Source organism: Spirosoma luteum DSM 19990, from assembly GCF_000374065.1.
Classification (GTDB): domain Bacteria; phylum Bacteroidota; class Bacteroidia; order Cytophagales; family Spirosomataceae; genus Spirosoma; species Spirosoma luteum.
In genome coordinates, this window is sequence record NZ_KB893312.1 from 1 (window position 1) to 115,343 (window position 115,343).

Here is a 115,343-nt window from a genome sequence, read left to right on the forward strand (position 1 = left end):
ATTACTTTTCCATTGGTCAAAGTAATAATAAACGGCCTGCCAGTGGGGCCATGTAGCGGGCAGGTTACGCCACTGTGTGCCCGTACGCAGCAACCATAAGATGACGTCCACAACCTCTCNAAGGTCAACTTTTCGTTTGCGTTTGAGATTAAAAAAAGGCGAAATTGCGGCCCATTGAGGGTCGGTCAGTGGCTCCCACTGTTTGGTCATTACTTTGCATTTTGGTCGATACAAAGTTGACACGATTCTCAATCCTCTTCAATTCCCAAACACGTTCTAAAGGGTGAAATGAGTTGTATGGTGCTGTTATCAAGTTTCAGTACCATCTTCATTCAGTAATTGTTTTACTCTATCCAGCATAGTTTGAAGCCTTTCTGCTTTCTCTGGCTGACCACGTTTACAGCAGGTAGTGACAAACTCCCTCAGCCATTTTACCAGCCGTGCAATTTCCTCCCGCTCCTCTGGATGTTTTTCAGCCAGACGATCCAATAACTTTTCTAGTTGCTTCTGCACCTGACGGGCATGACGACAGTCGGGGTCCTTATCTCCTCCCCCATTGTTGTCATCCTTTTTGCCGGGATGGTAGATGAGGCCAGTGAAAAAGCGATACCGTGTTACCATCGCTCCAGCAGGTGTTGTTGCCATCACGACCGCCGAAGCCGGGTAAACGCCTAATTGGTAGGTATCCTCAAATACTCCCTGATATTGCCCGTAAACGGTTTCGGTCAGCGAAATAATTCGGGTTGTGCCGTCGGGCCGGGTAACGCGAGCCTCAATTGGAGCATCAAGCTTCACCGGTTGTCCATACAGTGTTGGTTCTAGCGTTACTACCATAGGTGAGCCGGGCGTATATGAACTTTGAGCCAGAAAACCACCGAGCCGAAGGTCGCTACGCGCTTTGGCCATCACGGAGTAGTAAAAATTCACACTCGTTTCGGCTGTAGTGCCATGGGTGAGAACCGATCTGCCTTTGCGGCTCGCCAACCAAACCCGCCACCGGCCAATGTGCGCTTTGGGACGGCCGGGGAACGCTGGAAACTGGCATCGGAAGTACGCATGTCCATTTCCCGAAACGAAAAGAATATTCGGGAACGTGCTTCCGGCATCTCCAGGCCGGATTATAGTGCCATCAGGTGATTCCAGCCATACCTCTATGCCAGGATAGGAGGAAGCCCGGCGATACACGAGTATAAAGTCAGCGGCCACGTCCACTTCGCCAATGTACACGTCTGTTGCCTGTTCCGAGCCGGGCGTCAATACATTGGTTGGGTCCTGAACAAACGCTTCATCGGCAACATCACTCAGGATTTGCACGTAGAGTTTTTGCAGCAGGAATTCCCGGTCGCCAGCCAGTTCACCCGTAATTTGGGCAACGCCATTGGTTACCGATGCCAGTTGGATCAGTTTGTCTTCAAGTTGGTTTAATCCCAGGCCCACGGCAAAGACGCGCTGTCGGGGCATTTTGGCGGCAACAGCCGTACTGGCGGCAGGAATATCCGGGCTGGTGTTCTGTATGCCGTCTGTTAGTACCACAATGGCTCTCGCCGTGGCAGAGGCTGAGTCCAGCACATTGCTACCCAAAATAGTCCCTCCACCAATAGACGTATTACCCGATGGCGTTAGATTGGCCAGGGATAGTACCCCGCGAGCGGATGCTCTGCCAGCACCTGTTGCCGGATCGCCAGCAAGGACCAGTGGCTGGAGAATATCCCCCGGATTATTGGCAACCTGGTTGAACCGGACTACGCCGATTCGGTCATTATCTTTTAGCAGAGCTATGTACAGGTTTGCCGCCTGAATCGCCAAATCCATTTTTGACGCTCCTGGCACCCCCGTCGGTTCGCTCATACTTCCCGACCGGTCAATGACTAAGACTGAGTCCACAGCGGGCGGATCAATGGCTCTGGTACTCAGCGACAGGCTGGCGGAGGTAGTAATTGGGTCATCGGGTGTCGTAACCGTTAGCATTCCATTAAAGTCGGGTCCACCGATGGCGGGAGAGCTGAAAGCCACGTATACCCGCCGACTGGTAAAAGGCTGTGTGGCCGTAGGGGCTGGTAAAGTAAAGGTTAGATTGGTTCCCGGTGCATAGTCAAATCCAGGTGGCGGACTCGAGAGGGTTACTCTAAGTTGAGACGAGCAGGTTGTTCGGAGGTTGTTTACTTCAAACCAACGGTACATGGTGAGCCGTCGGCCAACGTCGCCAAAGTTCAGTGTTAGTGGTCCATCGGCCGTTTGAATCTGCATACGGGCCGCAGGTGTGCAACCAACAGCCAATAGATCTATGCTCAGAGTAGGCGCGTTACTGGTTAGTAAAATTGTACCACTTCGCACTCCATTGGTGAAAACCGGACCGAATAATACCGTTATCGTCTGACTGACTCCTGGAGCCAGATTGGCTATGGTGGCCGGGGAGACCGAAAAATTAGGGCTACTGCTGGCCAGCGTAATTCCCGTAACCGCCACACTCCCGACATTGCTTATCTCGAAAGGTAGACTAAGCGTTGAGCCAGTACCCACATTGCCAAAATCAAGTGCCGATACTGATGCTGCCAAGGCCGGTGCGGTGCTGAAAAAAGGACGTAACCGATTAATTACAGCTTCAGCGCACACGCGGCAATACGGTTTGCCGGAGTCGCGCATGCGGCAGGTATAGGCAGGCCGGTAGTACCCGCAATGGTAATAGCCAGCCCCCTCAAACAGTCCGATTTCCAACTCGTCGGCTCTGACGTTGGGTCGTAAATCGCACGTGGTACAGTCGGGGTTCTGCATCGTAGGAACAGGGGTAAGGGGGCCTATTAAATGGCCCCACTTCAGTCCTGCCAGATTGCCGTTAGCCGTAATGTTTGGCTCCATGGGTTCTCCCGCCGGGGCGTTATTCCGGTCTGTCTCACTACTGCCGCACCCTTGATAGGTACTGTATTCATCGGCCAGCCCGAACGCTGCGTGACCAAGCTCATGCATGACCACATCCAGCCAGTCAGTACTCAAGGCAGTGGCGAAAACGTTTCCCGAGGCACAGCCGCCCCGCTGGGTACTGTTGACCAGTACAGCGGCTGCGTGCCACTGGGGTAGTTGTGCGTTTAACGTGCTGCGCACCAGCCCCCAGTCGAGACCCAGGCAGCGACGCGCACCAGACGTGCAGTAGGAAGCATCGAAAAAGGTAGCGGCCGTAAAGGCTGTGGCTGTTGACATATCTGGGCAGGTGGCCGGATTATCTGCCCCCGTATCAGTAGACCTGACATTCAGCCGGTGGATATTGATTGACGCCAGCAACCCTTCACTGAACCACGGTTCGGCTTGAAACTGGTTCACGATAAGCTGACACCGATTGTTGAAGTCCGTCTGGGCTGCGGCCGTGGCCCCTTGGAAACCTTCAGCTACGATGACAATATTAAACCGTTGGTTGTCCGGACCATTGTCCATAATCTTGGTCAGTCCCAACACCTGTCCATCAGAAGCAGCCATACCGTTTTGTGGTTTAGGATTAGTTGAACTTGGAGGAAATTACCCGTTTACCAGGCGATATTATAACGTCTCATTTAATGAGCAGATAAATGGATGTGCAAGGGAAAAGACCCTTCATTTTGGTGAGTCAGGCATCTTCAGCACTGTAGGATTCAGACGCTTCCGTTTGTCAGCTTTTTTTGTTTCTCCTGCCGGGTTTGAGAATAGGCGTAGTTCCGTAATGTCCGGCATGTCGGGCATGAGTATTTCAAGTTCAATAATGTGCGGTGCGGGAGCAAGTCGGTTGATGGCTCCACCTTCCTCAAATTGCTCCATGCCTGCTAATGGATCGGGCATAATCTCACGCTGATAAACCTTGCCTTTGCTGCTACATGCTTCGATCCAGAAACCCAGGCTATTTTCGCCGTCAGGTAAAACCTGAGGTGCGGGCAGCGTCATGCTTTCCACCCGAACCTGATTGACAATTTTCCATTCGTTTTTATCCCAGCGGAGGGTGACCCGATTAACGGCACAAGGGTAGTTTACGGCAACCAGCCTGGAATCAGAAGCGTCTGTAATAGGCATAGCTTTGTCGGAGAGAAATGATTGTGTAATACGCCTTACTTAGAAATTAACGAATTGAAGTTCCTTTTTTACAGGGCCATTACCCTACCTCTTTTCGCTTATTCCGTTTCTTAAGATAAATGTATCGGAAGCGATTATGTGTACTACGAATCTTTGAGTAACCGGCTGATAAACTTTTTACAGGACTTCGCCTTGGGGGTAAGTATGGTTAGGAGTGGGGAATAGATAGGCCAAAGCGGTGAAGGTACTTGAAGAGAAGCCTATCGGGATGCAGGAGGAGTTCATGGTCAGCCTGATAAATAGGCTTAATCATCGTTTATTGTAGTCAATACATAAATGCAATGACGCAGGGACGTTCTTCAGGGCTAAGCGGTCTGGCTGACATGCAGCAAACACTGGCCATTACCGGCTCCGACAAAGTAATCCCTGTGAGCTATCGGCAAGTAGCTGCGCACTAACCCCCATTGGGCCAGAATAACCAATACCGTCATCAATCAAAAATTAATCTGCCCCTTCGTCTTTTGCACCACTAACTCAACCGATTTCCCGATGGGCAGTGCCAGATTGTGCGCGACGTGACCCGCCGGAAAATCGAACAGGATGGGATACGAATAGTCGGCCACCGCATCGGCAATAATCTCAGCCGAATCTTTATTGAATGGCAGCGAACTGTTGGTACGCATGTCGGTAAATTGCCCGACAACCAAACCCGCCAGATCACGCAGATGTCCGGCACGCCGGAGTTGGGTCATCATCCGGTCGAGGGAAAAAAGTGTTTCGTCGATGTCTTCAATGAACAGAATTTTACCGCCAAAATCCAGGTCGGTTGGGGTTCCGACGGAGTTGACCAGCAGGGTTAGGTTGCCGCCCACTAATTGCCCTTCGGCCCGGCCTAGTCGGTTGAAGGGGTGAACAGCCACCCCATAATGGGTGGGTGCTTCGCCAAACAACCATTGCCGGACAGACTCCTGGGATGCGAACCGGTCGGGGTCGCCAAATTGCCGGGGCATCAGGCCGTGCAGACTAACGATGTCGTTTTTTTGCAGCAAGCTTAATAGCACCGTTACATCGCTGAAGCCCACCAGCCACTTCGGGCTGGCTCGAATGCCGGTTAAATCGAGTCCGTCAACGAGTCGGTAACAGCCATAACCGCCCCGTGCAGCCAGTACTGCCCGCACGTCGGGATTGTCGAAAAGCCGCTGGAGATCGGCCCGGCGCAGGTCATCGGAACCGGCAAAAGGACCGTCGATAGCGTGCAGGCTATCGCCTTCAATAACGTTCAGGTGCCAGTCGTCGCGCAGGATTCGTAGTCCTTCGGTAAGTTCTTCGTAGGGAAACCAACTGGCGGGGGCTACTACGCCAACGGTATCGCCGGGGCGCAGAAAAGGAGGCATAATCACGGGGCTATTTTTAGCGTAAAATTTATGTGCGTGAATATAGCTGTTGGTTAGGTGCGCCTTATTTGGCCTGTTTCTCAATTCAACTCAACCTCTTCGGTTTCGTCGAGTTTATCCAGGTCGAGTTCGGTTTGATGTTCACGGTCAAACATGGGTCTGAACTTATGGCCCCAGCGTATTTCGCTGTAACGGTAGGAAAAACGCGTGTGTACTGTTTGTACAAACGTGTCGTCCAGTGCCTGTAGGGAAATCAAAATCTCCGCATCGGACTGCTCTAGTTCCTCGGGGGTGCAGCCATACAGCGGGCTTTTGTCCGTGATAGGATGGACCAGCGTCCAGTTGGCAGGAAAGAAAGCAACTTTGTTTCGTTCCAGATTCAGGGGGTAGTATTTTCGGGTAAGTATGCCATCTGGCTTGGGTTCCAACCGGGAGAGGGTTGTGGTTACCTCAATGTTTATCAGTTGATTGGCGCGGGTGTTGATAATGCGAAACATCCAGGCATTAACGTCCAGATAGGGGGCGAAGACCGCATTCTTTGAGAAACGGATATGGGCTACCGGCCGGGAAAAGCGGCCATATAACAGTCCGGTGGCCAGTGCAAAACTCAATAGGCCAATCATGGATTCAAAAGCGGCAATGCAACTGGTCAGAAAGCTACTGGGCGAAATATGCCCGTAGCCAACCGTAGTAAGTGTTTGGGCACTGAAAAAAAAGCATTTCCAGAAGGGTCCGTTCAGCAGTTTATCGTCAATACCCGTCAGTGAACGGGCATCAGCCAGCATATAAGCACCCGCAAATAAGGTGTTGGTAACGATATATGCACTCAGGAGCCAGGCAAAAAACTGGCTCCAGCGCATCGTAATCAGTCGATTATAGATATTCAGCCGGTCCCAAAGCGAGCCGTTGACCCGTACCAGATTGAAACTGCCATCCTGATTAACCAGCCGCGACTGAGCGTTGGTCAGCGTGGTGCCGAAACCGAGGTCGTTGCGCTGTTTTTCCTGCTCAACCAACTGACTATTTTGGGGAGCATGATTGAACAGACGAGGCTTTTTTACATTCATACGCGGTGAGGCCGTCAATTAATTAGGTGTTAATGATAGGTCAGCTTACAAAGTTATATCAAATTTGCCGGGCTATTGGGTAGGTAACCCGATTCGCCCTCCATTCCGTTTCCTGATGAATCCCACCGAACTTGTAACAGGCTTACTGGGCATAACGACATTATTGGCGGCTGTGGCCCGGCAAACGCGAATATCGTATCCCATCCTGTTGGTCATTGTTGGACTGCTTATCGGTTGGATACCTGGCCTTCCTCCCGTTGTGCTTGCTCCGGATACTGTTTTTCTGATTTTTTTACCGCCTTTGCTGTACGCTGCGGCCTGGCAAATCGATAACAGGGAACTGAAATTGTACAGTCGACCGGTTTCATTGCTGGCGGTTGGGCTGGTTTTATTTACGGCTACGGTAGTGGCCCTGGTTGCGCATGCCATCATTCCCGGATTTTCGCTGGCTCAGGGTTACTTGCTGGGGGCTATTGTGGCACCACCCGACGCGGTGGCGGCTTCGTCGGTAACGCGGGGACTCAACGTGCCTAAGCGGATTATGACGGTTCTGGAAGGCGAAAGCCTGATCAATGATGCCAGTAGCCTGATCATTTACCGCTATGGGCTGGCGGCCATACTGACCAGTCAGTTTGTTTTGTGGGAAGCGGGCCTGCAGTTTATCGGGATTGCGCTGGTGAGCGTAAGTATCGGACTGGCCATTGGCTGGCTCATGCTTTGGGTACACCGGGCCATCGGTAAAGATACCGTTACCAGTACCGCCGTTACCCTGCTTACACCTTACGGCTCTTATTTGATAGCCGAAAATTTTCATCTATCGGGTGTGCTGGCCGTGGTTACCACCGGCCTTTTTCTGTCGGTTCGTATTTCAGAACTGTTCACAGACCAAATTCGGCTGCAAACAAATGCCGTTTGGGAGGTGGTTATTTTTCTGTTCAATGGGTTGGTTTTCATCCTGATTGGCCTGCAACTGCCCATGATTGTTGCTAATCTGAATGGCTATACCCTGCCCCAGGCAGTTGGATATGCGTTGATGGTTAGTGCAGTGGCCATCATTTGTCGACTGGTTTGGGTATTTCCGGGGGCTTATTTGCCCCGTTGGTTTAGTGCAGATATTCGAAAAAAGGAACCTAAACCGAGTTGGCAACAGGTAACCGTACTGGGATGGGCGGGTATGCGGGGCATTGTATCGCTGGCTGGAGCGCTGGCCCTACCCAATACCCTGCTTAATAGTCAGCCGTTTCCGGCTCGTGATCTGATCCTGTTTATCACGTTCATCGTTATTCTGGTTACCCTGGTTTTGCAGGGGCTAACACTACCCGTACTCATTGATGTACTCCGGGTGCGGGAGCAAATAGATGAAAAAAAGGAAGAGCGGATGTTGCGCCGAAAGATGGCTCAACAGGTTATTACACACCTGGAAGCCAATCATTCGGCGGGGTCGGTACACGACGATGTACTGAGTTACGTAAAAAACACGTACGAATTACGCATTAATGAACTGAACGGGATGCTTCGGGCATCAACCCGCTGAGCTGTATAAACAGGCGATTCAACTGCAGCTGGAATTGATTAGTGTGGAGCGAACCGTGCTGAATGAGGAACGCATGAGTAGCCTGCTGGATAGTGAAAGACTCCGAAAAATGGAACAGGAGCTAGACCTCGAATCGGCCCGGCTTTCGCTCGTCCGACCCGAATGATAGACTAAGGTGACTCTCGTGCATGACAACGCATTCTGTTCCAGAGGGTATAGGGCCAGAAAATACTTTCGTATACTGGTATATAGGATAATTTTTAGACAAAAGATAAGTAAATATACTTATCTTTATCCCCAATTTAAGGATTATTCACGTATTAGTAGTTGAATCGGTTTGCCGTATATGAGCGTTCATTCGGGTATGATTAGTCTGGTAATACCAGCGTTTAACGAAGAGGAAAACTTACCCACCCTTGTTCACCGGCTCATGGCCGTAATGGATCAATATGATTCGTACGAAATACTGCTTGTCGACGATGGTAGTTCCGATCAGACCCGCTACGTTCTTCGGCAGTTGAGCCAGCAATATCCCGTTATCCGTTATTTGTCGTTTTCCCGCAACTTTGGTCATCAGATGGCTTTGCGGGCGGGGTATGACAATGCCCTTGGGGAAGCGGTTATCTGTTTGGATGCCGATTTGCAGCACCCTCCCGAACTGATTCCTGCTTTGGTGGACAAATGGCGGCAAGGGTACGAGGTCGTTTATACCGTTCGTCGACCCGACCCTACGTTATCCCTCTATAAACGAACCACGTCCAAATACTTCTACAAGCTACTTCGCACCGTATCAAATCTCGATATTGAAGATGGTGCGGCTGATTTCAGACTGCTGGATCGTAAAGTGGTAAACACCCTGAAGGAATTCAAAGAAAACGACTTATTCCTGCGGGGGGCCATCTCCTGGGTTGGTTTTCGGCAGTGCCGGATACTGTACGAACCAGCCGCCCGATACGCAGGGCGGTCCAAATACTCGTTCCGGAAAATGCTCAAACTGGCCGCTATGGGTATTACCTCTTTTTCTACCCGGCCCCTTTATCTGTCGGTATTACTCGGTTTCGGGATGTCTTTGTTTGCCCTTCTCTTCGGTGCGGAAGCCATGTATGAGTATTTTTTTACCAACGCTACCGTATCGGGCTGGACAACACTGGTTGTGCTCACTGTGCTGATTGGCGGTGTTCAGTTTATTATGATTGGTATCATTGGTGTTTATTTGGGGAAAACATTTGTTGAGGTAAAAGGCCGACCGGCCTACATCATCAGCGATACCAGCGAAATTGAAGAAACTGTTACGATATGGTAAGTACCGGCAAAAGAGCAAGGAGTATTTTATTCACCGTTGATGTAGAGGAGTTCGATACGGCCCTTGAATTTGGGCATGACATTTCGCTAGACGAACAAGTGGCAGTTTCAACGAAGGGATTGTCCTTACTGGCCGAACGCTTCGATGCCCTTGATACCCCGGTTACGCTGTTTACAACGGCCAATTACGCGCTTCACGAACCCAAACTGATACGGACGCTGGCGCAGAAGCATGAAATTGCGTCGCATGGCTACTTTCATACCACGTTCGAGCCCGCCGATCTGCTCAAATCCCGGCTGGCACTGGAAGCCCTGCTAAACCAACCGGTAACGGGATTCCGTCGGGCACGAATGGGTTATGTCGATCCAACTGATGTACAGCAGGCAGGCTACGCCTACAATTCGTCCCTTCACCCCACCTGGCTTCCGGGGCGTTATAACCATTGGGGCGAATCCCGGCACCCGTTTCGCGAACGGGATGTCTGGCAAATTCCGGCTTCGGTAACGCCTACCCTGCGGCTGCCCCTGTTCTGGCTGAGTCTGAAAAACTTTCCGTTTGCCTATTACAAATTACTCTGCCGCCAAACACTGGAAGCCGACGGGTTTCTGAATCTTTACGTCCATCCCTGGGAGTTTACGGATTTATCGGCCTATGAGAAAATTCCTGCCTACGTGCGTCGGCATTCCCGGAATGTACTACTCGACCGGGTTGAGCATCTGTTGCGCTACCTGAAGCCAATGGGGGAGTTTAATACAATGGGTACTTTTGTACAGCAGCTCAAAACAAACACGCCTTAATCGTCATTTGCGTTACTTTGCCCAATGGTATCTTTCTTTGAAAAGCCACTCTTCAGCGACTTTCGATTCATACTTGTTGCCTGCTTACACTGGTTGGCAGTGACTAAATTTCCTTCGCGGAAGGTTCCGGTAAGAACCAGATTTCCTGTTGTTGACCCGGATATTTTATTCGGCACAAAGGGGTTATATGCGCTTTACCCGGCTCAACATTCCCTCCATTTCCACCACGCACCAACGTTTGCGGCTCTTACTTCCTGTGCAAATCCTACTTCCACGCAGGAGCCTTCTCAACGGATGTTGGCAGTAGGGAAGTCAGTTTTCCCTTGACAATACACAAATCAAAAAACCAACTATAAGTATGGCAAAACAAACCTGGCTGGATTTCTGGCAGAAAGAAAATGAGTTCGATGACTCCATGTCAATGAACTACGCTTATTTTCTGGCAAGGGTCGAAAAATACATCCCGTTATCGAGGACACAGCGGGTACTGGACATTGGATCAGGCCCGGGTAACCTGGAGGATGCGTGGTTCAGCCGGGTTGCCGAAATGCACGGACTGGATATTTCAACGCGCTATAATGAAATAGCCCGTAGTAAACACGCTGCGCATCCGGGCATCTATTTCCATGATTTACCCGCCGATGATTACCTGAATTTTGGCGTAGTTGCCAACCAACAGTTCGACGTGATAATCGTGATGAGCGTGGTGCAGTACTATAAGAGTGCGGCCGACGTAGAAACGCTGATCAGGAACATTAAGCAGATAGCGGCTCCCGGCGCCAAGGCCCTCATTTGCGATTTGATGGTGGGCGGTAGTGTGTTCAGCGATATTCTGAGCATCATGGGACGTTCGCTCAGGCAGGGGCAATTACTGTCGATGCTACGGTTGCTGGTTCGGTTGCGTTTTTCTGCTTACTATACCGTTCGTAAAGAAAATGGCTTTCTTGTGCTGTCCCGGCAGGAGTGGCTGGATATTACCCGACGGGTGGGCGTGGCAGCTCATTTTGTTGATGAACCACTCACCCTGCAGCAGGAACGAATGAACTTACTAATTCAATTCTGATCGCACTGGCAGGATAATTCAAATAAATATAACATCGTCGATTACCTCCGTGCCCATGTCCTTGTTGACCAACTGAACAAGCTTCTGTTTAGCGTTGACGAGCTCATTGCGGAGCGGAGCCGAGGCAATATCAATGTACAACTTACGGTCGCGAACGTAAAGCCGGTTGGTACGGGAGGCAATGGCTGGGCCCATCATACGCCCCCAAAACGCTTCGAGATAGGTTTCGTTGAAGCGGGTCTGGAGTTGGTAGGTTTTTAATAATTGCCCAATAGCATCCTTCAGGGTTGTGGTTCCGGCAACACGGGTAGCGTTGTCGCGGTTATATCGGTAGGGCTGGTTCATGGGGGTGGCGGTTAGTCACTGCGCAAAAGTAAACAATGATTGAATTCAATGAATGAGCACTGGCCGGGGAATGTCGAAAAAATGTGCTAACGGGTGTAAAAAGCAGGCAACGTCTCAGGTAAACGCCTGACTTTTAGAGAAAGATTGCTTTGTCTGAGAAATTAATTTACCCAGTCTGTGCATTTGTCCTGATTTTGTAAAACCGCAACTTGGTAAACTGGTATCATTCGCCTATCTTTGCGGACTCATTTGGAAAAATACAGGTTTTAGGCAATATAGATCATGAAAAGAACGTACCAACCATCGAATCGGAAGCGGAAAAACAAGCACGGTTTCCGCGAGCGGATGGCTACTGCCAACGGCCGTCAGGTGTTGGCACGCCGTCGTGCCAAAGGGCGCCACAAATTAACCGTCTCGGACGAGAAGAAAGGCGAACGCTTTAAAGTTTAATCAGGAAGTCAGTTAGCCAGTCGGTTAGTCATCCTGTATCAGTTACTGAATGACTTATCGACTAACCAGCTGAACCGTTATGCCGCAAACCTTCACCAAATCGGAACGGCTTTGCAGCAAAAAAATTCTTGGTGAATTATTTAAGAAGGGTAGTGCGTCTGTCGGGACGTTCTACCTTTTTCCGTTTCGGGTCCTCTATCTACCCCAACCCGAAAGCAACGATTCCTTACCTTCCATTGTCATTACGGTACCAAAACGACTCTTCAAACGGGCTGTCGACCGGAATCTCATCCGTCGGCGGGTGCGGGAAGCGTACCGGCTACATAAAAGCCCGTTTGACTTAAATTCATCCGGTCCTTCGTCTATTGCTTTTCTTTATACGGCCAAGCAGATAATTTCGTTTGAAGAGATAGAAAAAGGTATGAAATTAGCAATAGCAAAATGTGCAGCGAAGACCAGGCCATGAAGCATGCCTATTTCCAGTGCCTCCTTCTTCCATGTACATGCCTCACTCTTCATTTTGAATCCGCCTATGCGCTTCTCTAAACGCTTTACCCTTCTGGCCTCATCAGCGCTCATAGCGGGCGGTATTGGCTTCTTTTCGTTTAAGAACGACGACCGTTTTTTTGAAATCGCGCGTAACCTCGATATCTACGCAACGCTGTTCAAGGAGTTGAACCTGTATTACGTTGACGAAGTGAATCCAAACCGGATGGTTAAAACCAGCATCGATGCTATGCTGAAGGCCCTTGATCCGTACACGAATTTTTTTGCGGAAGACGAGATTGAGGACTACATGACCATGACTACCGGCCGCTACAACGGTATAGGAGCACTCATCGGCCACCGGCAGGATAAAAATATCGTGTTGATGGTGTATGAAGGAACACCCGCCGAAAAATCAGGACTGCGCATTGGTGATGAGGTGGTTAAGATTGATGGGGTTGACATAACCCGCAAAGATCGTGACGGTGGGCCGATGGACCCCGGTAAGCTGCTGAAAGGACAGAATAACACCGCCGTAAAGATAACGGTGATGCGGTATGGACAGAAAGCACCAGTCGAACTCAGCGTTGTCCGCGATGTGGTGAAGATGACAAACGTTCCCTACTACGGGATGATTTCGGAGGATGTCGGCTACATTGACCTCAAAGACTTCACGGCAACGGCTTCCCGGGAGGTCCGTTCGGCTTTCCAGGAGTTGAAGACGAAGGGAATGAAAAAACTTATTCTCGACGTTCGGGAGAATCCAGGTGGACTGCTGAACATGGCCATCGACATTTCCAATATTTTTATCCCGAAAGATTCTGAAGTTGTTACCACAAAGGGAAAAGTAACCGAGTGGAATAAGACATATACGGCCATCAATCCGCCCATGGACCTGGAAATGCCCATGATTGTGCTGGCTAATAGTCATAGCGCATCAGCCGCCGAGATCGTGTCGGGTGTTATTCAGGACTACGACCGGGGGGTGCTGGTTGGGCAGCGTACATACGGCAAAGGGCTGGTGCAAACCACCCGTGAACTGTCGTTCAACACCAAGCTGAAAATAACCACCGCTAAATACTACATTCCCAGCGGACGCTGCATTCAGGCTATTGATTATAGCCACCGCAACCCCGACGGCAGCGTGGGGAAAATTCCGGATTCGCTCAAAACGGCTTTCAAAACAAAAGCGGGCCGGACCGTGTACGACGGTGGCGGTGTATTGCCCGACGTACTGGTAGAAGCACTGCCTCCCGTACCGGTAGCCCTCAGCTTGACCAACAAGGGGTTGATTTTCGATTACGCCGTAAAATACCACTACGATCACCCCACCATCAAGCCCGCCCGCGAGTTTCGCCTGACCGATGCCGAGTACGCAGAGTTTACCAAGTGGCTGAGCGATAAAGAATACGACTATACAACACAGGTAGAAAAAGACCTGGGTACACTCGAAGCGTCGGCCAAGAAAGAGAAATACTTCGATCAGATTCAGGACCAGCTAAAGTCGCTCAAGACCAAAATGTCGCATAGCAAAGATGCTGATCTGAATACGTTTAAAACGGAATTGAAAACCCTGCTGGAACAGGAAATTGCCGGACACTATTACCTGCAGCGCGGCATCAAGGAAGCCTCCTTCGCCACCGACCCTGAAATGAAAGCCGCCCTCAATCTGTTCAAGGATATGGGCCGGTATAGTACCATCCTGAAAGGGACAAAATAATTATGAATGATAAATTATAGATGATCAATGATTGCTTTCGAGCCGTCATTCATCATCTATAATTTATCATTCATCATTTACAATGCTTATTCTCTCCATAGACACCTCTACTGCCTGTTGTTCCGTTGCGCTGCATCAGGATGGCCTTCTGCTGGGCTGTTACGAACTCTTTACGGAGCGCACCTCTGCGGCTATGCTCACAACACTCATTCGGGATGTTGTTAGTCATGCGGGTTACGAACTTGCCCAGCTTAATGCCATAGCGGTTGCCAAAGGGCCGGGTTCGTACACGGGGCTGCGTATTGCGGTTTCGACCGCAAAAGGGTTGTGCTTTGCGCTGGATAAGCCACTGCTGGGTATTAACACACTACAGGCAATGGCCGCCCAGGTCCAGCCTTACTTTTCGGCTGAACATCTCCTTTGTCCCATGATCGACGCCCGGCGCATGGAAGTGTACTGTGCCTTTTATCAGCCCAGTGGCCAGGAAACCCAGCCCACATCGGCCCAGATTATCGACGAAACCTCATTCGGGAACTGGCTGGAACAGGGGCCAGTGGCTTTCTTTGGCGATGGGGCTGCAAAGTGCCAGAGTATCCTGGAGAAGCATCCAAACGCGTTGTTTTTCGATAAGAACGTAGTCCCTTCGGCCCGTACGGTCGGGCAGTTGGCAACAGTGGCTTTTGACGGAGGACAGTTTGATGATCTGGCTACGTTTGAACCATTCTACCTGAAAGACTTTATGACTACACAGCCCAGAAAGTTAGTTTGAGCGTGCTGTGTAAATGACCGCCCTGGGTGTGCTATCGGGCAAAAGTCGGGATGAGTAAGCATAATTATACGGGAATCTGCGGTTTTTCTCCTTACTTCGCCCCTACAACCGTCTATTCTGGCTACTGTGCAGATAATCGTTGATATTGGTAATACTGACGCCGTTTTTGGGCTTTATAACCAGAACGCCTGGCAACACATCTGGCGCACTCCCGCCCGGAAAGATGAACATGCCGGGTCCTACGAAGGAAAACTGAGACTCTGGCTACTGGAAGCCAATATAGCACTGAGCGATGTGCAGACAACGGTTCTTAGCAGTGTTGTTCCTGATCTTACGCCCACCATGCGGGCGATGCTAAACGAATTGTTCGGCTTCGAATCCATTGTTGTTGGTCCGGGTGTTTACCCATTGCTACCCATTGAGGTGCTGCGTCCGCATGAGATTGGGGCCGATCTGGTTGCTAATGCCCTGGCTGCTCACACGCGTTACAAACGGACTTGCGTAGTCGTGGATTTTGGTACGGCCCTCACGTTTACAACCGTTTCTGCCGAGGGTAAAATTCTGGGTATTGCCATTGCACCGGGCCTTAAAACGGCAATCCGTTCCCTGTTTGCCAATACGGCCCAGCTGCCCGAAGTGCCCATTGAAATTCCCGCGTCGGCCCTTGGCACGAGTACAACGCATGCCATTCAGGCGGGGGTAATGCTGGGTTATGAAGGGCTGGTTCGCTCCCTGGTGAGCCGGATACAGGCTGAATTGGGTGGTGACTGCATTGCTGTAGCTACCGGTGGTTTATCGGGTCGAATTCCGTCTCTACGGGATGTATTTGTCGATATTGTTCCATCGCTGACGCTGGAGGGCGTTCGTCTTATTGGGGAACTCGTTACAACCCAGTTAAATGCCCCATAAATAGGTCACGCCGTATTTTATATCGGTAAATGCCGGATAGCCAGTCGACTATACCCTAAGGCTTATTCTCGTTATACCATATCTGGGCTTTCAGGAGACTCATTGTTAGAATTTTGTCCGCGTTTTTTCCGCTTTCGAAGAGCATCATTGAGCAAAAATTCAATTTGCCCATTCACACTTCGAAATTCTTCCTGTGCCCAGCGTTCCAGTTCTTTCAGTGTTTCGGGTTGAATCCGCAGAACAAATGCTTTCTTTTCAACAGCCATATTTTGTAAGAGGAGGTTAGCAGTGAGGAGCTATCCGGTGTAATACCATACCATTAGATAGCTCCTCACGCCCAATACTAATTGTACAAGGTGCCTGCGTTGACGACGGGACTAACGGATTTCTCTCCGCACAATACAACCAGCAGATTGCTGACCATGGCCGCTTTTCGTTCCTCATCCAGTTGCACCACGTCCTTCTCGGCCAGTCGGGCCAGGGCCATCTCTACCATGCCAACAGCCCCCTCTACAATCTGCTTTCGGGCCGAAACAACCGCCGTTGCCTGCTGACGTTGTAGCATGGCCCCCGCAATTTCGGGCGCATACGCCAGGTGGCTGATGCGGGCTTCCATGACCTGAACCCCCGCCTGCCCAAGCCGTTCGTCCAGTTCCTGTTCCAGAAATTTATTGATCTGACCCGTATTATCCCGTAGCGTTACGGCTTCGTGTTCGTCTTCCATGTTGTCGTAGGAATGGGAACTGGTCAAAAAACGCACGGCTGCCTCGGACTGGATCTGCACAAAATTCACGTAGTTATCCACGTCGAATAACGCCTTGGCCGTATCCGTCACCTGCCAAACGACCACGGCTGCAATTTCGATGGGGTTACCCATTTTGTCGTTCACTTTAATGGTTTGCCCGTTCAGGTTACGGGCACGCAAACTAATTCTGGTTTTGCTATAAAGCGGATTTACCCAGCGCAGGCCACCCTGCCTCATGGTGCCAGCGTACTCCCCAAAAAGGGTACACACCATGGCTTCGTTTGGATTGATGACGGTTATGCCGATAAACAGCACAATCGATACAAATAGAAACAGAACGGCCAATATGATGCTAAATTGGATAGCTACTGCCCCACCGGCCAGCAGCAGGCACACAACAGCCATGAATAACACTCCATAGCCAGAGATTGAAGTAAGTGGTTTTTCTTTCATGTTCGTAGACGTTTATTATCAATAATTCGGTATCATTTTGATATCACAATGATAGTAACTAGCCGAATCGGTTGTTCGCAAAGTAGAGGAACGGTCCGCAAAATCCATGAGTGGTTCCCGTTGGTCATCAACCCTGTTCCAGCCAGCTGAGGATTAAAAAATGAGTGGCTGAGTTTACCCTTGCCGGGTAAATAAGGGCGATAGTTTACTTCTTAACCACAGTTGCACCAACTGGCAAACTATCTCCCTAAACTGTACTGATTTACGTGTCTAAACCAACTACCCGATACGCTGTTATTTTAATCACGGTACTATTTTTTCTTTGGGGATTTGCGCTGAACCTGAACCCTATCCTGATTCCCCACCTGAAAAAAGCCTGCCAACTGAGTGATGTACAATCGGCCCTTATTGATTCGGCCTCGTATATCGCTTATTTCCTGATGGCCCTTCCGGCGGGACTATTTATGAAGCGGTACGGCTACAAAGCCGGTATTACGCTGGGGCTGCTGTTGTTTGCGGGCGGTACATTTCTATTTTATCCGGCCGCCGAAACCCGGCAATTCAACTTTTTTCTATTATCCCTGTTCATTATTGCCACGGGTTTAACCTTACTCGAAACGGCCGCGAATCCGTACATCACGGTTCTGGGCGATGAGGAATCCGCTACGCAGCGGCTCAACTTTGCCCAGTCGTTCAATGGGCTGGCCGCCTTTCTGGCCCCCCTGGCTGGTGGCGCGTTCATACTTTCGGGTCGGAACGTGTCTGTTACGGAGCAACAGGCCATGTCGATCGGGCAATTCCAGGCTTATCTACAGGAAGAAGCCTCCTCGGTACAGGTTCCCTTTCTGATTATCGGGGGCATTGTGCTGCTGGTAGCCCTGCTTATCAGCCGCACGGCCCTGCCCGTTATCGACGAGGAAGACCCGCTTGTTTCGCCAAAAGTGAAGGGTTCGATTCTGGGCCAAACGAACCTGGTTGTGGGGGTAGTAGCGCAGTTTTTCTACGTAGGTGCCCAAGTGTGTGTGAGTAGCTTTTTCATTCGATTTGTGGGTCAGGTGGCTGACATCGGGGAAAAAACAGCGGCTTATATGTTATCCGGTGCGTTACTGGGTTTCATGGTTGGTCGTTTCTTCGGTACGTTTCTGATGAAATACGTGTCTCCACCCCGACTGCTGGCACTGTATAGCCTGCTGAATATCGGCCTGTTGGCCATAGCCGTATTTGGCAGTGGAATGGTACCGGTCTACGCGCTGATTGGGGTCGAGTTTTTCATGTCCATCATGTTTCCCACTATCTTCGCTTTGAGTATTCGGGGGTTAGGGTCCCAAACCAAACTGGGTTCTTCGCTGGTTATCATGGCCATTGCCGGGGGAGCAGTGTTCCCGGTTATTATGGGGCAGGTGTCTGACCTGAGCAGCATGCAAACGGCCTATCTGGTACCCGCCATTTGTTTTTTACCGATTCTGTACTTTGCCGTTAAGAACTTCGCCGTTAAAAACGTACAGCTAACGGCCGCTCATTAATAGTTTCTCTGTTTAACACAGATAATGATTTTTATCATAGGTTAGTAGTTAGGAAAGCCCCCGCCGGCTTGAGCGGGGGCTTTTTATTCGTTGTCAGGAACTAATTTGTTATGAACAGATATGGATTTACACTTGCAGAATAAAGTCATTATTGTCACTGGCGGGGCCAAAGGCATTGGCGAAGGTATCGTGAACGTACTGGCCGCCGAAGGAGCCATACCCGTCATTGTTGGGCGAAACGAAGCCGATAACCAGAAAGTTGTCGACGAAATTGAAGCGGCTGGACAACAGGCGTTTCAGGTCGTTGCCGAATTGACTAAACCGGAAGAATCGGAAAAAGCAGTTAGTGCTGTACTGAAGCGGTATGGCCGGATAGATGGGGTTGTGAACAATGCGGGAGTGAACGACGGAGTAGGGCTTGAAACCGGCAATTACGATGCGTTTATCTCGTCTCTGCACAAAAACCTGGTTCACTATTACCTGATGGTGCATCACGCACTACCCGCGTTGAAAGAATCAAAAGGGGCCATTGTCAATATAACCTCAAAGACGGCCGACACCGGGCAGGGTGGAACCTCTGCCTACGCAGCCGCCAACGGGGGGCGCAACGCCCTGACCCGTGAGTGGGCCGTTGAGCTGTTGAAATACGGCATTCGGGTCAATGCCATTGTGGTGGCCGAATGCTGGACCCCTCTCTACGAGCGCTGGATTAAAACATTACCCAACCCAGATGAAAAACTGGCGTCTATCGTGGCGCACATCCCGCTGGAAAACCGGATGACAACCGCCGAAGAAATTGCCAATACCACCGCTTTTCTCCTGTCGGATTGCTCCAGCCATACCACCGGGCAACTTCTGTATGTAGATGGCGGCTACGTACACCTCGACCGCGCTTTAGCCAATGCTTCCTGACCATTTCCCGCATAAATTTATGAAAACGTTAGTCTGCACAACGCCGGGTCAGTTCGAGTATCAGCCTGGTGTAAAACCGGAGTTGACACCGGACCATGCCATCCTGCGCATTCGTCGAATTGGTATTTGTGGCACGGACCTCCACGCATTCGAAGGAACGCAACCCTTCTTCACGTACCCCCGCATCCTGGGGCACGAACTGGCGGGCGAACTTGTAGCGGCTGATAATGCACCCGGTTTTAAACCCGGCGAAACAGTAACGTTTATCCCGTATTTCAACTGTGGTCACTGCGTTGCCTGCCGGGCTGGCAAAACAAATTGCTGTGTCAGCCTGCAGGTGTCCGGCATTCATATGGACGGGGGGATGGTGGAGTACTTGTCGGTGCCCACTTACTCGCTGGTACACGGCGATGGCCTAAGCGTTGATGAACTAGCCCTGGTGGAGCCATTGTCCATTGGTGCCCACGGCATTCGTCGGGCCGATGTGCAACCCGGCGAATGGGTACTTGTGGTTGGAGCGGGGCCAATCGGCTTGGGCGTAATGGAGTTTGCCCGCATTGCGGGAGGGAACGTTATTGCCCTGGATATTAATGAATCACGTTTAGCTTTTTGCCGAAATAAGCTACACGTTAATCATACGGTTTTAGCTACGGATGCGAATGTAGTTGAGCAACTGGCTATGATTACCAGTGGCGATATGCCAACCGTTGTTATTGATGCAACGGGTAGTCTGCGGGCCATCAACAATGCATTTCAGTACATGGCCCACGGCGCACGGTATGTGCTGGTAGGGTTACAAAAAGGCGATGTCTCGTTCAGTCATCCCGATTTTCATAAGCGGGAAGGGACATTGATGAGTAGCCGAAACGCTATGCGGGCTGATTTTGAACACGTTATTGCTTCTATAAAAGACGGGCAAATAGACCCAACTACCTACATTACCCACCGGGTACCATTCGGGCAGGTACGTGACGATTTTGCGGGCTGGCTCGACCCCGCCAATGGTGTTATCAAAGCCATGGTAGAACTGTAACGCCTTACCGTTCTACCAGTAATACGCTACTCCTTCTCTGCTTTTTCAATGTGGCTTGCCTGCTGTAGAAATCCAGCAGGCAAGCCACATTTGCTTGCTGGTCGCGCCAGTCCCATCGAATTTACCCGTTACGCTTTGACGCAGGGAGCAATGGTACAGAAACTCGTTCCTTAAATACTTAACAGCTTCTACGCCCGATTTTGCTGATTGCAAGACCCCGCTTGTTTAGAAAAAGTTAGGATTTATCAGGTTCTGGCTGCTGGTTCTCTGGAGTTGATTGGCCCAGACGAAGAGCCCGTAATTGTTCCTGTTTTAATCGTACCTTTCGCCGTTGAAAAAGTTGATTGTATCTGGTTTTCACAAAATTTTATTCCCTATGTCAACTAAATACCTACTCATTATTCGGAGCATGTACCTTTTTTGGTTAGTCTGTATAGGGGCTACCAATGGACTGGCACAAAGCACCCAATACGTCGCTAAAGGGCAAGTAACAGACCCGGAAAAACAATCTCTTCCAGGCACTACGGTTGTGGTTGTTGGCACCACAATTGGCACTACCACCGATGCTGATGGTAACTACACACTACCTTTCTCGGTTAAACCCGGCCCGGTCACCCTGGTCTTTACGGCTATTGGGTATGAAACGCTGCGAAAGGTGATTACCGTTGGCACCGTTGAGCAACTGGTGGTCAATGCTGAACTGGTAGCTGCGACCACGAACCTGGATGAGGTGGTCATAACCGGCTCTACCTTATCCGCTCCGAAACGGGAGCTGGGCAATGCCATCAGCACCATTAAGGCGGACGCTCTGAAACAGACCGGCTCTGGTAACCTGATCAACTCACTACAGGGGAAAGTGCCGGGTGCCCAAATCACCCAAAACTCCGGCGACCCGGCGGGTGGAATCAGCATCCGGTTACGGGGTATCAAATCGCTGGTTGGTTCGTCGGACCCGTTGTACGTAGTGGATGGGGTGATCGTGAGTAATGCCAGCACCAACGTATCACAGATTGCCCTGTCCAGTGATGTAGGCAATGCCAATGTGGGGCAGAACCGGTTGTCGGACATCAACCCGGACGATATCGCTACCATAAACGTCGTGAATGGGGCGGCTGCCGCTGCTCAATACGGGTCGCGGGCGGCTAACGGGGTCGTTATCATCACAACCAAGCGGGGGCAAACCGGCAAGCCACAGGTCACTTTCACTACCTCATTCAACATCAATGAGTTGCGCAAAGGCGTGCCGGTCAATACGTATGGCAAACAGTTTGGCTTTGCGGCCCTTCGGTTATATCCTATTGGCGGCATATCGGCCGCGCAAATTGCGGCCAATCCCGGCGTAACGACAACGGGTATCTATCGGGATGGAGCCACTACCCCGTTAGCCACAAACCTGGTGGATGTGCAGCGGTATAATTACTTCGATCAGATTTTCAGAACGGGCTACGGGACGGACAATAACCTGTCCGTTTCGGGCGGACGCGACAACACGCAGTACTACGTATCACTCGGCTATCTCAAAAATCAGGGTATTATCAAGGACACCGATTTTACCCGGTACAACATCCGCGCCCGCGTCGACCAGCGGTTGACGAACTGGGCCAAGCTTTCGGTCGGGTTGAGTTATGCCAATAGTTTCTCTAACGAGAAAGCAAACGGCAATGTGTTCTACAGCCCAATTAACTCGGTTAATATCACCAATAATATTTATGATATTACCCAGCGCGATGCGGCTGGCAACCTGCAGGCGGTGGAGCCAACGCGGGTAAACCCGCTATCGGCCATCGAAGACATGAAGTTTTCGCAGTCGGTGAGCCGCACCATTAATAGCTTTCAACTGAATCTGACACCCATCAGTGGGCTGACGGTTGACTACATCGTAGGTGTGGATGCGTACTCGCAGTTTGGTAAAAACTACATTCGGCCTTATCCCTACCAGGCGGTTGCCGGTTTGCCCGCAGCCCGTTATCCGTTTGGTTTTGCGGCTACGGCCACCAATCAGGTATTGCAATTCAACAACGATCTGAATGCCCAGTATGAGCGCCAGTTCAACGAGAAATTCAAACTAAACGCGGCCATCGGCTACAGCTATCAGTACTACCAATCCGATTACTCGATAAATAGCGGGCAGAACCTATCACCGTTTATCGAAACGGTTAGCGGAGCCAGCAACACCACGTATCAGGTACGCTACGACCTGGACCGCTTTGGCCTGAGCGGGGTATTTGCGCAGGCAACCCTCGGTTACCGGAATCTGGCCTTCATCACGGGGGCCGTTCGGCGTGACCAGTCGTCTAAATTCTCGCCCACGCAAACCAATCAGTACTACCCCAAAGTGAGCGGGTCGTTCATCGTGTCGGACCTGGATTTCTGGAAGAACCTCTCGTTCAGCAACGCTTTCAACAGCATCAAAGTACGGGCCAGTTATGGTGAAGCGGGTAACCTGTCAGGAATTGGTTCCTACGCCCGTTTCTATCAGTTCAGCCCGGTGGGTTTCCTAGGCAGAAACACGGTAGTGCCGGGCACGCAGCTGGCCAATCCCAACGTACAGCCCGAGCGGATGCGGGAACTGGAAGGTGGTGTCGATCTGGCCTTTTTGAACGGTCGGATAAGTTTGGGCGCAACCGTATACAATCAGCAGATCAGCAACCTGGTTGTAAACCGGACGGTGGCACCCACTACGGGTGGAACCAGTATCGTCAACAATGTGGGATCGATGGAAAATAAAGGGCTTGAGATTGTGCTTGACGCGACTCCCATCAAAACCAATGATCTCATTTGGGATGTCACTTTTATTTACAATCAGAATCGCAACAAGGTACTCGACCTGGGGGGCCAGCCAATTATCAGCCCCGATGCTTCTTCGGCTTCGGGAACGCCGGTTAACCTGATTGTGGGTCAGCCGGTGGGCGTATTCTACGGTACGGCGTACGCCCGTAATCCAGACGGATCATTGATTTTGACTTCTTCCGGTTTTCCACAGTCTGAACGCGCATCGTCGCAGGCCAACGGGGCTATCGACTACATACCCGCGCGTAGTGGCGATGGTACCGTAGATGTGTCCAAACCAACAGCCAACGTCATTATCGGTAATCCAAACCCCAAATGGACCGGGTCGTTCAGTACGAATTTGACGTACAAAAAACTGGCCTTTCATCTGTTGCTGGACATGGTTCAGGGCTCGGATGTGTTCAACGCTGATAAGCGTACCCGGCAGGGAGTTGGCCTGGGTGACTTCGCCGAACAGGAACTGCGGGGCGAACTAAAACGCGGGTATATCTTCGGTATCTACAACACGCAGGAGTTTCGGGTCGATCCGGGTTCGTACACCAAACTGCGCGAAGTATCATTGAACTATACACTGCCCACATTAATCAAAGCCATTAGCCGCCTGACGGTAGGCGTGGTAGGGCGCAACCTGTATTCGTGGGACAAATACACCGGCTTCGACCCGGAAACCAACGCGGGGGGTAATAACGACCTGCTGCGCGGTATCGACTTCGGTAATGTTCCCATTCCCCGCACCTACCAGTTCAAACTGTCGGCCACTTTCTAAAACTGAACGTATGAAACCACTACCTATAGCCATAGTAACTGGCCTGCTTTTGTCGCAGTTTGCCTGTAGCAACAAGGAATACCTGAACCCCAGTACCATCAGTCAGTCGCAGGCGGTTAGCTCACCCGATGGATTGATGACGCTTTCCAACGGGCTGCAATACCGATACACAACCGGGGGAGCGCTGAGTGTGCTCTACGCCCGAACGGCAGGAGCAGGATTGACCACCCGCGAACAATTCGTGCTCAACGTAGGTAACCTCGACGAAGCCAACCTGGCCCTCGGGGCCGCTAATGTCAGCAATATTAACAGCGTAGTGCGCAATCTGTGGACGCAGAGCCACCTGGTCCGGTCAAATGCCGAATTGATTCTGGCTAATACGGGCGTCGTGGCCGAAGCCGGTACCAAAAGTGGAATTGTTGGCTACGCATCCATTTTTCGGGGATTGTCACTTGGTACGTTGGGGTTGTTTTTTGAGCAGTCGCCCATTACAACCGGCGATAATGTTCCGTTTGTTCCTAGGGCGCAGGTGTTTATAGAAGCGATCAGTACGCTCGAATCGGCCGCCACGCAGGTAGCAGCCGCACCCGTGACGGCTAACTTCACGGGTAAAATTGTGCCGGGTATCGATATTCCCAATACCATTCAGGCTTTGATTGCGCGCTACGCCCTGTTTTCGGGGGATTATGACAAGGCGCTGGCGGCTGCTGCTAAGGTTGACCTGACAAAAAAATCGGTCTTTAACTTCGACGACAATACCCGAAATCCATTGTTTGAAGTTACGTTCGGCAACCTCAACGTATTCCAGCCGACCAACGCCAGTCTCGGCCTGTCGGGCGCCCTGGCACCCGATGCGGCTGATAAACGAATCGCCTTTCTAACCAGACCCAGCACTAATGTAGCCGTAGCTCCCGTCATTGCCACGGCTTTCTATACGGCAAACAATGCGGCTGTTCCGGTCTATCTGCCGGGCGAAATGCTGTTGATTCAGGCGGAAGCCTACGCCCGAAAAGGAGATCTGGTCAACGCGGTAGCTGCGCTGAATAAAGTGCTGACTAAAACAGCCGCTCAGGATGCGTTTGGTATTGGTGCTGGTTTGTCCACCTATGCCGGTGCCCAGACGGCTGATGCGATTCTGACAGAAATTTACCGAAACCGCCAGATCGAACTGGCTTATCAGGGTTTTCGGCTGGAAGACAGTCGCCGGTTCAATCGGCCGGGGCCGGGTGCTGCCAATGCGGAGCGTAACCGTAATTTCTTCCCTTATCCGCTGACGGAACGGAACAACAACACGAGTACGCCCGCCGATCCGGCTAACTAAAAAGATATAGGAATAAAAGATGAAAACGTGACGATAGCGTCAAGGAAATTTCTTTAACGCTATCGTCACGTTTTATATTACAGCTTCACCGGTAACCCCGTCCTGGTCGATTCGTAGATAGCCTGAAACAGCGCGACAACCTTACGGCCATCCTCTCCCGTTACCATGGGGGGGCGTTTCTGCCGGATGGCATCCCGGAATTCGGCGATTTGCAGGCCAAAGTAATACACCGTGGCGTCGATGGTGTTGAAGAAGGCCGTGTCTTCTTCGATGAATTTAGCCAGATGCGTTTCTTCACCGGGAACAGTCCATAAATCATTGACGGGAGGATCGGTGATGCTCGACCGTCCGGCAATGAACAGGGCACCGCCATCCGTCTGCACCCCGACCGAGGCACCGTTCTGCCCATGCACGTGGACTTTGCCGAAAATGCCGGGCTTCTGCGAGTTGCTGACGATGATGTTTCCCAACCCGCCGTTTTTGAATTTGACAATGGCCAGCGCCGTATCGTCCACCTCGATATACGGGTGGTTCAGGTTACTCCAGACGCCGTACACTTCGTCGATATCACCCATGTACCAGCAAAGCAAATCCAGTTGGTGGGGCGACTGGTTGACCAGCACGCCACCGCCCTCGTCGGCCCAGGTGCCGCGCCAGGCATCGCTTTTGTAGTATTCTTCATCGCGCCAGCCGAGCATTTGAATGGTGCCGAGTACCGGCTTACCGATTTTTCCGGCATCAATGGCTTCCCGAATCCGCATGGAGGGTGCGTAGAATCGGCGTTGGCTAATTACGCCCAGGTACCGGTTACTGCGCCGGGCCGCGTCAATCATGGCGTCACAATCCTCCAGCGTAGAGGCTAAAGGCTTCTCGACTAGCACGTGCGAACCAGCCTCCAGCGCAGCAATGGTTGGTTCGCGGTGGGCGGGGTGCGTAGTGCAGACAAGGCAAAGGTCTATCTTTTCCCGCTCCACCATTTCGCGCACATCGGTATAGGCTTTGATGCCGTACTGCCGGGCGAAATCATCGGCTTTATGGAAGGTGCGCCCATACACAGCTACTAACTGGGTATTGGGCGTTTGCAATGCGGCTTTGGCGTGCAAATGAGCCACTTTGCCGGGGCCGATAACGGCAATTCGGAGGAGAGCAGGCATAATTGTTCTAATCGTATTCCAACCAAACACGCTGGAATGGGGTCATCTACTTGAAAAATGGCTTATCAATGAAACAAATTTTGCTCTTTTTGCTGATAACTGCACTGGTGGGCTGTCAAAAAAAGGACGTTGACCCTACGTTGCCAACGAATGATGCGCTGTATAAAACGTGGCTATTGACGCAGATTCTGCGTGATAATCAGTTTATGGACTACACGCAGAACAAATTCGTGGTCACGTTCCCGCGTGACGGTAATCTTCTTGGGAGCCAGCCCCCAACCAGTGTGGCCTCGTGCTGCTCACCCATTGCTTTTGAAGGAACCAATACGACAATCCGGTTTATCTGGGCGTCCCGGTCGGCTCCCGTATGTGCTCTGGTGCTTTGTGCGCTGTCACCACTGGCTGGGGATGTGACATGGCGAATTGCCACCCTGACCAATTCATCGCTGGTGCTTACGGCTGGGAAGACGATGTTAGTATTTGAGGCTAAACCTTGACGAACGGGCCATGAAAAACGGATTGATTATAGTTGTTCTGCTAACCACCCTTTTCGGAGGTTGTCAGAAGAATACCGACATCGGCCCGGCTGATTTGCTATACCAGCGATGGCATCTTGACCGGGTAAAACGCTTTGGCGATAATTCGTGGATATCGTACGATACGGACGGTTACTATGACACTGAATATCGCCAGGATGGTACACTGATACACAGGAAAAATGGGGTCGTCCAGTCAGCATCCTGCTGTGTGGCCAAGCGTTATGAGCGGAGTGGTACCATCATCCACTATAGCGATTTTATAACCTGCCCCACTGTTTTTTGTGCCCCTGCCCAAAAGGCTACCATTACCCTGTTAGGTGATAACCTGCTCGAATTAAATGATGGGCAGCGAATTGCTCAGTATACCTCCGTAAAGTGATTACGGTTTCAGTACCACCTTTATCAATCCCTTTTCTTTGGCGTAGAGCCGTTTAAACCAGTCGGCCCCTTCGGACAGCGGTACCTCGGCACTCAGGATGGCTTCGACGTTTATCCGGCCCGACGAAATCAGGCTTAGGGAGGCTTCGTACTCGCCATTGATGGCGCAGGAACCCTGCAACCGCAATTGACGGGTAACGATGGCCTGCAACGGTACCTCGACTGTTGGTGCCAGATTTCCGACCAGCGTGATAGTGGCACCCTTCCGAACGCAGTCGATGGCGGTTTTTACGGTTGGTCCGGCACCTACCACTTCAAACGCAATGTCGGCTCCACGCCCGTGTGTGAGGGCTTGCACCTGGTCGGCCATGTTGCCGTTCTTAGCGTTGAGCGTATGGGTAGCCCCGAGAGTTTTTGCCAGGGCTAGTCGGTCATCGTCCAGATCGATAGCGATGATAGTACCGCAACCCGTCAGTTTCAGGGCCTGAATCACGAATAACCCAATCATACCCGCCCCCACCACAACGGCCGAATCATTGACCTGAATAGGAGTCAGGCTAACGGCGTGCAGGGCTACCGCCACCGGCTCCACCAAAGCGGCCTGGGTAAAACTGACATTCTCCGGAATGGCGTACAGGATGTGGTGCGGTACGGTGACAAACTCAGCAAAAGCACCATTTCGCTTGAACCCATCTTTACCCGTCCCGGTCGAAACGCCCACTACTTCCCGGCCATCGCTCAGGTTGTACTGGCCCCGGCGGCTGTACCAGTCATCCAGTTTATACACGGTGGAGTCGAAGGTGACCCGGTCGCCGGTTGCCCAGTGCTGAACATTGCTGCCTACTTCGGCAATGATGCCGCTGGCTTCGTGGCCCATGACGATGGGCGGCACCCGTCGGCCACTGCTGCCATCCATTCCATGCACGTCGGAACCGCAAATGCCGACGGCCTGGACCCGAACCAGCACGTCATCAGGACCGATAGTTGGCTTAGGTAAATCCTGTATTTCCAGGTGATTGTATTCTGTGAGAACGAGGGCTTTCATTGATTTTCGGTTTTCAGTTAATAGTTTTCAGTTTATAGTAGCGCGGTGCAGTCTTATAGCTGGCGTATGATTGGATCAGGAACGCATCGCGCTACCGTAACAACGGGCCACCGTAATCATAAACTGAAAATCGTAAACTATTTACTATAAATCCTGACAAACGCTTCTGTCGGTATCTGGTTGTACTCACTCCGCTGTAGGTATGGGTTCACTTCGTACGTTATCAACTCATCCAGCAGATCGGGTAACTCACCAAATAGTTTGCCGGCGGCATTGGCCGTATACTTCTTTTTTACCCAGACAAGGCGTTGCTCCGGCTCTTTCCCCCAGGCCGGATTATCGCCGAGAACGAGCTGGATTTTGGCCCAGTCGTTAAAGAAATACTCTTGCAACAGCGGAATAATCCGATCCCGAAACGCTTCGCAAAGGTCAGCATGCGTCTGTACGTTTGTCAGGTAAGCATGGCCAATCTGATGGTCGCGGTCGAGAAGGCACTCGATTCGGTCGTTGATGATTCGCAGGAGTTGGGCCAAATCAATGCCATCGACCTCACCCAATACGGATAGGTCGGGTGGCATTTCCCGGAAGGAAAACCGTCGGCGCAGGGCTACGTCCAGCAAAGCGATGGACCGATCAGTCGTATTCATGGTCCCGATAACGAACAGGTTAACCGGCACGCCAAATCGTTCCTGCGAGTAGGGGAGAGTTATCCAGAGTTCCTGTTCGGCTCCCAGTCGTTTGTCCGATTCGAGCAGGGTAATCAGGTCGCCAAATACGCTGGCGACGTTGGCCCGGTTCACCTCGTCGATGAGCAGGTAATGAGTGGGCGCGCGTCGTAGTTTCTGACTGCGATTCTCCGGAGAGTCATTCAGGCAGTCGGCCAGGGTGCCGTATCCCGCCTGCTGAATGGCCGTCAGGCAGGCCCGGTAGAAAATGCCTTTACGGATTCGATACGTAATTTGCCCACTAACTACTTCGGGCCGGATACCCTCGATAAATTCCTCGTAACTGTACGACGGATGGAACGTAATGAGCGTGGAATTTTCGTTGCGCAGGTACGGCTGCAACGCGAAGGTTTTCCCCGTTCCGGGCGGGCCAAACAAAATCAGATTGTGGGGCTGATTGGGTAATTCAGGCACTAAATCGTATTCCCCTTCCGGCTCCCTAACCTGGTTGTCGTTCACGAGCCGTTCGCCCAATGAGGGGTCGTCGGCCAGGCGGATGAGGTCGCTTAGAAACGCTTCATCTTCGGCCGCCTGATACACCTCCCCATTGTGCCGGGCGGAGTGAGGCCCCCGTTTGGCCGTTTCGACCAGTTCGGCCAAGCAGTCCTGCCAGCATTTCTGCACCGCGGGCTGATACAATAAATGAGCGTTCGACTGGCCAATAACGACGGCGACGTAGTTCGACTTTTCGCTGATCCGGCCAAAGTCAATTTCGTCGAAATGTTCCAGTTGTTCCTGACAGGATTTTTTGATGGTGAGCCAGAATTCCGGTTCACCCCGGTGCGGTTTTACCAGACGCAGCGCCCAGAAAAAGTTGATGTTGGCTGTAATCGCTTTCTGGTCTTTCCGGACGGTAAACGCCAGCCGTGCATCGCCATTGGGCAGGTTGACGATGTCGATCAACTCCTTTAATAACCCAAAGAATCGCCGGATAGCTTCGGGGTGGTCAATATCGCGAATGCGGTCAATAAGGGGTTGTTGCTGGGTATCGGTAAGCACAGAGAATACGTCAGGTCGTTTGCGAAATTACGGTTTTTTTTCGGTTCCCGTTCAACAGTATAATCACCCGGTGCTCAACCTGACTATGGCTCGTTTAAACCTTTTGCGGTTACTAAAATCCAAGTCCCGCCAACTACCTTTTTATACGTATGAGTTACAAATGGTTACTTTTTATCTGGGTTTTTGCACTGACTGCCTGTAAAAAAGACAGTAGCAATGGGTCGACTCTGATTAACCCGAATCTGTATTTTCCACCGTCCAACTCAGCCACCTGGGAAACCGTAACACCGGAGTCGATGGGCTGGAATGTGGCGAATATCCCGGCTTTGTACGATTATCTGCGCTCCACCCAAACCCGAGCGTTTCTCGTTACCCAAAACGGGCGCATTGTGCTGGAAGCTTACTTTGGCAATAACCTGACCAATACCGCCCCCTTCGACCAGAACAGCCAGTGGTATTGGGCTTCGGCGGGTAAAACGCTGACCGGATTTATGGTGGGCAAAGCGCAGGAAGAAAAACTTCTGTCCATCGATCAGAAAACGGCCACCTATCTGGGCGAAGGCTGGACATCATTGCCGAGAGCCAAAGAGAATCTGATTACGATAAGGAATCAACTCACTATGACTACCGGGCTGGATGATGGCATACCCAACAACGACAACACCAGCCCGGCAAGCCTACTGTATAAAGCGGATGCCGGTACCCGCTGGGCGTACCACAACGCTCCTTACACGCTACTCCAAAATGTAGTTGGCAAGGCGGTAAACCAACCGTTTGAGCGGTACTTTGCGGATAAACTGGCCAGTAGAATCGGTATGGATGGGCAATGGCGGCAGATTGATGCTAACAACGTATTTTTTTCGACGGCCCGGAGCATGGCCCGTTTTGGGTTGCTGATGGCGAATGGAGCCAACTGGGCGGGTCAGCCCATTCTGGCCGATACGGCCTATTACACTTCTGGTATCAACACCTCGCAAAATCTGAATAGCAGTTATGGCTATCTGTGGTGGCTGAACGGTAAATCGTCATACAGGCTTCCCACTACGCAGACCATTTTCCCCGGTCCGCTCACGTCTAATGCTCCTGCCGACATGATAGCGGCAATGGGTAAAAACGGGCAGTTGCTGAACATTGTCCGTTCCCAAAATATCGTCATGGTCCGTATGGGCGACTCGCCCGATAATTCGGAAATAGCCCCCGTCTACCAGAACGAAATCTGGAAATGGCTGAATACTGTGATAAAATGACGTTGATTTACGGCAGCAGGGTTTTCTACTAGTGTGACGTGGCGTCGGCTTCTAGTCTGTTGACTCCTGTCATTGCATTTGAGTAGCAATGAATGCCAACTATTTCAGTTCACCTACTACTAAGATACAGATTACGTTAAATAGCGGCTAATACGTACTACGTCGGCAAACACACCTGGTAGCGTTACCTACCCATCAGTGCCGCGATGCTCATTCGCCCGGATGCACTACATTCGTAAATGTCAGAGTGAAGGTATCAGGTTGACTACACATCATGACGCAAAGGTATGGGTGGCGCAAATAATGCGGCAACGGTGTTTTGATCAGACAACTTCAACGAATAATCCCTAACGGCAGGTGTGTATATGTTCGACAACCGAAACGTCGGCCCGGCGAAGCGTCGGACTGGATGTCCTGCGTCCATAGCCATGACACCAAACCCGAACGTATCGTCCGCAAATTCCTCCACGCGCACAGTCCGGAACGCCGGTTCGATCCGGTAATAAATTCGTAATCTTACTGAAAACCAATTTGTATGCTGACCACTATTGAAGGAACCTACGAAGATGGCCAGATTATACACTGGCACGAAACACCACCGGCCAAAAAAAAAGTGAAAGTGCTGGTTACCTTTCTGGAAGAGGAAACGGAGAAAAAACAGCCCCGTCGGGGTGGAAGTATGGCGGGAGAGGTCTGGATGGACGATGATTTTAACGCTCCTTTAAACGACCTTAGTGACTATATGTGATGCGCTTATTAATTGACACACAGATTCTAATCTGGTTTCTTGAGGGAAACAGGTAACTTCCGGAAAAACTACATAATCTTATCCGTGACGCGAGCAACGAAGTGATTGTTAGCAGAGCCAGTTTATTTGAGATAGCTATCAAATTGAAGATTGGTCGCCTGACGCTCAAACGGGGCCTTGAGGGGTTGATTCAGGACTGCCAGACTGAGCATATTAAGCATATCAGTGTGTTGTCAATTAATGACCAACATGTACTGACCTATAATAAGATTCCTTTCTACGCTGACCACCGCGACCCCTTCGACCGGCTGTTGCTGGCTACGGCATTGGCTGAGAAAATACCCATACTTTCAGCAGACGGGGAATTCAGCCGATACCGCGATCTTGTCGAAGTCATCGGGTAGTGGAATAGCCATAATCCTGATTGACAGTGCCTGAAGAATACCCATCCCGCTACTCCTCAACCAGTACCCAGCGTTTTTCCTTCTTAGCGGTCTCCCGACGGTAGAATATGCGGTAGATAATCGGAAAAATGAGCAGGGTCAACACCGTAGCCGTAATCAGTCCGCCAATGACGACGATGGCCAGGGGCTTTTGGGTTTCGGAGCCGATGCCGGTAGATACGGCGGCTGGCAATAGCCCAATGGCCGCCATTAGGGCCGTCATCACCACCGGCCGGATGCGGGAGAGAACACCTTCCCGAATGGCTTCATCGAGGGGCATTTTGGCCTGCCGGTTCTTGTTGAAAACGGTAATCAGAATAACGCCGTTCTGCACACAGATGCCGAATAGGGCAATGAACCCCACCCCCGCCGAAATACCGAAGTTCATGCCCGTTATGTGCAGGGCCAGGATACCGCCAATGAGCGCAAAGGGAACGTTGATGAGCACCAGTCCGGCGTCTTTCACATTCCCAAACAGAATAAACAGAATCACGAAAATAGCCGCCAGACTCATCGGTACCACCTGCCCCAGCCGCTTGGTAGCCCGGACCTGATTCTCAAATTCACCCGTCCAGTTTACGGAATAGCCTTTGGGGAGATTTTTCAGGGTTGCATTGACCCGCTGCTGGGCATCGGCAATGGTGCTGCCCAGGTCACGTTCCCGTACGGAGAACTTGACCCCAATAAAGCGTTTGTTGTTATCGCGGTACACGAAAGCGGGGCCCGTTACTTCGCGGATGGAGGCTATCTCCCGCAGCGGGATTTTGCTGCCCCGCAGGGTGGGTACCATCAATCGCATGATGTCTTCTTCCGTGCGTCGGTAGCTTTCGCCGTAGCGAACCCGGATGTCGAATTTACGTTCGCCTTCGTACAGAATCGAAGCTGTTTTACCACCAATGGCCATCTCGATAACGGCCTGCACATCGGCGGTGGAAACACCGTAGAGAGCCATTTTACGGTCGTCGAACAGAACACTGATTTCGGGCTGACCGATGTTTCGCAGAATACCCACGTCTTTTACGCCCGGCACATCGCGGATAGAGGCCAGCACGGTGTTTGCCAGCTTGTTGAGTGTGTTGAGGTCATCCCCATATATTTTTACGGCGTTACTGGCATTCATCCCCGCCACGGCTTCGGCTACGTTGTCGATAATGGGCTGAGAATAGTTGTAGTTGATACCCTGAAACTGCTTCAATCGCCCGTCCATTTCCTCAATGAGCTGATCGGTGGTTATGTTCCGTTTCCAGTCGTCTTTCGGCTTCAGGTTCACCTGCATCTGAACGTAGTAGAATCCCGATGGGTCGGTGCCATCGTTGGAGCGACCCGTTTGCGATAGTACGCCGTTCACTTCGGGGAAGTCCATCAGCTTTTGCCGGAGCACCCGCACCATACTCACCGTCTGGTTCAGGGATGAACTCATGGGCAGTTTGGCCTCCACCCACAACGCTCCTTCGTTGAGTGTCGGCAGAAACTCCGTACCCAGCAGGGAAGCCGACAGGAAGGTAATGGCCATGAACGCGACCGAAGCCAGCAGGCTGAGCCGCCGGTTGTTGAAGCAGGCGGTGAAACCCGCCATCACAATCCGGTTGAAGAAATTGACCAGTGGGTTATTCCGTTCCCGCACATTCTTGCGGAGCAGAATAGAACACAACAGCGGGACCAGCGTCAGGGTAAAGAGCAAGGCTCCCAGCAGGGCAAAACCCAGCGTCCAGGCCAGGGGGGAGAACATTTTTCCTTCCACTTTTTGAAAGGAAAAAATAGGCAGCAAGGCCGTAATGATGATAAGTTTGGAAAAGAAAACGGCCTTTCCCAGTTCACCACCGGTCTTTTTTATCAGTCCCAGCTTCGACATTTTATTGAAGCGGGGCATTCCCACCTTATGGGAAAGGTGGTCGAGCGACACGAAAATGCCCTCGACCATGACGACGGCCCCGTCGATGATGATACCAAAATCAACCGCTCCCATCGATAGTAAATTGGCCGACATGCCACGAAGCCGCAGACACATAAAGGCAAACAGCAGGGCCAGCGGAATGATAATGGACACGATAACCGTTGTTCGCCAGTCGGCCATGAACAGGAATACGATAACGGTAACCAGGATAATGCCCTCGGTGAGGTTGTGCAGGACCGTTTTGGTGCAGAAGCTAATCAGGTTATCCCGGTCGTAGAAGGTTACCATCTTCACATCGGAGGGGAGAATACGGGTGTTTAGCTCGTCAATCTTGTCTTTCACCCGTTTCAGCACTTCGCTCGGATTTTCGTTCTTCCGCATTACCACAATGCCTTCCACTACGTCGTCGTCGTCGTTAAGACCCACCTGCCCCACGCGTGGCAGGTTCGATTCCGCTACGTCGGCCACGTTTTTTACCAGCACCGGATTACCATCCAGATCCTCCACAATCAAGTTTTCAATATCCTGTATGGAGGTGAGCAAACCAATGCCCCGCACCACATACGCCTGACCATTGCGCTCGATCACATCGCCCCCCACGTTGATATTGCTACGCGTAACGGCCTGATAAACTTCCAGCGGGGTAATGTCGTACTTGGCTAACTGTGTGGGATTAACACGGATTTCGTAACTCTTCTCCCGACCACCAAAGGCCACCACATCGGCTACCCCCGATACGGAACGAAGCTGCCGGTCGATAACCCAGTTGTGGAGGGTAAGCAATTCGCGGCTGTCGCGGGAGGGGGACTTTAGGGTAAACCGGAAAATTTCGCCCGTGGGGCCGTAGGGCGGCTGCACATCGGGGTCAACACCATCGGGCAGGGATACCGTCCGGAGCTGGTTATTTACCTGCTGCCGGGCAAAAAAGTCATCGACATCGTCCTCAAAAATGATTTTGATGATGCTCAACCCGAACATCGTGATGGAGCGGACGTTGGTTTTTCGCTGTACCGAACTCATTGAGATTTCAATGGGCACGGTCACGAAGCGCTCAATTTCCTCTGCCGAACGGCCATTCCACTCAGTTACCACAATGATTTGGGTATTAGTAACGTCGGGAAAAGCTTCGAGGGGTGTGTTGAGGTAACTCACGATACCGGCTATGATGAGCCCGAGCGTCATGAAAACAATGAAGAAGCGGTTCTTTAGTGAAAAACCGACGATATCACGGATGAATTTGTTCATGGTTAGTCGTTGATAGCGTCGTAGACCAGTAGTTGATTTTTGGAAATAACGCGTTCGCCGGGTTTCAGACCTGATTTGACGTAAGCCACATCACCTATGGTTTTGAGGACGTTCACTTCGCGGGTTTCGATGTCGGATCGGCCCCGGAATATCATAACGTAGTACTTCGACTGGTCGAAAATGATAGCCCCGCCCGGTATAGTGGTCATGGTGCCACCGTCTTCGTAACGAAGCGTAACGGTCGCGTGCATTTCGGGCCGGAGTTTCATGGCCTTGTTATTAAGCCGGATGCGGACCGTCATGGCCTTCGTGCCGGGGTCTAATACCGAATATATTTTGTCAACTTTCCCTTTAAAAATATCGTCCTGATAACTCAGCGTCTGAATGCTGGCATCCATACCCAGGCGCACCCGGCTAATGTCGCTTTCATTGACGTTGGCCAGCACCCATACTTCGCTGATCTGCCCAATGGTGAACAGATTACCCGCATTGTCGGAACGGAGCTGCATGCCCCGGTTCACATTTTTCTCGATTACGTATCCGTCAATGGGGGCTTTAACGGTGTACATGGACGCTTTGCCAATGCCGTAAATCTTGGACACCTCCTGCACCCTGTTGGCTTCGGCCTGCGCTTTTTCTACTTCTTTCTGAGCGGCCACCACTTCGCGCTGCGAGGTGAGTTTGGTTTCGAACATATCCTGAGCAACGCGCAGATTTTTCTCGGCCAGCAGCAGGTCCGAGCGTGCCTGGATAGCCTGTCGCTCGATGTCTGCTACTTCTCCTGAGCGGATAGACGCCAGCATCTGTCCTTTGTGGACGTAATCGCCCAGTTCCACTTTTACCTCTTCTACGCTGCCGCCAACCAGCGGAAATACCTTGATGACCCGGTTCTCGTCGGCCATTACTTTACCCACCAGGGTAAGCTCGCTACGAACGGGCTGCATCACCACACTGTCGAGTTGAATCCGGTGCATCATCGTATCCGACAGCATAAATGCTTTTTCCTCTTCGGGCGCTGGTTTGGGGCCGCAGGCAAAAAAAAGAGTTAAACTGCTGATTACTAAAAATATGTATTTCATGTACTGTGGTGCCGGTTGGACCACCGGCTGGATAAAAATCTGATTTTGTACGGGTATTTGCTTTGTGCCGGAAACGAAAAGCTATCTAAACAATTCGGTACCAACGAGGTAATTGAGTTCTTCATAAGCCCCAATCCGGTCGGCTTTCAGGCGATTTAGCTGGCGAATACTGTCGTTATAGGCTTCAATCAAATCGACAAATTCGATGAGGGTGATGTTACCTTTCTGAAAACTAGCGATAACGCCCTGGTTCAATTCATCGAACTGAGTTGTAAAAGAGCGTTCGACAGCTTGTACCTGCCGTTCCACCTCCCGTACCTTTTGCAGGGACGTGGCTACGTCATTACTAATCTGAATGGCTTTCTGACGCTGCAAGTGACTCTGATAATTAATTTGACCTCGGGCCGCCCGAATGGCACCCTGATTCCGGTTGAAAAACGGGATGTCACTCGAAACAGACAGGCCAACATAATTTTGAATGTAACTCCCTGCCTGGTCATAGGTACCTCCCACGCGCAAATCCGGTGTGGCCAGTGCCCGCTGTAGGGTATAGTTCAATTCGGCCTGCCGGGTTAGTGATTCTGATGCCCGTAGGTCAGGCCGGTTGCGGAGGGCCATCTGCCGAAGGGTATCGTCGGGTTGCGTAGGCAGGCGATACCGGGGCAGGGTTTCGTCGGCAACGCGCGGGCGAATGGGCTGGTCGACAGATAGCAGGGTTCGTAAGGCCCGCTGGTCGTCGGCCAATTGGAAAATAATTTCGGTACGGTCGTTATTGACCTGAAACAGTAACGCTTTAAGCCGGAGTAATTCCCTAAGCGAGACGTTATTCTTTTCGTACTGTTTTTCATAGGCTGCCACGGTCGTCAGGAGGGTGGCAATCTGCTGATTGAACCGGGCCAGGGTTTGCTGCTGGAAAAAGATAGAGTAAAACCGGCTGCGTAAGTCGAAGCGTAAACCGCGTAGTAAATCCAGTAACTCGAGTTCTGTCAAACGGGCGGCTTCAGACGCGAGAGCGATGCGTTTATTTCGTTTGCCGGCGGTGTACAGGAGTTGCTGTACCGAGATGATTTTTTCGCCCTGTCGCCCAACATCCAGTACCCGTCTGGTTTCATTATTATAGGCACTCAGTTCCAGCGATACCGTTGGATTCTCGTACAAACCGGCTTGTAGAATCTGCGCCTGACTGGCATCAATCCGAAAGCGCTCGGCCAGCAGAAACAGGTTGTTTTTTAAAAACAGGCTATCGGCCTGCCGAAGCGTAAGTTGAAGCGAATCCTGCGCCTGGGAACTACGAGTGAACAGAAAAAAGAAAAAGATAGTGATTAACAGCCGCATGAGTAGGAAAACAATGGGCTACAAAGGTCACTGATCTACGCCTGATAGTAGATTATAGGAGGTTTAAAAAAAGATTAGAAAAAGATTAGAATGAGTTACACATGGGGCAGCGAAACGGTAAATGTACTACCCATACCCGGTGTACTATCAACGGTCAGGGTACCCTGATGCAGGTCAATTAGTTTGGCTGAGATGGATAAACCAATACCAAAACCCTCGTAGCCCAGTGCATTCTGCGCGCGGTAAAAGGGTTCAAAGATACGCTGACGATCTGCGTCGGTCATGCCGATTCCCTGGTCACTAATGATAATCTGGCATTGTGTGGCATCGGTACTGATTTTCACTTGGGCCGTATGATCGTCCGAATATTTGCAGGCATTGTCGAAGAGGTTCAACAGCACCTGTTTTAACAGTTCTTCGTTACCTTTCACAATAGTTTCCGTTTCGGAATCGGGAATGTTTTTGTAATCTATCTCAATTCGGTAAGTCGGTTTGGCATCCATCAATTCATCTTTTGCCGTGAAAACGATATCGTCGATACGCACGGGTAAAAAGGGCATCTGATTGCTCGTTTCCAGGGTGCGGGCCAAAAAAAGCAGGCTATTGGTCAGGTCAATAAGCCGGTCCGTGTCCGACATCAGGTTTTGGAGAACGGCTTCGTGCTCGGCAACTGTCAACGGTCGGCGCAGACCCAGTTGAATTTCCGATTTCAGTGCGGCCAGGGGCGTTCGAAGTTCGTGCGAGGCATGCGACACGAAACTTCGCTGCTGTTCAAAAGCCTGATACAGTCGTTCCAGCACATCGTTAAAATTCATGGCCAGCCGGGCAATCTCATCCTGCCGATTGCCCTCATCCAGCCGTTGCTGGAGGTTGCGGGCCGTGATGGTTGACACCTGCTGATTAATCTGACTGATTGGCTGCAATGACTGCCCGGCAAAGAAAATGCCCAGACATATTGTAATGCCAATTCCCGCTACTAACCCCCAGCCCAGCGTTAGCTGAAGGTTAGCCAGTTTACTTCGGCCAAACTGGTCATAAGCGGAGGCAAGCACCACAAAGTCACGGTCATTCTGTCGGTACAGTAAGCCTATGAGTTCATTTTGACCACTGTAGATTTCTACATCTTTCTGATTCCGAACTTCGTTGAGCAAAGCAGTCTGGTAGTGAATGACCTGGTCATCGACGCTCGCATAAATGAGTCGGTTTTGGGCGTCAAAAACCAGTACCTTCTCCTCGAACAGGGATGTTAACGTGTTATGGTCAATGATTTTGAGCAGCTCTCTATCCACTTCTTTTACCTCGGTCAGAAAGCGAACGGTGGTGCGGGCTTTGTTTTTCAACCGATCATAAAACTCTTCCCGCCGGTAGGTAGCTGATACAATGTAGACCAGAACCGAAAAAATGATTAGGATAGAGGCCACAATCAGCGAGAACTGAAGCGCAATTCGGTTACGAATAGTCATTCTTTCACGGGTTGGAAGCGAGGAATTTCGAAAGTCGGCGGAGCAGGCGTTCGCTACTTTTGATGGGCTAATATACTAAAAACGCCCCCTTCCATCTGAGCGGTCTTTGGGGGTGTCATTCCTGCTACCCGTTGGGCCATGCCCGAAACTCAACCCGCTCAATCAAAAATCCCCGCTTACAAGCCTGTAAGCGGGGATTTTTGATTGAGCAAATGTACGCCTAAGCGTGCTGGCGTTCGTGTTTGCCTTCCCGAATTTCTTCGATCATTTTCCTGTTGAAGGCCGGAATGTCGTCGGGTTTACGACTGGTTACCAGTCCCTGATCAGTTACTACTTCTTCATCAACCCAATTGGCACCGGCGTTTTTCAAATCCGTCTGAATGGATGGATAGGAGGTCAGTTTACGGCCTTTTACTACGTCCGCTTCAATAAGCATGATGGGAGCGTGGCATATGGCCGCTACCGGCTTTTTCGCTTCGAAGAAATGGCGGACAAATTGCACCGCTTTTGATTCGGTTCTGAGTTTGTCGGGGTTCATCACCCCTCCCGGCAATAGTAATGCGTCATATTGAGCAGGATCCGCACCGGACAGCGGAAGGTCGACCGGGAAACTGTCGCCCCATTCCGTTTCGTCCCATCCCTTCACATCGCCCCCTTTTGGAGCAATCAGGTGCGTAATAGCACCGGCGTCCTGCAAGGCTTTGCGTGGCTCGGTCATTTCGACCTGCTCAAAGCCATCCGTTAGTAGAATAGCGACTTTTTTACCCTGCAATTGTTTGTCCGTGTTCATGTTTCGTTGAGTTTTGTTTTACGTTACTTACTCTATTACAACAGTCGGGAATTGGAGATTGTTATCAATTTAGGGCATGCGCTGCGTATTTATCTCCCGATTTGGTTTTGATTTTTCCCCCTTGGAAAGTAGTCCCGATTCGGTTTTCGGCATTAATAAAAGTGAGTGGGGAGTGGTAGCTTCGGTTGCCGTCGACATTGTATTCGGCCCAATTGGTATCGGGTACAACTGGTGGACACATGAAGCGGGTGGCGATACCGACTATCGTTGCCAGACTGATCAGCTATTTCGTGGCTCAGGGCTAGCTGATACCAAACTAATTGTGGTGGCAGATTCAGTAATCTGCCACCACAAAAGAGAAACGGGATGGGCCTTTCTATTGCTTCAGGCTTTTGATATAGGCAATGCTTTTCGGCATTTGCTCGTATTCTTTGTTGCTTTCATCCTCAATGTAATAATGCTTGACACCAACTTTCTTCCCCAGGCGTATAATCTCCGGAATGTTGACTTGACCATCACCCAGGGTTACGTCGTTCTCAGCGGGTGTTCCGCCGGTCAAATCACCTTTTATACCTTTTTTGAGGTCTTTCAGGTGCATCAGTTTAAAGCGGCTGCCGTATTTATTCAGTAGCGCAACCGGGTCGGCTCCCCCGTGTTGTGTCCACAGAATATCCATCTCGAAGGAAACATACTTCGGATCGGTGTTTTTAACGATGTAATCGAAGAGCGTACCGTCTTCGTGCGGCTGGAATTCGTAGCCGTGGTCGTGGTAACAGAAGGTCAGGCCGTTTTCCTTCAGCACTTTGCCCACCCGGTTGAAATCGGCGACGGCTTTTTTGGCATTTTCGAGGTTAAAATTACCTTTCTGATGCGGAATCCAGGCGACCATCACGAAGGAAGCACCCAGTGCTTTCGCTTTGTTAACAGTCTCCATCGGGTCTTTAACAATCTGCTCGTAACCGGAACCGGTCGACGAAATGGTGATGCCCCGCTCATCGCACAATTTTTTGAATTCGGTTTCCGTCATTCCCTTGGGCGCACCCGCTTCCATATCGGTGATGCCTAGTGCCTTGATCGTGTCCAGTGTCGCAACAACATCTTTAGGGAAACTGGCCCGGTACGTGTAGGCCTGGACCCCGATGGGGAAAGTGTACAGGGATTTGCCTTTCTGAGCCACGCTATCGGTCAGGCTAAAAGCAACCGCGATGGCTAAACAGAACGGGAAAAGGATTTTATTCATGGCTATCGGTTTGTGTTTCGTTGGGGCTATAAGGCTATTTCGGGGCGTTTTTTACTTATAGGTCCTTAACTCGTTTTGAGTAGATTGGCCGCTGCGAAAACTCTATCTGTCATGCAACGAAGGACGTTTATTCAGAACACGGGTCTGGTTACGGCTGCGCTGGGTGCAGCCGGGCCAGCGCTTTTAGCGGCTGCGGAACCGGCCGTATTGGCTAAAAATAAACTGCCGAAATGGAAGGGATTCAACATGCTGGATTTCTTCTCGCCCGACCCGGCCAATAGCCGCCCGGCTACGCAGGAAGAGTACTTCAAGTGGATGCAGGACTGGGGTTTCGATTTTGTCCGGCTCCCGATGGCCTACCCGGCTTACCTGAAGTTTGACCGTAGCCATAACATCACCCCCGAAGAAGTGTACCAGATTGACCCGCAGGCCGTTGACCGAATCGACGCACTGGTGGCGATGGCGCATAAGCATAACCTGCACGTTAGCCTTAACCTGCACCGGGCACCGGGGTACTGTATCAACGCTGGTTTTCATGAGCCATACAACCTCTGGACCGACCAGGCCGCGCTGGACGCCTTCTGTTTTCACTGGGCTATGTGGGCAAAACGCTACAAGAACGTATCACCCCAAAAAATCAGTTTCGACTTACTGAACGAGCCCAGCATGCGGGCCGACATGAACGACCAGCATTCGGCCCGGAGTACCGTGCCGGGAGAGGTGTACCGAAAAGTAGCGAAAGCGGCTTTCGAGGTAATTCGTAAGGAAAACCCAAACCACCTGGTTATAGCTGATGGTAACAATACCGGCAGCTCGGTCATTCCCGAAATAACCGACCTCGACATTGGGCAGAGTTGCCGGGGCTACACGCCGGGTATTATATCTCATTACAAGGCACCCTGGGCTAACAAAGACCCCGACCACCTGCCCGAACCCAAATGGCCGGGGCAGGTAGGGGATAAATACCTGAGCCGCGCCATGCTCGACGCCTTTTATCAACCCTGGATTGATCTGGTCAATAAAGGTGTTGGGGTGCATTGTGGCGAATGTGGTTGCTGGAACAAAACACCCCATCCGGTATTTCTGGCCTGGTTTGGTGATGTTCTCGATATTCTGTCGACCAATGGCATTGGCTTCGCCCTTTGGGAGTTTGTCGGCTCGTTTGGCATCCTGGATTCCGGCCGTACCGATGTAGCGTACGAAGACTGGTATGGCCATAAACTGGACCGTAAACTGCTGGATTTAATCCGAAAAGTATGAGGTTAAGCCAGTTCAGCTACGGGCTGGTCGGCATGATTGGTGTGGCGGTTTGTACGGCGGGCATACAAATCGCTATCCACAAGTCCTGCGGTATCGAGTTCAAGTGCCATTGCCCAATCGCCCAGCGTTGACGCCTGTATTTCAAAAGCCATCTCCTGACGGAGGTAGTCGGTAGATTGTTTATACCGGGCCGTTTCTTCCACTAATTCAATGGTAAGTTGCCGGGCGTAGGCTTCATCACCCGAAGCCTCCAGCAACCGGGCAAACTGAGTAGAAAATTCACTATAAGGATAAAGCTGCGTGCCTTTTTCAACGGAAAGCTGAACCTGCCGGTACGACTGCGACACGAAATAAAGGAGTTGATTGATATTATTCATAACTATAAATGTATTTGGCTTTTCTTAACGCAATTTATACTCAAATGTTACGAAAATTAACTGATTATAGTTTTAACTAATTATATAGTAGTAGATATGCAGCGCTGCATTGAATAAAACGAAAAAAATGATGTTTGGCTTTTCTATTATTCTGGAAGCAAAAATTGGCAATATCCTTTTGGTTTCTCCGTATTCACAACCTCAAAAGGCCAACTACATGTGAATCTGAATCGTCGACACAAAGGTGAAAAATCGATAAAAAATAATGTAGTCTTAACCGCCCCTCCAGCTAGTACTCTACCCCTAAACCAGTAATAATTTGATAGATTGCTTCTTATTCTTTATCAAATTCAAACTGACGACCACGATGCGTTATTCTTTCCTCTTTCTCCTGTTGGTTACAGCGATGAGTTCTCCTGGGCAAACAAAGCCAGGGTTCAACAGGATGCTGGATTCATACTACGAGAAGTTTTTGGCACTGAACCCCACCGTTGCCTCCAGTAAGGGTGATTATCGGTACAACGACCAACTCGAAAATCCGATCAGTCAGCCGTATCGGGATGCGATGAAACAATTGTACACCCAGTACCTGGATTCCCTGAAACGGTACCCGGAAAACCAGCTTTCAGCACGGGATAAACTCAGCTATCAAATAATGCAGTACGATCTGCAAAAGAATCTGGAAGGGTTCAAATTCCCGACCTACCTGACGCCCGTTAGCCAGATGAGCGACTTCCGGATTCAGTTTTCGCAGATGGGGGCTGGCAGCAGCGTACATCCGTTCAAAACGGTGAAGGATTACGACGATTTTCTGAAGCGTATGGATGGCTTCGTGGCCTGGACCGATACGGCCATTACCAATATGCAGAAGGGTATATCCCTCAATTACGTACAACCAGTAGTGGTTATGGAAAAGGTATTGCCCCAGATTAAAGTGATGCTGGTAGACGATGTGACGAAAAGTCTGTTTTATAACCCTGTTAAAAATTTGCCCGCCAGTTTTTCACCGGAGGAAAAACAACGCCTGACCACGGCCTATACGGCGGCTATTCAGCAAAAAATCATTCCGGCCTATACCAGGCTGTATGCCTTTATCCAGAACGATTACCTGCCTAACAGTCGCAAAACGGTGGCTATTTCAGCCGTACCCAATGGGAAAGAACAATACGCGTATCTGGTTAAAACCTGGACCACTACTAACCTCACTCCCGACGGGATACATGCCCTGGGATTGAGCGAAGTGAAGCGCATCCGGCAGGAGATGGAAACAATCAAACAAACGGTGGGTTTCACCGGCGACCTGAACGCGTTTTTCAAGTACGTCGCCACCGACCCTAAGTTTTTGCCTTTCCAGACCGAAGAGGAGGTAGTAGCCCGCTATCAGAAAATTTACGCTACTATGAAGCCTAATCTGCCGAAGCTATTTAACCGCGTACCGAAAACGGCCTTCGAGATTCGGCCGATTGAAAAATACCGGGCCGCTACATCAGCCGCGCACTACATGGGTGGTACGCCCGATGGCTCGCGACCCGGCGTTTTTTACTTCCCCGTGCTTGACGCGACTAAATACAGTTACTGGCGGATGGAAGACCTCTTTCTGCACGAAGCTATTCCCGGTCACCATTACCAGATTTCGCTGCAAACCGAAAATGAATCTGTCCCCGGCCTTCAGAAAATTGGCCGCTACGGTGCCTATGTAGAAGGATGGGGTTTGTACGCTGAGCGATTGGGGAAGGAGCTTGGTCTTTACAACGACCCGTTTGAGATGCTGGGCTTTTATCAGGGTGAAATGCACCGGGCCATCCGGCTGGTGGTCGATACGGGCATGCACCACAAAGGCTGGACCCGTGAGCAGGCCATTGCCTACAGCCTGGATAATGAACCAACAACCGAAGCAGCCGCCATTCAGGAAATAGAACGGTACATTGCCATGCCCGGTCAGGCGGTTTCCTATAAAATTGGCCAGTTGAAAATCTCGGAAATCCGTCAGAAAGCGGAAATGAAACTGGGTAAGCAATTCGATGTTCGGGCTTTTCATGATGAAGTGCTGAAAGATGGTGCCATGCCGTTACAAATCTTCGAAGCCAAACTGGATGCCTGGATAAACAGCCAGTTGGCAACCGGCAAGAAAAGCTAATCCGCTGCTGACTTTATAAACAGGCTCCCTGCCTCATGCCTTTAACCAGTACACTTCTCGGAATTCTGGCCCTGATTCTGTTGATTTCGGTGGTGCGCCTGCATGCGTTCCTGGCGTTTATGGCCGTTTCGCTTGGTGTTGGTCTGGCCCTGGGATTGCAGCCATTGGTTATTGTCGATGCTATTCAGAAAGGCATTGGCAGTACGCTGGGATCCATAACGGCCATTATCGCTTTGGGGGCTATGCTGGGGAAACTGGTTGCCCAGAGTGGAGCCGCCCAGCGGATTGCTGTCAACATGATGGAAATGGTGGGTACCCCCCGCGCCCGCTGGGCATTCATGATAACGGGGTTCATTGTGGGGCTGCCGCTGTTCTACTCGGTCGGGTTTATGCTGCTGTCTCCACTGGTTATCACGGTGGCGCACCGGTACAAATTACCCGCGTTATATATCGCGTTGCCTATGCTGGCCTCGCTATCGGTTACGCAGGGGTATCTGCCCCCGCACCCCGCACCGCTGGCTATTTTGAAACAGTTCAATGCCGACATGGGACTGACGCTTTTTTACGGCATCATCGTGTCTGTACCGGCAATTCTGGTTTCGGGAGCTTTGTTCGGGTCTACGCTGAAACGCTATACCACCCTGCCCAACCCGGCGTTTATCTCCCCCGATTTGAAAGCCGATGAAATGCCTTCCACCAGTGTCAGTTTCCTGACGGTTTTATTGCCCATTCTGCTCATTGGACTCAGCACGCTAATTAGCCTCTTTTTGCCTACTGGCTCCGCTGGCCAGCAGGTGGTCCTGTTCCTGGGTGAACCCATCGTCAGTATGTTCATTGCGGTGCTGGTGGCTATTTACACCCTGGGCCTGCGTCAGCGGAAAACAATGCCCGAGGTTACGACCCTCCTGGCCGATTCCGTTAAAGATGTAGCGATGCTATTCCTGATTTTTGGTGGGGCCGGAGCCTTAAAACAGGTGCTGACCGATGGGGGCGTTAACCAGTCCATTGCCGATATGATGCAGGACTCGACAGTACACCCGTATATACTGGCCTGGGGCATGGCCGCACTCATCCGCGTTTGTGTGGGGTCATCGACGGTATCGGGCATTACCACCGCCGGGTTCGTGGCACCTCTGCTGGCTTCGTCTGGGGTGGAGCCAAACCTGATGGTGTTGAGTATCGGGGCCGGGAGCATGATGTTTTCCCATGTCAATGATACAGGTTTCTGGCTGTTTCGCGAGTATTTTCAACTCTCGATGGTTGACACCCTGAAGACCTGGTCCATCATGGAAACGCTGGTATCGGTGTCGGGGCTGTTGGGCGTGATGGCGGTAAACTGGGTAATTACATAAGGAAAAGCAACTGAATACAGTATGAGTTATCGTCACATTCGCTATTATTTTGGTCTGCTTTGGCTGGTCGCTTCCCATCTGTATGGTCAGTCGACAGGTAAAGGTGACCGGCTTACGGGCCCTAATTTCGCCACGCGCAGCCCGGTACTGGGGCTACACGGCATGGTGGCAACCAGTCATCCGCTGGCTACGCAAATTGGGCTTGACATACTCAAACAGGGTGGTACGGCGGTGGACGCAGCTATTGCGGCCAATGCCGCCCTTGGCGTTGTAGAACCGAATAACGGCGGCATTGGCGGTGACCTGTTTGCCCTTGTCTGGTCAGCGAAAGACAGGAAACTATACGGCCTGAACGCTAGTGGCCGCTCGCCCAAGGGGCTGACCTACGAACGTTTAAAAAAACCGTTGGGGGGGCAAGCGTTACTTCCGCTTTACGGTCCATTGTCAGTTTCGGTACCCGGTGCGGTGGATGGCTGGTTTCAGTTGCACCGGCGTTTTGGTAAACTACCGATGCGTAGCTTGCTGGATCCCAGCATCCGCTACGCCCGCGAGGGCGTTCCGGTTCCGCAGGTGATCGCCTATTCCTGGCAGGTAGCCGCGAGCAGGCTGGCGGCAAGCGAAAGCATCGTGGAGGAGTTCGATAACTTCCGGAAAACGTTTCTGATTAACGGCAAAGCCCCCGTTGAAGGACAGGTTTTCCGTAATCCCGATCTGGCCAAGACCTACTCGGTCATAGCCAATGGCGGACGGGATACGTTTTACAAAGGTGTACTAGCCGGTGCCCTTGACCAGTACGCCCGACGGGCCGGTTTGTATCTTCGAAAGGCGGATCTGGCAGCGCACACGAGTACATGGGTCGAGCCCGTTTCGGTCAACTACCGGGGTTACGACGTGTTCGAATTACCGCCCAATGGACAGGGCCTGGCCGTTTTGCAAATGCTGAATATTGTAGAAGGATTCGACCTGAAAAGTTTGGGTCATAATAGTGCCGATTATCTGCATCTGTTGGTCGAAGCTAAAAAGCTGGCGTTCGAAGACCGCGCCCGCTATTATGCCGATCCTGCTTTTACTAAAATTCCGCTGGCCGAACTGTTATCGAAAGAATACGCAGCCAAACGCCGGAAATTAATCGATCCCAAAAAAGCGCAGGAGCGTATCGATGCCAGTGAGCCAGCCCTCCGTACCGGCGATACTGTTTATTTGACCGTTGCTGATGACCAGGGAAATATTGTTTCGCTTATTCAGAGCAATATGCTGGAGTTTGGCAGCGGTATGGTACCTGACGGACTGGGGTTTGTGCTGCACAACCGGGGGACCAGTTTTAGTATGCAGCCCGATCATGCCAACGTATATGCCCCCGGTAAGCGCCCGTTTACAACCATCATCCCCGGTTTTGTGACGAAGGATGGGGTTCCTTTCCTGAGTTTCGGTGTTATGGGTGGTGCCATGCAGCCGCAAGGACATTTGCAGGTACTCTGCAACATGATCGACTTCGGAATGAACGTGCAGGAGGCCGGTGATGCCGCCCGATTTAGTCATTCGGGTAGTAGCGAACCGACAGGGACAGTGATGACTGACGGGGGGAAAGTAGCATTGGAGAGTGGAATTGGGAACGAGGTACGAACGGAGCTGGAAAAGCGGGGGCACCACCTGTCTCTAACTGACTTCTTTGGTGGTTATCAGGCCATTCAATGGGATCCCATAAATCGGGTGTACCGGGGGGCTTCTGAGATGCGTAAAGATGGGCAAGCGGCTGGTTATTAGGCGAAAAAGATAGATTGTAAATTACTTCGCCAGGCAAAGGAGATTAGTGCAGGAAATTAAAATCTTACCTACTGACCACAGCAGTAGTTTTCATAGCGATAATACTCCACAGAACTTGTGGAGAAATATAAACATATTACTCTGTCAAAATACCTAAGTAATTAACAGTCAGTAGTTGGCATAGATTTAGCAGGTATGACTATAAATAAATCGTTTATAGTAGATCATTCAACGTTATGGCAACCTTACTAGAGCAAATAGAAAACTTCTTCGGGGGTAATGATACAAACACAGATGAGGGATTGCGCGATTTGTTTATTAGTGAACTGAAAAGCGTTTATTATACTGAAAAGCAGATTACAAAGGCGTTAGGCGAACAGGCAGAAGCCAGCACGACCGACGAAGTAAGGCAGGCGTTCCTGCAACATCAGGAAGAAAGCCGGTTGCAACAGGAACGGATCGACGCTATTTTTAAAATCATTGGTATAAAAGCGGAAGAACGTACGGCCGATGCTATTGATGGACTCATTGAGGATGCCAAACGGATGATTGCGGATACTGAAACGGGATCACTGACGCGGGATGCGGGGCTGATTATCTCGGCTCAGAAGGTTGAGCATTACGAAATTGCTATTTATGGATCGCTGCTGACGCTGGCTCATGTACTGGATTTCACACAGTCGGCAGAGTTGCTGGCACTGTCGCTGGAAGAAGAAAAACAAACTGACCGAAAATTGACCGTGCTGGCCGAATCGTTCATCAACAATCGCTCGAAGGCAGAAGAAGAGGCACACCCGGGTAGCCATCATGAGGGCCGGCATTCCACTCACACCCCCGACGCTACGGTTGGTGGTCCACTGGGTGTGTAGGGCATCTGGGTTGAGAAGAACAGGACTGAACGAAGAAAGATCTGTTTGCTCCTGACGAAGAGACAAACAAAAAACCTCCATATCATCATGATATGGAGGTTTTTTGTGGGCCAGGCAGGGCTCGAACCTGCGACTTACTGATTATGAGTCAGGCACTCTAACCAACTGAGTTACAAGCCCATTGCTGACTGATTGCTCAGATTCAGCGATGCAAATTTACGTATTTTTTTGACAGAAGCGCGAAATTCACAGAATTCCGTACGGAAAAAACCGCTGTTACCACCAATAGGTCGCAACCACGACCCGCCTGTAGGTTATCTTTGCCTGATGGCAACGCCGAACAAGAAAAAAATTCTGAACGACCCCGTCTACGGATTTATCACGATCCCTACGGAACTGCTTTACGATCTGGTCGAGCATCCGTATTTTCAGCGGCTCCGGCGGATTAAACAACTAGGGCTCTCAGAGTACGTGTATCCGGGGGCGTTACATACCCGCTTTCACCACGCACTGGGGGCCATGCACCTGATGGGGCAGGCCATGAATACCCTACAAAGTAAGGGTCATCACATCAGCGATGCTGAATGTGAAGCTGCCCAAATCGCTATTTTGTTGCATGACATTGGCCATGGTCCATTCTCCCACGTGCTGGAATACAGTTTGATGGATAATGTGCCACACGAACAGGTTTCGCTCCTGCTCATGCGCGACCTCAACCAGCAGTTTGATGGGGCATTGGCACTGGCTATCCGAATGTTTGAAGGAACCTACGAACGGCCTTTTTTTCATCAGCTCATTTCGAGTCAATTGGATATGGACCGGATGGATTACCTCAACCGCGACGGGTACTATACGGGGGTGGCGGAGGGAGCAATCGGGGCTGAACGTATCATTAAAATGCTGGACCTGGCCGATGACCATCTGGTAGTGGAAGAAAAAGGGGTACTGAGTGTAGAAAATTTCCTGAATGCCCGTCGGCTCATGTACTGGCAGGTGTATCTGCATAAAACATCGCTGTGCTGCGAATCAATGCTGGTGCAGATTCTGCGTCGGGCGCGCTTTCTGATTCGGCAGTCGGGAGGGCCCCCCATTATCGTTTCGGATGTATTTGGGTTGTTTCTGCGTGAGAGTATAACGCTGGCCGATTTTCAGACGAATCCCATGTACCTGGCGGCTTTCATTAAATTGGACGACTTCGATGTCTGGACGTGTATCAAGCAGGGGGCAACCCATTCCGACCCGGTTCTGTCCATGCTTTGTCAGATGCTGCTCGACCGTAACTTATTTAAAATTATGCTCTCGACGGAGCCGTTTGCGGGCGATTTGCTAACCCAAATTGAAGGGCAGCTCCGGCAAAATGGCCTGCCCGACGACTGGCTCACTTATTTTCTGGTAGAGGGACAGGCAACCAATGCCGCCTATCTCCCTTCTGGCGACCGGATTGCCATCAAGCTAAAAACGGGCAAAGTAATTGACATAGCCGATGCTTCCGACTTATCGAACATTCAGGTACTAACCAATATTGTTCGCCGATATTACGTTTGCTGGGCAAGAAATCTGGCTATCGACAGGAGGTATAACTAAGTATACTCCTCATGGCACTTCCCTTGCCAATTGTAGAAAAGTGCAATTTGTTAGTTACCTTAGCAGCCATATTCCCTGCTGATAACAGGTATTTTGTGACGGCAATTATACGCATATGAAGTTTACAGTCAAGCAGATTGCCACACTGCTAGGGGGCGAAATTGCCGGAAATGAGATGCTGGCAATCACTGGATTAGCTAAAATCGAAGAAGGGAAATCAGGCGATATTTCGTTTCTGTCGAACCTCAAGTATGAACCACACCTATATACTACACAGGTGTCGGCTGTAATTGTTGACCGCTCCTTCGAGCCTAAAAAGCCGGTGTCGCCCACACTGATTTTTGTAGAAAACTCCTACTCCGCTTTTACCCAATTGCTGGAAGAGTACCACAAGCAACTGATTTTTTCCAGAGTTGGCGTAGAGCAGCCGTGTTACATGGGCGATGGCTGCCAGACGGGCGACCAGATTTACCGGGGTGCCTTCTCTTATGTCGGCCGCAACTGCCAGATTGGGGAAAACGTAAAAATATTTCCTCACGCTTACATCGGAAATAACGTTCGCATTGGCGATAATACCATTATTCATCCGGGAGCGCGGGTACTGGATAATTGTATAATTGGCCGGTACTGCGTCATTCATCCCAACGCCGTTATTGGTAGTGAAGGGTTTGGCTTTGCTCCCCAACCCGATGGAACCTACAAAACCATTCCTCAGCTAGGCAACGTTATTCTGGAAGACAACGTAAATGTTGGTTCTGGTACTACCATTGACTGTGCTACCCTAGGCTCGACTGTTATTCGGAAGGGTGCAAAACTGGATAACCTGATTCAGATTGGACACAACGTCGAAATTGGCCAAAATACGGTTATTGCTGCGCAGACGGGTATATCGGGGTCAACGAAACTTGGTGATAACTGCGTTATTGCCGGTCAGGTTGGCTTTGCCGGTCATCTCTCGATTGCCAACGGCACCAAAGTAGGTGCCCAGTCGGGCGTAGGAAAGAATATTTACGAAGAAGGTACCGCTATTAACAGTTCGCCCGCTTTCGGTTTAAAAGAAAGTATGCGCTCACTGGCCGTTTTTCGTCGGCTTCCCGAACTGGATCAGCGATTGACAAAACTGGAAAAGAAAAATGAAAAATAGGGTGCGGTTTACGGTTCACGGTTTATGAGTTACGGTTGGCTGACGCGTCCTGAATGTGGGCGTTAACCAACCGTAACTCATAAACCGTGAACCGTAAACTTTGTGCTGTAAACCATGAATACTAAACAACAGACGATTCTAAAATCCGTATCGGTATCGGGAGTGGGACTACACACGGGTGTTCAGGCTACAATGACGTTCCTGCCTGCTCCTACGAACCACGGCTATAAGTTTCAGCGTATCGACCTGCCGGGCCAGCCCATTGTGGATGCCGATGTGGACAACGTAGTGGATTTATCGCGCGGTACAACCATTGAGCAAAGTGGTGCCCGGATTCATACGGTTGAGCATACACTGGCTGCCCTGGTAGGACTGCAACTCGATAATGTATTGATTCAGTTGGATGGGCCGGAACCACCCATCATGGATGGCTCTTCAATCCAGTTCATCGACGCGCTGCGTGCTGCTGGCATCGAAGAACAGAATGCAACCCGCAACTACTTTGAGGTGAGCGAATACGTTCACTATAAAAATGCGGAAAAGGACATCGAACTGGCTGCGCTGCCCCTGAATGACTACCGCTTGACGGTGATGGTTGATTACAACTCACGGGTTATCAGCAGTCAGCACGCGTACCTGAATGATATTAGTCAGTTTCCGGAGCAGATTGCCAACTGCCGGACCTTCGTTTTTCTGCACGAACTGGAGATGCTGTACAAGCAGGACCTCATAAAAGGGGGGGACCTGACGAACGCCATCGTTATTGTAGACCGGGATGTAAAAGAGGGCGAACTGGATTACCTGGCCGACCTGCTCAAAAAACCCAAGGTCAGCGTAAACGAGCAGGATGGAATATTAAACAACATTAAACTACACTACCCGAATGAAATGGCCCGCCATAAGCTGCTCGACGTGGTGGGAGATTTGGCCCTGATTGGCCGACCCATCAAGGCGCAGATTCTGGCGGCCCGGCCCGGCCACGCGGCTAACGTAGCCTTTGCCAAGAAAATAAAAAAGCTCATTCAGAAAAACGCGGCTAATCAGGTGCCGCAGTATGACCCGACCCAGCCGCCTGTACTGGATATCAATCGTATTTCGCAGTTGTTGCCCCACCGCTACCCGTTCCAGATGATTGACAAAATCATTGCGCTGGACGAGAACAGCGTTGTGGGTATCAAAAATGTGACAATGAATGAGCCTTTCTTTTCGGGCCATTTTCCGGGTAATCCAGTGATGCCGGGCGTAATGCAATTGGAATCCATGGCGCAAACGGGCGGTATTCTGGTACTCAGTACCGTGCCGGACCCGGAAAATTACTGGCCATTTCTGGTGGGAATCGAAAACTGTCGCTTCAGACGCAACGTTTTACCAGGGGACATAATCATTTTTAGGTGTGAATTTACATCGCCCATGAAACGCGGTATCGTGAAAATGCAGGGTCGTGGCTATGTGGCCAACCAGTTAGTATGCGAAGCCGATATGATTGCCAGCCTTGTCAAGAAAAAATAGTTTACGGTTTACGGGGAACCGCATCTGAAAACGGTAACCCGTAAACTGAAAACCGAAAAAAATAATGATTCAACCATTAGCCTACATTTCACCCGAAGCAAAAATTGCACAAAACGTGGTGATTGAGCCGTTCGCCATTATTCATAAAGACGTTGAAATTGCCGAAGGGACCTGGATTGGTTCGCACGCGGTTATCAACGAAGGCGCACGCATTGGCCGAAACTGCAAGATTTATCCGGGTGCCGTTATTTCATCGACTCCCCAGGATTTGAAATTTAACAATGAATATACCCGGACCTATATTGGTGATAATACAACCATTCGTGAGTACGCAACCATCAGCCGGGGTACGGAAGAGCACTGGAAAACCGAAATTGGGGCCGACTGTCTGGTTATGGCCTACGCGCACGTAGCGCACGATTGCCGCATCGGGAATCATTGCATTATCATCAATAATGTGCAGATGGCGGGCCACGTTCATATGGGCGACTGGTCCATCATCGGTGGCTCAAGTTCAGTGCATCAGTGGGTGAAAATAGGTGCCCATGCCATGATTTCGGGCGGTTCGCTGGTGCGTAAGGATGTTCCCCCGTTCACTAAAGCAGCCCGCGAACCATTGGCGTACACGGGTATCAACTCCATCGGCCTGCGTCGGCGGGGGTTTGAGAATGACAAAATCAACCAGATTCAGGAAATCTACCGCTACATATACATGCGGGGTCTGAACAATGCCGATGCGCTGACGAACATCGAACTGGAATTGCCGCCCTCCGATGAACGCGACGAAATTGTGAATTTTATCCGCAGTTCTGAACGGGGTATCATGCGGGGGCCATCATCTAACGGGGACAGAGAATAGGCACCGCCACGTCTCCCCTTCGTACGTTACTCACGCTGTAATACCGTTTCTGGTATTACCACAGCCTACAGGGATAACTCGTCATGATAACCATTGAAGCCGGACAGGTAGGGAAAAAGTATCGGAAAGAATGGATTTTTCGGCGGGTAAACCTAACCCTATCCAGTGGAAATAGCTACACCTTCGTTGGTCCCAATGGGAGCGGAAAATCAACATTACTGCAACTGCTTGCCGGGAGTTTACCAAGTACCGAAGGGGAGTTGACCTATAGGCTCAACAATACTGTACTGGAACCTGACGACTGGTTCCGGCAAGTTAGTATAGCTGCCCCTTACCTGGAGTTGGTAGAGGAGTTGACCCTAAAGGAATTACTGACATTTCACCAGACATTTAAGCCATACAAGCCGGGCCTGACCCCCGACGTTATTGCCGAACGCCTGCTGTTGACCCATGCCCGCCATAAAGAAATCAAGTATTTCTCATCCGGCATGAAGCAGCGGGTGAAGCTTGGGCTGGCCTTCTTTTCCCGTTCGCCCATCGTTATTCTGGACGAGCCTACCGCTAACCTCGACCGACAGGGAACAGTCTGGTATCAGGAACAGGTGCGGGAGTTGCTTAACCCGGCGAACCAGGAAGTCCCTCTTTTATTAATTGGCTCCAACCAGCCCGATGAGTACGACTTCTGCCCGAATGTGCTGGATGTTATGCAGTGGAAATGAGGTGATTATTGGTAAGTTTACAGCCCTATCAGCAGTTTTACCTATATAAACACCATGAACCAACAGTACCTCCTTGTCCTGCTTCTGTGGACTTTTTCTTGGGGAGCGCCCACCGTAACTACGGCCCAACGGCCGCCATCCGGTTCTGGTTCACTCCCAGATAAACACGTTAGTGCCAATAAGTCCACCGTTCTTTTCGAAGGTGATGCTGTCGTGGCGTTTACGCTGACGGCTAATTTGCGGGCACTCGCCAGAGACAGAGGAGACCAGCCGGTTGAGCATGCGGCTGTCCTGCTATATAATGATGCCAAAGGTATAGACACGCTTCCGCTGACGCTGAAAGTGAGGGGTAATTTCCGGCGTAGTAAAGACAATTGTTCGTTTCCACCCCTGCTGATAGACTTCCCCAAAAAGAAGACCCGAAACACCTTGTTTGCCCATCAGAACAAATTGAAATTGGTCACACATTGCCAGGTTGACGAATGGGTAGTGCGCGAATACCTGGTGTATAAACTGTATAATTTGCTGACCGAACTGAGTTTTCGTGCCCAGCTGGCTCGCGTCACCTACGCCGACTCGCTGGGGAAACGTACACCCGAAACGCACTGGGGCTTTTTGCTGGAAGACGACAGTGACGTAGCCAAACGGAACGGTGTAAAAGTCAGCAATGTGAAACAAACGACCATGGGTTATGCCGATTCACTCAGTATGGCCACGGTTGCGGTATTCGAGTTCATGATTGGCAATACCGATTGGTCGGTGCCTTATCTGCACAACATCCGCCTGTTCGATAATGGGCAGACCGGTTCGCTACCCGTGCCTTACGATTTTGATTATTCGGGTATTATCGAGTCCACTTATGCCATTCCACCGGAGCAGTTGGGTATTCGGTCGGTGAGGGAACGGGTGTATCGGGGCCCAGTTTATCCTGTTTCCCTGTTTCAGCAGGTGTTTGATAAATTCAATGACCTGAAACCGCAGTTTTATGCCCTCTACCAGAACGACAGTCGCCTGGATAAGGGCTATGTGAAACGTACCCTAAAGTACCTCGATGAGTTTTACACCCTTATCAATAAGCCGGCAGCAGCACGGCTTGTATTCGGTCAGGGTGCCAAAAATGGTGTGGTTATTAAAGGCTTAAAATGAGTTAGTGTGTTACTAGCAGGATTGCTGCTGCCATAACGACAACTACTGAAAAGCCAATCATAAAGAAGTGATAGGCGAATTTCAGTAACCGATATTTCCGGGCTAACACTTGTCCCTGCGCGTATATATTGTCAATCAGACTGGTGTAGATGTCCTCCTCGTTACTAAGCAGTTGGCGGAGGTGCTGGCGGTACTCATCGGCAGTAAGCTGGCTGTAATAACCAAAAAACAGTAAATCGACGGGCGGTGCGCCAGGCTTACTGAATCGTTTTTTTCGGGGCGCAATCATTGGATTTGTAGCAATCAATGAAACGACGATAGTGGTCAGGCATACCACCAATAGTATGACGCTGGGAATAATCAGATGAGCGGGCGTGTCGATTTTACGGACGTAGGCAGAAAGGATGACCGAGATAACAATGGTGTTGACGGAAATCATCAGGTTTGCCTTACGGTCGGCCATCTCGCTGAGTTTTATGTGATTCGACATCGTAGTCCGAAACAATGTTTCGACACCCCTACTGGCTTTCTTTTTCTTCTCTTTTTTTTCCTTTTTGGGTCGGGGGGCTTCTGGTTCAGGCCTACTCGTAGGAATGCCCTTCTCTAAGTCAATTGGGTTTTCTGGTTGTATTGGAGCCATTGATAGCGACTGATTTACCAGTAAGTTTACGAATCTATTCAGACATTTTCTATCACACTGAGCAGAAAGGTGGAGGTGGCATAACAGTCTCTAACTAATGCATCGCTTTCCGTTGTCAACAGAAATAAAAACCGCCTGTATGCAGCGAGAGATTACCTTAGTGCGTTAATGCCTAAGGCAAATTTTCTATCTTTGATTTATGGCCTTCCCTTCCTATGAAGAAAATATTAGTCGTCGATGATGAAGTAGACGTAAAAGACTTGTTTCTCCAGCGGTTTCGTCGCGAAATACGGAATGCAGAATTTCAGTTACATTTCGCTAATTCCGGCGAGGAGGCTCTCACTTATCTTGCTGACCACACATCGGAGGTTGTGCTGATTCTATCCGATATAAATATGCCGGGTATGAGCGGTTTTGAATTACTGCGCCATATCCGCGAGGATTTTCAGATACCTCCGCCACCCGTAGTGATGATGATAACGGCCTATGGTGACCCCGAATCACAGCAACAGGCCGTTCAACTGGGAGCCAACGATTTTCTGACCAAGCCACTCGACTTTGCGGCTTTAAAACAAAAACTTCACGATTTACCATGAATGCCAAAATACTGGTGGTTGATGACGAAACGGACCTTGAGTTACTGATTAAACAAAAGTTCCGACGGCAGATTCGGGAGAAAAAATATGAATTTTCCTTCGCCCACGATGGTGCCGAAGCATTGGAAGTACTATCCCGGCAACCCGATACGGATATGGTGCTGACCGATATTAATATGCCCGGCATGGATGGCCTTACCCTGTTAATCAAGTTACACGAAAGTAATCCTATGCTCAAAGCCGTAATCGTGTCGGCTTATGGCGACATGGATAATATTCGTACGGCCATGAACCGGGGAGCATTCGATTTCGTGACCAAGCCCGTCAATTTTGAGGACCTGGAATTAACGATGCAAAAAACGATGGAGTACGTCATGCAACTCCGTCAGACCCTGCAAGCCATCAAAGAGAACGACATTCTGCGGATGTACGTGGACGAATCGGTGCTGACGTTCATGAATAAGCCTGAATTTGAGAAGTCTCTTTCGGCCAGTGAAACCGTAGTAGCTACCGTTCTATTTATTGATATCTGCGGGTTTACAGCTATTTCTGAGCGCGAATCGCCCGACACGGTCGTTCGGCTGGTGAATCGTTATTTTGATGTGATGGTCAAGGAAATCATTGGGCAGGGGGGCTACGTCGATAAATTTATGGGTGATGCCGTGATGGCCGTTTTCCGGGGCGACTATCATTTTGACCGGGCCGTTGAGGCCGCCCTGGCGGTGCGGACGCAGATTGCCACGTTGGAAGATAACCTGCAAAATAACCTGAATTACCATCCTCAAGTATCCATTGGTATCAACACCGGCGAAATGGTATCAGGAAACATCGGCTCCGCCACGCTTCGGAGGTTAGACTATACCGTAATCGGTGATGCGGTCAATACCGCTCAGCGGTTACAGTCGGTCGCGCAACCCGGCCAAATTATTATTCTTGAGTCGGCTCAGCAGAAAATCGCCGAATCCTTCACCTGCGAACGCATCGGGGAGGTAACCCTGAAGAACAAAGCCGAGCCGGCGGTTGTCTACAATGTTATAAAATGAGAAGACGGCGCTTAGTAACCTAACTTCTCAGGCTGGCTTAGTAACAGGTGTATGGTGAAAACAAGGCCGACAACCAGTGTAATAGCCGTAAAAAGATAGCCCAATACCAGAAATGCCGATGCTCCCGTAACGCATCCTGGCCCATTGGCTGTTTGTCCTATGCCCATGGATGCGGCACAAACCCAGAAGGCAAGGGCAGGGGTAACCAGGCCAGTAAGAATTGAGAAAACAGCCGACAACCCAATGAGACCAGCCGATTGCTTCATTGACTTGCGCTGGCTCAGATAGAAGAACAGGGCCAGTGGAACAATGGCAATCAAAAGGGGAATGACCAATAGCAGTACAAATTTTCCCGCCAGCAACAGGGTGTTCATGTTGTAAATGAATGTCCGACATCCTTTATTCGGAAACCACCTGAACGTAACCCACTTTTCGAGAAAACTTGTTTCGGGAAAGGTATTAGTCTTCCGCCAGGGTCTGGGAAATGTTCATTCGATAAACGCCCAGCGCGGGTAGGGCAGCGGCCAGCAGGCCAATCAGCAGGGCGACACCCAGTAAGGCCCATTCTTCGGGCAATAGGCCAAATGCCGCCAGATTGTAATGATAATCATCCGAAACACTACTGGAGAACAACCAGAGGCCAACGCGGCTGAACAGAATACCCAGGGCAAAACCAATCAATGCCAGCACCAATCCCTCGAGCAGCAGCATACCAAACAGCTGCGCCCGCGTAGCCCCCATCGAAAGCATCAGAGCCATCTCGTACCGCCGTTCCTTCAGGGAATTGTAGAGCGAAACGAATACACTGATGCCCGAAATGAGCATAATCGCGATGGCCAGTCCGCGCAGGGTTTCTACCCCAACGCCCAGCAGGGAGAACAGCCGGTTGATTTCTATGTTGGGCAAAGCTGCCTGTAGCTTGGAATTGCTGTTGATACCCCGCGCCAGCATCATCCCCATCGGGTTCCGAAACTTAACGAGCATACTGGTGATTTCACGAGGGCCTTTTTCATGACCCTCTTCTGTATGCTCATCTACGGTTGCCGGTGTTGCTTCGTGCTCTTGTTCATGGATGGCCCATATGCTTGAGATGGGCGTAAGAATGAGCTGATCGGCAACGGTGTTGGTGGCATTCAAAATCCCTACCACTTTGTAAAGCGAGCCAGCGTGGGCCTCTCCGTCTTTATCCAGCCCGTGCGACCCGGCAAAGGTATCGCCGATTTTCAGGCCCGTTACGGCGGCTACGCGGGGGCCAATAACGGTCTCCAGATTCTGCTGAAACAATTTCCCCTGCGTGATGGTAGCCCCAAAATGATCGAGGTATTTTTTGTTCGTTCCCACAATCCGAAATGAGCGGTAATTGTCACCAATGGCCAGTGGAATGGCCGTTTTGATCATGGGATTACGCGTAAGTCGCTCGGCTTCATCGAGGGAAATGTTCCCCGTTGGGGAATCGATCTGGTAAATGCTGGACAATATCAGTTGTAATGGGCTGCCTTTGGCACCCAGCACCATATCGATACCTTTGATGTTTTTGCGAAACTGATTGTCTAACTGCTTGTTGAGCAGCAACAGCAGGGAAATAATGGTGATGCCAAAGGTCATGAGCAACCCACTCAGAAAACTGGTCAGGGGCTTATCCCGCAGGTTACTCCAACTAATTTGAAACAGATTCATTCCGGGGGTAATTATTGGCTGACGAAAAGCGATGAATTGGGGAAAGGGAAAGCGGTATAAAATTAGTAAGAATGACCCGTTTTGATACCCAGGCCGCGTATTGTTGGTTGGTAATCAGTCAATCCTGCCAAAAGGAATCTCTTTTTTTGATGGAACATCCGTTATAACTTGCCAGAATCGTTTAATATAGCAGAGGACTTAATCTGGATGTCCTCGTTAACTCGTCATGATTTGTATGAAAAAAATTAGTTTACTGCTTGCCTTCTTTTGTTTCGCGATTGCCGGAGCCAACGCCCAAACATTCCGGGGGCTTGATAAGTCGCCGATGGACATGGCCTATTTCCCCGATGATTATGCCCATGACCGTAAATTTGCTCCCGCCAAAATTGGCACGGATAAAGCCATGGTTCGGGTAACGTACACCCGTCCGGCCAAAAACGACCGCGAGGTTTTTGGGAAACTAGTGCCATACGGTAAGGTGTGGCGCGCCGGTGCCAACGAAGCGCCGGAGATTAAATTTTACCAGGATGTTACGTTTGGCGGTAAAAAGATTCCTGCCGGTACGTATGCTCTGCTGACTATTCCGAATGAAAAGGAATGGACAATTATCCTCAGCTCCGACGTTGACCAGTGGGGCGCCTACAGCTATAATGAATCGATGGATGTGGCCCGCGTAAACGTACCGACGGAGAAAACCAGTGCTCCTCTGGATAATTTTTCGATTCAGTTTGCCCGGAAAGACCCTAAAACAGCCACCATGTACCTGGGTTGGGACAACACGATGGTAGCCGTCCCAATCGGTTTATAAGACCGATACAACTAACTCAGCCCGATAATGCTTAAATTATCGGGCTGAGTTAATTATTAGCGGACGGTATCGCCTTACTCGCCCGGATGATACGTGCGCTCTATATGCTGCTGAATATCTTCCGGGTAGAATAGAACATCTTTAAATTTCCCTTCGCAGTACAGCGGGGCCTGGTCCGTAAAATGTTTCGTGCCGGGTTGGCTACTCTGACCACCCGTAACCACGGAACGCGCTTTTATCCGCTTCCCAAACTCAACGACGGCCACAAAACTATTCCCAACGTACCCATATCGCTTTTTGGTATTCGGATGAGTACGCGCCCCGAAGGCGGCTAGTGAGCCCCAGTTAGATGACGTGAAGCCAACAGGAATGCTCGGTTTCTGGTCATCGAAGGTTTCCTGAATCTTGCCCGTCAATCGCTGATAGCGGTTAATGTTACCCCAGGGTGTTTTCCAGGTACCAAAGTCGCGGGTGAGGTTGGCTAATGCGTCGGCGAGGGCCGTCACTTTTTCCTGCGGGGAAGTACTACTGATGGTGAAAGCCGTAAAACTCAGATTGTCGAGTGGCTGACCGGGTTGAACGCGGCTACGGGCCAGTTTCTGGATGGTTTCTCCCCAAACAATGCCCAGCGTCATCCCGACGGACTGAGTGCCATATTCTCGCTTCCAATTGGTCAGTACCTGAATGGCTTCCTGTAAATCGTTGGCCTGGTTAACAGACTCACCAGAAACCGTTTGCCAGGCTTTCAGCAAGGAAGGTATCAGGTCGTCGAAGGCGGCCAAATGTGGGTCGTTGGCGGCTGCAATGAGCGTGTCGAGCGTAAACACTGATTTCTGACTCAGGACGCGGGCCGCATTGATACCCCGATAGTTTTCGGCATCGGGAGCCATATAGGCTGGATAGATACTTTTGTTGGGGCTGCTGGTACCTGATACCGTAAAGGGCGTTGAGTTACAATTCTGAATCCAGCCGCTGGCCGGATTTTTGACCTGTACAATCTCATCGGCGGTATGCAACCCTTTCCAGTCAGTTTCGGGATTGCTGCCATCTATGGGTTGATTCCAGTCGAACCTGGGGTTACGTTTCGGCATAAAATTACCGTGCCAGTAGGCAATTGTCCCATCGGCATCGGCATACACGGTATTGTTCGACGCATTGCCGTTGAGCTTCATTACGTCCTTGAAACTGGCGTAGTTAGTCGCTTTTGTCCGCAGGTACGATTGTTCCAGCGCATTCAGTGGTGTGTTCATCATGGCAATCGCAATCCATTTGCCATTCTTCTCGCCCACAACGGGGCCATGCTGCGTCCAGTACATGGTAAATTCTTTGTACTGAATGCCGCTATCGGTTTTATAGGGGAGCTTAACTTTCTGACTCGGAACGGGCTTTATCTGGCCGCCATGCCGATAAAAAAGTGCCCCGTTCTTCTTTTCAATCGTTTCCAGATATTCATCCATCGAGTCGGCATAGCTGGAGGTATGCATCCAGCCGCAATGCTCGTTGAAGCCCTGATACACGAAGAACTGTCCCCACGTCACGGCTCCGTAGGCATTCAGCCCCTGCTGACTAACCATCTGTACCTCCGACCGGAAATAGAACGAGGTATGCGGATTAATAAGCAGTAACGCATTCTTCGTGGCACTTTTGGCGGGGGCAATTGCAAATCCATTCGACCCGACGGATTCGCGTTCGTAGATATCCGTGTTGTCATTCTTTTGCATCATGGACGTTTTACGCTGCTCGTAAAAGTCCTGTAGTCTGCCAGTGGGAATCACGCTGATATTACCGCCAATACTACCCTCACTGAACATAAGTGGCATCCAGGGCCGAAATCGGGTCAGAAGCCGTGGCTTTACCGTTGGGTGGGTATGCAGGTAATAGTTGGTGCCATCGGCGAAGGCATCGAGCAGGCTCTTCATCCAGACCGGGCTTTTTTTGTAGAGCGCAACCGCCTGGGTCGTATCCATAAACAGCCGTGCCCGCAAATCGTGATACAGTGCCGATTCGCCCTCTACTTCGGCCAGCCGCCCAATTGCATCCAGGTAGTTCATCTCAACCCGGTCGAAATCATCCTCGCACTGCGTAAACAACAGGCCAAATACCACATCGGCATCGGTTTTCCCGTAGATGTGCGGCACACCCCAGGTATCGCGGGTGATGGTGACCTGCTTAGCCCGTTGCTGCCAGCGGGCAATATCGGCTTTGGCGAATGGCTGGGCATGAGTTATGCTTGCACTCAGGTAGACTAACAGACTGAAAATTAAACCGGGAGATTGGAAAACAGGACGATTCATTGAGGCTAGTTTGATGAAATGAAGGGAAAACAGCTATTGGTCATCACTGACCAATAGCTGAAAATTGTTTGGGAGCTACACGGCGGTGGGTTTTCTGCTCATAGCCGTATACGAGTCGAATTAACGTTGGTTCATCGAACATACGGCCCAGAAACTGAATACCAGCGGGAAGATTACCCGTAGTGAATCCCATAGGAATGGTGAAAGCAGGCTGGCCCGTGGCGGGGGCAATTAACTGGCTATTATCGCCTTTGTAGCCTTTTGCGTCGCCTACCAGAGCGGGTGGATAATTCCAGCTTGGGTACACCAGCGCATCCACATGCAGCCGATCCATTTCGGCTTCTATCGCTTTCCGGTACTTGATCCGAAGTGGGTCCGTAAAGGCATCCCCACAGGGAATTTCGGGGTGACCGGCCCGGCCCGTGTGAGTTTGCTGGTAGGTAATCCGGTCGCGCACAATGTCTGAATAGCCACCCACCCGGATAATATCCTCCAGCGTTTTCAGGGTATCTCGCTTTACAAAGGTGCGGAGGTAGTCTTCTACGTCGGCTCTGAATTCGGCACACCACTGATTGGCCCGCAGCAAATCGAAATCAGTGATGGTTACGTCAATGACTTTAGCACCTGCCTGCGTCATATCCAGCAGTGCCTGATTGAAAAGCTGTTTGATTTCGGGGTGGATGTTTTTATCGGTTATCTGACGCATCACCCCAATGTGGGCACCTTTCAGCCCGTCTTTTTGCAAAAACTGCGTGTAGTTTTTAGGGACTTTCCCCTGGCTATTCTGGGTAATCGGGTCGTTGGGGTCATACCCCGCCGTAATCTCCAGTAGCCGGACGGCATCTTCCACGGTTCGGCACATGGGTCCACCTACATCGTTGCGGGTATAGAGGGGAATGATGCCGTATCGACTCACCAGGCCCAGCGACGTTCTAAGGCCCACCAGCGCGTTGTGCGACGATGGCCCCCGGATGGAGTTACCCGTATCAGAGCCAAGCCCCACCGTGCCCATGTTAGCCGCTACGGCTGCAGCTGTTCCTCCGCTCGATCCGGCGGGTACGTAGGCCAGATTATACGGATTCAGGGTTTCGCCCGCCATCGAACTCTGCGAGTGCATGGGTGTAAAGGCCCACTCGGCCATGTTCGATTTGGCCAGAATAACGGCACCGGCTTCCCTGAGTTTCCGAACCTGCCAGGCATCTTCCATTGGCTCGAACCCTTTCAGGGCAATAGAGCCGCCCGTTGTTTGCAGGCCCTTTGTATTGAAATTGTCTTTCACAATAACCGGAATACCATGCAGAGGACGAAGTTTGCCGGTTTTTCGGAACTCCGCATCGAGTGCTCTGGCCGTTGCGACAGCGTCCGGATTGATCAGGATAATAGAATTGAGTTTGGTGGGCTGGTCGTAGGTCTGGATACGCTTAAGGTACTCATTGACCAACTGTTCACTCGTCAATGACCCAGACCGAAAGGCCCGGTGGATATCACTAATGGTCGCTTCGACCAGTTGAAAAGTAGGAGCAGGAGGGGACTTTGGCCGCGGCTGAGCCTGAACGGACATTAGCCAGTGAAGATGTAGCAGTAGCAAAAACGCATACCGGCATACCGGATGAATGATACGAATAGGTTGCTGCATACAATACGTCTGGACGGGTAATTGTTTGGTAAAAATACGATTTCCAAGTTGCTGTAAGCTAATGAATAGAAATTTGCTCCTGTTTATACGGCATACTTTTTAGTTTATAAAATTTATTCTATCTCACCAATTGGAAAGAACCAGCAATTGCCACTAAGAAATACGGGGTATAAACCATGTTTTTTTCTGATGTACCTGCTCTATCTGCCAGGGCTATTCGGCCTCTGATTATGTTTGTGTTATCTCTTTGAAATCAGGTAGTTATTTCGTATTTTTATCTCCCCAATTTTCAACAGATAACCATACTAATGAGCCGGGTTTTGACCTGAACGCCACTGCCCGGCATTTAATCCGCATGAAGAAAGGACGCTCAAATCCAAATCAACTCCAGATCGATTTTCTGGCGGCCTTCCGCCAGATGCTTGTTAGCCTGGGGAATCCCGAAAACCTACCCGTCAATGAAAGCCTGTTCATGCGCATGACGGATCAGTGGGAAAATACCCGCGTTATTCCAGCTAACCTGCTCTTTCAGAAAAGCCCTGTGGAGGCTGTTATTTTCCGGCTACAAAAACTGGAGCAGGAAAAGGGCGAAGAACGGTTACGGTTTCCCCATGAATTTATAGCCGGTGAAATCCGGGGAGAGCAGGGACTCACGGGATTCTCAGCCCGGTTTCGGGAGCAGGGGTGGGTCATCCTGCCCGCTGAATTATCCGCTATGTACAAAAATCTGTTTTTGAATATACTGGCGGCTTCCGTAGGCCTTGACCATTTGTATCCCGCCAAAAAAGAATTGCTGGCCGAAGCCGAGCGCGTAGCGCTGGAAGCGATGCTGCCCGAATCCGAAGTGCGTAAGTTTTTCGGTTTACGCCTGACTCGTTTTCCCGACAGCTTCCGTAGCGAAGTGGTCAATTACTATAACATTCCGTTCGATTACGTCCTGAAGCGGGCTAATCATCTTGGGATGGTATCGGAACAGGTGCTGGAAGAATCACGCATTAGTCAGCCCCTACGCTCAACCATTCTACGCCGTCCGCAGAGCAGCCGGGCCGCCTAACGAGGAACTGTATTACGAAAGATTAAGGCAGTTGTAAAAACCTAATTGATAACGAGCCGGTTAGATACGTGAACGCACTTAACCGGCTTCTTTATGCGTACTATCTGGCGGATTTTACTGGGACTTGTTCTAGTTGTAGTCCTGGTTCTCGTTGGTATGCACTTTTGGGCTGCGAGCGGTCGAAACAAAGAGGAGCAAAAGCTCGTGGCACTTAATAAATACATACGTGTTTCGAGCCGTTCTTTTCCCCCAGATGGTGACATGCCCGTCAGTTGCAGTTGTAAGGGGGAGGAGCGTTCTCCCGAAATTTCCTGGGAAAATGTTCCTCTTACAGTTACATCATTCGTTATTCTGGCCACGGATTACGACGTACCCACGCCTGCATTTCCAATTTTCAACTTGTCGCACTGGGTCGTTTATAATATACCCACAGCTGTGCGAAGCTTACCCGATGGCGTTACGCCAGCCCAAATGATTGCCTTAGGTGGCAAAGTCGGTAAAAACTCGCTGGGCAATTTGAAATTTATTGGCCCATGCCCTCCCCTGGGTCGTCATGCGTATGTGTTCCGGGTGTATGCGCTCGACCAACTGCTTTCGTTCCCGGGTGTACCCGACAAGCAGGTGGTACTTGATGCCATGGAAGGGCATATTCTTGGATATGGTGAGTTGACGGGCTACTTCCAATAATTACTTCCTTGTCTTTCAGCAGACACATCCCGTCGACAGTACTCCGACTGTCACTACAAGCTACTTTCCATTATCTCATTGCCATCGGCCTATACCTGACAATGTGCTGATATTGTTCATTTGTGACTTATTCGGAGAAGGATTTGTCTACAAACAGGAATAATAAACGAATTAGCCTTATTACCTGATTCCGATTTGGAAATTATCATAGAATACACCTGTTTTGTATAATCTATCTAATCAATAGATTATAACTACTAAAAGTCTACCGACAACCGGGAGTATAGGGAGTAATACACATCAAACCGTATTTAAGCTATGAAACAGCGAATTTTTACACTACCATTCATCTTTTTGAGTCTGCTTGGTTCACTACCCCTTTTAGCCCAGGACGATTTGGTCTTATTGTCTGGCCGCGTTGATGATAGCGAAACGCATCAACCCATTCCGGGGGCGGGGGTATTAATCAAGAATACAGTCGCAGGAACCATTACGAACGAGTCAGGGGAATTTACGCTTAGAACAAAAGTGAAATTCCCTTTTACCCTGGTATTCCAGGTAATAGGCTATGCGCCCAGGGAACTGACCGTAGAGCGGCCGGGTGATAAAATAGCCATATCTCTCAACACACAGGCTATTTTAGGCAAAGAGGTGGTCGTTACAGCCTCCCGAATCGAAGAAGACATTCTTAAGTCGCCGGTCGCAATCGAAAAACTAAATCTTCGGGTACTAAAAGAAAGCCCGGCTCCCAGTTTCTACGATGCACTCGAAAATGTGAAAGGAGTGCAAATGACCACATCCAGCCTTACTTTCAAGGTGCCTAACACACGGGGCTTCAACATACCGAACAACTTTCGGTTTATGCAACTGGTGGATGGAGTTGATATGCAGGCTGCTACATTGGGTGTACCGCTGGGCAACGCCATTGGCCCGACTGAACTCGATATCGAAAGTATTGAAATTACACCCGGAGCGGCTTCGGCCTTGTACGGCATGAATGCGATAAATGGGCTAGCCAACCTCCAGACGAAAAGTGCTTTTCAGTACCAGGGCGTGAGTTTATATCAGAAAACGGGGGTCAACCACGTCGATGGCATTGATCGCAACCCCTCTTTACTAACCGAATCAGCCGTTCGGATAGCCAAAGCGTTTGGCAATAAATTCGCCTTCAAACTGAATTTTAGCTACTTACAGGGTACCGATTGGCTAGCCAATACGCAAACAGATCAAAATCCACAGAATAAGACCTCAGCTAACCCCCGTTTTCCGGGTTTATCGGGTGCCAGCAATCCAGCAGCCGATTTATGGAATCGTTATGGTGATGATGGCAGTTCGCGGTCGGCAATAGCCATACAGTACAAGGGAAAAACGGAAACCTTTAACGTAAGCAGAACAGGTTATTATGAAAGGGACCTCGTTAACCCAGCGGTTCGGAATGTGAAATTAGATGGTGGGTTATTTTATAAAATCAATGATAAAGTTGAACTGTCGTACGGGTATCGTTACGGGTTGATGGATGGCATTTTTCAGCGGGGAAACAAAATACAGTTAAAGAATGTAACGGTTCAGAATCATAAACTGGAACTGCACGGAACGGATTTTACCCTTCGTGGTTATACCCTGATTGAAAACACGGGAAACTCGTATAACCTGAATCCATTAGCCTACAACCTTGATTTGAACAATGGGTCTAACCCTGTTTGGGCGGGCAAATTTCAGAAAGAGCTTCAGACTCAGGTTGATGCTGGAGCGGATCTGGCAACGGCCATGACTCTGGCCCGATCTGTTGCCGACCAGGGACGCGTACAGCCGGGTACGGCGGCTTTCAATGATCTGAAGAATACCATTATTGGCATCAACAACTGGGATATTGCGGTGAATACGCTTGGTGCTACTACCACCGGTGGAGCGGCCCTTTGGCAGCGTAGCAACACCTACCATGCCGATGCGCAACTGAATCTGCGTCGTTACATAACCTTTGCCGATGTGCTGGTAGGAGCCGATTACCGTCGCTACGAAGTAATTCCCGATGGCAACAACTTTGTCGATTTCTCAAAACCTCTCGAGCAGCGTACTACCCCGGGAGGAAAAAATCAGATTTATACAAAATACGGCGCGTTCGTGTCCGTCACTAAAACGTTTTTAAGTGATAAGCTCAAAACGTCCGCTTCTCTGCGGGTTGATAATAATCCGGAGTTCTCACCCAAAATGAATCCACGTCTGGCATTGGTCTATACGGCTGCGGAAAAACACAACATTCGATTTACGTACCAGAATGGGTTCCGGTACCCGTCGCTGTTCGAAGCTCTGTCGTACGTTAATAATGCCGGAGTTCGGCGCGTTGGGGGACTGGCCCGGGTGAATGAAGGGTTAGGTTATCTGGAAAATTCCTACACACTGGCTTCTATCAATAATTTTGTTTCTGTTGTTAACGCCGATGTAGCCGGTGGTTTGTCCAGGAGTGATGCCGCCTTGAAAAACCGGGCGCAGCTGGCCGTTGCCGGTCTACCCGCTGAACAGCCAGAACACATCAACTCCCTGGAAATAGGCTACAAGAGTGTACTGGCCAAGAACAAACTGGCTGTCGATGCGGATGCATACTACAACAGTTACAGGAATTTTTTGGGTCAGGTCGATGTAGCCGTTCCTACAAACGGTAATGTGGGTTCCGACGCGGCCGTTCTGGATATGCTGACCCGCACCAAGCAGGTCCGTTACCGGGTATATACCAATGCCAGGCAGGTATATTACAGTTACGGGGCTTCGGTGGGAGTGACGTATAACTTCTATCAGAAATACGTTTTATCGGGAAACTTCAATTACAACAACCTAATTTCCAATGACAATCCTGATGTGTTTGTAACAGGGTTCAACACGCCCAAATACGTGACGAATATTAGTTTTGGTAATCGCGAAATTGCCAGGAACCTGGGCTTCAACGTCGTTTGGCGCTGGCAGGATAGCTTTTTCTGGCAAAGCCCGCTGGCCGACGGCGTTATTCCCGCTTATCAAACGGTTGACGCGCAGGTAACATACCGGGCACCCCAGCCAAAACTGACTTTCAAGCTGGGTGGGTCTAATATACTCAACAATCGTTACGTTCAGTACGCAGCTGGCCCAACCATTGGTGGTTTATACTACCTGGCTATAACCTGGGATGTGACGCGTTTTTAAATTGCCCTGCCCAATCCCAGCGGGTTCAGTGAATACCAATCATTACTGTACAGAATGGCCTGCGAAACGAAAGGGTAATTACATCGTCATAAGGTGAGCTAAAGTTTTTGGAATTTGTGGAAACTGTTTGCGTTATGTGATAAGACGCAAACAGTTTCTTTGTTTTTACCGTAAATACATTGGTTATTACCAGGTATACTACTGAACCCAACGACGTATTTATGCGCAAACGCATCCCTATACTGCTCTTTTTTATGTGCTTAGGTGTGTTAAACACTCAGGCACAGATAAACCTTGCCGGCGTTGTCACTGACGAAAATGAGCAGCCATTGGCAGGAGCAACTATCGTTATTCGAAATACAAACACCGGTACAACAACACAGAATGACGGTCAATTTGCTTTGCAGACTACGGGCGAGTTGCCATTGACTATCAGCGTATCGTTCATTGGGTATCAGCCAAGAAACGTACAGGTGAGAGGGTATAACTTTCGTCATATTGTTGCCATACTCAGTCAGGAAAGGATTCCGGCCCAAGCCCGCGACGGTGTCATGGTTGCCAGTCGGGTAGAAGAGATTAGTCAGAAAGCTCCCCTGACGGTAGAGAAGCTGGAGGCTGCTCAGTTTCAGCAAGCACCGGCAGTTAGCCCGTTCGGTGCCCTTCAATACGTGAAGGGTGTGGATTTGATGACGCAGAGTCTACCGTTTCAATCCGTGAATCTGCGGGGTTTTGGGTCTACCAGTAACAGTCGCTTTCTTCAGCTGAATGATGGGATGGATAATCGCTCCCCGGGTCTTGGGTTTGGATTTGGCACTGTGGCAGGTATTCCTGATCTGGATATCGAACACATCGAACTTGTTGCGGGCGCATCGTCTGCTCTGTATGGACCCGATGCCGAGCAGGGGGTTATGCTTACGTCAAGTAAAAACCCATTTACGTATCAGGGGTTAAGTGTACGGGCAATAGGAGGTGTCAACAATATCGGGAAAGCGGGTTTCGGGCCGAAATCTTACCGGGATTTTGCCATTCGGTATGCCCGCGAATTAAGTGAACGCCTGGCAGTCAAAGTAAACGTTCAGCGGCTGGATGCCACGGATTTTATTGCTGACAACTACAACGACAGGCAAACACGTGACCGAAGTGCTGGCTATCAACCTAACAATAATTTTAACACAAACTTTCAATACGATGGGGTTAATCGTTACGGCGATGAATTTGTTGGTACGGGTAGTGAATACACCTTCCCTAACGATTATGCCAATGTGCTGTTACAGAATAAGCTGGTAACCAGGACGGGTTATGCCGAAGTTGATTTAATTGGAAATAATGGCAAGATGTTCAACAATCGGGCGGATGTGTCGCTACATTACCGGTTACCGGGCAATATTGAAGCATCGGTAGGCTGGTATTACAGTAATGGTAACTTCATTCGTACCGCAAATTTCCGGGAGTATATACCCAATTACCAACGGAATCAGGTTAAGGCTGAAATACGCGGTGATAACTTTTTCCTGCGCGCCTATACGACTCAGCAAAAAGCGGAAGGCTGGAACATTGGCCTTACGGCAGTTGGCATTAACAACAGTTGGAAATCGCTGGGGCAGTGGGCAGCTGAGTTCGGACAGGTTTACGTGGAAAATAAAGTCACCGTTGGTGAATCCCGCGCCACCGCCGACCGGAATCGCTACGTGCCTGGTTCTGGACAATTTAATTTCGTTCGCGATCTGTTTTCAGCTACCTATAATACCGATTCCGTTCCGGGCTTTGGAAGTGTTCGCGGAACCCGTTTTCGGGATAATTCTGCTCTCTGGCATTATGAGGGTATGTATAATATAAGCGACATTATTCAGATCGCTGATGTTGTCGTGGGCGGTAGTATGCGTCAATACGTGCTTAATACGAGTGGAACACTTTTTGCCCTGAAGCCCGATGGAACGGAGTATATGATGAACGAATATGGTGGCTACATACAGGTTTCAAAGGAAATTGCCGTTGGCCCTTCCTTAAAGGTGAAGCCTGCGGTGGTTGTGCGATACGATAAAAATCAGTATCTGAAGGGTATCTTTTCACCCAGAGCATCGGCAGTAGTCAGTATGAAACAGCACCATTTGCGGGCATCCTGGCAATCGGCCTTTCACAACCCCGTGCCGGGGCAGCTTTTCGCTTCTCCAGCCACGGGTAGGTCGGGTGAAGTTGGTGGTTTGCCCATGGCTTCACAGGCGACTATGCTATTTTTGAACCCTGCCTATCTGGACAGCGATGTGAATGCTTTCAGGGAAGGACGTATTTCGGCTGAGCAACTTCAAAATCGCAATTATACACCGTCACCCATCCAAACGGAACAGCTCAAAACCTGGGAAGTAGGGTACAAGACACTACTTTGGAATAAGCTATCGGTAGATGCTCTTTACTTCCGTAGCTACTACTCCGGTTTTATATCGACCCAACCGGTGTACCAGCCCACTAATGGACAGTTGAATGATTTTACCACGAATGCCTATCGTACGCTGCAAATCAGTACTAATAGTTCGAACGATATTTTTGTTGACGGCTGGGCAATAGGAGGGACGTATACCATAGGTCGTGGGTTTGCCCTAAGTGGTAATTATGCCCATCAGGTTGGTACCGTCACGCTGCGTGATTTGCAGGGGACCATCGTGAATGACAATGCGGGAAATCCCATCATCAAACGTAAAATGAGTGATAGTGAGGTAGTGAAAAAAGGCCGTAACTACTTCGATTCTCCCGAAAACAGGTATACTGTTTCCTTTAGTAATCCGCAACTAACGGATCGGCTGGGCGCATCCGTTGCTTTTCGCTGGACAGACAAAATGTGGTATGAGCAGGGAATTACAGCGGGAGATGCCTGGCTGCCTTCCTGGAGTAGTTTAGATGCGCAGGTATCCTGTAAAATGCCTCTTCTGAAATCAGTGATAAAAGTAGGCGCGACAAACATCCTCAACAAATACTACGCTCAGGGATATGGGCTTGCACAGGTTGGAGGACTATACTACGTTAGCATAACGTTTGATGAGTTGATGAAGTAGTTTCGCCTTTTAAGGGTTAATTTCCTCTTTCACATGGAGCATAATCTGCCCGATATCGTTGCGTCAATTAAGAGAAATTATGCTGATCTCACTACCGAATGCGAACAGGACTTGATTGCCTGCTGCAAGCTGTTACGGGTTGAAAAAAATACTACCCTGGTAAAAGAAGGTCAGTATGCCGACAAAACGTATTTTATTGTAAAAGGAGCCGCCCGTGCTTATTATCTGAAAGACGGCCGAGAAATTACCGATTGGTTCGCGTTTGAAGATGCCTTCATTACGTCTGTCAATAGCTTTTTTCTAAACATCCCAAGTCCTTACTATATCGAGTTGCTGGAGTCGGCAGTTATTGTAGAAATAGCAAGAAATGCCATGCTTGAGTTATGCGACAAACACCATAGCTTCGACCGACTCTGTCGGATCATTGTCACAAGAACTATGCTTCAACTCCAGCAGCGTGTTGTTTCCATCCAGTTTGAATCTGCCCAGCAAAAGTTAGATAATCTGATGGCCATTCGCCCTGACATCACCAACCGAGTACCCTTGGGTCATATTGCTTCTTATTTGGGCATTACGCTCGAAACTTTAAGCCGAATCAGGCACCCCAAAAAGCGAATTTGATTTATATCAAATGACTTGCAGCTAGCTACTTTGATATTTGCACTAGCTTAATGCCGCTATGTAATTGGGTCGCCGTGCATGAACTATAAAACTGTACACCGTATTACCGGGATACTTATTTCCGTATTTATTGCTGCCCACTTGTTCAATCATTTGATGGCCTGGTTTGGTATTCAGACCCATCGGGACATTATGGAGTTGTTTCGCAACGTTTACCGCCATCCAGCTATTGAGTGGTTTCTCATCGCTTCTTTTCTGTTTCAGGCGTATAGCGGTATTTCGTTAGTAGTTGCACTGAAGAAAAAACCTAAACTGACCACGTTCGAACGGCTGCAACTCTATTCGGGGATTGCGTTGGGATTTTTTATTATCCAGCACATACTAGCCGTTATTGGCCAACGGCTTTATTATCAATTTGATACTAACTTCTATTTTGCTGCCCGAGTCGCAGTTGAGTACCCATTTAACTTGTACTTCGTGCCTTACTATTTTATGGGTATTGTCGCGTTTGGCGTACACGTCGGTTTGGCTCATCGGAAGAGAATAATCCAGTTTGTAAGGCCAGGCATAGCCAATGTTCATTTCATATTCATCGTATTAATTTCGATATTCATTGCCTGCATTATATTATACACCTTTATGGGTGGTCGTTATCTGATTGAGATTCCTGAGCAATATGAAGTTTATTAACTTACAAGATAACCTTTATGAACATCCTTGTTTATCTCTGTGGTATATATTCACTTGGGTTCGCCATATTTCACCTATTCTTCTGGCGACTGTTTGACTGGAAAAATGAACTAAAAAAACTCTCACTGGCTAATCGAGCAATCCTGCAAATTGCCAATATTAGGCTGATTTACATTTGTATGCTTGTTGCTTTCCTATGTTTTTGCTTCCCAACAGATCTCACGACAACTACGTTAGGCAAGACCTTTTTGGGCGGAATGTCATTATTCTGGTTTGGCAGAACAGTGGAACAGTTCATTTTTTTGCGCATTAACAAAACCTTCGTCCACGTATTGACAGCACTATTTATTATCGGGGCAATAATTTTTGCCTTGCCCGTTTTTTTGTCGTAAAAGCAAAAACCGCCCCAGCCATTAAGGACCGGAGCGGTTTCATATTTAATCCTGATACGACGCTTACACCGTCGCCCGTTTCTTGCTGCGGGCGAATGACTCGCGCGATTCTGTAACTATTTCCAGTTCTTCCTTCGAACCAACAATTGCGTTCTGATAATGACGAAGACCCGTACCCGCTGGAATCAGGTGACCAACGATCACGTTCTCTTTCAGGCCGTCGAGTGTATCGCGCTTACCCCGAATCGAAGCTTCGCTCAACACCTTCGTTGTTTCCTGGAAGGAAGCAGCCGAGATGAAACTGTCTGTACCTAACGATGACTGAGTGATACCCATCAGCGTTGGTTGCGAAACAGCGGCCATCGCGTCACGAACAGTTACCAATGCCATGTCACGGCGTTTCAGACTTGAATTCTCGTCCCGAAGCTGACGGCTCGTGACAATCATACCCGGCTTGAAATTAGGTGACTCACCGGGTTCCATAACAACCTTAGCATCAAGTACTTTGTCGTTTTCTTCCCGGAATGACCATTTGTCGACAACCTGACCTTCGAGGAAGTTAGTGTCGCCAGAGTCGATAATTTCAACTTTCTGCATCATTTGCCGTACAATGGCTTCGATGTGCTTATCGTTGATCTTAACGCCTTGCAGACGGTAAACTTCCTGAATTTCATTCACCAGATACTCCTGAACGGCAGTTGGACCTTTAATAGCCAGAATGTCGCTCGGCGTAATTGCTCCGTCAGACAATGGTGCACCAGCGCGCACAAAGTCATTATCCTGTACCAGAATAAACTTCGACAGGGGAACCAGATATTTCTTCTTCGTGCCGTCTCTCGACTCGATAAAGATTTCGCGGTTACCACGCTTGATAGCACCGTAGGTTACCACACCATCAATCTCGCTTACTACGGCTGGATTGGAGGGGTTACGGGCTTCAAACAATTCCGTTACCCGTGGCAGACCACCCGTAATATCACGGGTTTTACCTACGTTACGTGGAATCTTCGCCAGCGGTTGGCCAGCCTTGATTTTCTGCCCTTCCTTCACCACCAGGCGTGAGCCAACGGGTAGGTTATAACTCTTCTGCAACGGACCTCCGTCATTATCGGGTAGGTGAAGTGTCAGCGTTGTGGTACCCTGTACAACAATGGCCGGGTTCTTGGCTTTGTCACGAGTTTCGATGATTACCTTTTCCTGGAAGCCGGTTTGCTCATCAAATTCTTCGCGGTACGTAATACCATCTTCAATGGCATCAAAATTCAGGGTACCAGTCAATTCTGACAGAATAACGGCGTTGTAAGGATCCCAGGCGCAAATGTCGTCACCTTTCTTCACCATATCACCATCTTTCACCCGCAGGAATGCCCCATAAGGAACGTTATTGCTGATAAGAATGACGTTACGGTCGGCAGGATTCACAATCCGAACCTCACCCGAACGACCCATTACAATCGTTTGAGGATTACCTTCCGCATCTTCCGAAGATACCGTCCGCATTTCCTCTAACTCAATGAGTCCGTCGAATTTCGCTTTGATCGACGCATCAACCGCAATGTTAGACGCTGTACCACCCACGTGGAAGGTACGGAGTGTTAACTGAGTACCCGGCTCACCAATGGATTGCGAGGCAATTACACCCACGGCTTCGCCAATGTCGACCATACGGCCTGATGCCAGGTTACGCCCGTAACACTTAGCACAAACACCCTGACGGGATTCGCACGTCAACACCGACCGGATTTCAACCGTTTCGATGCTCGTTTCGTCAATCTGAGCAGCTACTTCTTCCGTTACCAGTTCACCAGCTTCGATGATCAACTCCTTCGAGAGTGGATCGTAGATATCGTGAACCGTGGTCCGGCCCAGAATACGCTCCGATAATGGCTCAACGATGTCTTCGTTATCTTTCAGCGCTGATACTTGTAGGCCACGCAAGGTGCCACAATCATCTTCACTGATAATAACATCCTGTGCTACGTCGTGCAAACGACGGGTCAGGTAACCGGCGTCCGCAGTTTTCAACGCCGTATCGGCCAGACCTTTACGGGCACCGTGCGTGGAAATGAAATACTCCAGTACGTCCAGACCTTCTTTAAAGTTCGACAGGATTGGGTTTTCAATAATCTCACCAACCGAACCCTGCAGGTTTTTCTGTGGCTTAGCCATCAGACCACGCATCCCACCTAACTGACGAATCTGCTCCCGCGAACCACGTGCGCCGGAGTGCATCATCATATAAATGGAGTTAAAACCACCCTGATCGGCTTCGAGCTGCTTCATCAGCGTCTCGGTCAAACGGGAGTTTACACGGGTCCAGATGTCGATAACCTGGTTGTACCGCTCGTTCTCTGTAATCAGACCCATCAGGTAGTTGTCCCAAACTGTCTGTACTTCAGCCTTCGCTTCGTCAACCAATCCCTGCTTTGCTTCAGGAATCATAACGTCGCTCAAACCAATTGACAGACCGCCTTTAAACGCCATCTGGAAACCAAGTTCCTTAATTTCGTCGAGGAATTGAGCCGTCCGGGCACCACCTGAAATTTTGAAGATCAGCGCAATGATTTGCTGAAGTTTCTTCTTCGTCAGTAACTCATTGATATAGCCAACCTCTTCGGGAACAGCCTGGTTGAACAACAACCGACCCGCCACCGTATCGATAACTTTATAGACAAGCTCACCACTCTCATCCCGAACTTTCACCCGGCATTTGATATTGGCGTGCTTGGAAACTTTGCCTTCATTGATACCGATAACTACTTCTTCGGTGCCATAGAATGTCATGCCTTCGCCAGCAATTGGGTACTCAGGAATGCTCTTACGGCCTTTAGTCACGTAGTATAGACCCAACACCATGTCCTGCGATGGTACCGTAATCGGCGCACCGTTGGCAGGGTTTAGGATATTGTGCGACGCCAACATCAGTAGCGAGGCTTCCAGTACGGCTTCCTGTCCCAATGGAACGTGAACAGCCATCTGGTCACCGTCAAAGTCAGCGTTGAAGGCGGTACAAACGAGTGGGTGTAACTGAATAGCCTTTCCCTCGATCAGTTTAGGCTGGAAGGCCTGAATACCTAACCGGTGCAATGTTGGAGCACGGTTCAGCAATACAGGGTGACCTTTCAACACGTTTTCCAGAATATCCCAGATAACGGGGTCTTTCCGGTCAACAATTTTCTTGGCCGATTTCACCGTCTTGACAATACCCCGCTCAATGAGCTTGCGAATGACAAAGGGCTTGAACAACTCAGCCGCCATGTCTTTCGGCAGACCACACTCGTGCAACTTCAGCTCAGGACCAACCACAATAACCGAACGACCCGAATAGTCGACACGCTTACCAAGCAGGTTTTGCCGGAAACGCCCCTGCTTGCCTTTCAGCATGTCAGAAAGCGATTTTAGTGCCCGGTTTCCTTCCGAACGAACGGCGTTTACTTTACGGGAGTTGTCGAACAGCGAATCGACAGCTTCCTGCAACATCCGCTTTTCATTACGGAGAATTACTTCAGGCGCTTTAATTTCGATAAGCCGCTTCAGGCGGTTATTCCGGATGATAACCCGACGATACAGGTCATTCAAATCAGACGTGGCAAAACGACCACCATCGAGAGGAACGAGTGGGCGCAATTCGGGTGGAATAACAGGCACCATTTTGATCACCATCCATTCAGGACGATTTTCAATACGGCCGTTTGCTTCCCGGAATGCTTCAACAACTTTCAGCCGTTTCAGCGCTTCCGCTTTCCGCTGTTGCGACGTATCCGTGGCCGCAGCATGACGCAGCGAATAGGATAATTCGTCGAGTTCTACCCGTGACAACAACATCTCCAGCGCTTCAGCCCCCATCTTGGCGATGAATTTATTAGGGTCTTTGTCGTCGAGGTGCTGGTTTGTACCCGGCAGTTTGTCAATAATGTCCAGATACTCGTCTTCCGTCAGGAAGTCGAGTTGATTGATACCGTCCTCAGCCTTCACACCGGGCTGAACAACTACGTACCGCTCATAATAAATGACCTGATCAAGTTTCTTGGTAGAAAGTCCCAGCAGATAACCAATTTTATTTGGCAGACTACGGAAATACCAGATGTGCGCGACGGGAACCACCAGTTCGATGTGTCCCATACGCTCCCGGCGAACCTTCTTTTCAGTTACTTCTACCCCACAACGGTCACAGATGATGCCTTTATAGCGTATCCGTTTGTACTTGCCGCAATGGCATTCCCAGTCCTTTACTGGCCCAAAAATGCGCTCGCAGAACAAGCCGCCCATTTCGGGTTTATAGGTCCGGTAATTGATAGTCTCCGGCTGTGTCACTTCGCCGTAGGAACTCTCCAAAATAGACTCCGGCGACGCCAGGCTGATTGTTACGCTCTGGAAGTCGCTGTTGAGCTTCTTGTTCTTTTTGAACGACATTGGTTGGAGATTAAAAGTTAAAAACAGATTGAGTAGTTGGTCAGTCTATGAGTTGACCAGTAGCTAACGTGTACTGGATTTACTTACTGACTGACCAACTAACCAACTTACTATTCTAATGTAATTTCAAGGGCGAGACCACGCAATTCGTGAACGAGTACGTTGAACGACTCCGGAATATTAGGCTTCGGCAGGTTTTCACCTTTCACGATAGCTTCGTACGCCTTTGCGCGACCAACTACATCATCAGATTTTACGGTCAGGATTTCCTGCAGGATATTAGATGCTCCAAAAGCTTCCAGTGCCCACACTTCCATCTCACCAAAACGCTGACCGCCAAACTGCGCCTTACCACCCAGCGGCTGCTGTGTAATGAGCGAGTAGGGACCAATTGAACGGGCGTGCATCTTATCGTCCACTAAGTGACCGAGTTTGAGCATGTAAATGATACCTACCGTAACGGGTTGATCAAAACGCTCACCGGTTAGTCCATTGTAGAGATAAGTCCGGCCAAACGAAGGCAATTCTGCTTCATTCAACTCATCTGCCACCTGCTGTTCAGTCGCTCCGTCAAAAATTGGCGTAGCATACTTCCGATTTAGTTTCTGACCAGCCCAGGCCAGTACGGTCTCATAAATCTGGCCGAGGTTCATCCGGCTTGGTACGCCGAGAGGGTTAAGCACGATGTCTACTTTCGTTCCATCTTCTAGGAATGGCATGTCCTCATCCCGGACAATCCGTGCGACGACACCCTTGTTACCGTGACGACCAGCCATTTTATCACCTACTTTCAGCTTACGCTTCTTGGCGATATACACTTTGGCCAGCTTAACAATACCGGCGGGTAATTCATCGCCCACTTCGAGTGTAAACCGTTCCCGCTTGAATTTGCCGGTAATTTCGCTCCGACGGTTATTGTAGTTTTTCACTAACGCAATAACCATCTCGTTCGCTTTCTCATCGTCGGTCCAGCTATCCAGATTCAAATCCGATAACAGGTTAGCTTCTTCCGGTACAGCGTAACTGCTTTCGTCGCGGTAGGCGTTCTTGTCAGGAAAGAGGTTATCCGTAATATTCTTACGGTTAAACTTTACACCTTTGCTTACTACTTCGTCACCAAATTTATGCTTAACACCAGCGCTGGTTTTTCCGTCGAGTAAGTTAACCGTTTTGTCAATCATGCGGGTACGGAAGTCGTTCAACTCACGACCGTACTTCTTCATCAGCGCCTTTACCTCATCTTTGTGCTTACCCCGGTCTTCTTTGGCCGGACGGGCAAATAATTTGGTGTCAATAACCACTCCTTTCAGGGACGGTGGCGCTTTCTTGGACGCATCTTTTACATCACCGGCTTTATCGCCGAAAATGGCGCGAAGAAGTTTCTCTTCCGGCGTTGGATCGCTTTCACCTTTCGGTGTAATCTTACCAATCAGGATATCACCTTCTTTTACTTCCGTACCAACCCGAACGATACCATTCTCATCAAGATTTTTGACAGTTTCTTCGCTAACGTTCGGAATTTCAGAGGTTAACTCTTCTTCACCCCGTTTGGTATCACGTACTTCCAGTTCAAACTCTTCAATGTGAATGGACGTGAAAATATCTTCCCGCACTACGCGTTCCGAAATCACAATAGCATCCTCAAAATTATATCCCTGCCAGGGCATGAAGGCAACCTTCATGTTACGGCCCAACGCCAGTTCACCTGCCTGAGTCGCATATCCTTCGCACAGCACATCTCCTTTCTTCACCTTCTGGCCTTTCAGCACAGTTGGTTTTATGTTGATGCATGTATCCTGGTTAGTCCGGCGGAATTTGATCAGATTGTATGTCTTCCGATCTTCATCAAACGAAATAGCCATTGCATCATCGTCAAGGTTGTATTTGACTACTATTTTAGTAGAGTCAACCAGTTCGACAACGCCATCTGCTTCAGCAATAACCAGTGTACGGGAGTCAACCGCCACACGACCTTCCAGACCCGTTCCCACGATAGGAGCTTCGGGCCGAAGCAATGGAACGGCCTGACGCTGCATATTCGAACCCATCAGGGCACGGTTAGCATCGTCATGCTCAAGAAACGGAATCATGGAGGCAGCTACCGACACAATTTGGTTGGGAGCAATATCCATGAAGGTAACGTTTGCCGGTTCCGCTATGGGGAAGTCACCTTCAAAACGAGCTTTCAGGCGATCTACCTGGAAATTTCCTTTCTTGTCGATGCCCGCATTTGCCTGAGCGATGTAGTGAGTATCCTCTTCTTCGGCAGTCAGGTACATCACTGGCTTATCCATCGCAACTTTTCCGTTTTCGATAATACGATACGGTGTTTCGATAAAGCCCATGCTGTTGATTTTAGCATAGACACACAGCGACGAGATCAACCCAATGTTTGGACCTTCCGGTGTTTCAATCGTACATAACCGACCGTAGTGGGTATAGTGTACGTCACGAACCTCGAAACCTGCCCGCTCACGCGATAGACCGCCTGGTCCCAGTGCCGACATCCGACGCTTGTGCGTCACCTCAGCAAGTGGGTTCGTCTGGTCCATGAACTGTGACAACTGATTGGTACCGAAGAACGAGTTAATGACGGACGACAGCGTCCGGGCGTTAATCAGGTCAACAGGTTTGAAATCTTCGTTGTCCCGAACGTTCATTCGTTCTTTGATGGTCCGCGCCATACGAGCCAGACCAACGCCGAACTGTGCATATAACTGTTCACCCACTGTCCGGACGCGCCGGTTGCTCAGGTGGTCAATATCATCAACAACAGCTTTTGAGTTAATCAGACCAATCAGGTACTTCACGATAGACACAATGTCTTCCGTAGTTAATACCTTCATGTCCGACGAAATGTCGAGCTGCAGTTTCTTGTTAATCCGATACCGGCCTACATCACCCAGGTCATAGCGTTTATCCGAGAAAAACAGACTCTGGATAATCTCGCGGGCCGTTTGCTCATCAGGTGCATCCGCGTTTCGAAGCTGACGATAGATTTGCTCTACCGCTTCCTTCTCCGAATTTGAACTGTCCTTTTGCAGTGTGTTGTAAATGATGTTATAATCGGCCATGTTCATGTCCTCCTTGTGCAGGATAACCGATTTCTGCCCCGATTCTGTAATGACATCAATATCATCGGCTGTAATAGCCGAATCACGCTCCAGAAGTACTTCGTTCCGACTGATAGACACCACTTCACCCGTGTCTTCGTCCACAAAGTCTTCCGTCCAGGTGCGCAGAACCCGAGCCGCCAGCCGACGGCCGATTGCTTTCTTCAAATTGGCAGGAGTGGCCGGGACTTCTTCCGACAAACCGAATAAATCCAGAATGTCTTTATCCGAACCGAAACCAATAGCCCGTAAAAGCGTCGTAACCGGAAATTTTTTCTTCCGGTCAATGTACGCGTACATGACGTTATTCACATCCGTTGAAAACTCAATCCATGAGCCTTTAAACGGAATAATGCGCGCTGAGTAAAGTTTGGTACCGTTTGTATGCTTACTCATCGAGAAGAACACACCCGGTGAGCGGTGCAATTGGGATACAATTACCCGTTCAGCTCCATTAATGACAAAAGAACCTTTCTCAGTCATGTAAGGGATATTGCCCAGAAATACCTCTTGCTCAATCGTCTCAAAATCCTCGTTGTCAGGATCATTGTTAGAAAGACGCAATTTAGCCTTCAGGGGTACTGAATATGTTAGTCCCCGGTCAATAGATTCATCAACCGAATATTTTGGGGGGTCAACCAGGTAATCGATGAACTCCAGTTTGAAATTCTCACGGGAGTCGGAGATGGGGAAGTTTTCCTGAAAAACCTTGAACAATCCTTCTTCCGAGCGTTCGCTGGAAGGGGTGTCAAGCTGGAAAAAATCTTTGAAGGATTTTACCTGGATATCCAGAAAATCCGGATAGCCGATCACTGGCTGAATCGTCGCAAAATTTTTGCGGGTACTGATTTTCGCGTTTGTCGCCAAGATTGTGCTTCGTTTAGTGCGTAACCGATTCTTAATGAGTGCGTTGCGAAGATTTGCTACGGCACTCGAACTAAGTAGTCATCTATACCCCGGGCGTCACCCGACCTAAGGGGTATAAATAAACAACATAATGCAATATAAAAAAGTTTGTCTTTTGCAAGTGCTTTAGACAAAAACTCTCCAAACAGGAAAAGACCAGACGTTGGCCTGGCCTCTCCTGTTGGAGCGATATGCGAAATAGCTATCTGCTTACTTAACTTCTACCTCAGCACCAGCTTCTTCAAGCTGCTTGCGGAGTGATTCAGCTTCGTCTTTAGCAACGCCTTCTTTCACTGGTCTTGGCGCATTGTCCACCAGTTCTTTGGCCTCTTTCAAACCCAGACCCGTCAGGTCTTTTACCAGTTTCACGACAGCGAGCTTAGCAGCACCAGCTGATTTTAGTACCACGTCGAACGACGTTTTTTCAGCAGCAGCCGGAGCAGCATCGCCACCACCTGTTGCACCACCAGCTACCATCATGGGAGCGGCAGCAGCCGGCTCGATACCATACTCATCTTTCAGGATTGTAGCCAGTTCGTTAACTTCTTTAACCGTCAGGCCTACAAGCTGCTCAGCGAACGCTTTCAAATCTGCCATTGTAGTATTCTCTTTATTTGATTGTGATACGATTTTTTTACGATGCGAACGTTATGCCCACATTTAATGTCGGAAATTACGGACAGCGCGTCCGCTTCACTATGCTTCCTCGCGCTCCGACAGCGTTTTAAGAATGCCAGCCAATTTGTTACCACCACTCTGCAACGCTGAAATGACGTTTTTAGCAGGTGATTGCAATAGACCAATAATTTCACCGATCAATTCTTCCTTGCTCTTCAGTGCGATGAGCGTATCGAGTTGGTCAGCTCCAATGAACAGGCTATAATCAATAGACGCAGCCTTCAGTTGTAACTTGTCACTCGTTCTGCGGAATTCCTTGATGAGCTTAGCCGGTGCTTTGCCATTTTCGGGGTGAAACATCACCGCCGACTGACCATGCAGTACCGCATCGTTGAACGGAGTGTAATCCGTATCCAGGGATTCAAGTGCTTTTTTGATGAAGGTATTCTTCACCACTTTGTACTCTATGCCCCGATCAAAACACATCCGACGGAGGTTGTTGGTTTCAGCAACTGTCATGCCGTTAGCCTCCGTGATGTAGAAGAAGGGAATGCTCTGGAACTTTCCAGTCAATTCCTCAATTATTGCTCCTTTTTCGTCGCGTTTCATGGCTTATATACCGGCTACTGTGCCTTTATCAATCGTAACTCCCGGACTCATCGTGCTCGACAGATTTATCGTCTTCATGTACGTTCCTTTGGCCGATGAAGGCTTCAGACGCATAAGTGTAGCGATAATTTCCTGTGCGTTTTCGACCAGTTTTTCTGGCGTAAACGATACTTTACCAATACTGGTATGAATGATACCGGTCTTATCAACTTTAAAGTCGATTTTACCCGCTTTCACCTCACGAACGGCTTTGCCTACTTCTGGTGTTACCGTACCCGATTTTGGGTTTGGCATCAAACCCCGTGGCCCCAGTACTTTACCCAAGCGACCAACTTTGGCCATAACGTTCGGCATCGTGATAATCACGTCGATGTCCGTCCAGCCCTGTTCGATTTTTTGAATATAGTCATCCAGACCCACGAAGTCGGCTCCAGCTTCCTTCGCTTCGTTCTCCTTATCCGGGGTGCAAAGCACCAGTACGCGAACCGTTTTACCCGTACCATGAGGCAACGTGGCAACGCCACGAACCATCTGATCGGCTTTACGCGGGTCGACGCCTAACCGGACGTCAATATCCACCGAAGCATCAAATTTCGTGTACGAGATGTCCTTCAGAATCTCAGCTGCCTGTTGGAGCGAGTATTCCTTGGCAGCATCGTACTTCGATTGTGCTTCCTTTTGTTTTTTCGTTAACTTAGCCATTTGTGTGTTTGCTTCGGCAAGTCTGTTTAGTTCTCAAAGGGCGATGCGCCCGACACCGTGATTCCCATGCTGCGGGCCGTACCGGCCACCTGTTTCATCGCTGATTCGACAGTGAATGCGTTCAGATCGGGCATCTTTGTTTCCGCGATTGTCCGAACCTGGTCCCATGTCACTGATCCTACTTTTTTGCGATTAGGTTCAGCAGAGCCGCCTTTCAGCTTAGCTGCTTCCATCAGCAGAATCGGTGCGGGTGGTGTCTTGATGACGAAATCAAAGGACTTGTCCTTATAATATGTAATCAAAACTGGCAATACCGTCCCCATCTTATCCTGCGTACGTCCGTTGAATTGCTTGCAGAATTCCATGATGTTTAAACCCTTGGAACCCAAAGCCGGACCGATTGGAGGTGCGGGGTTAGCTTGCCCACCTTTGACTTGCAGCTTAACGTAGCCACCTACTTCTTTTGCCATTGTGGTAATTTAGTTACGACCGCGTGGGCGGCCCCGTTACTGCCTGGGTTTCTTACCGGTTAGTCACATAACCAGTCCGCACACCTTTCGCAGCGAATCAACTTCTTCAACTTCTTTGGCTGGTCACCCTCTGAGGGAAGCATAGGATGCCAAACCTGGGAAAACTAACCTGATGATTAGTTCTCCTTCTCTACTTGTGCGTAACTGAGTTCTACCGGAGTGTTCCGGCCAAATATTTTAACAACGACGTTCAATTTCTTTCGGTCATCGAATACTTCTTCTACTGTACCAATAAAACCGCCAAATGGCCCATCGACAACTTTTACGTTCTCTCCTTTAAGATAACTGGCTGTCGGAGCCGATACTACTTCGGTTTCTTCATCATTCACTTTACCAAGGATTCGGTTTATTTCAGCCTGACGAAGGGGAACCGGAACTTTAGACGTGGTTCCAACCTGCGCATTGCCAAGAAAACCCAATACACCCGGCATATTCAGAATCATATCGAGTGCCCGGTTGTTACCCAAATCGGCTGAAATTAAGATGTAGCCAGGGAAAAAGGATTTTTCCCGAACGCGCTTCTTACCGTTACGCATTTCATACACCTTTTCTGCCGGGATCAGCACCTGCGGAATGATTTCATCCAGCTTTTGCCGGATAATCTCATTATCGAGGTAGGATTTGATTTTCTTCTCCTGACCCGACACTGCCCGAATGACGTACCATTGTATGCCGCTCATGTTTTGTAGGTCGATTTAGAATGACTGATAAAATGTATTCAGTCCATTCTCGAATACTAAATCTATTAACCCGACTAGTAGCGCAAAAATCAGCGAGGCTACCAGCACCAGTGTCGAACTGGATTGGAGGTCGCTGAATTTAGGCCAAGTCACGTTATGCTGAACTTCCTCCCAGGAGGCTTTCAGAAACGATGTAAACTTGTCCATTTTATGTAAAGGATTTGCACGGGTGGAGAGATTCGAACTCCCATCAACGGTTTTGGAGACCGCTATTCTACCCTTGAACTACACCCGTTTATTCAACTGAAAGAAGAGATAAGGCAAAAAGAGAAAAGACACGGCTAATGCCAATTCATCCTGATTCTCACAACTTTACTCTTACACCCTTAGACATATCCGTCGAAACGGACTGCAAAAGTACGGAATAATATTAAAAAACAAGTGCATTTCCGTGAAGAAATGCACTTGTTTTTATTACGAATTCCATTAATCGAGAATTTCGGTCACCTGACCAGCTCCTACGGTACGACCACCTTCACGGATAGCGAAACGAAGTCCCTTTTCCATGGCGATTTTGTTAATCAAGGTTACGTCGATTGTGATATTGTCACCCGGCATTACCATCTCAACGTTGGCAGGCAGCATAATCTCGCCTGTCACGTCAGTGGTGCGGAAGTAGAACTGCGGACGGTACTTGTTGAAGAACGGAGTATGACGACCACCTTCTTCTTTCGACAGGACGTAAATCTCAGCCTTAAATTTGGCGTGAGGAGTTACAGAACCTGGCTTACAAATTACCATGCCCCGGCGAATAGCCTCTTTTTCAATACCACGCAACAGCAGACCTACGTTGTCACCAGCTTCGCCACGGTCCAGAATTTTCCGGAACATTTCAACGCCTGTTACAACTGATTTCAGGTTTTCAGCACCCATACCAAGTATTTCAACTTGCTCGCCTGAGTTGATTATACCACGCTCGATACGACCCGTTGCTACTGTACCACGACCCGTGATCGAGAATACGTCCTCTACCGGCATCAGGAACGGAAGTTCCGTCTGACGTGGGGGCAAGGGGATAAAGCTATCAACGCTGTCCATCAGTTCTTCGATGGTTTTTACCCACTGCTCATCTCCATTCAGGCCACCAAGAGCCGAACCCTGGATAACAGGGATGTTGTCACCGTCAAAGTTATAGAAACTCAATAATTCGCGAATTTCCATTTCAACGAGTTCGAGTAGCTCTGGATCATCGACCATATCCACTTTGTTCATGAAGACAACCAACTGAGGTACACCAACCTGGCGTGCCAGCAGGATGTGCTCGCGAGTTTGTGGCATTGGCCCGTCCGTAGCGGCTACTACTAAGATAGCACCGTCCATCTGAGCAGCTCCCGTTACCATGTTCTTTACATAGTCGGCGTGACCAGGGCAGTCAACGTGTGCATAGTGACGACTCGCCGTTGCGTACTCAACGTGCGATGTATTAATTGTGATACCGCGCTCTTTTTCTTCAGGAGCGTTGTCAATCGAGGAAAAGTCCCGAATTGCGGCCAGACCCTTGCCGGCCAACACTTTCGTAATGGCAGCCGTCAGCGTCGTTTTACCGTGGTCAACGTGACCAATCGTACCGATGTTTACGTGCGGTTTCGAGCGGTCAAAATTCTCTTTTGCCATGTTTTTAAAACGCTATTGTGAATTTTTGTTTGTTAGTAAATGAATTCGCTGAACAGTAACTAAACCCAGCGAAGTCATTCCTTTTAAGGTATGACACCATTTGGGCTTAAAACCACACGGGCGTCGGACGGGGTTAACCGTCCCTTCAAAGAGACTTCAAAAAAGAAGTCCTGAGCCGTTACGGGGATTTGAACCCCGGACCTCTTCCTTACCAAGGAAGTGCTCTACCACTGAGCTATAACGGCTTGTTTACTATAAATGAACGGATCCTGTCAGTACATTTTATACTATCCACTAACACAGCGGAATATGACCGGGCCGCCGAAACAGTTTTGAAGTGGAAAGCCACCCCGACCGTAGTCCATAGCCTTTAGGGCCATCGCTCTACCTACTAGAGCGGAAGACGGGTCTCGAACCCGCAACCTATAGCTTGGAAGGCTATCGCTCTACCAATTGAGCTACTTCCGCTTATTTATTTGGTGGGGAGTGGAGGATTCGAACCTCCGAAGGCGTACGCCAGCAGATTTACAGTCTGATCCATTTGGCCACTCTGGAAACTCCCCGAAAAAGGTAAGATAAAGAACATTTCCAAGCCCGCTTCCGGTTTTGGAGTTGCAAAATTACATGTTTTTGCGATGTTGTCAACAGATGGTCCAAAAATAATTTGAAGACCGTTGCCTTATTTAAGCATTTTCGTTAATTGCTGATCATTGGGATAGTTTATCTCCGTGATACCCCATCGTCCCGCTACTTGCTGCATATCAATTTTGACTTCTTCGGGTTTGTCTTTGTTCGTAAATGTTACGTACACAATGGCCCGCGTTCCACCAATAGCTGCCGGTTCTACCCACATCTTTTTTATATTGGCATCAGGGGCGTTGTACAACAGGTTTGTTTTGGTCCTGTTTACACGGCCTGATGATTTTTGGACATCGTTCCAGATGATATCCGCGGTGGGTTTCGTGAAAAATTCGTCAATCAATGCCCGATTTTTCTTGTCCCGGAGTGGGTTTTCAGTTTTGTTGTGCTCAAAATAGAGCGCCCTTACCAACCGATCTGGTACAGTTCTGGGCGCATCAGGACCGGGTCTTTTAGACAGAGCCGTGGCACTATCATCAGCCACAATCGTTTTTTCTTTACTCTCATCCTGCTTTGTTTTTGTTTGGCAGGCTAAAAAGGAAAAGAGTAAAAGGAGGGATATGCAGGTAATTTTCATAGCTATGATTTAGGCATTCAGGAGAATCAAATAAGCTGACGGACTACAGCGTATTACGGCAGGTAATCAAATTTGATAAGTCCGCATTTGCAAAAGCCGCATCCAGGTATGAGGACGCGGCTTTTACGGATGCGATGAACGCATACTGTTTACCAAACCTTAATTCTGTCTTCCGGCTTTTTATACATTTTATCACCCGGCTTCACATCAAATGCCTGGTACCAGGCCGTGATATTTGACAGAGGGCCATTGCAGCGGTACTGACCCGGGGCGTGCGGATCAACCATAATCAGCTGTGCCTGGGTTTCGGGCAGTACGTTGATACGCCACACCTGTGCCCATGATAAAAAGAACCGCTGGTCGGGGCTGAACCCGTCAATCATGCTTTTCTTACCAGATGATTTTCCCTGAGGAGTCTTTTTGAAGGCGTCGTAGGCAATTGCTAAGCCACCCAGATCTGCCAGGTTTTCGCCTAGTGTTAGCTGACCGTTTACTTTGATTGTGTCGAGCACCTTGAAGCCCGAGAACTGGTCGCGTACCTGATCGGCTCGTTTTTTGAAATTATCGGCATCTGCTTTCGTCCACCAATCGCGCAGGGTACCGTCCGAATCATACTGGCGACCTGAATCATCGAAGCCGTGTGTCATCTCGTGGCCAATTACAGCACCAATGCCCCCGTAGTTGACCGCGTCATCAGCATCGGCATCAAAGAAGGGGAATTGGAGTATAGCGGCTGGGAAAGCAATTTCGTTATTGACCGGGCTATAGTAGGCATTCACTGTTGGGGGTGTCATGCCCCACTCCGTCCGGTCGACGGGTTTGCCCAATCGGTTGATCATGTAGTTATACTGCCACTTCCCTGCTGACTCCATGTTACCGTAGAAGTCAGTACGATTGACAGCAACGCCGTCATAGTTTTTCCACTTGTCCGGATAACCAATTTTACGCTTAAAGGCCAGCAGTTTGTTAAGTGCTTTTGCCTTAGTATCCTCACTCATCCAGTCCAGTTTTTTGATATGCTCCTTATAGGATGCTTCCAGATTATCTACCAGTGCCAGCATGCGTTGTTTGGCTTCCGGCTTAAAGTACTTCTGAACATAGAGTTGTCCCAGCAAATCCCCCAGCGAGCCATCAATCAGGCTACTTACGCGTTGCCAGCGGGCAGTTTGCTCTTTCTGGCCGGACAGCACTTTTGAAAAAGCAAAGTTCTGGTTGACAAATGGACTGCTCAGGTAGGGCGCTGCTCCCTTGAGAATATTCCAGCGCATGTACGTCTGCCATTCTTCAATGGGTGTGGCTGCTACCAGGCTGTCCAATGAACGATAAAAAGACGGGTTTTGCACCAGTACTGTATCCTGCCCTTTTACGCCCAACTTCGCCATGTGGTCCATCCAGTTGATGCCAGGTGTTTGCTGGCTGAATTGGGCAACCGTGAATTTGTTATAGGTCTTGTAAGGGTCGCGGAGTTCAACGCGGGGCATTTGGGCTTTCGCCAGGGCAGTTTCTACCCGGATAACTACATCGGCATCCTGCGATGACTGCGTTGGCTCCTCGCCAATCAACCCGAACATTTTGGTAAGGTGATCACGATAGGCATCGCGCACTTTCTGGCTCCGGGCGTCATTTTTCAAGTAATAGTCACGATCGGGAAGCGTGGTACCTCCCTGGCTAAACTGCGGCAGGTATTTATTGACGTTTTTACGGTCCTGTCCGACGAAAAAGCCAAATAGCATACCGTTGCTCTGAGTCCGCTGGTAAGCTAATTCGTTCAGAAAGGCAGCTTTATTGTTTACCTTCTCAATCCGGTCGAGATCTGGTTTGATAGGATCAAAACCACGCTTTTCAATGGTCAGACTATCCATCCCACTCTCGTAGAAATCGCCTACCATTTGATACAAACGTCCTTTCGTGGTTGTTTTCGACGCATCTTCAAGGAGGGTTTTCATGGCATCGAGACTCTTTTCCCGGAGTTCGTTAAAACTTCCCCACGATGTTTTCGACGCAGGAATTTCATTCTTCTTCAGCCAGTTACCGTTGGCATACTCATAGAAATTGTCACCCGGTTTCACGGACATATCCATGTTTTGCGGGTCAATGAATTTGCGGTTGTCAGCAGCTATAAACCCAATGACTATAGCTGATACCACAAGAAAAGACACCTGTTTGGTCATGTTTTTGTTTGTTGGGGTTGATGAAAGAAGACAAAATTAACAAAAAAAGGAACGCGAACAGAGAGCGGCTATGTAACCGCGCTGATTCGGGCTCCCTCCTGGAATGACGAGCTTACTGCCTGGCTGTCAAGGCAGATTGAACGTTTCTGTAGGTCGTCGTCTTGTACTGGTCGAAGGGCTCTTTCTTATGATAGTTTTGACCAAAGTAGGTAATTATCTGGTGAAAGGTACGGGGTTCAAGGTATCCGGAGATAGGCTGAATAAGGTTAAATTTTTCGTCCATAAACACGGTCGTTGGATAGCTCATCTGGTTTTTCAGTAGAGCCGCGGCTAACTCATGAACGCCCCGGCTGCCTCCCCGGACAAACTTGAACGTTTGCCCTCCCAGTCGTACATCGGCAGTTTGCTCGGCATTGAACCGAACCGGGTAGTAATTCTCGTTGACATAATCAACAATAGCCGGCTTTGAGAATGTTTCCCGGTCCATCACTTTACACCAGCCGCACCAGTTTGTATAGACATCGACCACAAACTTCCGGGGTTTTTTCTGTGTCAGCGCGTAGGCTTCCTCAATGCTTAGCCAGTTGATATGCTTTCGTCCATCCGCAGGTTTATGAAGGACTGTTGTTGCCTTCAACTGCCCGTTGGGTAAACTGGTCCGAAAGGAGCAAATGGTCAGTAAGATGAAAGCGGCAAAAAAGAAAAAAAGACGGTTCATACAGATAATTTGGTTCTCCAGGTAAATTCGTTTTACAGATAACGACCAATGGTCGATAAAATTCGTAGGATGGACTGTTGGGTCGTAAATTTTGGTGGCCCGGATCACATTCCGTTTGTGCATAGGCTGGAAGACTTTTCAGTCAAAAGCCCTGTTCCCGCCTATTTCGCTGCACACGACTTCTTGAATGACAGGTAGTCAATATCCCTAGGGGCTGTAATACTGTGACTGGTTGGGCAAATATTTCAGATTGCTATACCTCGGGCTGAGCCTTCGGGGCAAAGGCATCATACTAAATCAGGTGAAAGGGGAGGGCTCTTTGCCACTCCTGCAACAGACACTCGATTTTTGTCAGTATAAAATAAGGAGCGACTAAAACCGGCTCGTTCCTGGGTAATTCATGTACAAAAGGCAGGAGGGAGATGCCGAGCTGCTCACCCAAATCAACCAAGCGGGCATCTTTTGGCGCCATCGGATACGTGTCGATAGCTATGTAGTTGTCAGGGTATTCGATCCCGTCTCGAAAACTCCAAGTTCGTCTTCAAGGAATTTGGGAAGGCCGCCAGTAATCATAACTCCATATAACCGCTGCGGTTCCTGACAGGCTCTATAAATGGATGGTACGGTTTTCGGATTCTTTATTGCCAGCCGTGCGTGAACCGCCGGAAGTTATCAACAGACGAACATCCGCTTTCATAAACTATCACTTTTTAGGCTATTTTTGCGGGTCAAAAAACATCATTACGCATGATTCAACGCGTTCAAACAATATTTCTGTTTCTTATTGCCGTGGCCATGGGGGTTGCATTGGCTAATCCACTCTGGGAAAAAGTTGGCGCACAGCCAACGGAAATGGCGCATTTATCCGCGCTTCAGTATAGTTATCAACAAGGCGTCACAACGTTTGTGGATTCGATCTGGTATTTAGCTTTGTTAATTGCTTTGGTTGGCTTAGTGTCGACTTACGCCATTTTTCAGTACAAAAATCGCCTGACACAAACTGCCTTATGCGCTGTAAATGCATTGATGCTTACGGCTATCATGGGTATTGTACTGTATAAGACTTTATACGCAGGGAAAGAATACGGCGACCCTGGCGATCAGGGAAATTTCCTTACCGGGTTCTATGCCATTATTGTGGCGCTGGTATTAAATGCACTGGCCAATCGGTTCATTCGGCGCGACGAGAAACTCGTTCGGGGTTCAGAACGACTACGGTAGAATTTTTTAAGAGAAAGCAGGTTAATAAAGGGCGTTCAACGCCCTTTATTCGTTTCTGCGGGAGATGCTTCTTTAAACTTGGTCCCGAAAAAGTCACCGTCGTTCCAGACGGGACGGCTATCGGCCTGGGCAGTCAAATACCCGATCAGAAACTGTAACTGCACGTGTCGGCCAGCTGCGTTCCAGTCGAAGGGTTGATTCATATCATCCTGAGGAGTGTGGTAGGTAGTGGCCCGCCAGGCCAGATTGAGTTTAGTCCCATCGCGGGAATCGCCAGTGGTAGAGCCGCTTTTGACGTAGATGGCCGGAATGCCCTGCCGAACAAAACTGAAATGGTCAGAGCGCATGAATACAGACTGTTCGGGAATGGGGTCTTTCGCAATCTCGACGCCCACAAACTGCGCAGCTGCCCGTACGGCCCCCGCCATGCTGGAATGCTCAACCCCGTAGGGCACGATATCGAGCAGTGGATGGAAGAAAAATGGCATATCAAGACAAAGATTCGCCACTATATTTTCCTTCGGCACCGTTGGATTGCTGGCAAAGTAATCGGACCCCAGCAACCCCATTTCCTCGGCAGTAACGGCTACGAACAAAATAGACCGGCGGGGTGCTTTAGGTAGTAGGGTAAACAGACGGGCAGCTTCCAGATTGATAGCCACACCCGATGCGTTGTCGTGTGCGCCGTTGTTAATAGAATCTCCTTTAACGGGTTTGGTGATGCCGAGGTGGTCAAGGTGCGAAACATACACTACATATTCGTTTTTCAGCGCCGGGTCGGAGCCGGGTAAAAGCCCCACCAGATTTTCGCCTACCAGGTCGTCATTCAACTCCGTTTGGGTGGTTGCCTGTATAGATAGGTTTAGAGGAAATGCCTGGGGCTGGTTCTTGCTGGCAGCTATTCGGGCATCATCAAACGGTTTGCTGGCACCGGCAAACAAGGTGCGGGCGGTGGAGTCGCCCAGCGAGGCAATTACTTTTAGGGTCGGGAAAGTTCGCTGCACCTGTCCTTTGGAATCGACCCAGCGGTAGGTAGCCTGCCGGTTGCGGGGGGCATTGGACTCAATACGGGCAAACATATCAGTTGGCAAACTGAACGTAATGATTCCAACAGCCCCGTGTTTGGCGGCTACTTCCTGCTTGGAGGAATTGGAATAAGCTCGTTGGTTGGATGGAAACGAGGTGGGGGCACCATTGAAACAGGCTACAATTTTACCCTGTACGTTAATGTTCGCGTAATCATCGTATCCCAACTCTGGCGCGGATACACCAAAGCCAACAAACACAACCGGGGCTGATACCTGACTCGTTGCCTGACTAAATTGTGGGCTGAAAATATAGTTTTTCCCGTAGGTCATCCGCTCTGAGGCACCAACTACTCCATCACTGCTTTGGCGGGTCAGCATCATCGAACTACCCGCTTCGCGCACGATGGCCCGACGCAACGGCACTTTTTGCCGGTAGGTTCCACCCTGACCCATTGGGGTAAATCCAAGCGTCCGAAACTGTTTTTCAACATACTGAGCGGCCAGTTCGTAACCGCGCGTACCGGGTTTACGGCCTTCCAGTTTGTCATCGGCCAGATACTGCATGTGTGCTTCAACGGCTGCTGGCTGTACGGCTTTGGCCACTTTTTGGGCGTCGGCCGGAATGGCTGGTACTGGTGTTGGTGCACTGGTCTTGGGATTGGGTTGAGCCAGTGTTTTACTAAAAGGAGTGACGCAAACGAGAATGATCAGGAGGTATTTCAACGCAGTAACTGGGGTTATTAGTAACTATACAACGTAAGCTATATTTGCCGATTACACGAAACCGCCAATGAATATAACGATTTCTTCAACTGTCAGTACAAAGTAGTTTGGTGAAATCATACTATTAATTCGTTTGCCGTATCTTGAGCCTTAATTACAACCCAATTTACTATGCAAAAACACGTATTTACACTTCTTAGCTTACTTCTCTCTACTAAACTGCTAGTTGCCCAGCCAGCCCCTGCTGGTAGTATTACTGCCTTCACGTCGGGCATGGAACGCAACCCCGGCTTTATGACCTACTACTGGGATGCTAAAAAAGGTAAAATCTGGCTCGAAATAGCTGATCTCGATACCGAACTTCTATACTACCCGACGCTGGCAGAAGGCGTTGGCTCGAACGATATCGGCCTCGACCGGGGGCGCCTGGGGCAGGAACACATCGTGAAATTTCAGCGCAGCGGCAACAAAGTGCTGATGCTGGAACCCAACTACGCGTATCGGGCTCTCACTAATGACCCGCTTGAACGTCGGGCGGTGGAAGAATCATTTGCCAAGTCCGTTCATGCCGGTTTTGAGATAGTGGCAGAGGAGAAAGGCAGTGTGCTGGTTGACCTCACGCCGTTTCTGATGCAGGATGCCGTGGGGGCGGTGCAGGCCATCGCCCGAACCAAACAGGGGACGTTTAAATTTGACCCGACGCGGAGTGCCATGTACCTGACCCGCACCAAAGCCTTCCCGCAGAATACGGAATTCGAAACAATTATTACCCTGACGGGCGATAATCCCGGTTCTTTTCTGCGCGATGTGGTGCCAACGCCTACGGCCATTACCGTGCACCAGCACCACTCATTTGTTCAATTGCCGGATAACAACTTCAAACCCCGGCTGTTCGACCCACGCATTGGGTACGGTGGCATTGAGTTTTTCGATTACGCGACACCCGTTAGTCAACCCATCATGAAACGGTACATCTCGCGGCACCGGCTGGAGAAAAAAGACCCATCAGCCGCCCTAAGCGAGGCTGTTAAACCCATTGTGTATTATATTGATCCCGGCACACCCGAGCCAATACGATCTGCTCTGATGGAAGGTACCGCCTGGTGGAATCAGGCATTCGAAGCGGCTGGTTACAAAGATGCTTTCCAGGTTAAATTGCTCCCGGCCGATGCCGACCCGATGGATATTCGGTATAATCTGGTGCAATGGGTGCATCGGTCCACGCGGGGCTGGAGCTACGGAGGCAGTATAAACGACCCGCGCACGGGCGAAATCATTAAGGGGAAAGTTACCCTCGGCTCGCTGCGGGTTCGGCAGGATTATCTGATTGCGCAGGGCTTGGCGGGCGACTACTCTGGCGCGGCCGCTCCCTCGCTGGACCCGATGATGCAGATGTCCATTGAACGACTGCGGCAACTGGCGGCTCACGAAGTGGGGCACACCCTTGGTTTGCCCCATAATTACATTTCCAGTACGCAGGATAGGACATCTGTTATGGATTACCCGACGATGCTGGCCAAAGTGAAGGGAAACAGTATCGACCTGAGTGATGCGTATGCCAAAGGGATTGGTGCTTACGACAAATGGAGCATTCGCTATGGGTACGAGCAGTTCCCGGCTGGGGCAGATGAAAAATCAGCCTTGAACAAAATTGTGACGGATATGCACAAGGCGGGTTTGACCTTCCTGACCGACAAAGATGCGCGGCCGGAAGGGTCGGTCCATCCCGGTACCCACCTGTGGGATAATGGGGCTGATGCCGTTGACGAGTTGAAACGCGTATCGGATGTTCGGCGGGTGGCGCTGAGTAATTTTACGGAGAAGAAAATTCCGATGGGAACGCCAATGGCCACCCTAGAAGAAGTATTGGTGCCGATGTACATGTTTCACCGCTATCAGGTAGAGGCAGCGGCTAAAGTAGTAGCCGGGCAAGTTTACACTAATGCGCTTCGGGGCGATGGCCAGCCTGTTATGTCGACGGTTCCGGTGCAGGAGCAAAAGCGGGCGTTGAATGCATTGATGACTACCATTGATCCGGCTTTTCTGGCCCTTCCCAAGTCGATAGTGGCATTGATTCCGCCCCACCCATTTCGCTACAATCCAAATCCCCGCGAGGTTTTCAAACGACGAACGGGATTATCCTTCGATCCAATGGCGGCACCCGAAGCGGCCGCCGGTATGACCATTCAGATGCTGTTGAATCCGGAACGGGTCAGTCGGCTGGTTGCGCAGTCGGCACTCGATCCGGCTCAACTCAGTCTTGAGTCGATGCTGGACCAATTGCTCGCGGCTACCTGGTACAAAGCTGAACCGGCTGACAGTTATCAGGCAGAAGTAAAACGGTTGACGGATAAGCTGCTGTTGCAAAAACTTATCGACGTGGCAAATAACCCCGAGATAACCCCGCAGGGCCGGGCAATGGCCGGGTTGAAATTAACCCAGTTGAAGAGTAAATTAAATACGGCGGGTGCCAACCCGAAAGTAGCGGCTCATCACCTGTTTGCCCTTGATCAGCTTCGTCGGGCCGAGGGTAACATTGACGACGTTCGGCCAACAAGCCCCCAAACTCCCCCAGACGGTATGCCGATTGATCCGGGTCAGGAATGGCTGGCTCCGGCCTGCGACTGGCGGTAAAACGTATTACATGAAAAATCACCGCCAGGCATCTGGCGGTGATTTTATTCCTAAACCAATAACTTAGCATTTACTACACGCCAATGTTTAGCGTGCTCAGAACATTATTCATGTTCCGAACGGCATCGGCCGACTTGTTAAAAGCAGCCTGCTCTTCGTCACTGAGTTTGTAGTCAATAATTTCTTCCCAGCCGTTGCGGCCCAGTACGACCGGAACGCCCATGCAAATATCCGACTGACCGTATTCGCCTTCGAGCAATACGCAGGATGGAATTACCCGCTTCTGGTCGCGAACGATGGCTTCCACCATATAAGCACCTGCCGCACCCGGTGCATACCAGGCAGAAGTACCAATCAGGCCCGTTAGCGTTGCGCCACCCACCATGGTATCGGCTGCTACTTTTTTCAGCGTTTCGTCGTCCAGGAAGTTGCTGACGGGCACACCCGCTTTAGTAGCTAAACGTGTAAGCGGAATCATCGTTGTATCGCCGTGACCGCCAATGACTGAAGCCTGCAAATCATTGGGGGAGCATTTCAACGCCAGCGACAGATAGGTTTTGAACCGGGCTGAATCAAGAGCACCGCCTAAGCCAATAACCCGATTTTTAGGAAGACCCGACGACTTCAGAGCGAGATACGTCATGGTATCCATCGGGTTCGAGATAATAATGAAAATAGCATCGGGCGAGTGTTTCAGAATATTTTCCGTTACTCCTTTCACAATCCCGGCATTGATACCAATCAAGTCTTCGCGGGTCATGCCCGGTTTGCGCGGCAGGCCCGACGTGATAACTACTACGTCAGAACCCGCGGTTTTTTCGTAATCGTTGGTGGAGCCGGTCAGCTTGATGTCGCAGTCGAGCAGGGTCGATGCCTGTAGCATATCCAGTGATTTGCCTTCGCTGATACCTTCTTTAATGTCCAGGAGAACAACTTCGTGAGCCAATTCCCGGCGGGCGATGTTATCGGCACAGGTGGCTCCAACGGCCCCGGCGCCTACTACGGTAACTTTCATATAGTATTCAGAATTATAGGATTAACAAGCAGGCGCAAAAGTACTGCCCTCATGTAAGACAACCCAATCTCGTTAGAATAAAACTTATGGGGGTGATTGATGGTTTATCTATCAAGTAGCGGATAAATGGTTAGATAGTGATTCCTGACTACTTTAATAGAACGTTAAGTAGTCTGTCAGTCGATAAACTCAATGAAAAACAAAAGTCTGATAACGCGGATCTTGTCCTCTATTTTCTTCAAAAAAGCGAATGTAGGGGCTGCCCGTTACGCCCGCGATAAACGAAGTCTTTTTGAGTTAGTGCGGGAAGCATTGGCTAAAAGTGGCAGCTTATCGGGTGCCAATTTTGCTACATTTCGGGACCAGTTGGGCATTGTCACGCGTTTGGTAAGGGCCTACGCATCAGGAGAATACCGGGAGTTGCCCTGGAAAACGCTGCTCCGGATTATTGCGGTTTTGGTTTATTTTGTGTCACCTATCGACATTTTACCCGACTTTTTACCCATAGTAGGTCTCAGCGACGATATTGCCCTGATGTTATGGTTATTTAGTGGTATAAAGGATGACATTGAGAAATTCCGGCAATGGGAATTTTCAACAGCTAATCAACCTCAGGCAGCTACAGCGCCCAAGCGGATGGAAACCATCAAAATTGGCTGATTTTTACGTATTCCAGCTTTGATTTTTACTGTTCAGGGTTCTTCCCCATTAAAGAAAATTGACGATGATCTTGAGGAGAACTTCAGAAATTTTAACGGGTGAGCACAAAACTAAACGGTTGGTTAGCGCGTAAGTTTCACTAAGGTTTAATAGATTGTACAAGAGAGTTTTGTTAATTTTGCATACATTCAAATCACAAAAGATATGATTTCGGCAACCATTTTTGCAATTATGGGTTTGGGCGGCCAGGAAATGATTCTCATTTTCCTCGCTCTACTCCTGCTGTTCGGCGCTAAGAAAATCCCTGAACTGGCACGTGGCCTGGGTAAAGGCATCAAAGAGTTTAAAGATGCTACCAAGGATGTTCGCGAGAACATTGAAGATAGTTTGAAAGAAGAAAAGTAATATAAGTGATAGTCAGCAGACAATCAGGTGGTTCTAAACAGGGCCGCCTGATTGTCTGTTTTTATTAGTTTGCATGAGATATATGCGGCAGGATGTATAATATAGTAGTATCTCCAGCGAAAAGCAACTACACATCATACAATTTACCTTGTGTATCCTATTTCATACATTAGTCTGTGTCCCTCTACCGTAGCTACGCTTCTGTTCAGTCTGATCTCAAAACAGGCACCATCACCTGCCGCCAGCTGGTGGAACAATACCTCGCCCGAATTCGGGAAAACCAACACCTAAACGTTTTTACGGAAGTCTATGCCGATGAGAGTCTGACCCAGGCTGATATCGTTGATCAGAAACTGGCGGCTGGTACAGCCGGGCGGCTGGCTGGTATGGTCATTGGCCTGAAAGACGTATTAAGTTTCGCTGGTCATAGTGTCAGGGCTGGTAGCAAGATACTGGATACGTTCACTGCGCAGTTTACGGCCACTGCCGTGCAACGACTGCTGGATGAGGATGTTATTGTTATAGGCCGTCAAAATTGCGATGAGTTTGCCATGGGCTCGTCCAACGAAAATTCATCCTTCGGACCTGTTCTCAACGCAGCCGATACGAGCCGGGTACCCGGCGGGTCGAGTGGCGGGTCGGCCGTAGCGGTGCAGGCGGGACTTTGCCTAGCCAGCATTGGGTCTGATACGGGCGGGTCAGTTCGGCAGCCAGCCGCTTTCTGTGGCGTAGTAGGCCTTAAGCCTACCTATGGTCGTGTTAGTCGCTGGGGTTTGATTGCCTATGCCTCTTCTTTCGATTGTATCGGCCCCATTGCTAACACGGTCGATGATGTTGCTCTCCTGCTCGAAATCATGGCCGGCCCTGATGAATTCGATAGTACTGTATCAAGCCAACCTGTTGCGAATTATTCAAAAGCTACACTACCGGATTCTCCCCTTCGAATTGCTTATTTGCAGGATGGCGTACTGAGTGAGGGCGTTGATGAATCCATTCGGAAGGCTACCCAACTTAAACTAGATGCTCTCAAAGCCGCAGGGCATGTGGTAGAACCGGTCGATATTTCCCTTTTAGATTATCTGTTGCCAACCTATTACATTCTGACCACCGCCGAAGCATCCTCTAACCTGTCTCGTTTTGATGGCGTACGCTATGGGTATAGGAGTAAACCATCGAATGATACACCAGTAATGGATCTTTTGTCGTTGTACAAAAAAAGTCGTACAGAAGGGTTTGGAGATGAGGTGCGTCGGCGGATTTTACTGGGTACGTTTGTACTTAGTGCCAGCTACTATGATGCGTATTACACGAAAGCCCAACAGGTACGGCGATTGATTCGGGACGAAGCCGAACGCCTGTTTGAGCAGTACGATTGTTTACTCTCGCCTACTACGCCCACAACAGCGTTTCGGCTGGGGGAGAAAACCGACCGGACCGTCGGAGCAGACCCGCTGCAAATGTACCTGGCCGACATTTTTACGGTGCAGGCTAACGTAGTAGGATACCCGGCAATATCGATACCAAATGGTACCGATTCGACGGGTTTACCTATTGGATTACAACTCATGGCCCCCGCTTTTGCTGAAGAGAAGTTGGTAGCTATGGCGAAGTTATTGCAGGATTTATAGCGCTGTGAAGCAGTACATCGAGGAAAACGGATAGTGTAATTATAAAAATTCGTAAATAAACCCGTAGTTTGATATGACTTATCTGAACCGTAGCCTGTATAAGTTGGGGCTGGTGAGTGTGGTGGTGGGAATGGTAACTGTATCCCGCGCCGAGACTACGATTCACAAGGACACTACAATTGTCAGTAAGGATACGGTGGTGCTGGTGACCACTGTTCCCGATAGCTTAATTCGCGAAAGACTGGCAAAGTTGCAGAAAACCATTCCGCTAAATTATCATACCGCTGTTCAGGGTTATATCGATCTCTTCGTTTTTCGTCGGCCTGCTTACGCCCAAACTATGCTGGAGCGTATGCCTCTCTTCTTTCCGCTGTATGAGCGATTTCTAAAAGAGTACGGTTTGCCGGATGAATTGAAATACCTGTCTATTGTTGAGTCGGCTCTGGACCCCCGGGCGGTTTCCCGGTCGGGAGCAGGTGGGCTTTGGCAGTTTATGCCCGGCACCGGGCGCGAAATGCGCCTGTACCAGGATGATTACATAGACGAGCGAATGGACCCGGTAAAAGCGACCGAAGCCGCCTGCAAATACCTGCGGGATTTGTATAATATTTTCGAAGACTGGGAACTGGCAATGGCCGCTTACAATTGCGGACCAGGCGCTGTAAAACGAGCCATGCGCCGTACAGGAGGAGATTCGTTCTATACTATTTACGATGCGCTACCCAAGGAGACCCGTGGGTATGTGCCGCTATTTGTTACGTTCACGTATATGATGAATTATGCGAATGAACATGACATTGTGGCTCAAAAATACGAGTATCCCATTCCGCACGACACGGTTCAGATAACGGGCTATTTCAACCTCGAGACGTTTGCCAAACACAGTATGATGCCGCTGGCCGATTTGCGAAAAATGAACCCGGCTATCACCACCACCATTCTGCCTGATTACACAAATCGGTACTCTCTGCGGGTTCCACGACAGCAGTACAGTTACTTTGCTACCAATCGCCGGGCTATTATGGATTCGGCCAGTCGGCTACCTTACCGAATGGATCATGTTCTGCTAGCTCATACCGAAGACGTCCGCTATGGGACTGATTCAATGGGGATATGGACGTCGCTCAACCAGAATCCACTGGCCAAAGCACACCTAGAAGAAGCGATTCTGGCTTCATCGGATGTCGATAGCGACACTGACGAAGAAGAAACCAGGCCGGCCGTCAGCCGCAAATTGCGCAGCCAAACCTATACAGTCAGAAAAGGTGACAACCTTGGCGATATTGCAGACCGCTATGAGGTAGATATAGACGATCTCAAACACTGGAATCAATTAAGTTCCACTACCCTTCAGCCAGGACAGGAACTGGTCATTGGGGCAGAGGTAGAAGCCCGGTCCGAACGGCTGGTGAATGAGCGCAAGGAGCAAACGACCAGAAAGAAAGAAGTTGCGGTTAAGGCCAAACAGTACAAAATCCGCTATCATCAGGTACAGCGTGGTGACACCCTCTGGAATATTGTTCGTCGGTACGATCTAACCATCGAACAGCTCAAGAAGATGAATCATATTAAAAATGATGCACTTCGGCCGGGACAGAAGCTGATTGTTGGGTAATAATTCCCTGCTCAAAGACGGTTTAAATTTAACCGATATTCATGGAAAACGGAACCCACACTTTACCAAAAAGTTGTGGGTTTTTCGTATCTTTACTTATACTTAACAGGCTTGTTCATAAGCCTTTCATACCTACGAATGATTGCTTATTTAGATGGGGTTTTGTCCTACAAAGAACCTACTCACATAATTATTGATGTAAATGGAGTGGGTTATATGGTTCATATTTCACTACAGACCTACTCCATTCTGCCCGGCGGTGGTGACCGGGTAAAACTCTTTATCCACCATCTCTTCCGGGAGGATAATCAATTGCTATACGGCTTTGCCAATGCCGATGAGAAATCGCTTTTTCTGGATTTGATTGGTGTTTCCGGCGTAGGCCCCAATACGGCTTTGGGTATGCTCTCGGCTATGCAACCCGGCGATTTGCGGTTGGCTATTCTGGGCGAGAACGTTCGGGCAGTGCAGGCTATCAAAGGCATTGGTGCCAAAACCGCACAGCGCATCATCCTCGAACTCCGTGATAAGATGAAACGGGCGGGTGTAGTACCAGGTGGCCCAACCTACAAACAGCAACCAGCCAGCAACGTAGTTTGGGATGAGTCTTTAGCTGCTTTGATGGCCCTGGGCTTCCCTAAAGCAACTGCCGAGAAAAGCGTTAGCGATGCCCTACAGGCTGACCCTGCCCTAACGGTAGAGGAAGTAATCCGTCGGGCGTTACGTTCAGCCTGATGGCGTCAATCAGTTGAGAACGCTCTATCCTGATATCAGGCTTTTAGACCCACTACTGCGATAGAGCGGTTTCTTTCGTTTCAACTCGATAGCTGCTTCTATGTCGTTACGATTACTAAAATGAAGCAATGAAAACATAGTGGTTGGTGGTCTACATTTTGACAGTGGAGACCACCAACCACTATGTAAACGCGGTGCGGCTGCTACCATCGACGAAGCAGGGCCCGGTCTAACACGACCCCGGTTCCTACATCTATCGCAAAGGCACCCACTTCGTGTGATATCTCTTTTTCGGCGGGTGGCAACATCGATGGATGATGACCTCACGTATAAAAACATGATGAGTGCAAAACTCTAGGGAGGTATTCAATACGATTCGACGTGGACAGCGCGTGATTCGTGGCCTTTTCTACCCGGCACACAGCGGGAAGTGGAAGAAATCGGGCACTTTATCGGACCGAAGGCAATAGTGATGATGGGCTTATCCGCTACCGAAAAGAATCCCAAAGCGCAGTCGGGTCAACAGCCGACAGTATTGCATCTGGCAATGCATGGCTTTGCTTTTCCTGACCTATCCGTAGCGTTGAACGACACTACGCCGGGTGGTAATGCGTTCCGTGTATTCTCGGGGTAGCGAAGGGGTATTTGGCTTGCAACGGGCCTTCAAAATGGCCGGTGCCGGGTATCTTCTCACCGGTTTGTGGCCCGTATCCGATCAGGCTACCAGTGACCTAATGACCCGGTTTTACCGAAACTGGAAGCGGTATAAAATAATCTGGACGGCTTTTCAGCAAACTCAGCAACAAATGCGACAACAGTACCCACCCTCCATTTGGGCTTGGTTTGTACTGATTAAACAATAAAATGGAGAAGCTCTGGTCCTGCCAGATTTCCAGATTAATGAAAAGCCTACTCTAGCCTATGGAGTTAGAAAACCCCTCCGCTTAGAGGAAGGTGTACTCAGGAGCGTGGTATTTCACCATTACACACCCGGAATCTGTGGTGTATAGTGGTGGAAAATAATAGACACGAAGCCTTGACAAAGGTGGCTTTATACTCTAAAAGTAAGAAGGGTAGCTGGATCGTGATCCAGCTACCCTTCTTACTTTTAGAACACTTCGCTATGCGTCGACAAATGTTAATTAACCCCAGCGGCTTTCTTCTTTTTAGCTTTAGCGATCGCTTTAATTTCCTTGGAATCAGCCTTCAGCTCTTTCTTTTCGGCCTTATCCATTTTCTTTTCAGCCTTAGCCATTCTGGTTTTTGGATCTGAGATGCCTTTTACCTCTAATCCTTTACTCGTTGCAGCATTGGTCTTGAGTTCCTTTGCTTTGGCTACTTTCTTCTCGGCTTTCATTTCTTTTTTGGCGGCTTTCCCTTCCTGTACAGCCTGAGCAAACCCGTTTTGGGAAAAGGCGAGTGCAGCGCAAATGGATGCAGCAATCAGTGCGTTTTTCATGATGAACGTTTGTTTTAGTGAATGTATACCTACTAGTAAAAGATGTTACTAGCATCTATAAACGGACTGGTTTCACGTTTGTTTAAAAAATCTTTCAGAGACTGTTTGTCTGCCTTCGTTCCGGGCTTTTTCACTAATCAATTGCCATTAGGCGTCAAAAATAGCCGACTCATGCTGACTCAGAGTAAATACCCGTTGGGTCTTAGATAGTGAATCCAGTTCATGCGCATTGGATAAGTTGATGCTATGTGACTAACAAATTTTGTTCATGATTCTTCCAAGTAATTTTTTCAACTCATTGAGCATTAGGTTGGTGTACTCCTGAGTCGTCAAAAGTGTTAAGCCAGTATCGACCTGGTGGCGATATAGATTGATTAACGTTTTTAATGGGCTACTGGCCCGAATACAGGTCGGGCGAAGTGCTATGCTGGATACCTTAATGCCACGATTCGTCACAGAAATACACCCCATGCTCCAGAGTTACCTAAAAATAACAGTCAGGAATCCAGGCGAACATACCTTTTAGTCCTTCCTTAACACGGCTGGCCCCAAAAGGTAGCACATTTATACTGTTGATTGGCACTTGCGTTTGGGGTGAATTTTAGGTAAACCGAATACTGCGGCAGGCGAAACGGCAATATATACTGCTTAGCCACTAGAAGGGCCCAAATAGAGGGCATGAAATTACTACCCTAGCTCCGCCGACTAAACGGTTGAAAGAAGGATACCCAACATTGATGACCAACTATCATCGATGGGATGGACTGACATCCATTATTTCCAACCGAATGGTCCGTAAGCCTATTTTTATGGCTTGCCTTTTTTCGTACTTACTTACCAGTTTGACGTGAATATACTCCCAGATGCTTTCCTCGTCCATTACTTTTTGGAAGCTTTCTGGTTAGTTTTGTGCTTGGGCATTTGATAGGGAAACATTTTGCGGTTTGGTCACTACAAAATTCCTGTTTCATTAAATGCTTTTTCTAAACCCACAGATTTTCAAACAATTTTCAGGAGTTCATGGGTAGCACATCGGTCCTTCCCATAACGATTTTATGGTATCGTTCCGCGATGGACTACCGTGTCGGACTACGGTATTTTTATAAGAGATTGTTGTGCTATGGATAGGCTTAGTGTCCCGCCGGGTCAATAAAAGTAGTAGGGGTATCAGTCAGGTAATGAAATAGAGCTTAACAGCTTTTGACCGGAAAATTAAGGACGCTAAACTGGTTAACCAGTTGCTGTGTATGGTAAGTGGAAAACTGAACGAGTAAGCGACTTGCCAATAGATATCTACCCTTGAATTGATGGTGTTTATCAATGCCTTCATCGGTCTGCTTAGCTGTTTCATTTTTTTATTAATTATAGGTTACAATTTATTCTTCTGCTTCGACTTACAAACGTTAATCATTGTGCAGACAGTTAAAAATTTCTCCGATGCTGAATTAATCACGGCTCTAAAAACAGGGGCTAATATTGATAATGCTGTTGGATTTATCTATCGGAGTTACTACCGTATGTTAGAGAATTATGTACTAACAAACAGTGGAAATGAGATGGATGCTGAAGATATTATTCAGGAGGTGCTGGTTGTGTTTATTGATATTGTTCAAACACAGCGGTACAGAAATGAAGCCAGCGTCCGTTCTTTTTTATATACCCTTACCCGAAACCTCTGGATTTCAGAATTGCGAAAACGAACTAGTGACTCTAAACGAGATGGTCTTTTTGAAGAGAATAGAGAAAAGGAAGAAGAAGATGTGTCAAACTTGCTAATCTATAAGGAAGCTCAGGTACTTATCGCTGAACTTTTTGAACGGATGGGGGAAAAATGTAAACAGATTTTAACACTTTTTTACTATGAAAACTTATCTATGAAAGAAATTTTAACACAAACCAGTTACGAAAACGAGCAGGTTCTTCGAAACAGAAAATACAAATGTCTTAAGGAACTAACCGACATTATTCAACAATCACCCACCATCAGCAACAGCGTCAAATCAGCCTTACAACGATCAAAATAACATGGAAACCCTCGAATTCCTCGACCAATACATCGACAATCAATTAGTGCCCGAACAGATAGCGCAACTGGAGAAAGACCTGCAGCAGGATGCTGATTTACAACAGCTACTCGACAGCATTGTTATTTCTCGTGATGCCATCCGGTACAGAGCCTTAACAATTAAAGTTAAGGGCCTTCATCAGCAATACATAAATGAAATCAGAGCCGACCCGGGTCAGGACTATGACCAGGATGTTGTACGACCTATGCCCGTTAGCCGGGATTACTCATGGGTGCTTCGTATTGCAGCCAGCGTTTTAATTGCCCTGTTTGGGTACGGGAGCTACCAGTTCACGGCCCTGGACAAAACCCAGGTTTATACCAATAAATTTATTTCCTATCAATTGCTTACCACGCGTGGCAGAGCCGACCACTTGTCTCCCCTGCGTTCAGCGTATCTATCGGGGAACTACGGATCCGTTATCCGGCAGTTTAGCACCTTATCAGCTAAAGCCCCAATTGACTATTTTCTGACAGGAGTAGCCTGTTTGCAACAACACAAATATGCGCAGGCTATCACCCGGTTTACTGAACTTCGGGCAGTCAATAAGCAACAGCAAGTGGTTTATTTCAATGAAGAAACGGATTATTACCTTGCTCTGGCCTATCTGGGTGCAGGCAGGTTAGATGAATCATATTCCCTTTTTAAGTCTATTCACGACGCGCCACAACATTTGTTCCGTGAATCGGTAACGGAACTCGATCTTGTGAAGCTCAACGTACTTCGTTTAAAAGAAGGTTCTGACTCTGGTAAGTAAAACGGGTAGGCGGTGCTATTTCATAAATTTTCGCTGCCTGCCGATTACATTTTTACACGTCACTTCGACTTATGTACGTTGCCAGCTTCAGTAGAGCGAATGAACCATAGAATACTACTTGAATCGGCCCGATATATTCCTTGACTTTATAACACGAGTATCGCCAATTACTTAACACTTTAAGAATCTGTACTATGAAAAATAGCCTTTCGAAACACGTTACGACAACTTCAGAAGTTAACACGACTATTTTAGAATGGGTACAGGCTACCGAAGAATTCCACTGTTATCATAGTAAAATCAGTGCGATTTTACGGGACGGGAATAGCAGCAGGTATGCAGATTTAACAAGGACTTCGTCTGTAGGCAAGTCAGGTCGTGTACATAGCTTAAACAAGTTGCGTCAACACATGAATCATGTGCTTGAAATACTGATGGCCGATATGAACAATTCTCCGCAAGGCTCTCAGTACACCGACAATTGTAGCACTTCATCACGAGTAGGCAGGCTGGTAACGCACGCCCGGTTACTTAAAGAGATTAACCGAAAAATTAGTCAGGAGTTAGTGCTTTTTACTAGTTATCAGGCTTGATCTCATTTACTTTTCGCATTGAAAATCCCTGACTGGTTACTGGGCAGGGATTTTTTCAAAATAATAAGCTTGCTCAGTGGCTACTCCCCAGCTTGATTAGGTTTTGATATCCATTCCAGCTATTCATTAACCATTTCTATAACGCCATCCTAAAATTCCTATAATGCTGATTACTACTGTATAGCAGATCCAGAGCCAGTAGGGTGGAATAACCATTGTCTCATCGGGTATTCCAACAAACACCAGGTGTGACCAATACTGGGGTGAATGAAACTGGGCATACCGTCCCTCGTGCAACAGGTTGAGTTTCGCTTTTCGTAAGGCTTCAGGAAAATTGCTCCCTTGTTTTACATACGTATAAAATCGACTGCTGATAAAAGCGGTAGCGTTGTCTTCAGCTCTCCAGAGCGATGTAACAACGTTGGTACATCCCGCAGCGGAGAAAGCTCTTGATAAACTCATCACACCCTCACCACTAATAAGTTTACCACTAGCCGTTTCGCAGGCGCTTAGAAAGATAAGTTGCACACCAGACAATTTCTCATTACGTAATTCATGGGCATATAATTTACTCTCAGCCTTCGTATTGGCGTAAAATGCGATGTAAGACTGGGATGGGTCATTATTGTCGGGTACTGCGTGCGTTGCCAGATGAATAGCAGAAGCGGTGTTGGCGTATTTCAAAAAATTCGCCTTAGTGGCTTCCCCAGACCTTAGCTTTATGCCGTCCAGACCACTTATTTCCGTATCTGAAGCTGGTAAAAAAGTAAATTCGGGATTGTCAGTTTTCCCGATCAAATCAAAAGGAGCCATGGCTAACATGCGGTCAAAATTAATTGAACCTTTCTCTTCATCCTGCAAAAAAGAAGCTGCGTATTGGTACGTTATATCAAATTTTTCGAGCAGATACGCTTTATTATTGTCCATTAAAATGTCGAAGGAAAGCAGGCTAAGCTCATTATGAGGAATAATAATAAGCGAAGATACCGCCCGTAACTCACGCTCGGCCGGGCCAATCAATCTATTGTACAGAAAGCGGGCGTTGTCATATCCCTGATAGGGTAGACCGGGCGTCAGATCGCGTAATTGGGCGTTAAGGGTATGCAGAGCTATGCGGTAAGCCTTGTCTCTGGGTGATGTATAATAATGAATTCCATACTGAGTCAATACAAAACAATACACTACGTCGCCGGTCTGAAAATAGGAGAGGATAGCCCTGTTTTGTCTGAGTAAATTTTTTCGCAGATAAGGTATGTCGATACGATCGAAACTAAATTTTTTACGGCGGTAGTCAGGATAATCGAGGAGTTTATTGGCCAGCCGGGATAAGGCCAGCTCATTCTCTTCCATTGCTGCCGTTAGCGTGGACAGTTGTTGATAGTCAACCGACTTCTCAATTTTTATCAGCAGACGTGACAGATTAAACTTAAGATCCCGCTCTTTCTTCAGCAAGGAATCTGGAATATTTGCCGACAGTTTTATTTCATTTTCTTTTAGATTAATGTAAAGGGCAATGGCCTTACTTTTTTCGGCTAACAAAAAAGCTTCTTCCAGATACGATTCTTGTTTTGTTTGCTCAAACGAACCGATCATAAACGTAACGGCTTCCTGGTAAACCGGAAATATTTTTTGAACGATAAAAAGTTGAGCATCTTCCATATCGAATGATTTTTCAATATAGTCAGCTAATCTTAATGCGGCCTGATAAGTACTATTAGTAATTTCCCGATGCTGATCTGTAGGTTTTGCTACATACAACTTCTTCATGCAATTTGCTTTTGCAGCTAAACTTTCAAATAAAGCGTAGTTACGAAATCCACCCGTAGCCGTAGCAGGATTATGATAAACTACTGGATCATTAAAAGCATAATCCAGTTGAATGATTGATTGCTGATAATAACCTAACGCCGTTGGTAGTTTATTCTGTCGACAGGCTATGTCGGCCAGTAGTTTGTAGGTTATGCCAATGTGTTTATTTTTTCGGGGTGGGCTACTTGGTTGCTGATCTATCTTATAGTAATTAAGTGCTTTATTTAAGTGAGAAATAGCCTCTCTAAATTGATTTTTTTGTAGATAAACATTTCCGAGTGTATTCTCCAGAATGATACGGTTGTTACCTTCTACATCACTCACTTTTGATAAGTAATAAAATGCACTATCCGGCAGATTTTTCTCCAGGTAAATTGCTCCTAAATTGATAAATACTTCATTAATATTTACAGTGAGTGGGATGAGGCTTTTGTACATGGAGACGGCTGAATTATAATCCCCCATTCGGCGAAGTGCTGATGCAATATTACTTTTATAACTATACGCTAACGTTTTTTCTCCAGGTTGATTATTTTTTAGATTTAAGTGAACTGCTTTTCGAAAATAATTGATACTCTGCGGATAGTTTCCGGATTCATAATATAACGCGCCAAACGAATTATACAAACTTTGAGACCCTTCCTGAGCTGGGAATTTAAGTAAGATGCCTTCTGCTTTTTTAAGATAATATAACGAAGAGTCGAAGAGACTCAGAGAGAAGCAGGCAGACCCACAGTAGAGGTAAGGTTTGAAGTGGAGTGAGTCAGGAAGATTATACGCCGAACGGCAGGCAATAGCCTTCTGATAGAAGGCTATTGCCTGCCGGTGAAAACCGTAGGTTTGTTTTATGACCCCGGCTTTTTCGTAACTGTTGCAAATAATAGGTGCGTTTCTTTTTTCTGCCTTAACAACTTTAATAACCTGTAAAAATTTATGCAGTGCCAAACTATCCGTATGCGGGCTTGGGTTTGGCTTATTAAACAATGATAAGGCCTCTTTATATATACCAGAATCCTTTTTATGGTTATACGCTTCCTGAGCTAACGCATTGAATGTTATTAAATTAAAAGTAAGTGCAAAAAAAAGGGTAAACTTTCTCTTCATAGCGGTACAAGTTTTCAAATATAGAAGAAAACTCGCAGGACTATACCCCAGTGTATCTCATTAACCTACAATTACAATCTCTGGCGGACGAGGTTTTGCTCCTCCTCCGTCCGCAGCCGACCGTGCACCGGCACTCGATTGGGTAGTTGTCACGCCTACTTTTTTCAGCAAACTGGCTGGTACGTCGCTTACCTTGCTGTAATAGGTAAAGCGAAGATCAATGTGGTTGAGCGCGCCCTGACTGGCATCATTAATTTTGTAATATAGCCGAACGGTGGCCGAGGCTCCATTCGCTGGTTTAACTCCCAATACACCACTACTTAATGTTTTCTTTAAATTAACGGAACCCGTTCGAGGATTGATTGAGATGCCCTGACTTTGTAAAGTCGTACTGTTTGTCATCCCATTTACTACGTCGAAACTTAAATTGTTAGTACCAACCATAGCTGGTGCAACCCCCTTAAAGGTAGGAATAGCCAGCGTATCGTTTTGACTCAGATCGTATAACGAATTGGCAAAGTCGATCCCGGCAATTGTTATGTTGCGCGTGCAGGTGTCGGTTGTACCAGCTTTAACGTAAAAAACGGTGTATGTCAACCCTGTCTCACTTGCACTGATGTTGATAGCACCTGTGGCCGGGTCGATGACTAGCCCGTAAGGCTTAGCCCCATAAGCGCCTGCTAAAGTTGTCGTAGGCTTTACGATGTATTTCGTTGACTTATTATTAAGGTAAAAAATGGAGTCAGCATAAGCGAACTCCGAACAGGCGGTGGCGCGCAGTCCCCGATCAATTCCAGTCATCAGCCCATCGGAGGGGATGATATCTTTTTCGCAACTGCTAAGAATAGACAGCAATAGAAACCCGGTGAGTAATTTCGTGAGATGCATGAGTAGGTGTTTTTTAAAATAGTTTATTAGTAACAACAGGGGGGATTCTCTACAGAGTCGAAGTAGACACAGCATTTGTAATCTCCCCCGCTAAATAATTTCTGATAATTTGTTAGTTGCAGGGTGTATAAGATTTGATCCCTACACCAATGATCACCAAGTCGGGGATGTGCAGACAGGGCAATCCGGGACAAACTCTATTCATTATCAACACTGTTGGTCTGGGGTTGAGTATGGTTCAGACAAAAGAAATCGGCGGTTGAAAGGTGACGGATGCAAGTGTAGGCAGCATTGTCACGCTGCTGTCGAAATGGTTGCTGATGTAAGTGCTGGTTACCAGCATCAACGCATTGCCAATTGCGTGCCACACTATGCACTGCTGGTTGCAAAATTTAGAATTGACATCAAGACGCCAGAATTTCGATAAGGGGTAATCCCCTGGGCCAATTACATGAATGCTTAGGGCAACTGTCCGAATGCGTACTTACCTGTACGATTTCGGACATAAACAATGGTGTAAACGAAGGTAAGTAACTGACAGGTAGTGATTTACTTTGCTGGCATGACTTTGGTTGTTTGCCTAAGCATACTTCTCGGACCCTCAGGAGCCATGCTGACCAATTATCTGAAAATCGCCTTTCGGAATCTTATCAATAACAAGGTTTTCTCGTTCATCAACATTGTTGGACTGGCAGCCGGGCTTTCCTGTTGCATGCTCATTTGCCTGTATATCTACCACGAACTCAGCTACGATACCCAGCACAAAGACGTTGACCAACTCTACCAGATGGGGACTATATTCGTGAAACCCGACGGCGAAACAAAAACGGCAGGTTCGCCCTATCCGCTTGCCGACGCCCTGAAACTGGAATACCCGGAAATAAGTAGTACGACCCGCTTAGTTAGCCTTTTTGTCGACGATAAAACGCTGCTTCGTACGGACCAGGGAGCTAGCAAACAAACGGTTTTTTACGAAACAAATGGCTACCTGGCAGACGCTGTTTTCTTCTCGTTATTCCACTACGACTTCATCGAAGGAAACGCAAAACAAGCCCTGAATAGCCCTAACTCCATTGTTCTGTCGGAGCCAGTTGCGCAAAAATTATTCGGTAATCAATCGGCCATCAACAAAGTCGTTCATGTGGAAAGCAATACGAACGGTACGGGTAATTATTCCGTTACGGGCGTGTTTCGGCCCGGTATTGTGCCATCGCACATCGATGGCAAATTTTTTATCTCGTTTGCCGGGGGGGCGTTGAATCAGTATGTGAAAAGCCAGACTGGTATGGCGGGGAACAATTTGTTTTTCACCTACCTGAAACTAATACCCGGCACCGATCCTGAAAAGCTGGAAGCCAAGTTCCCCGCCTTCATCGAAAAATACATGCGGAAGGACTTACAGGCAGCCTCTTTCGACAAGAAACAGTTTATGACAGCTGTGAAAGATATTCACCTGCATACCGATCTACCGCAAAACGTAACGCCCAATGGCAGCCTGACCTATCTCTACATTCTGGCGTCTATTGCCTTATTTACGTTATTGATTGCCTGTATCAATTTTATGAACCTCAGTACGGCGCGGTCGGTCAGGCGGGCGGGCGAGGTAGGTGTGCGGAAAGTACTGGGTGCGCAGCAAAGTGCGCTTATCCGGCAGTTTCTGAGCGAATCGGTGCTGTTTAGTTGTTTTGCTTTCGTTCTCGCTGTCGGCCTTCTTTTTATGCTGATTCCGTTATTCGAGCAGGTATCCGGCAAAACAATGCAGTTTTCTCCCGCTCAAAACCTGACGATGTTTGGTGCTTTCTTCGGGTTAAGTCTGGTAGCGGGTCTGTTTGCGGGTAGCTACCCGGCCTTTTTCCTGTCATCGTTTCGACCTGTTCTGGTGCTAAAGGGTAAAGTGAAAAATTCTCTGGCAGTTGTCACGTTGCGCAAAGGGCTGGTTGTGGTGCAGTTTACACTATCGGTTGTACTCATCATTGCGGCTGTTGTTATTGGCAGGCAGATGAGTTACCTGCGCTCGGTCGACATGGGTTTTTCCAAAGATCAGCAACTGGTCATTCCGCTGCGCAGTACAACGGCCAAAGCCAGTTATTACGCCCTGAAAAACGCGTTGACTCAATCAACTTACATACAGTCGGTAGGAGCTGCTGCTTATTATCCGGGAATTTTCAACCCGGAAGACGGTAATTACTACGGCGAAGGGCAAAATTCCGCCGAGGCAATCCGGACGCGCACGAACCGGATTGATATGGATTACCTGACAACCTTATCCATTAAAGCCGTTGCCGGTCGGCTATTTTCGCGCGCCTTCCCTGCCGATAGCAATCAGCGCATCATCGTGAACGAGCAGGCGGTGAAAGCCATGGGGTATCGGGCAGCAAAGGAGGCTATCGGCAAAAAAACCTTCACAAACCGGGGAGAGGAGCGCGCTGAGTTCACCATTGTCGGGGTCGTCAACGATTTTCATTTCGAAGACCTGCACGTACCCATCACGCCCTATGCCTTTACGCTAAACGACAGCCCGAATTATAATTATGTGGTGGCCCATGCCAAAGCCGGAGCCATCCAACCGACGATTCAGGCCATCGAAGTCATTTGGCAAAAGCTTAATCCCGGCGAACCGTTTGAGTATACTTTTCTGGACGACGATTTTCAGAAGAACTACCTGGCCGAAAGTCAAATGTCGGCTATCGTGCGCTACTTCACTATCATCGCCATCCTGATTTCCTGCCTGGGGCTGTTTGGCCTGGTTTCCTTCAACGTTGAGCAGCGCACTAAAGAGATTGGTGTTCGGAAAGTGCTGGGCGCTTCGGTCGGCAGTATCGTGACCCTGTTATCGAA

Annotated in this window: 93 protein-coding genes, 5 tRNA genes and 1 pseudogene (1 of these 99 running past the window's edge); 53 read left to right on the top strand and 46 right to left on the bottom strand. The window is 49.2% G+C overall.

Going from position 1 to position 115,343, the window contains the following annotated elements; all coding sequences use genetic code 11:
• From B156_RS30115 to B156_RS0127005, 5 genes are all read right to left on the bottom strand, one after another.
• A partial coding sequence (locus tag B156_RS30115; RefSeq protein ID WP_018622926.1) for a transposase occupies nt 1-210 on the bottom strand: 210 nt, incomplete at its 3' end.
• A gap of 99 nt (nt 211-309) precedes the next feature.
• The gene (locus tag B156_RS0126990; RefSeq protein WP_018622927.1) at nt 310-3,468 is read right to left on the bottom strand and encodes a M64 family metallopeptidase; all 3,159 of its coding nucleotides are present in this window, start codon (nt 3,466-3,468) and stop codon (nt 310-312) included.
• A gap of 114 nt (nt 3,469-3,582) precedes the next feature.
• Nucleotides 3,583-4,032: a hypothetical protein gene (locus B156_RS0126995; protein ID WP_018622928.1), complete on the bottom strand. Its 450-nt coding sequence runs from the start codon at nt 4,030-4,032 to the stop codon at nt 3,583-3,585.
• A 494-nt stretch (nt 4,033-4,526) separates the two neighbouring features.
• Nucleotides 4,527-5,426 carry an LD-carboxypeptidase gene (locus tag B156_RS0127000; protein ID WP_018622929.1) on the bottom strand — a complete coding sequence of 300 codons (900 nt, stop codon included), beginning with the start codon at nt 5,424-5,426 and terminating at the stop codon, nt 4,527-4,529.
• An 80-nt stretch (nt 5,427-5,506) separates the two neighbouring features.
• Nucleotides 5,507-6,493 (bottom strand): ion channel, encoded by a 987-nt coding sequence (locus B156_RS0127005; protein WP_018622930.1) that lies wholly within the window; start codon nt 6,491-6,493, stop codon nt 5,507-5,509.
• Between the two features lie 115 nt (nt 6,494-6,608).
• Here B156_RS0127005 and B156_RS30120 point away from each other — a divergent pair, with 115 nt between their 5' ends.
• From B156_RS30120 to B156_RS0127025, 5 genes are all read left to right on the top strand, one after another.
• Nucleotides 6,609-8,027 (top strand): Na+/H+ antiporter, encoded by a 1,419-nt coding sequence (locus B156_RS30120; RefSeq protein ID WP_018622931.1) that lies wholly within the window; start codon nt 6,609-6,611, stop codon nt 8,025-8,027.
• A 43-nt stretch (nt 8,028-8,070) separates the two neighbouring features.
• On the top strand, nt 8,071-8,193 hold the full coding sequence (locus B156_RS32465; RefSeq protein ID WP_281167543.1) for a hypothetical protein: 123 nt from the start codon (nt 8,071-8,073) through the stop codon (nt 8,191-8,193).
• A 180-nt stretch (nt 8,194-8,373) separates the two neighbouring features.
• Nucleotides 8,374-9,330: a glycosyltransferase family 2 protein gene (locus tag B156_RS0127015; protein ID WP_018622932.1), complete on the top strand. Its 957-nt coding sequence runs from the start codon at nt 8,374-8,376 to the stop codon at nt 9,328-9,330.
• On the top strand, nt 9,324-10,127 hold the full coding sequence (locus B156_RS0127020) for a polysaccharide deacetylase family protein (RefSeq protein ID WP_018622933.1): 804 nt from the start codon (nt 9,324-9,326) through the stop codon (nt 10,125-10,127). Before B156_RS0127015 ends, B156_RS0127020 begins: the two co-directional genes overlap by 7 nt.
• Before the next feature lie 358 nt (nt 10,128-10,485).
• Nucleotides 10,486-11,190 carry a class I SAM-dependent methyltransferase gene (locus tag B156_RS0127025; protein ID WP_018622934.1) on the top strand — a complete coding sequence of 235 codons (705 nt, stop codon included), beginning with the start codon at nt 10,486-10,488 and terminating at the stop codon, nt 11,188-11,190.
• An 18-nt stretch (nt 11,191-11,208) separates the two neighbouring features.
• Here B156_RS0127025 and B156_RS0127030 read toward each other — a convergent pair whose 3' ends face one another.
• Nucleotides 11,209-11,535 (bottom strand): DciA family protein, encoded by a 327-nt coding sequence (locus tag B156_RS0127030; protein WP_018622935.1) that lies wholly within the window; start codon nt 11,533-11,535, stop codon nt 11,209-11,211.
• A 282-nt stretch (nt 11,536-11,817) separates the two neighbouring features.
• On the opposite strand from B156_RS0127030, the gene rpmH reads away from it, so the two are divergent.
• The 5 genes from rpmH to B156_RS0127055 all read left to right on the top strand — a co-directional run bounded on the left by rpmH (nt 11,818) and on the right by B156_RS0127055 (nt 15,869).
• Nucleotides 11,818-11,985, top strand: a complete 168-nt coding sequence (gene rpmH, locus B156_RS0127035) for a 50S ribosomal protein L34 (RefSeq protein WP_018622936.1) — start codon at nt 11,818-11,820, stop codon at nt 11,983-11,985.
• A gap of 79 nt (nt 11,986-12,064) precedes the next feature.
• Nucleotides 12,065-12,451: a ribonuclease P protein component gene (locus B156_RS0127040; RefSeq protein WP_018622937.1), complete on the top strand. Its 387-nt coding sequence runs from the start codon at nt 12,065-12,067 to the stop codon at nt 12,449-12,451.
• 66 nt (nt 12,452-12,517) lie between these two features.
• Nucleotides 12,518-14,191, top strand: coding sequence for a S41 family peptidase (locus B156_RS0127045; protein ID WP_018622938.1), 1,674 nt, complete (start codon nt 12,518-12,520; stop codon nt 14,189-14,191).
• An 82-nt stretch (nt 14,192-14,273) separates the two neighbouring features.
• On the top strand, nt 14,274-14,960 hold the full coding sequence (tsaB, locus tag B156_RS0127050; RefSeq protein ID WP_018622939.1) for a tRNA (adenosine(37)-N6)-threonylcarbamoyltransferase complex dimerization subunit type 1 TsaB: 687 nt from the start codon (nt 14,274-14,276) through the stop codon (nt 14,958-14,960).
• Nucleotides 14,961-15,086: 126 nt separating this feature from the next.
• Nucleotides 15,087-15,869, top strand: a complete 783-nt coding sequence (locus B156_RS0127055; RefSeq protein WP_018622940.1) for a type III pantothenate kinase — start codon at nt 15,087-15,089, stop codon at nt 15,867-15,869.
• A gap of 71 nt (nt 15,870-15,940) precedes the next feature.
• Here the strand turns inward: B156_RS0127055 and B156_RS0127060 are convergent, their stop codons facing one another.
• Nucleotides 15,941-16,135 (bottom strand): type II toxin-antitoxin system antitoxin, encoded by a 195-nt coding sequence (locus B156_RS0127060; protein ID WP_018622941.1) that lies wholly within the window; start codon nt 16,133-16,135, stop codon nt 15,941-15,943.
• A 77-nt stretch (nt 16,136-16,212) separates the two neighbouring features.
• Nucleotides 16,213-17,019: an SPFH domain-containing protein gene (locus B156_RS0127065; RefSeq protein ID WP_018622942.1), complete on the bottom strand. Its 807-nt coding sequence runs from the start codon at nt 17,017-17,019 to the stop codon at nt 16,213-16,215.
• 314 nt (nt 17,020-17,333) lie between these two features.
• Here B156_RS0127065 and fucP point away from each other — a divergent pair, with 314 nt between their 5' ends.
• The 5 genes from fucP (at nt 17,334) to B156_RS0127090 (ending at nt 25,412) form a co-directional block, all read left to right on the top strand.
• The gene (fucP, locus tag B156_RS0127070) at nt 17,334-18,590 is read left to right on the top strand and encodes an L-fucose:H+ symporter permease (RefSeq protein ID WP_018622943.1); all 1,257 of its coding nucleotides are present in this window, start codon (nt 17,334-17,336) and stop codon (nt 18,588-18,590) included.
• A gap of 120 nt (nt 18,591-18,710) precedes the next feature.
• Nucleotides 18,711-19,502 (top strand): L-fucose dehydrogenase, encoded by a 792-nt coding sequence (locus tag B156_RS0127075; RefSeq protein ID WP_018622944.1) that lies wholly within the window; start codon nt 18,711-18,713, stop codon nt 19,500-19,502.
• Nucleotides 19,503-19,521: 19 nt separating this feature from the next.
• A complete protein-coding gene (locus B156_RS0127080; protein ID WP_018622945.1) occupies nt 19,522-20,535 on the top strand; it encodes a zinc-binding alcohol dehydrogenase family protein in 1,014 nt (337 codons plus the stop codon).
• Nucleotides 20,536-20,944: 409 nt separating this feature from the next.
• Complete coding sequence (locus tag B156_RS0127085) at nt 20,945-24,091, top strand: SusC/RagA family TonB-linked outer membrane protein (protein WP_040586469.1); 3,147 nt, start codon at nt 20,945-20,947, stop codon at nt 24,089-24,091.
• 10 nt (nt 24,092-24,101) lie between these two features.
• Complete coding sequence (locus B156_RS0127090) at nt 24,102-25,412, top strand: RagB/SusD family nutrient uptake outer membrane protein (protein WP_018622947.1); 1,311 nt, start codon at nt 24,102-24,104, stop codon at nt 25,410-25,412.
• A gap of 77 nt (nt 25,413-25,489) precedes the next feature.
• Here B156_RS0127090 and B156_RS0127095 read toward each other — a convergent pair whose 3' ends face one another.
• Nucleotides 25,490-26,566 carry a Gfo/Idh/MocA family protein gene (locus B156_RS0127095; RefSeq protein ID WP_018622948.1) on the bottom strand — a complete coding sequence of 359 codons (1,077 nt, stop codon included), beginning with the start codon at nt 26,564-26,566 and terminating at the stop codon, nt 25,490-25,492.
• 68 nt (nt 26,567-26,634) lie between these two features.
• On the opposite strand from B156_RS0127095, the gene B156_RS0127100 reads away from it, so the two are divergent.
• Together B156_RS0127100 and B156_RS0127105 are read left to right on the top strand one after the other, a co-directional pair.
• Entirely contained in the window at nt 26,635-27,063 is a 429-nt protein-coding gene (locus tag B156_RS0127100; protein ID WP_018622949.1) for a hypothetical protein, read from the top strand.
• Between the two features lie 10 nt (nt 27,064-27,073).
• Complete coding sequence (locus B156_RS0127105) at nt 27,074-27,484, top strand: hypothetical protein (protein WP_018622950.1); 411 nt, start codon at nt 27,074-27,076, stop codon at nt 27,482-27,484.
• Here the strand turns inward: B156_RS0127105 and B156_RS0127110 are convergent, their stop codons facing one another.
• Together B156_RS0127110 and B156_RS0127115 are read right to left on the bottom strand one after the other, a co-directional pair.
• The gene (locus B156_RS0127110; RefSeq protein WP_018622951.1) at nt 27,485-28,528 is read right to left on the bottom strand and encodes a galactitol-1-phosphate 5-dehydrogenase; all 1,044 of its coding nucleotides are present in this window, start codon (nt 28,526-28,528) and stop codon (nt 27,485-27,487) included. It abuts the gene before it with no gap.
• A 137-nt stretch (nt 28,529-28,665) separates the two neighbouring features.
• Nucleotides 28,666-30,252 (bottom strand): McrB family protein, encoded by a 1,587-nt coding sequence (locus B156_RS0127115; RefSeq protein WP_018622952.1) that lies wholly within the window; start codon nt 30,250-30,252, stop codon nt 28,666-28,668.
• A 149-nt stretch (nt 30,253-30,401) separates the two neighbouring features.
• On the opposite strand from B156_RS0127115, the gene B156_RS0127120 reads away from it, so the two are divergent.
• The 3 genes and pseudogenes from B156_RS0127120 to B156_RS30125 form a co-directional block, all read left to right on the top strand.
• Nucleotides 30,402-31,499, top strand: a complete 1,098-nt coding sequence (locus B156_RS0127120) for a serine hydrolase domain-containing protein (RefSeq protein ID WP_018622953.1) — start codon at nt 30,402-30,404, stop codon at nt 31,497-31,499.
• A 535-nt stretch (nt 31,500-32,034) separates the two neighbouring features.
• Nucleotides 32,035-32,247 (top strand): hypothetical protein, encoded by a 213-nt coding sequence (locus B156_RS0127125; protein ID WP_018622954.1) that lies wholly within the window; start codon nt 32,035-32,037, stop codon nt 32,245-32,247.
• A 74-nt stretch (nt 32,248-32,321) separates the two neighbouring features.
• A pseudogene (locus tag B156_RS30125) lies at nt 32,322-32,651 on the top strand (type II toxin-antitoxin system VapC family toxin); the annotation flags it as partial.
• A 49-nt stretch (nt 32,652-32,700) separates the two neighbouring features.
• On the opposite strand, the gene B156_RS0127135 reads toward B156_RS30125, so the two are convergent.
• The 6 genes from B156_RS0127135 to B156_RS0127165 all read right to left on the bottom strand — a co-directional run bounded on the left by B156_RS0127135 (nt 32,701) and on the right by B156_RS0127165 (nt 41,736).
• Nucleotides 32,701-35,829, bottom strand: a complete 3,129-nt coding sequence (locus B156_RS0127135; protein ID WP_018622956.1) for an efflux RND transporter permease subunit — start codon at nt 35,827-35,829, stop codon at nt 32,701-32,703.
• A gap of 2 nt (nt 35,830-35,831) precedes the next feature.
• The gene (locus tag B156_RS0127140) at nt 35,832-36,908 is read right to left on the bottom strand and encodes an efflux RND transporter periplasmic adaptor subunit (protein ID WP_018622957.1); all 1,077 of its coding nucleotides are present in this window, start codon (nt 36,906-36,908) and stop codon (nt 35,832-35,834) included.
• A gap of 81 nt (nt 36,909-36,989) precedes the next feature.
• Entirely contained in the window at nt 36,990-38,243 is a 1,254-nt protein-coding gene (locus B156_RS0127145; RefSeq protein ID WP_018622958.1) for a TolC family protein, read from the bottom strand.
• Nucleotides 38,244-38,338: 95 nt separating this feature from the next.
• On the bottom strand, nt 38,339-39,706 hold the full coding sequence (locus tag B156_RS0127150) for a sensor histidine kinase (protein ID WP_018622959.1): 1,368 nt from the start codon (nt 39,704-39,706) through the stop codon (nt 38,339-38,341).
• A gap of 220 nt (nt 39,707-39,926) precedes the next feature.
• Nucleotides 39,927-40,496 carry a type 1 glutamine amidotransferase domain-containing protein gene (locus B156_RS0127155; protein WP_018622960.1) on the bottom strand — a complete coding sequence of 190 codons (570 nt, stop codon included), beginning with the start codon at nt 40,494-40,496 and terminating at the stop codon, nt 39,927-39,929.
• Nucleotides 40,497-40,872: 376 nt separating this feature from the next.
• Complete coding sequence (locus tag B156_RS0127165) at nt 40,873-41,736, bottom strand: sugar phosphate isomerase/epimerase family protein (protein WP_018622962.1); 864 nt, start codon at nt 41,734-41,736, stop codon at nt 40,873-40,875.
• A 111-nt stretch (nt 41,737-41,847) separates the two neighbouring features.
• Between B156_RS0127165 and B156_RS0127170 the strand changes: the two genes are divergently transcribed.
• Nucleotides 41,848-42,996, top strand: a complete 1,149-nt coding sequence (locus B156_RS0127170; protein ID WP_018622963.1) for a glycoside hydrolase family 5 protein — start codon at nt 41,848-41,850, stop codon at nt 42,994-42,996.
• Nucleotides 42,997-42,998: 2 nt separating this feature from the next.
• Here B156_RS0127170 and B156_RS0127175 read toward each other — a convergent pair whose 3' ends face one another.
• Entirely contained in the window at nt 42,999-43,373 is a 375-nt protein-coding gene (locus B156_RS0127175) for a hypothetical protein (protein ID WP_018622964.1), read from the bottom strand.
• Nucleotides 43,374-43,740: 367 nt separating this feature from the next.
• Between B156_RS0127175 and B156_RS0127185 the strand changes: the two genes are divergently transcribed.
• From B156_RS0127185 to B156_RS0127200, 4 genes are all read left to right on the top strand, one after another.
• Nucleotides 43,741-45,510 carry a DUF885 domain-containing protein gene (locus tag B156_RS0127185; RefSeq protein ID WP_245563866.1) on the top strand — a complete coding sequence of 590 codons (1,770 nt, stop codon included), beginning with the start codon at nt 43,741-43,743 and terminating at the stop codon, nt 45,508-45,510.
• Between the two features lie 35 nt (nt 45,511-45,545).
• The gene (locus B156_RS0127190; protein ID WP_018622967.1) at nt 45,546-46,862 is read left to right on the top strand and encodes a gluconate:H+ symporter; all 1,317 of its coding nucleotides are present in this window, start codon (nt 45,546-45,548) and stop codon (nt 46,860-46,862) included.
• Nucleotides 46,863-46,883: 21 nt separating this feature from the next.
• Nucleotides 46,884-48,626 (top strand): gamma-glutamyltransferase, encoded by a 1,743-nt coding sequence (gene ggt, locus B156_RS0127195; protein ID WP_018622969.1) that lies wholly within the window; start codon nt 46,884-46,886, stop codon nt 48,624-48,626.
• Nucleotides 48,627-48,862: 236 nt separating this feature from the next.
• On the top strand, nt 48,863-49,495 hold the full coding sequence (locus tag B156_RS0127200) for a YciE/YciF ferroxidase family protein (RefSeq protein ID WP_018622971.1): 633 nt from the start codon (nt 48,863-48,865) through the stop codon (nt 49,493-49,495).
• Between the two features lie 106 nt (nt 49,496-49,601).
• On the opposite strand, the gene B156_RS0127205 is transcribed toward B156_RS0127200, so the two are convergent.
• Nucleotides 49,602-49,675: transfer RNA gene (locus B156_RS0127205), tRNA-Ile, on the bottom strand.
• A 147-nt stretch (nt 49,676-49,822) separates the two neighbouring features.
• Here B156_RS0127205 and B156_RS0127210 point away from each other — a divergent pair.
• The 6 genes from B156_RS0127210 to B156_RS0127235 all read left to right on the top strand — a co-directional run bounded on the left by B156_RS0127210 (nt 49,823) and on the right by B156_RS0127235 (nt 56,456).
• Complete coding sequence (locus B156_RS0127210) at nt 49,823-51,079, top strand: HD domain-containing protein (RefSeq protein WP_018622973.1); 1,257 nt, start codon at nt 49,823-49,825, stop codon at nt 51,077-51,079.
• 115 nt (nt 51,080-51,194) lie between these two features.
• Nucleotides 51,195-52,223, top strand: a complete 1,029-nt coding sequence (gene lpxD / locus B156_RS0127215) for a UDP-3-O-(3-hydroxymyristoyl)glucosamine N-acyltransferase (RefSeq protein WP_018622974.1) — start codon at nt 51,195-51,197, stop codon at nt 52,221-52,223.
• 114 nt (nt 52,224-52,337) lie between these two features.
• Complete coding sequence (locus tag B156_RS0127220) at nt 52,338-53,732, top strand: bifunctional UDP-3-O-[3-hydroxymyristoyl] N-acetylglucosamine deacetylase/3-hydroxyacyl-ACP dehydratase (RefSeq protein ID WP_018622975.1); 1,395 nt, start codon at nt 52,338-52,340, stop codon at nt 53,730-53,732.
• Nucleotides 53,733-53,796: 64 nt separating this feature from the next.
• Entirely contained in the window at nt 53,797-54,591 is a 795-nt protein-coding gene (lpxA, locus tag B156_RS0127225; protein ID WP_018622976.1) for an acyl-ACP--UDP-N-acetylglucosamine O-acyltransferase, read from the top strand.
• Nucleotides 54,592-54,674: 83 nt separating this feature from the next.
• Nucleotides 54,675-55,310, top strand: a complete 636-nt coding sequence (locus B156_RS0127230; protein WP_018622977.1) for an ABC transporter ATP-binding protein — start codon at nt 54,675-54,677, stop codon at nt 55,308-55,310.
• 54 nt (nt 55,311-55,364) lie between these two features.
• Nucleotides 55,365-56,456: a hypothetical protein gene (locus B156_RS0127235; protein WP_018622978.1), complete on the top strand. Its 1,092-nt coding sequence runs from the start codon at nt 55,365-55,367 to the stop codon at nt 56,454-56,456.
• 1 nt (nt 56,457) lies between these two features.
• On the opposite strand, the gene B156_RS0127240 is transcribed toward B156_RS0127235, so the two are convergent.
• The gene (locus tag B156_RS0127240; protein WP_018622979.1) at nt 56,458-57,096 is read right to left on the bottom strand and encodes a Pycsar system effector family protein; all 639 of its coding nucleotides are present in this window, start codon (nt 57,094-57,096) and stop codon (nt 56,458-56,460) included.
• A 215-nt stretch (nt 57,097-57,311) separates the two neighbouring features.
• Between B156_RS0127240 and B156_RS0127245 the strand changes: the two genes are divergently transcribed.
• Complete coding sequence (locus B156_RS0127245) at nt 57,312-57,692, top strand: response regulator (RefSeq protein ID WP_018622980.1); 381 nt, start codon at nt 57,312-57,314, stop codon at nt 57,690-57,692.
• A complete protein-coding gene (locus B156_RS0127250; protein WP_018622981.1) occupies nt 57,689-58,735 on the top strand; it encodes an adenylate/guanylate cyclase domain-containing protein in 1,047 nt (348 codons plus the stop codon). Before B156_RS0127245 ends, B156_RS0127250 begins: the two co-directional genes overlap by 4 nt.
• A gap of 11 nt (nt 58,736-58,746) precedes the next feature.
• Here B156_RS0127250 and B156_RS0127255 read toward each other — a convergent pair whose 3' ends face one another.
• Nucleotides 58,747-59,109, bottom strand: coding sequence for a hypothetical protein (locus B156_RS0127255; RefSeq protein WP_018622982.1), 363 nt, complete (start codon nt 59,107-59,109; stop codon nt 58,747-58,749).
• An 85-nt stretch (nt 59,110-59,194) separates the two neighbouring features.
• Complete coding sequence (locus B156_RS0127260) at nt 59,195-60,412, bottom strand: ABC transporter permease (protein WP_018622983.1); 1,218 nt, start codon at nt 60,410-60,412, stop codon at nt 59,195-59,197.
• A 235-nt stretch (nt 60,413-60,647) separates the two neighbouring features.
• On the opposite strand from B156_RS0127260, the gene B156_RS0127265 reads away from it, so the two are divergent.
• Complete coding sequence (locus B156_RS0127265; RefSeq protein ID WP_018622984.1) at nt 60,648-61,220, top strand: DUF2911 domain-containing protein; 573 nt, start codon at nt 60,648-60,650, stop codon at nt 61,218-61,220.
• Between the two features lie 74 nt (nt 61,221-61,294).
• Here B156_RS0127265 and B156_RS0127270 read toward each other — a convergent pair whose 3' ends face one another.
• Both B156_RS0127270 and B156_RS0127275 read right to left on the bottom strand, forming a co-directional pair.
• Nucleotides 61,295-63,514, bottom strand: coding sequence for a penicillin acylase family protein (locus B156_RS0127270; protein WP_018622985.1), 2,220 nt, complete (start codon nt 63,512-63,514; stop codon nt 61,295-61,297).
• A 43-nt stretch (nt 63,515-63,557) separates the two neighbouring features.
• A complete protein-coding gene (locus tag B156_RS0127275) occupies nt 63,558-65,150 on the bottom strand; it encodes an amidase (RefSeq protein WP_018622986.1) in 1,593 nt (530 codons plus the stop codon).
• Nucleotides 65,151-65,505: 355 nt separating this feature from the next.
• Here B156_RS0127275 and B156_RS0127280 point away from each other — a divergent pair, with 355 nt between their 5' ends.
• The 7 genes from B156_RS0127280 (at nt 65,506) to B156_RS31870 (ending at nt 74,815) form a co-directional block, all read left to right on the top strand.
• Nucleotides 65,506-66,204 carry a hypothetical protein gene (locus B156_RS0127280; RefSeq protein ID WP_026261098.1) on the top strand — a complete coding sequence of 233 codons (699 nt, stop codon included), beginning with the start codon at nt 65,506-65,508 and terminating at the stop codon, nt 66,202-66,204.
• Nucleotides 66,205-66,297: 93 nt separating this feature from the next.
• Nucleotides 66,298-66,891: a YbhB/YbcL family Raf kinase inhibitor-like protein gene (locus B156_RS0127285; protein WP_018622988.1), complete on the top strand. Its 594-nt coding sequence runs from the start codon at nt 66,298-66,300 to the stop codon at nt 66,889-66,891.
• A 318-nt stretch (nt 66,892-67,209) separates the two neighbouring features.
• On the top strand, nt 67,210-70,065 hold the full coding sequence (locus B156_RS0127290) for a TonB-dependent receptor (protein ID WP_018622989.1): 2,856 nt from the start codon (nt 67,210-67,212) through the stop codon (nt 70,063-70,065).
• Nucleotides 70,066-70,286: 221 nt separating this feature from the next.
• Nucleotides 70,287-73,112: a carboxypeptidase-like regulatory domain-containing protein gene (locus B156_RS0127295; RefSeq protein ID WP_018622990.1), complete on the top strand. Its 2,826-nt coding sequence runs from the start codon at nt 70,287-70,289 to the stop codon at nt 73,110-73,112.
• Between the two features lie 33 nt (nt 73,113-73,145).
• Entirely contained in the window at nt 73,146-73,733 is a 588-nt protein-coding gene (locus B156_RS0127300; RefSeq protein WP_018622991.1) for a Crp/Fnr family transcriptional regulator, read from the top strand.
• Between the two features lie 78 nt (nt 73,734-73,811).
• Complete coding sequence (locus tag B156_RS30130; RefSeq protein WP_018622992.1) at nt 73,812-74,423, top strand: hypothetical protein; 612 nt, start codon at nt 73,812-73,814, stop codon at nt 74,421-74,423.
• A gap of 17 nt (nt 74,424-74,440) precedes the next feature.
• On the top strand, nt 74,441-74,815 hold the full coding sequence (locus B156_RS31870; protein WP_018622993.1) for a hypothetical protein: 375 nt from the start codon (nt 74,441-74,443) through the stop codon (nt 74,813-74,815).
• A gap of 63 nt (nt 74,816-74,878) precedes the next feature.
• On the opposite strand, the gene rpoC is transcribed toward B156_RS31870, so the two are convergent.
• The 17 genes from rpoC to B156_RS0127395 form a co-directional block, all read right to left on the bottom strand.
• Entirely contained in the window at nt 74,879-79,228 is a 4,350-nt protein-coding gene (gene rpoC, locus B156_RS0127315) for a DNA-directed RNA polymerase subunit beta' (protein ID WP_018622994.1), read from the bottom strand.
• A 110-nt stretch (nt 79,229-79,338) separates the two neighbouring features.
• Entirely contained in the window at nt 79,339-83,208 is a 3,870-nt protein-coding gene (gene rpoB / locus B156_RS0127320) for a DNA-directed RNA polymerase subunit beta (RefSeq protein ID WP_018622995.1), read from the bottom strand.
• A 249-nt stretch (nt 83,209-83,457) separates the two neighbouring features.
• Nucleotides 83,458-83,844: a 50S ribosomal protein L7/L12 gene (gene rplL, locus B156_RS0127325; RefSeq protein ID WP_018622996.1), complete on the bottom strand. Its 387-nt coding sequence runs from the start codon at nt 83,842-83,844 to the stop codon at nt 83,458-83,460.
• Between the two features lie 99 nt (nt 83,845-83,943).
• A complete protein-coding gene (gene rplJ, locus B156_RS0127330; protein ID WP_018622997.1) occupies nt 83,944-84,474 on the bottom strand; it encodes a 50S ribosomal protein L10 in 531 nt (176 codons plus the stop codon).
• 3 nt (nt 84,475-84,477) lie between these two features.
• Nucleotides 84,478-85,176: a 50S ribosomal protein L1 gene (rplA, locus tag B156_RS0127335; protein WP_018622998.1), complete on the bottom strand. Its 699-nt coding sequence runs from the start codon at nt 85,174-85,176 to the stop codon at nt 84,478-84,480.
• 26 nt (nt 85,177-85,202) lie between these two features.
• Entirely contained in the window at nt 85,203-85,646 is a 444-nt protein-coding gene (gene rplK / locus B156_RS0127340; RefSeq protein ID WP_018622999.1) for a 50S ribosomal protein L11, read from the bottom strand.
• A gap of 176 nt (nt 85,647-85,822) precedes the next feature.
• On the bottom strand, nt 85,823-86,386 hold the full coding sequence (gene nusG / locus B156_RS0127345) for a transcription termination/antitermination protein NusG (protein WP_018623000.1): 564 nt from the start codon (nt 86,384-86,386) through the stop codon (nt 85,823-85,825).
• A gap of 15 nt (nt 86,387-86,401) precedes the next feature.
• Complete coding sequence (gene secE, locus B156_RS0127350; RefSeq protein WP_026261099.1) at nt 86,402-86,593, bottom strand: preprotein translocase subunit SecE; 192 nt, start codon at nt 86,591-86,593, stop codon at nt 86,402-86,404.
• A 17-nt stretch (nt 86,594-86,610) separates the two neighbouring features.
• Nucleotides 86,611-86,681: transfer RNA gene (locus B156_RS0127355), tRNA-Trp, on the bottom strand.
• A 191-nt stretch (nt 86,682-86,872) separates the two neighbouring features.
• Entirely contained in the window at nt 86,873-88,060 is a 1,188-nt protein-coding gene (gene tuf / locus B156_RS0127360; RefSeq protein WP_018623001.1) for an elongation factor Tu, read from the bottom strand.
• 173 nt (nt 88,061-88,233) lie between these two features.
• Nucleotides 88,234-88,305: transfer RNA gene (locus B156_RS0127365), tRNA-Thr, on the bottom strand.
• A 150-nt stretch (nt 88,306-88,455) separates the two neighbouring features.
• A tRNA-Gly gene (locus B156_RS0127370) sits at nt 88,456-88,528 on the bottom strand.
• Nucleotides 88,529-88,537: 9 nt separating this feature from the next.
• Nucleotides 88,538-88,623, bottom strand: a tRNA-Tyr gene (locus tag B156_RS0127375).
• A 116-nt stretch (nt 88,624-88,739) separates the two neighbouring features.
• Nucleotides 88,740-89,276 (bottom strand): hypothetical protein, encoded by a 537-nt coding sequence (locus tag B156_RS0127380; RefSeq protein WP_018623002.1) that lies wholly within the window; start codon nt 89,274-89,276, stop codon nt 88,740-88,742.
• 149 nt (nt 89,277-89,425) lie between these two features.
• Nucleotides 89,426-91,447 (bottom strand): M13 family metallopeptidase, encoded by a 2,022-nt coding sequence (locus B156_RS0127385; RefSeq protein WP_018623003.1) that lies wholly within the window; start codon nt 91,445-91,447, stop codon nt 89,426-89,428.
• 112 nt (nt 91,448-91,559) lie between these two features.
• Complete coding sequence (locus B156_RS0127390) at nt 91,560-92,165, bottom strand: thioredoxin family protein (RefSeq protein WP_040586473.1); 606 nt, start codon at nt 92,163-92,165, stop codon at nt 91,560-91,562.
• A gap of 292 nt (nt 92,166-92,457) precedes the next feature.
• Nucleotides 92,458-92,637: a hypothetical protein gene (locus B156_RS0127395; protein ID WP_018623005.1), complete on the bottom strand. Its 180-nt coding sequence runs from the start codon at nt 92,635-92,637 to the stop codon at nt 92,458-92,460.
• A gap of 275 nt (nt 92,638-92,912) precedes the next feature.
• Between B156_RS0127395 and B156_RS0127400 the strand changes: the two genes are divergently transcribed.
• Complete coding sequence (locus B156_RS0127400; RefSeq protein ID WP_018623006.1) at nt 92,913-93,386, top strand: DUF4293 domain-containing protein; 474 nt, start codon at nt 92,913-92,915, stop codon at nt 93,384-93,386.
• A 35-nt stretch (nt 93,387-93,421) separates the two neighbouring features.
• On the opposite strand, the gene B156_RS0127405 is transcribed toward B156_RS0127400, so the two are convergent.
• Nucleotides 93,422-95,137 carry a M28 family peptidase gene (locus B156_RS0127405; RefSeq protein WP_018623007.1) on the bottom strand — a complete coding sequence of 572 codons (1,716 nt, stop codon included), beginning with the start codon at nt 95,135-95,137 and terminating at the stop codon, nt 93,422-93,424.
• A 171-nt stretch (nt 95,138-95,308) separates the two neighbouring features.
• Between B156_RS0127405 and B156_RS0127410 the strand changes: the two genes are divergently transcribed.
• A complete protein-coding gene (locus B156_RS0127410; protein WP_018623008.1) occupies nt 95,309-97,771 on the top strand; it encodes a zinc-dependent metalloprotease in 2,463 nt (820 codons plus the stop codon).
• A 73-nt stretch (nt 97,772-97,844) separates the two neighbouring features.
• On the opposite strand, the gene mdh is transcribed toward B156_RS0127410, so the two are convergent.
• On the bottom strand, nt 97,845-98,786 hold the full coding sequence (gene mdh / locus B156_RS0127415; protein WP_018623009.1) for a malate dehydrogenase: 942 nt from the start codon (nt 98,784-98,786) through the stop codon (nt 97,845-97,847).
• A 192-nt stretch (nt 98,787-98,978) separates the two neighbouring features.
• On the opposite strand from mdh, the gene B156_RS30135 reads away from it, so the two are divergent.
• From B156_RS30135 to B156_RS30140, 7 genes are all read left to right on the top strand, one after another.
• Nucleotides 98,979-99,446: a YkvA family protein gene (locus B156_RS30135; RefSeq protein ID WP_018623010.1), complete on the top strand. Its 468-nt coding sequence runs from the start codon at nt 98,979-98,981 to the stop codon at nt 99,444-99,446.
• A gap of 204 nt (nt 99,447-99,650) precedes the next feature.
• Nucleotides 99,651-99,851, top strand: a complete 201-nt coding sequence (locus tag B156_RS0127425) for a Sec-independent protein translocase subunit TatA/TatB (protein ID WP_018623011.1) — start codon at nt 99,651-99,653, stop codon at nt 99,849-99,851.
• Nucleotides 99,852-100,027: 176 nt separating this feature from the next.
• A complete protein-coding gene (gatA, locus tag B156_RS0127430; RefSeq protein WP_018623012.1) occupies nt 100,028-101,479 on the top strand; it encodes an Asp-tRNA(Asn)/Glu-tRNA(Gln) amidotransferase subunit GatA in 1,452 nt (483 codons plus the stop codon).
• 73 nt (nt 101,480-101,552) lie between these two features.
• Nucleotides 101,553-103,094, top strand: a complete 1,542-nt coding sequence (locus tag B156_RS0127435) for a lytic transglycosylase domain-containing protein (RefSeq protein ID WP_018623013.1) — start codon at nt 101,553-101,555, stop codon at nt 103,092-103,094.
• 138 nt (nt 103,095-103,232) lie between these two features.
• The gene (ruvA, locus tag B156_RS0127440; RefSeq protein WP_018623014.1) at nt 103,233-103,829 is read left to right on the top strand and encodes a Holliday junction branch migration protein RuvA; all 597 of its coding nucleotides are present in this window, start codon (nt 103,233-103,235) and stop codon (nt 103,827-103,829) included.
• Between the two features lie 364 nt (nt 103,830-104,193).
• Nucleotides 104,194-104,463 carry a CHAT domain-containing protein gene (locus B156_RS31670; protein WP_281167544.1) on the top strand — a complete coding sequence of 90 codons (270 nt, stop codon included), beginning with the start codon at nt 104,194-104,196 and terminating at the stop codon, nt 104,461-104,463.
• Nucleotides 104,438-104,692, top strand: coding sequence for a CHAT domain-containing protein (locus B156_RS30140; protein ID WP_040586460.1), 255 nt, complete (start codon nt 104,438-104,440; stop codon nt 104,690-104,692). Before B156_RS31670 ends, B156_RS30140 begins: the two co-directional genes overlap by 26 nt.
• Nucleotides 104,693-104,967: 275 nt before the next feature.
• Here the strand turns inward: B156_RS30140 and B156_RS0127455 are convergent, their stop codons facing one another.
• Entirely contained in the window at nt 104,968-105,288 is a 321-nt protein-coding gene (locus B156_RS0127455; protein WP_018623017.1) for a hypothetical protein, read from the bottom strand.
• Nucleotides 105,289-106,700: 1,412 nt separating this feature from the next.
• Here B156_RS0127455 and B156_RS0127465 point away from each other — a divergent pair.
• Both B156_RS0127465 and B156_RS0127470 read left to right on the top strand, forming a co-directional pair.
• Nucleotides 106,701-107,312, top strand: coding sequence for an RNA polymerase sigma factor (locus B156_RS0127465; RefSeq protein WP_026261100.1), 612 nt, complete (start codon nt 106,701-106,703; stop codon nt 107,310-107,312).
• Between the two features lies 1 nt (nt 107,313).
• A complete protein-coding gene (locus B156_RS0127470; RefSeq protein WP_018623020.1) occupies nt 107,314-108,111 on the top strand; it encodes a tetratricopeptide repeat protein in 798 nt (265 codons plus the stop codon).
• A 719-nt stretch (nt 108,112-108,830) separates the two neighbouring features.
• Here the strand turns inward: B156_RS0127470 and B156_RS0127475 are convergent.
• Nucleotides 108,831-111,617: a CHAT domain-containing protein gene (locus B156_RS0127475; protein ID WP_018623021.1), complete on the bottom strand. Its 2,787-nt coding sequence runs from the start codon at nt 111,615-111,617 to the stop codon at nt 108,831-108,833.
• A 60-nt stretch (nt 111,618-111,677) separates the two neighbouring features.
• Entirely contained in the window at nt 111,678-112,505 is an 828-nt protein-coding gene (locus B156_RS0127480) for a hypothetical protein (protein WP_018623022.1), read from the bottom strand.
• A 610-nt stretch (nt 112,506-113,115) separates the two neighbouring features.
• Between B156_RS0127480 and B156_RS0127485 the strand changes: the two genes are divergently transcribed.
• Nucleotides 113,116-115,343, top strand: partial view of an ABC transporter permease gene (locus B156_RS0127485; protein WP_018623023.1) — the 5' portion only. 223 nt of this gene lie beyond the right edge of the window; 2,228 of the gene's 2,451 nt are visible here — the first part of the coding sequence; its start codon is at nt 113,116-113,118; the stop codon falls past the right edge of the window.

Coding starts and splice junctions, on each gene's coding strand:
- B156_RS0127040 (WP_018622937.1), top strand. CDS start 12,065: ATGCCGCAAACCTTCACCAAATCGGAACGGCTTTGCAGCAAAAAAATT.
- B156_RS0127400 (WP_018623006.1), top strand. CDS start 92,913: ATGATTCAACGCGTTCAAACAATATTTCTGTTTCTTATTGCCGTGGCC.
- ggt (WP_018622969.1), top strand. CDS start 46,884: ATGAGTTATCGTCACATTCGCTATTATTTTGGTCTGCTTTGGCTGGTC.
- B156_RS0127060 (WP_018622941.1), bottom strand. CDS start 16,135: ATGGCTGTTGAAAAGAAAGCATTTGTTCTGCGGATTCAACCCGAAACA.
- B156_RS0127170 (WP_018622963.1), top strand. CDS start 41,848: ATGCAACGAAGGACGTTTATTCAGAACACGGGTCTGGTTACGGCTGCG.
- B156_RS0127110 (WP_018622951.1), bottom strand. CDS start 28,528: ATGAAAGCCCTCGTTCTCACAGAATACAATCACCTGGAAATACAGGAT.
- B156_RS0127000 (WP_018622929.1), bottom strand. CDS start 5,426: ATGCCTCCTTTTCTGCGCCCCGGCGATACCGTTGGCGTAGTAGCCCCC.
- tuf (WP_018623001.1), bottom strand. CDS start 88,060: ATGGCAAAAGAGAATTTTGACCGCTCGAAACCGCACGTAAACATCGGT.
- rplA (WP_018622998.1), bottom strand. CDS start 85,176: ATGGCTAAGTTAACGAAAAAACAAAAGGAAGCACAATCGAAGTACGAT.
- B156_RS0127235 (WP_018622978.1), top strand. CDS start 55,365: ATGAACCAACAGTACCTCCTTGTCCTGCTTCTGTGGACTTTTTCTTGG.
- mdh (WP_018623009.1), bottom strand. CDS start 98,786: ATGAAAGTTACCGTAGTAGGCGCCGGGGCCGTTGGAGCCACCTGTGCC.
- B156_RS0127220 (WP_018622975.1), top strand. CDS start 52,338: ATGAATACTAAACAACAGACGATTCTAAAATCCGTATCGGTATCGGGA.
- B156_RS0127175 (WP_018622964.1), bottom strand. CDS start 43,373: ATGAATAATATCAATCAACTCCTTTATTTCGTGTCGCAGTCGTACCGG.
- B156_RS0127480 (WP_018623022.1), bottom strand. CDS start 112,505: ATGCATCTCACGAAATTACTCACCGGGTTTCTATTGCTGTCTATTCTT.
- B156_RS0127290 (WP_018622989.1), top strand. CDS start 67,210: ATGAAACAGCGAATTTTTACACTACCATTCATCTTTTTGAGTCTGCTT.
- B156_RS0127265 (WP_018622984.1), top strand. CDS start 60,648: ATGAAAAAAATTAGTTTACTGCTTGCCTTCTTTTGTTTCGCGATTGCC.
- B156_RS30140 (WP_040586460.1), top strand. CDS start 104,438: ATGCGTTCCGTGTATTCTCGGGGTAGCGAAGGGGTATTTGGCTTGCAA.
- secE (WP_026261099.1), bottom strand. CDS start 86,593: ATGGACAAGTTTACATCGTTTCTGAAAGCCTCCTGGGAGGAAGTTCAG.
- B156_RS0127090 (WP_018622947.1), top strand. CDS start 24,102: ATGAAACCACTACCTATAGCCATAGTAACTGGCCTGCTTTTGTCGCAG.
- B156_RS30135 (WP_018623010.1), top strand. CDS start 98,979: ATGAAAAACAAAAGTCTGATAACGCGGATCTTGTCCTCTATTTTCTTC.
- B156_RS0127255 (WP_018622982.1), bottom strand. CDS start 59,109: ATGAACACCCTGTTGCTGGCGGGAAAATTTGTACTGCTATTGGTCATT.
- B156_RS30130 (WP_018622992.1), top strand. CDS start 73,812: ATGAACTATAAAACTGTACACCGTATTACCGGGATACTTATTTCCGTA.
- rplJ (WP_018622997.1), bottom strand. CDS start 84,474: ATGAAACGCGACGAAAAAGGAGCAATAATTGAGGAATTGACTGGAAAG.
- B156_RS0127390 (WP_040586473.1), bottom strand. CDS start 92,165: ATGAACCGTCTTTTTTTCTTTTTTGCCGCTTTCATCTTACTGACCATT.
- B156_RS0127250 (WP_018622981.1), top strand. CDS start 57,689: ATGAATGCCAAAATACTGGTGGTTGATGACGAAACGGACCTTGAGTTA.
- B156_RS0127080 (WP_018622945.1), top strand. CDS start 19,522: ATGAAAACGTTAGTCTGCACAACGCCGGGTCAGTTCGAGTATCAGCCT.
- B156_RS0127435 (WP_018623013.1), top strand. CDS start 101,553: ATGACTTATCTGAACCGTAGCCTGTATAAGTTGGGGCTGGTGAGTGTG.
- B156_RS0127140 (WP_018622957.1), bottom strand. CDS start 36,908: ATGAAATACATATTTTTAGTAATCAGCAGTTTAACTCTTTTTTTTGCC.
- B156_RS0127380 (WP_018623002.1), bottom strand. CDS start 89,276: ATGAAAATTACCTGCATATCCCTCCTTTTACTCTTTTCCTTTTTAGCC.
- B156_RS0127245 (WP_018622980.1), top strand. CDS start 57,312: ATGAAGAAAATATTAGTCGTCGATGATGAAGTAGACGTAAAAGACTTG.
- B156_RS0127470 (WP_018623020.1), top strand. CDS start 107,314: ATGGAAACCCTCGAATTCCTCGACCAATACATCGACAATCAATTAGTG.
- B156_RS0127190 (WP_018622967.1), top strand. CDS start 45,546: ATGCCTTTAACCAGTACACTTCTCGGAATTCTGGCCCTGATTCTGTTG.
- B156_RS0127135 (WP_018622956.1), bottom strand. CDS start 35,829: ATGAACAAATTCATCCGTGATATCGTCGGTTTTTCACTAAAGAACCGC.
- rpmH (WP_018622936.1), top strand. CDS start 11,818: ATGAAAAGAACGTACCAACCATCGAATCGGAAGCGGAAAAACAAGCAC.
- B156_RS0127105 (WP_018622950.1), top strand. CDS start 27,074: ATGAAAAACGGATTGATTATAGTTGTTCTGCTAACCACCCTTTTCGGA.
- B156_RS0127285 (WP_018622988.1), top strand. CDS start 66,298: ATGCGTACTATCTGGCGGATTTTACTGGGACTTGTTCTAGTTGTAGTC.
- B156_RS0126990 (WP_018622927.1), bottom strand. CDS start 3,468: ATGGCTGCTTCTGATGGACAGGTGTTGGGACTGACCAAGATTATGGAC.
- B156_RS0127385 (WP_018623003.1), bottom strand. CDS start 91,447: ATGACCAAACAGGTGTCTTTTCTTGTGGTATCAGCTATAGTCATTGGG.
- B156_RS0127475 (WP_018623021.1), bottom strand. CDS start 111,617: ATGAAGAGAAAGTTTACCCTTTTTTTTGCACTTACTTTTAATTTAATA.
- B156_RS0127165 (WP_018622962.1), bottom strand. CDS start 41,736: ATGAATAAAATCCTTTTCCCGTTCTGTTTAGCCATCGCGGTTGCTTTT.
- B156_RS0127045 (WP_018622938.1), top strand. CDS start 12,518: ATGCGCTTCTCTAAACGCTTTACCCTTCTGGCCTCATCAGCGCTCATA.
- B156_RS0127395 (WP_018623005.1), bottom strand. CDS start 92,637: ATGGCGCCAAAAGATGCCCGCTTGGTTGATTTGGGTGAGCAGCTCGGC.
- B156_RS0127185 (WP_245563866.1), top strand. CDS start 43,741: ATGCGTTATTCTTTCCTCTTTCTCCTGTTGGTTACAGCGATGAGTTCT.
- B156_RS0127270 (WP_018622985.1), bottom strand. CDS start 63,514: ATGAATCGTCCTGTTTTCCAATCTCCCGGTTTAATTTTCAGTCTGTTA.
- B156_RS0127100 (WP_018622949.1), top strand. CDS start 26,635: ATGAAACAAATTTTGCTCTTTTTGCTGATAACTGCACTGGTGGGCTGT.
- B156_RS0127005 (WP_018622930.1), bottom strand. CDS start 6,493: ATGAATGTAAAAAAGCCTCGTCTGTTCAATCATGCTCCCCAAAATAGT.
- B156_RS0127230 (WP_018622977.1), top strand. CDS start 54,675: ATGATAACCATTGAAGCCGGACAGGTAGGGAAAAAGTATCGGAAAGAA.
- lpxA (WP_018622976.1), top strand. CDS start 53,797: ATGATTCAACCATTAGCCTACATTTCACCCGAAGCAAAAATTGCACAA.
- B156_RS0127210 (WP_018622973.1), top strand. CDS start 49,823: ATGGCAACGCCGAACAAGAAAAAAATTCTGAACGACCCCGTCTACGGA.
- ruvA (WP_018623014.1), top strand. CDS start 103,233: ATGATTGCTTATTTAGATGGGGTTTTGTCCTACAAAGAACCTACTCAC.
- B156_RS0127030 (WP_018622935.1), bottom strand. CDS start 11,535: ATGAACCAGCCCTACCGATATAACCGCGACAACGCTACCCGTGTTGCC.
- B156_RS0127065 (WP_018622942.1), bottom strand. CDS start 17,019: ATGGCTGTTGTGTGCCTGCTGCTGGCCGGTGGGGCAGTAGCTATCCAA.
- B156_RS0126995 (WP_018622928.1), bottom strand. CDS start 4,032: ATGCCTATTACAGACGCTTCTGATTCCAGGCTGGTTGCCGTAAACTAC.
- B156_RS0127095 (WP_018622948.1), bottom strand. CDS start 26,566: ATGCCTGCTCTCCTCCGAATTGCCGTTATCGGCCCCGGCAAAGTGGCT.
- B156_RS0127015 (WP_018622932.1), top strand. CDS start 8,374: ATGAGCGTTCATTCGGGTATGATTAGTCTGGTAATACCAGCGTTTAAC.
- B156_RS0127275 (WP_018622986.1), bottom strand. CDS start 65,150: ATGCAGCAACCTATTCGTATCATTCATCCGGTATGCCGGTATGCGTTT.
- B156_RS30120 (WP_018622931.1), top strand. CDS start 6,609: ATGAATCCCACCGAACTTGTAACAGGCTTACTGGGCATAACGACATTA.
- B156_RS0127260 (WP_018622983.1), bottom strand. CDS start 60,412: ATGAATCTGTTTCAAATTAGTTGGAGTAACCTGCGGGATAAGCCCCTG.
- nusG (WP_018623000.1), bottom strand. CDS start 86,386: ATGAGCGGCATACAATGGTACGTCATTCGGGCAGTGTCGGGTCAGGAG.
- B156_RS0127075 (WP_018622944.1), top strand. CDS start 18,711: ATGGATTTACACTTGCAGAATAAAGTCATTATTGTCACTGGCGGGGCC.
- B156_RS0127455 (WP_018623017.1), bottom strand. CDS start 105,288: ATGAAAAACGCACTGATTGCTGCATCCATTTGCGCTGCACTCGCCTTT.
- rplL (WP_018622996.1), bottom strand. CDS start 83,844: ATGGCAGATTTGAAAGCGTTCGCTGAGCAGCTTGTAGGCCTGACGGTT.
- B156_RS0127295 (WP_018622990.1), top strand. CDS start 70,287: ATGCGCAAACGCATCCCTATACTGCTCTTTTTTATGTGCTTAGGTGTG.
- B156_RS0127425 (WP_018623011.1), top strand. CDS start 99,651: ATGATTTCGGCAACCATTTTTGCAATTATGGGTTTGGGCGGCCAGGAA.
- rpoC (WP_018622994.1), bottom strand. CDS start 79,228: ATGTCGTTCAAAAAGAACAAGAAGCTCAACAGCGACTTCCAGAGCGTA.
- B156_RS0127145 (WP_018622958.1), bottom strand. CDS start 38,243: ATGCGGCTGTTAATCACTATCTTTTTCTTTTTTCTGTTCACTCGTAGT.
- B156_RS0127025 (WP_018622934.1), top strand. CDS start 10,486: ATGGCAAAACAAACCTGGCTGGATTTCTGGCAGAAAGAAAATGAGTTC.
- B156_RS0127120 (WP_018622953.1), top strand. CDS start 30,402: ATGAGTTACAAATGGTTACTTTTTATCTGGGTTTTTGCACTGACTGCC.
- B156_RS0127155 (WP_018622960.1), bottom strand. CDS start 40,496: ATGAACACGGACAAACAATTGCAGGGTAAAAAAGTCGCTATTCTACTA.
- lpxD (WP_018622974.1), top strand. CDS start 51,195: ATGAAGTTTACAGTCAAGCAGATTGCCACACTGCTAGGGGGCGAAATT.
- tsaB (WP_018622939.1), top strand. CDS start 14,274: ATGCTTATTCTCTCCATAGACACCTCTACTGCCTGTTGTTCCGTTGCG.
- B156_RS31870 (WP_018622993.1), top strand. CDS start 74,441: ATGAACATCCTTGTTTATCTCTGTGGTATATATTCACTTGGGTTCGCC.
- rplK (WP_018622999.1), bottom strand. CDS start 85,646: ATGGCAAAAGAAGTAGGTGGCTACGTTAAGCTGCAAGTCAAAGGTGGG.
- B156_RS0127280 (WP_026261098.1), top strand. CDS start 65,506: ATGAAGAAAGGACGCTCAAATCCAAATCAACTCCAGATCGATTTTCTG.
- B156_RS0127020 (WP_018622933.1), top strand. CDS start 9,324: ATGGTAAGTACCGGCAAAAGAGCAAGGAGTATTTTATTCACCGTTGAT.
- B156_RS0127410 (WP_018623008.1), top strand. CDS start 95,309: ATGCAAAAACACGTATTTACACTTCTTAGCTTACTTCTCTCTACTAAA.
- B156_RS0127085 (WP_040586469.1), top strand. CDS start 20,945: ATGTACCTTTTTTGGTTAGTCTGTATAGGGGCTACCAATGGACTGGCA.
- B156_RS0127125 (WP_018622954.1), top strand. CDS start 32,035: ATGCTGACCACTATTGAAGGAACCTACGAAGATGGCCAGATTATACAC.
- B156_RS0127240 (WP_018622979.1), bottom strand. CDS start 57,096: ATGGCTCCAATACAACCAGAAAACCCAATTGACTTAGAGAAGGGCATT.
- B156_RS0127150 (WP_018622959.1), bottom strand. CDS start 39,706: ATGACTATTCGTAACCGAATTGCGCTTCAGTTCTCGCTGATTGTGGCC.
- B156_RS0127200 (WP_018622971.1), top strand. CDS start 48,863: ATGGCAACCTTACTAGAGCAAATAGAAAACTTCTTCGGGGGTAATGAT.
- B156_RS0127300 (WP_018622991.1), top strand. CDS start 73,146: ATGGAGCATAATCTGCCCGATATCGTTGCGTCAATTAAGAGAAATTAT.